The sequence below is a fragment of the Pseudomonas sp. W2-17 genome (assembly GCF_041060445.1).
Lineage (GTDB): Bacteria > Pseudomonadota > Gammaproteobacteria > Pseudomonadales > Pseudomonadaceae > Aquipseudomonas.
On sequence record NZ_JAUFNS010000016.1, the window covers coordinates 57,104 to 156,693 of the forward strand.

The 99,590-nt window shown below is 58.8% G+C and carries 90 protein-coding genes and 1 pseudogene (1 of these 91 cut by a window edge); 53 read left to right on the top strand and 38 right to left on the bottom strand.

The window, feature by feature from the left end:
* A protein-coding gene (locus tag QWI20_RS19515) for an electron transfer flavoprotein subunit alpha/FixB family protein (protein ID WP_369306827.1) crosses the window boundary here: on the top strand, positions 1–565 show its end. It extends 656 nt beyond the left edge of the window; the window shows 565 of its 1,221 coding nt (coding positions 657–1,221); its start codon lies beyond the left edge, outside the window; it ends in the stop codon at positions 563–565.
* Positions 555–1,358 (top strand): electron transfer flavoprotein subunit beta, encoded by an 804-nt coding sequence (locus QWI20_RS19520; protein ID WP_369306828.1) that lies wholly within the window; start codon positions 555–557, stop codon positions 1,356–1,358. The genes QWI20_RS19515 and QWI20_RS19520 overlap by 11 nt, the downstream gene beginning before the upstream one ends.
* A 27-nt stretch (positions 1,359–1,385) precedes the next feature.
* Here QWI20_RS19520 and QWI20_RS19525 read toward each other — a convergent pair whose 3' ends face one another.
* Both QWI20_RS19525 and gbcA read right to left on the bottom strand, forming a co-directional pair.
* On the bottom strand, positions 1,386–1,937 hold the full coding sequence (locus tag QWI20_RS19525) for a hypothetical protein (protein WP_369306829.1): 552 nt from the start codon (positions 1,935–1,937) through the stop codon (positions 1,386–1,388).
* An 899-nt stretch (positions 1,938–2,836) separates the two neighbouring features.
* A complete protein-coding gene (gene gbcA / locus QWI20_RS19530) occupies positions 2,837–4,135 on the bottom strand; it encodes a glycine-betaine demethylase subunit GbcA (RefSeq protein WP_369306830.1) in 1,299 nt (432 codons plus the stop codon).
* A 330-nt stretch (positions 4,136–4,465) separates the two neighbouring features.
* Between gbcA and gbcB the strand changes: the two genes are divergently transcribed.
* Positions 4,466–5,566 carry a glycine-betaine demethylase subunit GbcB gene (gene gbcB / locus QWI20_RS19535; protein ID WP_369306831.1) on the top strand — a complete coding sequence of 367 codons (1,101 nt, stop codon included), beginning with the start codon at positions 4,466–4,468 and terminating at the stop codon, positions 5,564–5,566.
* A 75-nt stretch (positions 5,567–5,641) separates the two neighbouring features.
* Here the strand turns inward: gbcB and QWI20_RS19540 are convergent, their stop codons facing one another.
* A complete protein-coding gene (locus QWI20_RS19540) occupies positions 5,642–7,267 on the bottom strand; it encodes a methyl-accepting chemotaxis protein (RefSeq protein WP_369306832.1) in 1,626 nt (541 codons plus the stop codon).
* Between the two features lie 315 nt (positions 7,268–7,582).
* Here QWI20_RS19540 and QWI20_RS19545 point away from each other — a divergent pair, with 315 nt between their 5' ends.
* Complete coding sequence (locus QWI20_RS19545) at positions 7,583–7,816, top strand: hypothetical protein (protein ID WP_065991261.1); 234 nt, start codon at positions 7,583–7,585, stop codon at positions 7,814–7,816.
* Positions 7,813–8,115 (top strand): cell division protein ZapA, encoded by a 303-nt coding sequence (locus QWI20_RS19550; RefSeq protein ID WP_369306833.1) that lies wholly within the window; start codon positions 7,813–7,815, stop codon positions 8,113–8,115. Before QWI20_RS19545 ends, QWI20_RS19550 begins: the two co-directional genes overlap by 4 nt.
* A gap of 66 nt (positions 8,116–8,181) precedes the next feature.
* On the opposite strand, the gene QWI20_RS19555 is transcribed toward QWI20_RS19550, so the two are convergent.
* Positions 8,182–9,222, bottom strand: a complete 1,041-nt coding sequence (locus QWI20_RS19555) for a low specificity L-threonine aldolase (protein WP_369306834.1) — start codon at positions 9,220–9,222, stop codon at positions 8,182–8,184.
* 99 nt (positions 9,223–9,321) lie between these two features.
* Between QWI20_RS19555 and QWI20_RS19560 the strand changes: the two genes are divergently transcribed.
* The gene (locus QWI20_RS19560; protein ID WP_369306835.1) at positions 9,322–10,065 is read left to right on the top strand and encodes a TraX family protein; all 744 of its coding nucleotides are present in this window, start codon (positions 9,322–9,324) and stop codon (positions 10,063–10,065) included.
* Between the two features lie 215 nt (positions 10,066–10,280).
* Positions 10,281–11,495, top strand: coding sequence for an alanine transaminase (gene alaC / locus QWI20_RS19565; protein WP_369306836.1), 1,215 nt, complete (start codon positions 10,281–10,283; stop codon positions 11,493–11,495).
* Positions 11,496–11,505: 10 nt separating this feature from the next.
* Here alaC and QWI20_RS19570 read toward each other — a convergent pair whose 3' ends face one another.
* On the bottom strand, positions 11,506–12,243 hold the full coding sequence (locus QWI20_RS19570; RefSeq protein WP_369306837.1) for a hypothetical protein: 738 nt from the start codon (positions 12,241–12,243) through the stop codon (positions 11,506–11,508).
* A 334-nt stretch (positions 12,244–12,577) separates the two neighbouring features.
* Here QWI20_RS19570 and glyA point away from each other — a divergent pair, with 334 nt between their 5' ends.
* From glyA to QWI20_RS19615, 9 genes are all read left to right on the top strand, one after another.
* The gene (gene glyA / locus QWI20_RS19575; protein ID WP_282371162.1) at positions 12,578–13,831 is read left to right on the top strand and encodes a serine hydroxymethyltransferase; all 1,254 of its coding nucleotides are present in this window, start codon (positions 12,578–12,580) and stop codon (positions 13,829–13,831) included.
* A 15-nt stretch (positions 13,832–13,846) separates the two neighbouring features.
* A complete protein-coding gene (locus tag QWI20_RS19580) occupies positions 13,847–15,097 on the top strand; it encodes a sarcosine oxidase subunit beta family protein (RefSeq protein ID WP_192173169.1) in 1,251 nt (416 codons plus the stop codon).
* Between the two features lie 15 nt (positions 15,098–15,112).
* Positions 15,113–15,427: a sarcosine oxidase subunit delta gene (locus QWI20_RS19585; RefSeq protein WP_074886785.1), complete on the top strand. Its 315-nt coding sequence runs from the start codon at positions 15,113–15,115 to the stop codon at positions 15,425–15,427.
* The gene (locus QWI20_RS19590) at positions 15,424–18,444 is read left to right on the top strand and encodes a sarcosine oxidase subunit alpha (protein WP_369306838.1); all 3,021 of its coding nucleotides are present in this window, start codon (positions 15,424–15,426) and stop codon (positions 18,442–18,444) included. Before QWI20_RS19585 ends, QWI20_RS19590 begins: the two co-directional genes overlap by 4 nt.
* A 199-nt stretch (positions 18,445–18,643) precedes the next feature.
* Positions 18,644–19,276, top strand: coding sequence for a sarcosine oxidase subunit gamma (locus QWI20_RS19595; RefSeq protein ID WP_369306839.1), 633 nt, complete (start codon positions 18,644–18,646; stop codon positions 19,274–19,276).
* Between the two features lie 146 nt (positions 19,277–19,422).
* Entirely contained in the window at positions 19,423–20,280 is an 858-nt protein-coding gene (gene purU / locus QWI20_RS19600; RefSeq protein WP_369306840.1) for a formyltetrahydrofolate deformylase, read from the top strand.
* Positions 20,281–20,502: 222 nt separating this feature from the next.
* A complete protein-coding gene (gene fdhA / locus QWI20_RS19605; protein WP_369306841.1) occupies positions 20,503–21,702 on the top strand; it encodes a formaldehyde dehydrogenase, glutathione-independent in 1,200 nt (399 codons plus the stop codon).
* A 91-nt stretch (positions 21,703–21,793) separates the two neighbouring features.
* Positions 21,794–22,480 (top strand): DUF1190 domain-containing protein, encoded by a 687-nt coding sequence (locus QWI20_RS19610; RefSeq protein WP_369306842.1) that lies wholly within the window; start codon positions 21,794–21,796, stop codon positions 22,478–22,480.
* Between the two features lie 87 nt (positions 22,481–22,567).
* Entirely contained in the window at positions 22,568–23,140 is a 573-nt protein-coding gene (locus QWI20_RS19615) for a DUF2780 domain-containing protein (RefSeq protein ID WP_369306843.1), read from the top strand.
* A 50-nt stretch (positions 23,141–23,190) separates the two neighbouring features.
* On the opposite strand, the gene QWI20_RS19620 is transcribed toward QWI20_RS19615, so the two are convergent.
* Positions 23,191–24,078 carry an acyltransferase gene (locus QWI20_RS19620; RefSeq protein WP_369306844.1) on the bottom strand — a complete coding sequence of 296 codons (888 nt, stop codon included), beginning with the start codon at positions 24,076–24,078 and terminating at the stop codon, positions 23,191–23,193.
* A gap of 223 nt (positions 24,079–24,301) precedes the next feature.
* Between QWI20_RS19620 and QWI20_RS19625 the strand changes: the two genes are divergently transcribed.
* The 4 genes from QWI20_RS19625 (at position 24,302) to creD (ending at position 28,490) form a co-directional block, all read left to right on the top strand.
* Positions 24,302–24,802, top strand: coding sequence for an ATP-dependent zinc protease (locus tag QWI20_RS19625; protein WP_065991278.1), 501 nt, complete (start codon positions 24,302–24,304; stop codon positions 24,800–24,802).
* Positions 24,803–24,861: 59 nt separating this feature from the next.
* Positions 24,862–25,542 (top strand): two-component system response regulator CreB, encoded by a 681-nt coding sequence (creB, locus tag QWI20_RS19630; RefSeq protein ID WP_369306845.1) that lies wholly within the window; start codon positions 24,862–24,864, stop codon positions 25,540–25,542.
* Entirely contained in the window at positions 25,542–26,972 is a 1,431-nt protein-coding gene (creC, locus tag QWI20_RS19635; RefSeq protein ID WP_369306846.1) for a two-component system sensor histidine kinase CreC, read from the top strand. Before creB ends, creC begins: the two co-directional genes overlap by 1 nt.
* A 141-nt stretch (positions 26,973–27,113) precedes the next feature.
* Entirely contained in the window at positions 27,114–28,490 is a 1,377-nt protein-coding gene (gene creD / locus QWI20_RS19640) for a cell envelope integrity protein CreD (RefSeq protein WP_369306847.1), read from the top strand.
* A 182-nt stretch (positions 28,491–28,672) separates the two neighbouring features.
* Here creD and QWI20_RS19645 read toward each other — a convergent pair whose 3' ends face one another.
* From QWI20_RS19645 to QWI20_RS19700, 12 genes and pseudogenes are all read right to left on the bottom strand, one after another.
* Complete coding sequence (locus tag QWI20_RS19645) at positions 28,673–29,302, bottom strand: glutathione S-transferase family protein (protein ID WP_369306848.1); 630 nt, start codon at positions 29,300–29,302, stop codon at positions 28,673–28,675.
* A gap of 106 nt (positions 29,303–29,408) precedes the next feature.
* Positions 29,409–30,722 carry an MFS transporter gene (locus tag QWI20_RS19650; protein WP_369306849.1) on the bottom strand — a complete coding sequence of 438 codons (1,314 nt, stop codon included), beginning with the start codon at positions 30,720–30,722 and terminating at the stop codon, positions 29,409–29,411.
* 327 nt (positions 30,723–31,049) lie between these two features.
* Positions 31,050–31,310 (bottom strand): hypothetical protein, encoded by a 261-nt coding sequence (locus QWI20_RS19655; RefSeq protein WP_369306850.1) that lies wholly within the window; start codon positions 31,308–31,310, stop codon positions 31,050–31,052.
* Positions 31,311–31,799 carry a hypothetical protein gene (locus QWI20_RS19660; RefSeq protein ID WP_369306851.1) on the bottom strand — a complete coding sequence of 163 codons (489 nt, stop codon included), beginning with the start codon at positions 31,797–31,799 and terminating at the stop codon, positions 31,311–31,313.
* Between the two features lie 14 nt (positions 31,800–31,813).
* Positions 31,814–32,302, bottom strand: a pseudogene (locus QWI20_RS19665) (Hcp family type VI secretion system effector).
* A gap of 281 nt (positions 32,303–32,583) precedes the next feature.
* Positions 32,584–32,775: a hypothetical protein gene (locus QWI20_RS19670; protein WP_369306852.1), complete on the bottom strand. Its 192-nt coding sequence runs from the start codon at positions 32,773–32,775 to the stop codon at positions 32,584–32,586.
* Positions 32,772–33,911, bottom strand: a complete 1,140-nt coding sequence (locus QWI20_RS19675) for a PepSY-associated TM helix domain-containing protein (RefSeq protein WP_369306853.1) — start codon at positions 33,909–33,911, stop codon at positions 32,772–32,774. The genes QWI20_RS19670 and QWI20_RS19675 overlap by 4 nt, the downstream gene beginning before the upstream one ends.
* A gap of 81 nt (positions 33,912–33,992) precedes the next feature.
* A complete protein-coding gene (locus tag QWI20_RS19680) occupies positions 33,993–36,428 on the bottom strand; it encodes a TonB-dependent siderophore receptor (protein WP_369306854.1) in 2,436 nt (811 codons plus the stop codon).
* A 312-nt stretch (positions 36,429–36,740) separates the two neighbouring features.
* Entirely contained in the window at positions 36,741–37,733 is a 993-nt protein-coding gene (locus QWI20_RS19685) for a FecR domain-containing protein (protein ID WP_369306855.1), read from the bottom strand.
* Complete coding sequence (locus QWI20_RS19690) at positions 37,730–38,248, bottom strand: RNA polymerase sigma factor (RefSeq protein ID WP_369306856.1); 519 nt, start codon at positions 38,246–38,248, stop codon at positions 37,730–37,732. The genes QWI20_RS19685 and QWI20_RS19690 overlap by 4 nt, the downstream gene beginning before the upstream one ends.
* A gap of 171 nt (positions 38,249–38,419) precedes the next feature.
* Positions 38,420–39,139: a PolC-type DNA polymerase III gene (locus QWI20_RS19695; protein WP_369306857.1), complete on the bottom strand. Its 720-nt coding sequence runs from the start codon at positions 39,137–39,139 to the stop codon at positions 38,420–38,422.
* 10 nt (positions 39,140–39,149) lie between these two features.
* Positions 39,150–41,084: a putative nucleotidyltransferase substrate binding domain-containing protein gene (locus QWI20_RS19700; protein WP_369306858.1), complete on the bottom strand. Its 1,935-nt coding sequence runs from the start codon at positions 41,082–41,084 to the stop codon at positions 39,150–39,152.
* Positions 41,085–41,317: 233 nt separating this feature from the next.
* Here QWI20_RS19700 and QWI20_RS19705 point away from each other — a divergent pair, with 233 nt between their 5' ends.
* A complete protein-coding gene (locus tag QWI20_RS19705; RefSeq protein WP_163022123.1) occupies positions 41,318–41,764 on the top strand; it encodes a response regulator in 447 nt (148 codons plus the stop codon).
* 97 nt (positions 41,765–41,861) lie between these two features.
* Here QWI20_RS19705 and QWI20_RS19710 read toward each other — a convergent pair whose 3' ends face one another.
* Positions 41,862–44,039, bottom strand: a complete 2,178-nt coding sequence (locus QWI20_RS19710; protein ID WP_369306860.1) for a malate synthase G — start codon at positions 44,037–44,039, stop codon at positions 41,862–41,864.
* 471 nt (positions 44,040–44,510) lie between these two features.
* Between QWI20_RS19710 and QWI20_RS19715 the strand changes: the two genes are divergently transcribed.
* Entirely contained in the window at positions 44,511–45,038 is a 528-nt protein-coding gene (locus QWI20_RS19715) for a glycine cleavage system protein R (RefSeq protein ID WP_369306861.1), read from the top strand.
* Between the two features lie 50 nt (positions 45,039–45,088).
* Here QWI20_RS19715 and rarD read toward each other — a convergent pair whose 3' ends face one another.
* The 5 genes from rarD to QWI20_RS19740 form a co-directional block, all read right to left on the bottom strand.
* Positions 45,089–45,982, bottom strand: a complete 894-nt coding sequence (rarD, locus tag QWI20_RS19720) for an EamA family transporter RarD (protein ID WP_369306862.1) — start codon at positions 45,980–45,982, stop codon at positions 45,089–45,091.
* Positions 45,983–46,037: 55 nt separating this feature from the next.
* Positions 46,038–47,012, bottom strand: coding sequence for a serine/threonine protein kinase (locus tag QWI20_RS19725; protein ID WP_192173144.1), 975 nt, complete (start codon positions 47,010–47,012; stop codon positions 46,038–46,040).
* A 346-nt stretch (positions 47,013–47,358) separates the two neighbouring features.
* The gene (locus tag QWI20_RS19730) at positions 47,359–49,272 is read right to left on the bottom strand and encodes a PhoX family phosphatase (RefSeq protein ID WP_369306863.1); all 1,914 of its coding nucleotides are present in this window, start codon (positions 49,270–49,272) and stop codon (positions 47,359–47,361) included.
* A 103-nt stretch (positions 49,273–49,375) separates the two neighbouring features.
* Positions 49,376–50,140, bottom strand: a complete 765-nt coding sequence (locus QWI20_RS19735; protein WP_369306864.1) for a TOBE domain-containing protein — start codon at positions 50,138–50,140, stop codon at positions 49,376–49,378.
* Positions 50,141–50,231: 91 nt separating this feature from the next.
* Complete coding sequence (locus QWI20_RS19740; protein WP_369306865.1) at positions 50,232–50,966, bottom strand: phosphoribosyltransferase family protein; 735 nt, start codon at positions 50,964–50,966, stop codon at positions 50,232–50,234.
* A 110-nt stretch (positions 50,967–51,076) separates the two neighbouring features.
* On the opposite strand from QWI20_RS19740, the gene bioB reads away from it, so the two are divergent.
* The 11 genes from bioB to QWI20_RS19795 all read left to right on the top strand — a co-directional run bounded on the left by bioB (position 51,077) and on the right by QWI20_RS19795 (position 63,235).
* On the top strand, positions 51,077–52,132 hold the full coding sequence (gene bioB, locus QWI20_RS19745) for a biotin synthase BioB (RefSeq protein WP_369306866.1): 1,056 nt from the start codon (positions 51,077–51,079) through the stop codon (positions 52,130–52,132).
* A 31-nt stretch (positions 52,133–52,163) separates the two neighbouring features.
* Positions 52,164–53,354, top strand: coding sequence for an 8-amino-7-oxononanoate synthase (gene bioF / locus QWI20_RS19750; RefSeq protein ID WP_369306867.1), 1,191 nt, complete (start codon positions 52,164–52,166; stop codon positions 53,352–53,354).
* Positions 53,347–54,078, top strand: coding sequence for an alpha/beta fold hydrolase (locus QWI20_RS19755; RefSeq protein ID WP_369306868.1), 732 nt, complete (start codon positions 53,347–53,349; stop codon positions 54,076–54,078). The genes bioF and QWI20_RS19755 overlap by 8 nt, the downstream gene beginning before the upstream one ends.
* Positions 54,071–54,931, top strand: a complete 861-nt coding sequence (gene bioC, locus QWI20_RS19760) for a malonyl-ACP O-methyltransferase BioC (protein WP_369306869.1) — start codon at positions 54,071–54,073, stop codon at positions 54,929–54,931. Before QWI20_RS19755 ends, bioC begins: the two co-directional genes overlap by 8 nt.
* A gap of 87 nt (positions 54,932–55,018) precedes the next feature.
* Entirely contained in the window at positions 55,019–55,699 is a 681-nt protein-coding gene (gene bioD, locus QWI20_RS19765) for a dethiobiotin synthase (protein WP_369306870.1), read from the top strand.
* Between the two features lie 124 nt (positions 55,700–55,823).
* Positions 55,824–56,120, top strand: coding sequence for a pyrroloquinoline quinone biosynthesis protein PqqE (locus QWI20_RS19770; RefSeq protein ID WP_265388029.1), 297 nt, complete (start codon positions 55,824–55,826; stop codon positions 56,118–56,120).
* 348 nt (positions 56,121–56,468) lie between these two features.
* A complete protein-coding gene (locus QWI20_RS19775) occupies positions 56,469–58,274 on the top strand; it encodes a phenylacyl-CoA dehydrogenase (protein ID WP_369306871.1) in 1,806 nt (601 codons plus the stop codon).
* Between the two features lie 177 nt (positions 58,275–58,451).
* Entirely contained in the window at positions 58,452–59,747 is a 1,296-nt protein-coding gene (locus QWI20_RS19780; RefSeq protein ID WP_369306872.1) for a GGDEF domain-containing protein, read from the top strand.
* A gap of 222 nt (positions 59,748–59,969) precedes the next feature.
* Positions 59,970–61,748 carry an acyl-CoA dehydrogenase C-terminal domain-containing protein gene (locus QWI20_RS19785; protein WP_369306873.1) on the top strand — a complete coding sequence of 593 codons (1,779 nt, stop codon included), beginning with the start codon at positions 59,970–59,972 and terminating at the stop codon, positions 61,746–61,748.
* Positions 61,749–62,121: 373 nt separating this feature from the next.
* The gene (locus QWI20_RS19790) at positions 62,122–62,283 is read left to right on the top strand and encodes a YqaE/Pmp3 family membrane protein (RefSeq protein ID WP_037019089.1); all 162 of its coding nucleotides are present in this window, start codon (positions 62,122–62,124) and stop codon (positions 62,281–62,283) included.
* Positions 62,284–62,380: 97 nt separating this feature from the next.
* Entirely contained in the window at positions 62,381–63,235 is an 855-nt protein-coding gene (locus QWI20_RS19795; RefSeq protein ID WP_369306905.1) for a DMT family transporter, read from the top strand.
* 208 nt (positions 63,236–63,443) lie between these two features.
* Here QWI20_RS19795 and QWI20_RS19800 read toward each other — a convergent pair whose 3' ends face one another.
* The 10 genes from QWI20_RS19800 to QWI20_RS19845 form a co-directional block, all read right to left on the bottom strand.
* The gene (locus QWI20_RS19800; RefSeq protein ID WP_369306874.1) at positions 63,444–65,270 is read right to left on the bottom strand and encodes a prolyl oligopeptidase family serine peptidase; all 1,827 of its coding nucleotides are present in this window, start codon (positions 65,268–65,270) and stop codon (positions 63,444–63,446) included.
* Entirely contained in the window at positions 65,236–66,423 is a 1,188-nt protein-coding gene (gene pqqE / locus QWI20_RS19805) for a pyrroloquinoline quinone biosynthesis protein PqqE (protein WP_369306875.1), read from the bottom strand. Before pqqE ends, QWI20_RS19800 begins: the two co-directional genes overlap by 35 nt.
* The gene (gene pqqD, locus QWI20_RS19810; RefSeq protein WP_369306876.1) at positions 66,395–66,670 is read right to left on the bottom strand and encodes a pyrroloquinoline quinone biosynthesis peptide chaperone PqqD; all 276 of its coding nucleotides are present in this window, start codon (positions 66,668–66,670) and stop codon (positions 66,395–66,397) included. The genes pqqE and pqqD overlap by 29 nt, the downstream gene beginning before the upstream one ends.
* On the bottom strand, positions 66,667–67,422 hold the full coding sequence (pqqC, locus tag QWI20_RS19815) for a pyrroloquinoline-quinone synthase PqqC (protein ID WP_369306877.1): 756 nt from the start codon (positions 67,420–67,422) through the stop codon (positions 66,667–66,669). The genes pqqD and pqqC overlap by 4 nt, the downstream gene beginning before the upstream one ends.
* Positions 67,423–67,561: 139 nt before the next feature.
* Entirely contained in the window at positions 67,562–68,473 is a 912-nt protein-coding gene (gene pqqB / locus QWI20_RS19820) for a pyrroloquinoline quinone biosynthesis protein PqqB (RefSeq protein ID WP_369306878.1), read from the bottom strand.
* A 93-nt stretch (positions 68,474–68,566) separates the two neighbouring features.
* The gene (gene pqqA / locus QWI20_RS19825; protein WP_008365141.1) at positions 68,567–68,638 is read right to left on the bottom strand and encodes a pyrroloquinoline quinone precursor peptide PqqA; all 72 of its coding nucleotides are present in this window, start codon (positions 68,636–68,638) and stop codon (positions 68,567–68,569) included.
* A 188-nt stretch (positions 68,639–68,826) separates the two neighbouring features.
* Entirely contained in the window at positions 68,827–71,190 is a 2,364-nt protein-coding gene (gene pqqF / locus QWI20_RS19830; RefSeq protein ID WP_369306879.1) for a pyrroloquinoline quinone biosynthesis protein PqqF, read from the bottom strand.
* A gap of 94 nt (positions 71,191–71,284) precedes the next feature.
* Positions 71,285–72,085 (bottom strand): carbon-nitrogen hydrolase family protein, encoded by an 801-nt coding sequence (locus QWI20_RS19835; protein ID WP_369306881.1) that lies wholly within the window; start codon positions 72,083–72,085, stop codon positions 71,285–71,287.
* Positions 72,086–72,095: 10 nt separating this feature from the next.
* Positions 72,096–73,790, bottom strand: coding sequence for a flavin monoamine oxidase family protein (locus QWI20_RS19840; protein WP_369306882.1), 1,695 nt, complete (start codon positions 73,788–73,790; stop codon positions 72,096–72,098).
* A 142-nt stretch (positions 73,791–73,932) separates the two neighbouring features.
* The gene (locus QWI20_RS19845; RefSeq protein WP_369306883.1) at positions 73,933–74,394 is read right to left on the bottom strand and encodes an Lrp/AsnC family transcriptional regulator; all 462 of its coding nucleotides are present in this window, start codon (positions 74,392–74,394) and stop codon (positions 73,933–73,935) included.
* Between the two features lie 271 nt (positions 74,395–74,665).
* Between QWI20_RS19845 and QWI20_RS19850 the strand changes: the two genes are divergently transcribed.
* From QWI20_RS19850 to ppk2, 5 genes are all read left to right on the top strand, one after another.
* Complete coding sequence (locus tag QWI20_RS19850; RefSeq protein ID WP_369306884.1) at positions 74,666–75,670, top strand: 2-keto-3-deoxygluconate permease; 1,005 nt, start codon at positions 74,666–74,668, stop codon at positions 75,668–75,670.
* Complete coding sequence (locus tag QWI20_RS19855; RefSeq protein WP_369306885.1) at positions 75,667–76,959, top strand: four-carbon acid sugar kinase family protein; 1,293 nt, start codon at positions 75,667–75,669, stop codon at positions 76,957–76,959. The genes QWI20_RS19850 and QWI20_RS19855 overlap by 4 nt, the downstream gene beginning before the upstream one ends.
* Positions 76,956–77,957 (top strand): 4-hydroxythreonine-4-phosphate dehydrogenase PdxA, encoded by a 1,002-nt coding sequence (pdxA, locus tag QWI20_RS19860; protein ID WP_369306886.1) that lies wholly within the window; start codon positions 76,956–76,958, stop codon positions 77,955–77,957. The genes QWI20_RS19855 and pdxA overlap by 4 nt, the downstream gene beginning before the upstream one ends.
* A 54-nt stretch (positions 77,958–78,011) precedes the next feature.
* A complete protein-coding gene (locus QWI20_RS19865) occupies positions 78,012–78,782 on the top strand; it encodes a DeoR/GlpR family DNA-binding transcription regulator (RefSeq protein ID WP_369306887.1) in 771 nt (256 codons plus the stop codon).
* Positions 78,783–78,985: 203 nt separating this feature from the next.
* Positions 78,986–79,891: a polyphosphate kinase 2 gene (gene ppk2 / locus QWI20_RS19870; RefSeq protein ID WP_244655959.1), complete on the top strand. Its 906-nt coding sequence runs from the start codon at positions 78,986–78,988 to the stop codon at positions 79,889–79,891.
* A 36-nt stretch (positions 79,892–79,927) separates the two neighbouring features.
* Here ppk2 and QWI20_RS19875 read toward each other — a convergent pair whose 3' ends face one another.
* Complete coding sequence (locus QWI20_RS19875) at positions 79,928–80,974, bottom strand: FUSC family protein (RefSeq protein WP_369306888.1); 1,047 nt, start codon at positions 80,972–80,974, stop codon at positions 79,928–79,930.
* Between the two features lie 168 nt (positions 80,975–81,142).
* Here QWI20_RS19875 and QWI20_RS19880 point away from each other — a divergent pair, with 168 nt between their 5' ends.
* The 10 genes from QWI20_RS19880 to QWI20_RS19925 all read left to right on the top strand — a co-directional run bounded on the left by QWI20_RS19880 (position 81,143) and on the right by QWI20_RS19925 (position 90,284).
* Positions 81,143–81,763 carry a YjfI family protein gene (locus tag QWI20_RS19880; protein WP_369306889.1) on the top strand — a complete coding sequence of 207 codons (621 nt, stop codon included), beginning with the start codon at positions 81,143–81,145 and terminating at the stop codon, positions 81,761–81,763.
* A 15-nt stretch (positions 81,764–81,778) separates the two neighbouring features.
* Positions 81,779–82,486 carry a PspA/IM30 family protein gene (locus QWI20_RS19885; protein ID WP_369306890.1) on the top strand — a complete coding sequence of 236 codons (708 nt, stop codon included), beginning with the start codon at positions 81,779–81,781 and terminating at the stop codon, positions 82,484–82,486.
* A gap of 77 nt (positions 82,487–82,563) precedes the next feature.
* Entirely contained in the window at positions 82,564–83,127 is a 564-nt protein-coding gene (locus QWI20_RS19890; RefSeq protein ID WP_369306891.1) for a rhomboid family intramembrane serine protease, read from the top strand.
* A gap of 50 nt (positions 83,128–83,177) precedes the next feature.
* Positions 83,178–83,837 carry a DUF2491 family protein gene (locus tag QWI20_RS19895; RefSeq protein ID WP_369306892.1) on the top strand — a complete coding sequence of 220 codons (660 nt, stop codon included), beginning with the start codon at positions 83,178–83,180 and terminating at the stop codon, positions 83,835–83,837.
* A 13-nt stretch (positions 83,838–83,850) separates the two neighbouring features.
* A complete protein-coding gene (locus QWI20_RS19900) occupies positions 83,851–84,276 on the top strand; it encodes a DUF350 domain-containing protein (RefSeq protein WP_074886933.1) in 426 nt (141 codons plus the stop codon).
* Positions 84,277–84,302: 26 nt separating this feature from the next.
* Positions 84,303–85,028, top strand: coding sequence for a DUF1190 domain-containing protein (locus tag QWI20_RS19905; protein ID WP_133775475.1), 726 nt, complete (start codon positions 84,303–84,305; stop codon positions 85,026–85,028).
* Between the two features lie 14 nt (positions 85,029–85,042).
* The gene (locus QWI20_RS19910) at positions 85,043–86,200 is read left to right on the top strand and encodes a glutathionylspermidine synthase family protein (RefSeq protein WP_369306894.1); all 1,158 of its coding nucleotides are present in this window, start codon (positions 85,043–85,045) and stop codon (positions 86,198–86,200) included.
* A 678-nt stretch (positions 86,201–86,878) separates the two neighbouring features.
* Positions 86,879–88,048 carry a dsDNA nuclease domain-containing protein gene (locus tag QWI20_RS19915; RefSeq protein WP_369306895.1) on the top strand — a complete coding sequence of 390 codons (1,170 nt, stop codon included), beginning with the start codon at positions 86,879–86,881 and terminating at the stop codon, positions 88,046–88,048.
* Entirely contained in the window at positions 88,045–88,518 is a 474-nt protein-coding gene (locus QWI20_RS19920) for a hypothetical protein (RefSeq protein WP_054084215.1), read from the top strand. Before QWI20_RS19915 ends, QWI20_RS19920 begins: the two co-directional genes overlap by 4 nt.
* Positions 88,515–90,284 carry a hypothetical protein gene (locus QWI20_RS19925; RefSeq protein WP_369306896.1) on the top strand — a complete coding sequence of 590 codons (1,770 nt, stop codon included), beginning with the start codon at positions 88,515–88,517 and terminating at the stop codon, positions 90,282–90,284. Before QWI20_RS19920 ends, QWI20_RS19925 begins: the two co-directional genes overlap by 4 nt.
* A gap of 98 nt (positions 90,285–90,382) precedes the next feature.
* Here QWI20_RS19925 and QWI20_RS19930 read toward each other — a convergent pair whose 3' ends face one another.
* Positions 90,383–91,645, bottom strand: coding sequence for a hypothetical protein (locus QWI20_RS19930; protein WP_369306897.1), 1,263 nt, complete (start codon positions 91,643–91,645; stop codon positions 90,383–90,385).
* A gap of 713 nt (positions 91,646–92,358) precedes the next feature.
* Here QWI20_RS19930 and QWI20_RS19935 point away from each other — a divergent pair.
* Complete coding sequence (locus QWI20_RS19935; RefSeq protein ID WP_369306898.1) at positions 92,359–95,298, top strand: DEAD/DEAH box helicase; 2,940 nt, start codon at positions 92,359–92,361, stop codon at positions 95,296–95,298.
* 479 nt (positions 95,299–95,777) lie between these two features.
* Here the strand turns inward: QWI20_RS19935 and QWI20_RS19940 are convergent, their stop codons facing one another.
* Positions 95,778–96,326 (bottom strand): plasmid mobilization relaxosome protein MobC, encoded by a 549-nt coding sequence (locus tag QWI20_RS19940; protein ID WP_369306899.1) that lies wholly within the window; start codon positions 96,324–96,326, stop codon positions 95,778–95,780.
* A 528-nt stretch (positions 96,327–96,854) separates the two neighbouring features.
* Here QWI20_RS19940 and virB5 point away from each other — a divergent pair.
* Genes virB5 through QWI20_RS19960 form a run of 4 tightly spaced genes read left to right on the top strand, consistent with a single transcriptional unit; the run spans position 96,855 to position 99,364 of the window.
* Positions 96,855–97,619, top strand: a complete 765-nt coding sequence (gene virB5, locus QWI20_RS19945) for a P-type DNA transfer protein VirB5 (protein ID WP_369306900.1) — start codon at positions 96,855–96,857, stop codon at positions 97,617–97,619.
* Position 97,620: 1 nt separating this feature from the next.
* Positions 97,621–98,106: a hypothetical protein gene (locus QWI20_RS19950; RefSeq protein ID WP_369306902.1), complete on the top strand. Its 486-nt coding sequence runs from the start codon at positions 97,621–97,623 to the stop codon at positions 98,104–98,106.
* Complete coding sequence (locus tag QWI20_RS19955; protein WP_122415003.1) at positions 98,103–98,357, top strand: EexN family lipoprotein; 255 nt, start codon at positions 98,103–98,105, stop codon at positions 98,355–98,357. Before QWI20_RS19950 ends, QWI20_RS19955 begins: the two co-directional genes overlap by 4 nt.
* Before the next feature lie 2 nt (positions 98,358–98,359).
* The gene (locus QWI20_RS19960; RefSeq protein ID WP_369306903.1) at positions 98,360–99,364 is read left to right on the top strand and encodes a type IV secretion system protein; all 1,005 of its coding nucleotides are present in this window, start codon (positions 98,360–98,362) and stop codon (positions 99,362–99,364) included.
* Positions 99,365–99,392: 28 nt separating this feature from the next.
* Here the strand turns inward: QWI20_RS19960 and QWI20_RS19965 are convergent.
* Positions 99,393–99,590 (bottom strand): transposase domain-containing protein (locus QWI20_RS19965; protein ID WP_369306904.1); only part of this gene is annotated, 198 nt, incomplete at its 5' end.

The window sequence follows — 99,590 nt, forward strand, 5'->3', positions numbered from 1 at the left end:
TGCGCAAGACCTGTCGCGCCCCGTGTCACGTTTGATCCTCGCCCAGGCGGAATGTGCCGAACCGGTCAGTGAGACCCGGCACGAAGCATTGCCCGTGGAGTTATCCACAGCTGTCGCGCGCAGCTCGCCGCGCATTGAAGACCTTGGCGCTGTGGCAGTCGATCCGGCACTTATCCCCATGTCCGAAGCGGAATTCATATTTTCGGGTGGTAACGGGGTCAAGGATTGGTCGCTGTTTCACCGCACTGCTGTCGCGCTGGGCGCAACTGAAGGCGCTTCCCGTGTGGCCGTCGACGATGGCTTCATGACCCGGGATCGCCAGGTTGGCGCGTCGGGCACTTGGGTCACTGCCCGGGTGTACGTGGCGGTAGGGATTTCCGGTGCGATCCAGCATTTGCAGGGCATTGGCGCCTGCGACAAGGTCGTGGCGATCAACCTCGATCCGACCTGCGACATGATTAAGCGGGCCGATCTGTCGGTGATCGGAGAGAGCTCCGCCATTCTCGAAGCGTTGATTGAGGCGGTCGACGGTTACCGGAATGGGGCGAAGCGCGATGCAGCCTGAAATGGAGGTCTCTGTGGATAAAGGTGCTCTGCACGTGATCAGCCTCGTCTCTGTCGGTGCGCACCCGACGTCGGGACGGCCGCGTCGCGCCGAGCAGGATGCCCGTGCCGTTGAACTGGGTTTGCAACTGGCTGGGGATAACTTGCACGTACTACATGCGGGTGACGCCGAAGAACCTGCATTACGTGGCTATCTGGGCATGGGCGTGGACGAACTCCACGTGCTGACTCAGCCGCCGGGTGCGGACGCGTTGCCTGGGCTGACGGATTACATTCGCGAGTCGGGCGTGCAGCTGGTACTGACCGGCAGTCAGGCCGAGACGGGTGAAGGTTCCGGTATGCTCCCGTATTTGCTGGCTGAAACGCTCGGCTGGCCGCTGGTGGTGGGCCTGGCCGAGGTCGAGTCCATGAGCAACGGCAGTGCCCAAGTGCTGCAGGCGCTTCCCCGAGGTCAGCGCCGCCGACTCAAGGTCCGACTGCCGTTTCTGGCGACTGTGGATAACGCCGCACCGAAACCTCGCCAAAGCGCTTACGGCCCGGCGCAGCGCGGTTTGCTGGATGTGGAAGAGATCGAGGTGGTCATCGACGAAGTGTTTGCCGACGCAGAACTGACGCCCGCGAAACCTCGGCCAAAACGCTTGAAGGTCATCAAAGCCAAAAGCGGCGCTGATCGCATGAAGGCCGCCACGGCGAAGGCGAGCGGAGGCGGCGGGCAGGTGATCAAGGGGGTGAGCGCTCAGGAAGGTGCTGCGGCGATTTTGAAGTTGCTGGTGGAGGAGGGGGTGGTTCGTTGAGTGCGTTTCAGCATTGAGGAAGGCGTCCTAAGTGGCGCCTTTTTCATTTGGAGGTGATTCCTCGGGCAACCGGCTTTCAACGGCTTGCTCCGCTAAGGGGACATCAATAATCGCCACATCGAAAACGTGTTCAATGACCTGCCGAGGTCCTTGTTTGAGGCTCCAGGTAAAGAACACCAAGCACCCAACCAGCAGGACGAAACAGCCTGAGCCAACGACGCTTTGAGACACGCCTGACCAGAATCCGGGTCTGAATGATCGGATCTCGTTATTCGCCTTGGCTGAGTACAGCTCCTCAAGCTCTTTTGCTTCATTCGCGAATGATGTTTCCAGAAAACTCACTGCCAACTGGGCCGCCTGGTTTCTGTAAACATCCAGCTGCGAAGCGTTGTTGCTGATGTCATGGAAAGCCGTTAGATCGGAGTCTTTCGGATCCTCTCCGTGCTTCGCGATGAAAGCCTGGATGTACTCGATTTTCTGCCGCTTGTAGCTCGAATAAGCAAGCTTGCCCAGAATGTCGCTCTCATCCGCAACGAGTGCCATATAGAGGTAGTTGTAGCCTCCTCTCGCCATGGTCATCAGGTTCTCTGCATTTTTGCGTAGGCGGAGGCGAATGCGCTTTTAATCTCCTGAAGCGTTCTGGGTCTGTAGGTCACGATACCCAGCAGCTCCCGAGGAAGGCGGGTAGGTCGTCCGCGTTGTTGTATGAGCTGAGCGTTTGCCCGCAAAACAACCTGCTCAGAAAACCGGACTCTTGATGTCATTTTTGGCCACTCCAAATCAATGATCGGCAGGAGTCTACCGCTCAACAAAAGGTATGAATGTCAGACGCGTCTGATTCGGTTTGTAAGTTTCGGTATTACCCACAATCGCTGTTGATCCGCCTGTGGATAAACTGTTCGCGTATCGCTACAGCCCTTTGTTGATGTGGCTTTGAAACGGATGGTTGATTTTTGATCACTCTATCTCGCGGATTTTTAGAGGTTTTTTCCACAACGCAGGCCTCGCGGTCTATGTTCTTACCCACATTCTCTGTGTGCGGGCGTGTGGATAAGATGTTTGTGATCCGCTGTAGCACCCGTATTCCGGGGTCTGTGGAGTGGTGGTCAAATTTTAATCAATAACAGCGCTAGCGCGTCCGTTTGCGTCTCTGACCGTCATTACCACGCGCATTGCACGCTTTTCCACAGCGATGGGCAGACTTACGCACATAGGCTGTTGGTGCTTCTGTGGATAACATGTTCGCGGTCAGGGTTGGGCCCCTGAATCCGGCGCGTTGAGCGATATGCTCAAAAAATGAGCAGGTGTCGTTGAAAGTCGTAATGAAAACAGCACAGAGCGCGCAGATCCGTAGAGCCCCACGCTGATTTCATCACTCACCCAAAACGCATCACGGGCAAGCGCGCTCCTACAGCTCGAATGTCTGTAGAAACGCGGTTGCCCGCGAAGGTGCCAGCTTAAATCCGACAGGTAAAACCCTACTCGTGGTTAACCGCCACGCCCTTCAGGTACGAAGCAGGCTCGGCGCCCATGTTTTCCAGCAATTTGGCGCTGTACCAGTCGATGAAGTTCACCACGCCGAACTCGTAAGTCTTCGAATACGGCCCCGGCTGGTAAGCGATGGAGTTGATGCCGCGCTGGTTTTCTTCGGCCAGTCTACGGTCCTGGTCGTTGGTGGCGTCCCAGACTTCACGCAGGCGTGCGACGTCGTAATCCACACCTTCGACGGCATCTTTGTGCACCAGCCATTTGGTGGTGACCATGGTTTCCTGCGCGCTGATCGGCCACACGGTGAACACAATCACGTGGTCGCCCATGCAGTGGTTCCATGAGTGGGGCAGGTGCAGGATGCGCATCGAGCCCAGGTCCGGGTTCTGGATGCGCCCCATCAGCTTTTTGCTGCCTTGCTTGCCATCCATCGTCATCGAGACGGTGCCTTTGAGCAGCGGCATGCGCACGATGCGGTTGCGCAGGCCAAAGCTGGCGTGGGCAAACGGAATTTTTTCGGCTTCCCAAGCGGCGGCAGATGCAGCGACGTGGTCCTTGAAGGCCTGATCGGCGCGTGGGTCAGTGACGTCGTCCCACTCCAGCAAGGTGTTCAGCAGTTCGGGGTGCGACGCATTGCAGTGGTAGCACTCGCGGTTGTTTTCCAGCACCAGCTTCCAGTTGGCTTTTTCAATCAAGGTGGTTTGCACCGCCACCTTGGTGTTTTCCATGTCGTACGGTTCCATGTAGTGGTTCAGCGTCTGCAGGAACGCGTCGATGGCAGGCGGATTGCTCGCCATGCTGATGAAGATGTACCCGCCCGCGACCTTGCAGTGCACCGGCTTGAGGCCGAACTGCTTCATGTCGAAGTCCGCACCCATCTCGGTCCCCGCGTACAGCAGACGCCCGTCGAGTTCGTACGTCCACTGGTGGTAAGGGCAAACCAGCTTGGCGACCTTGCCTTTTTCCTTGGTGCACAGGCGTGAGCCACGGTGACGGCAGACGTTGTGGAACGCATTGATCGATCCGTCCGGCGCGCGCACGACCAGGATCGGGTTCTTGCCAATTTGAAGGGTGAGGAAGTTGCCCTTGGCCGGCACTTCGCAGGTCATGCCCGCGATCAGCCACTCTTTCTGAAAGATTTCCTGCATGTCGATTTCAAACAGCCGCTCATCGCTGTAGAAAGGCTGCGGCAGCGAGTAAGTGCGCTCGCGGGTATGCAGCATCTCGGCAGTCGCCTTGCGCGCAGGTTCCAGCGGATCGCCCAAGCTCAGAGTTGCGGTGACGTCCATCTTTCAAGTCCTCAGGCCGCGCTTTGCGCAGTCTACGAATGTGGCTGATACGGTGGGTGTGTAGCGAAGCACGCGAGGCGGCAGTGATTTCTGACGCTCAGGCCGATGGATAAAGAATCTGTAAGTGAATTGATGGCGAGTGTGGAGCCGGGCGCGACCTGAACCTTATCCATGGGCGACATGGCCGAATCCGTTTCCGACGGCCCGACCCCTATAGATCGGGGCTGGTCGCCATAAGTATGTGAATGTCGCTGATAGGTAAATAGGCGGCTCGCGCGTTACGCAGAATCGCCACCATAAGAGGCCGACCGTCGGCCGTGGAGAGTGAGTATGTCCCAGAGTTTCCTCAGCCCGGTCAACACCCAGACGTGGGCCAACGGCCGCCATCTGGTGCGGGTCGTCAAAGTGATCCAGGAAACCTGGGACGTGCGCACGTTCTGCTTCATGGCCGATCAGCCGATTCTGTTCTTCTTCAAGCCCGGTCAGTTCGTCACGCTGGAGCTGGAAATCGACGGCGCGCCGATCATGCGCTCGTACACCATCTCCAGTTCGCCCTCGGTGCCGTACAGCTTCTCCATTACCATCAAGCGTGTGCCCGGCGGCAAGGTTTCAAACTGGCTGCATGACACGTTGCACGAAGGTCAGGAGCTGGCCGTGCACGGCCCGGTCGGGCTGTTCAACGCCATCGACTTCCCGAACCCGAAAATCCTCTACCTCAGCGGCGGGGTCGGCATCACGCCGGTCATGTCCATGGCGCGCTGGTACTACGACACCAACGCCAACGTCGACATGGTCTTCGTGCACAGTTCGCGCTCGCCGAAAGACATCATCTACCACCGTGAGCTGGAGCAGATGGCATCGCGAATCAACAACTTCGCCCTGCACATCGTCTGTGAAAAACACGGGTTGGGCGAGCCCTGGGCGGGTTATCGCGGTTATCTGAACCAGAAGATGCTCGAACTGATGGCGCCGGATTTCATGGGGCGCGAGGTGTTCTGCTGCGGACCGACGCCGTACATGAGTGCGGTGAAGCGGTTGCTTGAAGCCAACGGTTTCAACATGGCGCAGTACCACGAAGAATCCTTTGGCGCGACGCCGCCGGAAGCCCGCGCCGACGCAGTGGAGCACGCCGAACAGGCCGCCGATGCGCCGGATCTGGATGTCGCTGAATTACATCAGGTGGAATTCACCGACACCGGCAAGAGCATCCGCGTCGCGCCAGGCGAAACCGTCCATGCGGCGGCTGCCAAGCTTGGCCTGATGATTCCCAAGGCCTGTGGCATGGGCATCTGCGGGACGTGCAAGGTGATGAAACTGAGCGGGGAGGTCGAGATGGAGCACAACGGCGGCATCACCGATGACGACGTAGACGAAGGCTACATCCTGGCGTGCTGCAGCGTGCCGAAGGGGGATGTGCGGATTGAGTATTGAGGTCTGACGCGGGCGTCGAACTCTCCCCGCGTCTTAATGAGCCGACCCGGTTTCGAGTCGGCTCTGTAACGTCTTTTAAACTTTGAAGCGCGCAACCATCCCGTTCAGATCCACAGCCAGACGCGACAGCTCGTTGCTGGCAGCGCTGGTCTGATTGGCCCCGGTCGCCGACTGAGTCGACAGGTCGCGGATGTTGACCAGGTTGCGGTCCACTTCCCGAGCGACTTGGGCCTGCTCTTCCGCCGCGCTGGCGATGACCAGGTTGCGTTCGTTGATTTCCACAACGGCGCTGTTAATGGTGTCCAGCGCAAGGCCGGCGCCCTTAGCGATGTTCAGGGTGGATTCGGCGCGTTCGGTGCTGCTGCGCATGGAATTCACGGCCTGTTCGGTGCCGCCCTGGATGCTGCCGATCATGCGCTCGATTTCGCTGGTCGACTGCTGGGTGCGGTGGGCGAGAGCGCGAACTTCGTCGGCGACCACCGCAAACCCGCGACCGGCTTCACCTGCGCGGGCCGCTTCGATCGCGGCGTTGAGCGCCAGCAGGTTGGTCTGATCCGCCAGACCGCGAATCACGTCCAGCACCTTGCCGATGTCACGGGACTCGTCCGCCAGATTGCCGATCAACGTGGACGTGCTCTGCACGTCAGTGCTCATGCGTTCGATGGCGCTGACGGTTTCCTGCACCAGGTCACGGCCATCGCTGGCGGACGTGGTGGCGTTTTTCGACGCTTCCGAAGTGCTCACCGCGTTGCGTGCGACTTCTTCCACGGCACTGGTCATCTGGTTGACCGCAGTGGCGGCCTGTTCGATTTCGTTGTTCTGCTGGGACAGGCCGCGCGCGCTTTCGTCGGTGACAGCGTTCAGCTCTTCCGCTGCCGAAGCGAGCTGGGTCGCTGAACCGGAAATGCGCTGCAGGGTGTCGCGCAGCCTGGACTGCATCTTCAACATTGCGGCCAGCAAGCGGCCCGCTTCGTCAGTACCGTCCACCATGATGGTGCGCGTCAGGTCGCCTTCGGCAATGTCTTCAGCGGCGTTCAATGCCGATGCGATAGGGCGGGTGATGCTGTTGGTCAGCAGCCAGGCGAACAGCAAGGTCAGCACGGTGGCAATGATCAGCAGCGTGACGACCATCGTGAAAGCCGTCGAGTACTGTTGAGTGGCCGTCGCACTGGCTTCATTGACCTGTTGGGTGTTCATTTCAATCAGCTTGGCCAGCACCACGTTCATCTGGTCCGAGTTGGTCTGCAGATCGGCGCTAAGCAGACGGGTCAGCTCGGTCATGTCGTTGGCCTGACTCAGCGACTTCATGCGGCTTTCCAGTTGGCGATAGTCGTTGAGCAACTGCACGTACTGGTCGTAGGCCGACTGCTCCGCCGGCTCGGAAATCAGCTTGACGTAGATGGCCCGGGCATCGTCGATCTGCTTGTTGCGCATGGCAAACAATTCAGTGGTTTTCTGCAGTGTGTCGGGGTCGCGGTTGAGCATCAGGCGATAGGACAGAACACGCAGGCGAATGCTGCCTTCGGTCAATTTATCCAGCGCCTTGATGCTCGGCATACTGTTGGTGGCCATGGCAACGTTGGCGGTGTTGATCTTGTTCATTTGTGACAGGGCGAAGATGCCCAAAATCAGCATCAGCAGGCCAATGACGGAAAAGCCGAGAAAGGCGCGGGGCGCGATATTCAAATTACGTAGGGACATTACGGTTCCAGGGAGGCCGCGATCCATGCGAGGCGAAAGATAGAAGTGTCAGAGATGCATGGGTTATCGGTCGGCCCTGTGGGGACTTGATGCCACTGGTCTGCGCTGTGCGGTTATGTCGCAGCCGGATGATCTGACGAACAGCAGGAACAAGATCGCAAAAATGGAGTCAATCAGGGCCGATATGCGTTTGCGGAATAGAGTGGTAGAGATGCTTGTTGGTCGGTGTAGCGGCTTGGATGCCCTGATTTCACTGGTAGCTAAAGTGACTTTTCTTTATCGTACGCGCCCTTTGAAATTTGCCTGAGAATCAAAATGTTGGAAGCATCCCTAAGCCAGTTGGAAAAGCTCGTCAGTGACCTGGTACAGCACAATCAGGAGCTGCAGAACACGAACGCGCAACTCGCCGAAGAGTTGAAACAAGCCAGGGATGACAACGACAGTCTGCAGTTGAGTCTGATGGAACAGGAAGAAAAGCAGGGTGCGACGGCTGCGCGTATTCAAGCGCTGGTTGATCGCGCCACCAGCGTCAGCGCGGTCGACGCATGATCACGGATCAGGACGGCGCCAAGGTTATTTCGATCCTGGGCAACGACTACACTATCAAGGCACCTGCCGGGCAAGAGCAGACCTTGATGGACGCCGTGTCGATGCTGAAATCGGCACTGTTCGAAACCAAGCGCAGTTACCCGACGCTGATCGGCGACCGTTTGCTGGTGCTGGCGGCGCTGAATCTGTGCTCGAAGCAGATCGAACTCAAGCAGCAACACGCCGAAGCGCTGAACCGCTATGAAGATAAGGTCAGCGCGACGGTTGAAGTGATCGAGAAGGTGATTGCTCAGGGGTGAGGCACCGGTTCAGTCCATTTGCAGGCTGCGGATGGACTGCACCTACCAGTGACGAGCAAGTTGCTTTCAGCTCCCCATCACCAACCTAATGTCCGCTGCCAGTTCCCGGACGCGCGCTTCTTCGGTGTCCCACGAGCACATGAAGCGCGCGCCGCCGACGCCGATGAAGGTGTAGAAGCGCCAGCCTCGCGCAGTCAGCGCGGCAATGGCCGCTTCCGACAATTGCAGGAAAACGCCGTTGGCCTGCACCGGGAACATCAATTCGACGCCGGGAATATCTTTGACCAGATCCGCCAGCAACTGCGCGCAGCTGTTGGCGTGCAGTGCGTGTTTGAGCCAGGCGTCGTTTTCCAGCAAACCCACCCACGGCGCCGACAGGAAACGCATTTTTGAGGCGAGTTGGCCGGCCTGTTTGCAGCGATAGTCGAAGTCTTCGGCGAGCTTGTGGTTAAAGAACAGAATCGCCTCGCCCACTGCCATGCCGTTTTTGGTGCCACCGAAGCACAGCACATCGACCCCCGCTCTCCAGGTCAGCTCGGCAGGCGAGCAACCGAGGAACGCGCAGGCATTGGCAAAGCGGGCGCCGTCCATGTGCAGGTTCAGGCCCAGCTCCTTGCAGGTCTCGCTGATCGCCTTGAGTTCCTCCGGCAGATACACGCTGCCCACCTCGGTGGCCTGGGTCAGCGTGACGACGCGGAGTTTCGGGTAATGGATGTCGGCGCGTTTGAGCGCGACTTCCCGGATGGAATCAGGCGTCAGCTTGCCGTTCTCGCTGCGTGCGGTCAGCAGTTTGGAACCGTTGGAGAAAAATTCCGGTGCGCCGCATTCGTCCGTTTCGACGTGGGCGGTTTCCGAGCAGATGACGCTGTGGTAGCTCTGGCAGAGTGATGACAGCGCCAGGGAGTTGGCCGCCGTGCCGTTGAAGGCGAAGAACACCTCGCAGTCTGTTTCGAACAACTGACGGAATTGATCGGCCGCGCGCGCTGTCCACTGGTCGTCGCCATAGGCACGCTGGTGCCCGTGGTTGGCTTGCTCCATGGCCGCCCACGCTTCCGGGCATATTCCCGAATAGTTGTCGCTGGCAAACTGCTGGCTTTGGTCTGACATGGCCGGTTCCCTGTAATCGAAGGCTGCGACTGTAACCAAAGTTGATCGGTTTGGTCATGCATTCTTGCGTCAGAAAATTCAGCCAGACAGCGAAGCAATATGACCGAAACCAAATCAACAACTACACCCGTGCGGGATCGCGCGCTGGACCTGCTCAAGTGGCTGGCTATGCTGAGCATGGTGATGGATCACCTGCGCTACGTCGGCTGGCACGCCAATTGGCTGTACGTGCCGGGACGTCTGGCATTTCCGTGGTTTTGCCTGGCGATTGCGGTCAACGTCGTACGCACTGGCCGGCGTGATGTTGAGACTCCGGTTAAGTGGAAATATCTGACCTGGCTGGCGGTGTTTTCTGTGGTCGCGGAGCTGCCGTACAGGATCTACATGGCGGGTGAGGTCACTACGCTCAACGTGCTGCCGACGTTGGCGCTGGGTTTGCTGGTCGCGCAGGGTGGGTTGAGTCGGTCATGGTCGGGGAGGGTGCTGGGTATCGCTGCCTTGGCTATTGGTGTTGTGTTTGGGCCGCAGTTGATGTTCGGCATGTATGGGGTTCTGCTGCCTTTGGCGTTTGTGCTCGTGTTGCGGACTTCGCTGTGGCTGGCGGTTGTGCCGGGAATTGTCTGTTTATTGAGCAACGAGTGGCCGAAGATTATCGACGGCATGCTGTGGGGCGACCCGATTTCCATTGGCGCGCTGGCGGCCTGTCTGCTGGCGCCGCTGCTGGGATTAGCGATTCTGCGCGGGCGCCCGGCATTCAGTGTGTGGCCGATGCGGCGGTGGGCGTACCTGATTTATCCGGTGCATTTTTTGCTGCTGTTTGGACTGCGGCAGATCATCGAGTGACGGTGATGTGGCAGACAGGTACTCAGCGTGTGCGCCCTTGATTTGCGTCACGACCTCCTACGCCTTCCCGGCTAAAGCCGGTCCCACTAATGGTCGTTTGTAGCCGAATTCGCTGTAGACAAACCGCCTTCGCCGCCCGTATCTTCCGCCTTAAGCCACCGCAGTGGCCAGCGTCGCTCGGACGGTTCCGGGCGCTTACGTCTTCAGAGGTTTCCATGGCAGACCAAGGTTCGCCGCGCCGTTTCGCGCGCATCGATCGACTCCCCCCTTACGTGTTCAACATCACCGCCGAGCTGAAAATGGCTGCGCGTCGTCGTGGTGAGGACATCATTGACTTGAGCATGGGCAACCCCGATGGGGCAACGCCGCCGCACATCGTCGAGAAACTGATCACCGTCGCCCAACGTGAAGACACTCACGGCTACTCGACTTCGCGTGGCATCCCGCGTCTGCGTCGGGCGATTTCCAGCTGGTACAAAAAACGCTACGACGTGGACATCGATCCCGAAGACGAAGCTATCGTCACCATCGGCTCCAAAGAGGGCCTGGCGCATCTGATGCTCGCCACGCTGGATCAGGGCGACACCGTTCTGGTGCCGAACCCCAGTTACCCCATTCACATCTACGGTGCCGTGATCGCCGGCGCTCAGGTGCGCTCCGTGCCACTGGTGCCGGGCGTGGACTTCTTCGCCGAGCTGGAAAAAGCCATTCGCGGCTCGATCCCCAAGCCGAAGATGATGATTCTGGGTTTCCCGTCCAATCCGACCGCTCAATGCGTCGAGCTGGATTTCTTCGAGCGCGTCGTTGCCCTTGCCAAACAGTACGACGTGCTGGTGGTTCACGACCTGGCCTACGCCGACATCGTCTACGACGGCTGGAAAGCCCCCTCGATCATGCAGGTGCCGGGCGCCAAGGACATCGCCGTCGAATTCTTCACCCTGTCCAAGAGCTACAACATGGCGGGCTGGCGCATCGGCTTCATGGTCGGCAACCCCGAGCTGGTCAATGCACTGGCGCGGATCAAGAGCTACCACGACTACGGCACGTTCACGCCGCTGCAAGTCGCCGCCATCGCTGCGCTGGAAGGCGATCAACAGTGCGTGCTCGACATCGCCGAGCAGTACCGCCAGCGTCGTAACGTGCTGGTCAAAGGCCTGCACGAACTGGGCTGGATGGTCGAAAACCCGAAAGCGTCGATGTACGTCTGGGCGAAGATTCCCGATGCTTACGCGCACCTGGGGTCGCTGGAGTTTGCCAAGAAGCTGCTCGCCGAAGCCAAGGTCTGCGTGTCGCCCGGTGTCGGTTTTGGTGAATACGGCGACGACCACGTGCGCTTTGCCCTGATCGAGAACCAGGACCGCATCCGTCAGGCCGTGCGCGGTATTCGCAGCATGTTCCGGGCTGACGGGTTGATTACGCAAAAAACCTGAATGTCGTCACTCATTTGCCGAGGTCATGGCGGGGCCTCGGCACATCCGGCAGCGGCATATGCTTGAGGATCGGCGATGACGCTGATTCGGGACGAGTGGTGATGCCATAGACGACCGACAGCTCATTGGAACCGCTCTCCACATAGTAATCACCGGGCGCGGCACATCGGATTGCTTCGGCTTCCGTGACGGTTGTGGAGTAGCTGCGCCCTTCAACGGTGCGGATGTTGACCGAGACTTGGCGGTCTTCAGACACTCTGAAAGTCCTGTCCATCACAATGTCTTCTTCAGAGGGACTTGCGTGGAAAGTCGAGCCTTTGGGAAGGTACAGCGCAAGGTCCGATTCGACAGACTGCGGTGCTGCGATGGGGGGTATTTCCCATAGATAGATATCGGCGACCACCTCTGCGTTCGGATAGGAAATGATCTTGAGAATGACCGAATAGTAACCGCCGTCCTGGTGAACGATGTCTTGGGGGGTGGCATAAAGCCTGGCGTCACTCACTGAAACGGTGGACGAAAGAACTACATCCGAATCCTCGACGTAGACGGCAAGCAGCGCCTCAAACTCGTTCAGTTCCCGAATAATCCGTAACTTGACCGAGCCTTCTATATCCACCGTATGAAACACGCCTTGAGTCAGAAAGAGCAGCGGCTCCGTAGCGGGTACATGCCGACTGGCGTTTTTCCCCCTAAGCTTTTTCCATAACTGCGGAGTTAGCGTATGCGACCTTGCGATTGTGCCCATGATCATTCCTTTGAGTGAGTGGCTGTCAGCCGTTCCGTTGGCTCAAAAGTAAGCCCGTCATTGCTATTTGAATACTGTCAGTTTTGACAGTCCCCGTGCCCATTGGTCTGAGGTGTTGTGGCGTGCCGAGGATTCGCGGCGGGCTCAGGACCGACAGTCTGCCGCGCGCAGAGCCGCGCAAATCCCGCTCCCCGTTAACCCATGTCGTAAACGCGCCTTTGTGTGGCGCGCGCAGGCATCTGGGCTGTCAGCGTCAGCCATACCATCGTGGCCAAAGGGCAGTTCAAAGCCCTGTCGATCATTCAGGCGCCGCGCCGCCGCTGGGAGAACCGCGATGTTCAGCAAGCAAGACCAGATTCAGGGTTATGACGATGCACTGTTGGCCGCTATCAGTGCCGAGGAGCAGCGTCAGGAAGACCACATTGAGCTGATCGCCTCGGAGAACTACACCAGCAAGCGCGTGATGCAGGCTCAGGGCAGCGGCCTGACCAACAAATACGCCGAGGGTTATCCCGGCAAGCGCTATTACGGTGGCTGCGAGCACGTGGACAAGGTCGAGCAACTGGCGATCGATCGCGCCAAGCTGCTGTTTGGTGCCGATTATGCCAACGTCCAGCCACACTCCGGTTCGTCGGCCAACAGCGCGGTTTACCTGGCGCTGCTGCAAGCGGGCGATACGTTGCTGGGCATGAGCCTGGCCCATGGCGGTCACCTGACCCACGGCGCCAAAGTGTCGTCCTCGGGCAAGCTGTACAACGCCGTTCAATACGGCATCGACGTTGCCACCGGCCTGATCGATTACGACGAAGTCGAACGACTGGCGGTCGAGCACAAGCCGAAGATGATCGTGGCCGGGTTCTCGGCCTACTCCAAAACCCTGGATTTCCCACGCTTTCGTGAGATCGCCGACAAAGTAGGCGCGCTGCTGTTCGTCGACATGGCTCACGTGGCCGGTCTGGTCGCTGCCGGTTTGTACCCGAACCCGCTGCCGTACGCCGATGTGGTCACCACCACCACGCACAAAACCCTGCGCGGCCCCCGTGGCGGGTTGATCCTGGCCAAGGCCAACGAAGAGATCGAGAAGAAGCTCAATTCCGCCGTGTTCCCGGGTGCCCAGGGCGGCCCATTGATGCACGTGATTGCCGGCAAAGCCGTGTGCTTCAAGGAAGCCATGGAGCCCGGTTTCAAAGCCTATCAACAGCAAGTGATCGACAACGCCCAGGCCATGGCGCAGGTGTTCATCGACCGCGGTTACGACGTTGTGTCGGGCGGGACGGATAACCACTTGTTCCTCGTCAGCCTGATTCGTCAGGGCCTGACCGGGAAAGACGCCGACGCCGCGCTGGGTCGAGCGCACATCACCGTCAACAAGAACGCCGTGCCGAACGATCCGCAATCGCCGTTCGTGACGTCGGGCCTGCGCATCGGCACCCCTGCGGTGACCACGCGCGGTTTCAAAGTTACCCAGTGCATCACGCTGGCAGGCTGGATCTGCGACATCCTCGACAACCTCGGCGACGCCGATGTCGAGGCCAATGTTGCCGAGCAGGTCGCCGCGCTGTGCGCCGATTTCCCGGTTTACCGCTGAGTCAGGAGTCGCACCATGCAGCATTACTCGGGCTTCGGCCTCTTCAAACACTCCCTCAGCCACCACGAAAACTGGCAGCGCATGTGGCGCACGCCGACCCCGAAAAAGGTCTACGACGTCGTGATTGTCGGCGGCGGCGGGCACGGTCTGGCGACGGCCTATTACCTGGCAAAAGAGCACGGCATCACCAATGTGGCCGTGGTCGAAAAAGGCTGGTTGGGCGGCGGTAATACCGCGCGCAACACCACCATCGTCCGTTCGAACTACTTGTGGGACGAATCCGCGCACTTGTACGAACACGCGATGAAACTGTGGGAAGGCCTGTCCCAGGACATCAACTACAACGTCATGTTTTCCCAGCGCGGCGTTTACAACCTGTGCCACACCCTGCAGGACATGCGTGATTCCGAGCGCCGCGTCAGCGCCAACCGCCTCAACGGTGTCGACGGCGAGCTGCTCAACGGCAAGCAAGTGGCTGAAGAAATTCCGTACCTCGACTGCTCGAAAAACACCCGTTACCCGATCATCGGCGCAACGGTGCAGCGTCGCGGCGGTGTCGCGCGTCATGACGCCGTGGCCTGGGGCTACGCCCGTGCCGCTGATGCGTTGGGCGTGGACTTGATTCAGCAGACCGAAGTGACCGGCTTTCGCAAGGAAAACGGCGTGTGCATTGGCGTCGAAACCAACAAGGGCTTCATCGGCGCCAAGCGCGTCGGCGTGGTAACGGCCGGCAACTCCGGCCACATGGCCAAGCTCGCCGGTTTCCGTCTGCCTGTTGAATCCCATCCGTTGCAAGCCCTGGTGTCCGAGCCGATCAAGCCCATCATCGACAGCGTGATCATGTCCAACGCCGTACACGGTTACATCAGCCAGTCCGACAAGGGCGACCTGGTGATCGGTGCCGGCATCGACAGCTGGGTCGGCTATGGCCAGCGCGGCTCTTACCCGGTGATCGAGCACACCATTCAGGCTATCGTTGAGATGTTCCCGGTGCTCTCGCGGGTGCGCATGAACCGCCAGTGGGGCGGCATCGTCGACACCACGCCGGACGCCTGCCCGATCATCTCCAAAACACCGGTGCCGAACATGTTCTTCAACTGCGGTTGGGGCACCGGTGGCTTTAAGGCCACGCCGGGCTCGGGCAACGTGTTTGCCGCCAGCCTGGCCAAGGGCGAAATGCACCCGCTGGCCAAACCCTTCTCAATCGACCGTTTCCACAACGGCGCGTTGATCGACGAACACGGCGCTGCAGCCGTAGCCCACTAACAGAGGACTTTTCCCATGTTGCATATCTTCTGTCCTCACTGTGGCGAACTGCGCTCCGAAGAGGAATTCCACGTCTCCGGTCAGGCTCACATCCCGCGTCCGCTGGACCCGGCCGCCTGCACCGACGAGGAATGGGGCGATTACATGTTCTTCCGCGACAACCCGCGCGGCCTGCACCACGAACTGTGGATTCACGCAGCGGGCTGCCGTCAGTACTTCAACACCACGCGTGACACCGTGACCTACGAAATTCTCGAAACCTATCCGATCGGCACGCAGCCGCAATTCGTCAATCCGGCGCCCGCGATCAGAAAGGGGGATCAGGTATGAGCCAGTCCAATCGCCTGCCCAACGGAGGCCGCATCGATCGCAGCAAGGTCCTGAATTTCAACTTCAACGGCCAGACCTACCAGGGCTTCGAAGGCGACACCCTGGCCGCAGCCCTGCTCGCCAACGGTGTCGACATCATCGGTCGCAGCTTCAAGTATTCCCGTCCTCGCGGCATCTTCGCGGCCGGTTCCGAAGAGCCGAATGCCGTGCTCCAGATCGGCGCCACCGAAGCCACGCAGATCCCCAACGTGCGCGCCACGCAACAGGCGCTTTACTCGGGCCTCGTCGCGACCAGCACCAACGGCTGGCCGAGCGTGAACACCGACATGATGGGCATTCTCGGCAAGGTCGGCGGCAAGCTGATGCCGCCGGGCTTCTACTACAAAACCTTCATGTACCCGCAATCGTTCTGGGTGACCTACGAGAAGTACATCCGCAAAGCAGCGGGTCTCGGCCGCTCGCCGACCGAGCTGGATCCGGACACCTACGACAACATGAACCAGCACTGCGACGTGCTGGTGGTCGGCGCCGGCCCTGCAGGTCTGGCCGCCGCACTGGCCGCTGCGCGCAGCGGTGCTCGGGTCATCCTGGCGGACGAGCAGGAAGAATTCGGCGGCAGCCTGCTGGACAGCCGCGAAAGTCTGGACGGTAAACCGGCAGCGGAATGGGTAGCGACGGTGGTGGCCGAACTCAAAGGCCTGCCCAACGTGACCCTGCTGCCGCGCGCCACGGTGAACGGCTATCACGACCACAATTTCCTGACTATTCACGAGCGGCTGACCGATCACTTGGGCGACCGCGCGCCGATTGGCCAGGTGCGTCAGCGTATGCACCGGGTTCGCGCCAAGCGCGTGGTGCTGGCGACCGGCACCCACGAGCGTCCACTGGTTTACGGCAACAACGATGTGCCGGGCAACATGCTGGCCGGCGCGGTTTCCACTTACGTGCGTCGTTATGGCGTGGCGCCGGGCAAGAAACTGATCCTGTCGACCAACAATGATTACGCCTATCGCGTGGCGCTGGACTGGCTCGACGCTGGCCTGCACGTGGTGGCCGTCGCCGATGCGCGTCACAACCCGCGCGGTGCGTTGGTGGAAGAAGCCCGCGCCAAAGGCATTCGGATCCTGACCGGCAGCGCCGTGGTGGAGGCCCGAGGCAGCAAGCGCGTCAGTGCCGCCCGCGTGGCAGCTATTGACGTCAAAGCTCACAAGGTCAGCAGCCCGGGCGAGTGGCTGGACTGCGATCTGGTTGCCAGCTCCGGTGGCTACAGCCCGATCGTTCACTTGGCTTCGCACCTCGGCGGCAAGCCGGTCTGGCGCGAAGACATCCTCGGTTTCGTGCCCGGCGAAGCACCGCAGAAACGCGTCTGCGTCGGCGGTGTGAACGGCGTTTACGCCCTCGGCGACTCGCTGGCCGACGGTTTTGAGGGCGGTGTTCGTGCCGCCAGTGAAGCCGGGTTCAAACCGGTCGAAGGCGTACTGCCCAAATCCCTGAGCCGCGTGGAAGAACCGACACTGGCGCTGTTCCAGGTACCGCACGAAAAAGGCACTGCCCGGGCGCCGAAGCAATTCGTCGACCTGCAGAACGACGTCACCGCAGCGGCCATCGAACTGGCGACTCGCGAGGGTTTCGAGTCCGTCGAGCACGTCAAACGCTACACCGCGTTGGGTTTTGGTACCGACCAGGGCAAGCTCGGCAACGTCAACGGGCTGGCCATTGCCGCCCGCTCGCTGAACGTGTCGATCCCGGAAATGGGCACCACCATGTTCCGCCCGAACTACACGCCAGTGACCTTCGGCGCCATCGCCGGTCGTCACTGCGGTCACGTCTTCGAGCCTGTGCGCTTCACCGCGCTGCACGCCTGGCACGTGAAGAACGGCGCCGAATTCGAAGATGTCGGTCAGTGGAAACGGCCTTGGTATTTCCCGAAAGCCGGTGAAGACATCCACGCCGCCGTGCGCCGCGAATGCAAGGCCGTGCGCGACAGCGTCGGTCTGCTGGACGCCTCGACGCTGGGCAAGATCGACATTCAAGGCCCGGATGCCCGTGAGTTTCTGAACCGCATCTACACCAACGCCTGGACCAAGCTCGATGTCGGCAAGGCGCGTTACGGCCTGATGTGCAAGGAAGACGGCATGGTCTTCGACGATGGCGTGACCGCCTGCATCGCCGACAACCACTTCATCATGACCACCACAACCGGTGGCGCTGCACGCGTGCTGCAGTGGCTGGAAATTTATCAACAGACCGAATGGCCGGACCTGAAGGTGTACTTCACCTCCGTCACCGACCACTACGCGACCCTGACACTGTCGGGCCCGAACAGCCGCAAGTTGCTCAGCGAAGTGACCGACATCGATCTGGGCCGTGAAGCGTTCCCCTTCATGACCTGGAAAGAAGGGCTGGTGGGCGGAGTACCGGCGCGGGTGTTCCGGATTTCGTTTACCGGAGAGCTCTCCTACGAGGTGAACATCCAGGCAGACTACGCCATGGGCGTTCTGGAAAAAATCGCCGAAGCGGGCAAGCAGTACAACTTGACCCCGTACGGCACTGAAACCATGCACGTCCTGCGGGCCGAGAAGGGCTTCATCATCGTCGGCCAGGACACCGACGGCTCGATGACCCCGGACGATTTGAACATGGGCTGGTGTGTGGGCCGTACCAAGCCGTTCTCATGGATCGGCCAGCGTGGCATGAACCGTGAGGATTGCGTGCGGGAAGATCGCAAGCAGCTCGTCGGCCTGAAACCGGTTGATCCGAACCAGTGGCTGCCAGAGGGCGCGCAACTGGTGTTCGATCCGAAGCAGTCGATCCCGATGAAGATGGTCGGCCATGTGACGTCAAGTTATGCGGCGAACTCGCTGGGCTATTCGTTCGCCATGGGTGTGGTGAAGGGCGGGCTGAAGCGCATGGGTGAGCGGGTGTTTGCGCCATTGGCGGATGGGTCGGTGATCGAGGCGGAGATTGTGTCCTCGGTGTTCTTCGATCCGAAGGGTGATCAGCAGAACGTGGAGTGATCGGACGGTTACGCGCGGTGTGTCTGACATGCTGCGTCGCCTGATCCATTCGCGAGCAAGCTCGCTCCCACAGGTTTTGCGATTCATTCGCGAGCAGGTTCGTCGGTCATTGTGGGAGCGAGCTTGCTCGCGAAGGAGCCATCCCGGACACCGCATATTTTGCACTCACTGAAACAACAGAATTCAACACAGGTGCTCTATGACCACAGCCAACGTTTACCAACAGCGGCCAGCGACCGAGGCCAAAGCCGAGTCGCCGCTGTTTCATGCTGACCTTCAAAGCCTGATCGGCAAGGGCCGCAGCAATCCGGGCGTCGTGCTGCGGGAGAAAAAATTGCTCGGCCACCTGACCCTCCGTGGCAATGGGCACGATTCGGCGTTTGCGGCGGGCGTGCACAAGGCGCTGGGCATGGAACTGCCGGGCGCGCTGGCGCTGGTCTCAAGCGGCGATAGCTCGATCCAGTGGCTTGGCCCGGATGAGTGGCTGCTGATCGTGCCGACCGGTGAAGAATTCGCCGTCGAGCAGAAGCTGCGCGAAGCGCTCGCCGGTTTGCACATCGCTATCGTCAATGTCAGCGGCGGGCAATCGCTGCTGGAGCTGACCGGCCCGAAGGTGCGCGAAGTGCTGATGAAGTCCACCAGCTACGACGTGCACCCGAATAATTTTCCGGCAGGAAAGGCCATCGGCACGGTGTTCGCCAAATCGCAGCTGGTGATCCGCCGTACCGGTGAAGAGACCTGGGAGCTGGTGATCCGCCGCAGCTTCGCCGATTACTGGTGGATGTGGCTGCAGGACGCGAGCGCGGAGTATGGTTTGGGCGTCGCTGCCTGATTCCGGATTGACGACACGACCTGTGCTGATCGTTCCCCGCTCAGCGTGGGAGCGCCGCCTGTGATGCTCCGCGTCACTCGACAATGGACGCGGAGCGTCCTGAACCGCATTCCCACGCAGGGCGTGGGAACGATAAAGGAATACCTATGAGCCGCGCCCCCGATACCTGGATTCTGACCGCCGACTGCCCCAGCGTGCTGGGCACGGTGGACGCGGTGACGCGTTACCTCTTCGAGCAGGGCTGCTACGTCACCGAGCACCATTCGTTCGATGACCGGCTGTCCAGCCGCTTTTTCATTCGCGTCGAGTTCCGCCAGCCGGAGGGATTTGACGAGTCGTCTTTCCGTGCCGGCCTGGCCGAGCGCGGCGAATCTTTCGGCATGATCTTCGAGCTCACCCCCCCGAATTACCGCCCGAAAGTGGTGATCATGGTCTCCAAAGCCGACCACTGCCTGAACGATCTGCTCTACCGCCAGCGCATCAATCAGCTGTCCATGGACGTGGTTGCTGTCGTCTCCAATCACCCGGACCTCGAACCACTGGCGCGCTGGCACGACATTCCCTACTACCATTTCCCCCTCGACCCCAACGACAAACCGGCCCAGGAAGCCAGGGTGATGAAGGTGATCGAAGACACCGGCGCCGAACTGGTGGTGCTTGCCCGCTACATGCAGGTGCTGTCGCCGGAGCTGTGCCGCAAGCTCGATGGCAAGGCGATCAACATTCATCACTCTTTGCTGCCGGGCTTCAAGGGCGCCAAGCCTTATCATCAGGCCTATAACAAAGGCGTGAAACTGGTTGGCGCGACGGCCCATTACATCAACAACGACCTCGACGAAGGGCCGATCATCGCCCAGGGCGTCGAAGTGGTCGACCACAGTCACTACCCCGAAGACCTGATCGCCAAGGGCCGCGACATCGAAGGCCTGACCCTGGCACGCGCGGTGGGTTACCACATTGAGCGACGGGTGTTTCTCAACGCCAACAGGACGGTGGTGCTTTAAGCACCCGCCGCTTCGCGGCATCGCGAGGAAGCTCACTCCTACAATCGAACGCAATCAACTGTAGGAGTGAGCTTGCTCGCTATGACGTAATAAAAAACGACACAAGATATAGGGCGACACAACGCAACACCCCAGAGCAATCAGTGCATTGCCGCAGGACAATGGCAACGCATAACTCCGCTACACAGCTGTATTCATAACAACAATCAGCGAGGTGAAAGCATGTCTGGTAATCGTGGTGTGGTGTATCTCGGCTCAGGTAAGGTCGAAGTACAGAAAATCGACTATCCCAAGATGCAGGACCCGCGCGGCAAGAAGATCGAGCACGGGGTGATCTTGCGCGTGGTTTCCACCAACATTTGTGGTTCCGATCAACACATGGTGCGTGGCCGAACGACGGCCCAGGTCGGCCTGGTACTGGGTCACGAAATCACCGGTGAAGTGATCGAGAAGGGCAGCGACGTCGAGAATCTCAAAATCGGCGATCTGGTGTCCGTGCCGTTCAACGTCGCCTGCGGCCGTTGCCGCTCCTGCAAAGAACAACACACCGGCGTCTGCCTGACCGTTAACCCGGCCCGTGCCGGCGGTGCCTACGGTTATGTCGACATGGGCGACTGGACCGGCGGGCAGGCCGAATACGTGCTCGTGCCCTACGCCGATTTCAACCTGCTCAAGCTTCCCGATCGCGACAAGGCGATGTCGAAAATCCGTGACCTGACCTGCCTTTCCGACATCCTGCCAACCGGCTACCACGGCGCGGTCACTGCCGGCGTTGGCCCGGGCAGCTCGGTGTACATCGCCGGTGCCGGTCCGGTGGGTCTTGCCGCTGCCGCATCAGCACGCTTGCTCGGCGCGGCAGTCGTGATCGTCGGTGACGTCAATCCAGTGCGTCTGGCGCACGCCAAGGCCCAGGGTTTCGAGATCGCCGACCTGTCCAAAGACACCCCGCTGCACGAGCAGATCGCCGATCTGCTGGGTGAGCCAGAAGTGGACTGCGCCGTCGACGCTGTGGGCTTTGAAGCGCGCGGTCATGGCCATACGGGCGCCAAGGCCGAGGCACCGGCCACCGTACTCAACTCGCTGATGGGCGTGGTTCGCGTCGCTGGCAAGATCGGCATTCCCGGCCTGTATGTGACGGAAGACCCGGGCGCCGTGGACGCTGCCGCCAAGGTCGGCGCGCTGAGCATTCGTTTCGGCCTGGGCTGGGCGAAATCCCACAGCTTCCACACTGGCCAGACACCGGTCATGAAGTACAACCGCCAACTGATGCAGGCCATCATGTGGGACCGCATCAACATCGCCGATGTAGTGGGCGTGGAAGTCATCAGCCTCGACGATGCCCCGCGCGGTTATGGCGAGTTCGATGCCGGTGTGCCGAAGAAATTCGTCATCGATCCGCACAAACTGTTCAGCGCCGCGTGATCCTCTGACGCTCACAAAAGGCGACCTTCGGGTCGCTTTTTTTATGTCCGACGTAGGGCTCTAACCCGACATATGTAGGGCGTTTCTGAAAATGGTTGAGGAGCGTTTGAATTGCGTTCCTGCTTGTTTCAGCTGCCTTTTCTCCGTGCTATTTGTCCGGCCGGTTTTTTCAGGTGGCGGGTCATGCATGGTTGTCAGGTGGGTTAGAACATCGATTCATTTCCTCGTCGCAATGCCGCTGCTCTGGCTGCCGGCGACGTTGGCAAGTGCTCACCTGGAGCCCTTTTCGTCGGGCTGGGCTTCCTCGGAAATGTTCTTTGAAAATCCGAATGCCTGCATCTGGGCCGGGGTTGCGCCGCCGGTATGCCAGGCCGGATACCGCGCCGCTTATCGACAGCATGTGCGAGTGGCGCCGACCTACCGTGAGCTGGCGGATTGCGAGGCAGACTTCGTGCCGGGTGAGTGTTTCGCTGCCGACGTCTCCCGGCTCTGGTCGCCCTGGCTGTCCGGCTTCGCGATCATCACCCAGCTTCAGCTGCCAGCTATCGAAGGTGGCCCCGACTCACAAGTGCGCCTTTTCAGTGAACCGCTTTATCGCGGCGCCGATCATCAGGGCGGCACGCGCTTGATCAGCCTGCGCGAGAAGCTTAACAACGGTGAGCATTTCGATAAGGCATTCATTCGCCACCGGCTCCTGCAGGCGGGTTCGACGGCTGCAGATCAACGGCTGGCGCGGACCTTCGAGCCGCAGCGCCTGTTTTATGTGAGCGAACCCTGAGGCCCTGCGTGGAACTTCCTTTCGAGGGGCGGTCCAACGCGTGTTTACCCGGCCACGGCCGGTCTCCCGGCAAACGAGGTTGTTGCGATGAAAGTTTCACTGAAAAATGTACGCGGTGCTGCGCTGGCGAGCCTGATGGCGCTGGCAGCCACGCCGGTCTTCGCTTTCAATCTGAATGACGCGGCCAATGCTGTTTCCAATGCCACCGGCGGCCAGCAAAAGGCAACCGCCGCGCCTGAAGCAGCCGGGCTGTTGAACACGCTGGGCACGCAGTTGAACGTGACGCCGGAGCAAGCGGTTGGCGGCACCGGCGCCTTGTTGGGGCTGGCGAAAAACAAGCTCGCGGGCAACGACTATTCGCAACTGAGCAAATCAGTGCCAGGCCTCGACCAATTGGCGGGCACCTCGGCTCTTGGCAGCCTCAGTGGTCTGGGCGGACTGTTGGGTAATTCCGGGAGCAACAACTCTGCCCTGGATAGTGCGCTGGGCAACGTGCAGAGCATGGGCGACGTGAACAAAGCGTTCAGCGCGCTGGGCATGAACAGCAGCATGGTCAGCCAGTTCGTGCCGGTGATTCTGCAATACCTCGGTCAGCAAGGCGCCGGTGGTTCGGCGTTGCAGGCGTTGCAGGCGTTGAGTGGCGTCTGGGGCGCCAAGTAATTGAGTTGCCGCGCCCCTGCAAAAGGGGCGCTGGTTGCCAAGAAGTACTGCTAGGAAATCAGGCCGCGTAACTCGGCAATCCGCGCGTCCTTTTCTTCCCACAGCCGGTTGACCCAGTCCTGCACATACACGCGAAACGCCGGGTCATTCTCGTAATCGCCCTGCCACAGCGCAGGGTCGAGTTCGCGGGTCTTGATGTCGACGATCACACGCGGCACTCGTCCTGATAGCAAGTCCCAGAACCCCGGGATGCGCTCGCTGGGATAAACGACCGTCACATCGAGCACCGCGTCCAGTTGCTCACCCATCGCCGCCAGCACAAACGCGACGCCGCCCGCCTTGGGCTTGAGCAAGTAACGATAGGGCGAAGCCTGCTCGGCTTTTTTGGCCGGGGTAAAGCGCGTGCCCTCCAGGTAATTCACCACCGTCACCGGCTGACGTTTGAACAGTTCGCACGCCTCGCGGGTGATTTCCAGATCCTTGCCCTTGAGCTCGGGATGCTTCGCCAGAAACGCTTTCGTGTAGCGCTTCATGAACGGGTAATCGAGCGCCCACCACGCCAGCCCCAGGAACGGCACCCAGATCAGCTCTTTTTTGAGGAAGAATTTGAAGAAGGGCGTACGTCGATTCAGTGCCTGCACCAGCGCCGGGATGTCGACCCAGGACTGATGGTTGCCGATGACCAGGTAGGACGTGTCGCCACGCAGGCCTTCGTCGCCGCGGATTTCCCACCGGGTCGGCAGGCAAATTTTTAAAATCAGCTTGTTGATTTCACACCAGGTCTCGGCGATCCACATCACCGCCGCCGAGCAGTTGTCGCGCATCTCGCTCTGGAACACCAACTTGAGCAGTGCAAAGACCATCAGCGGGCCGATCAGCACCAGTGTATTGAGCAGAAGCAGCAGCGTGACGGCAATTCCGGTGAGCAGGTGACGCATAAGGCACTCGCGGTCGACAGGGTGGCGCGCAATGATAAGCAGGCCGGGCGTCTGGCGCAAAATCCCCGGCGATACCGACGAATGTTTCACGCCGTTTTCGGTACGCTTCCCATTGCCTGCACCGCGACTGCCCGGTGCTGCAATTCCGGGCGCGAACCATCGGCAAAGTTATGGTCTAAACCGGGCACGCCCGACCGCTCATCCATCACGAGGAAAATGTGACGTGAAATCCCTTCTGGCGCTTATGTCTTTGCTGGCGTTGCCTGTCATGGCTGCCGAACCGACGTTGTATGGCCGTTACGAATACATTCAGGTCTCGGAGATCGGCGAGACGTTCAAAGCCAAAATGGACACCGGCGCGTTGACCGCGTCGCTGTCGGCCAAGGACATCGAACTGTTCAAGCGCGATGGCGATGACTGGGTGCGCTTCCGTCTGGCGACCAAAGACGCCGACAGCAAAGTGTACGAGCACAAGGTTTCGCGCATCAGCCGCATCAAGGGCCGCTCCGAAGGCGACGATGACGAAGAACCGGCTGATCCCACCAAGCGCCCGGTTGTTGATCTTGAGCTGTGCCTGGGCAATGTGAAACGCACCGTGGAGGTCAACCTCGTCGACCGCAGCCACTTCAACTACCCCTTGCTGATCGGCGCCAAGGCCCTGCGCGAGTTTGGCGCGGCGGTTAACCCGGCCCGTCGCTATACGGCGGACAAACCTGAGTGCTGATTGACGCGCGGGACTGATATCCGGCACCGTTCCGGCTTTACGCCACGTGCTCGGATGCCATGCCCCACATTCTCATTGTCGAAGATGAAGCCGCCATCGCCGATACCCTCATCTATGCCCTGCAGGGCGAGGGTTTCACCACCGCATGGCTAACGCTGGGACAGGCGGCGGTTGCACTGCAACGCGACACGCCCGCCGACCTCATCATCCTCGACATCGGCCTGCCCGATATCAGCGGCTTCGAAGCCTGCAAACAACTGCGTCGGTTTACCGAGGTGCCGGTGATGTTTCTGAGCGCCCGTGATGGTGAGATCGATCGCGTGGTGGGGTTGGAAATTGGCGCGGATGACTACGTCGTCAAGCCGTTCAGTCCGCGTGAAGTCACTGCACGGGTCAAGGCGATCCTCAAACGAATCGCGCCCCGAGTTGACGCCAATCCCCCCACCGGCCATTTTTCGGTTGATGCCCAGCGCGTGCTGATCAGCTATCGCGGCCAGCCCGTGAGCCTGACGCGTCACGAGTTTCGCCTGTTGCGCTGTCTGCTCGAGCAACCAGGACGGGTGTTTAGCCGAGAGCAGTTACTCGATGCGGTCGGCGTTGCCAGCGATGCCGGCTACGAGCGCAGCATCGACAGCCATATCAAAAGCGTCCGCGCCAAGTTGCGGGCGATCGTGGCCGAGGCCGAGCCGATTCAGACCCATCGCGGGCTCGGCTACAGCTACAGCCCGGATCACAGCTGATGCGGCTGGGCCTGCGGATTTTTCTGGTCTATGCGCTATTTATTGGCCTGACGGGGTATTTCGTCCTCAACACTGTGATGAAAGAGGTGCGCCCCGGCGTTCGGCAATCCACGGAAGAGACGTTGGTGGACACCGCGAACCTTCTTGCCGAGGTGCTGCAGGCCGACGTTAAAGCGGGGACCTTGAGCCAGAGTCGCTTCCCGCAAGTGCTCACGGCCTATGGGTTGCGACAGCCGGACGCGAAGATCTGGGGCATGCCAAAGAATCAGGTCAATAACCGCGTGTATGTGACCGACGCCCACGGCATTGTTTTGCTCGACTCCAGCGGAGAGGCCGTGGGGCAGGATTATTCACGCTGGAATGATGTGTTTCTCACCTTGCGTGGCCAATATGGCGCACGCTCGACCCGCAGCGATCCTCAGGACCCTAACTCATCGGTCATGCACGTTGGCGCGCCGATTCGCGACGGGGACCGCATCATCGGTGTCGTGACCGTGGCCAAACCCAATAGCTCGCTGCAGCCTTACGTGGACCGGACTGAGCGGCGTCTGCTGTATTACGGCGCGGGGCTGATCGTTCTGGGGTTGATGTTCGCTGGGTTGCTGTCGGGGTGGGTGAGCAGCGCGCTGCGTCGCTTGACCAAATACGCCCAGGCCGTGAGCGAAGGGCGCCGCGTCGAGCTGCCCCGTTATCGAGGCGGCGAGCTGGCGCAGTTGTCTGCAGCCGTCGAGCACATGCGCACACAGCTGGAAGGCAAGGACTACGTCGAGCGCTATGTGCATACCCTCACCCATGAACTGAAAAGCCCGCTCGCCGCAATTCGTGGCGCTGCCGAGCTGTTGCAGGGTGACATGCCCGCCGATCAGCGGCAGCGCTTTGTCAGCAACATCGATAACGAAAGCGCGCGCGTCCAGCAGTTGATCGAACGGCTGCTGAACCTGGCCATGGTCGAACAACGCCAGGGACTGGAAGAGCGCGTCCTGGTGCCACTTGCCGGGCTGGTCGAGGACACGCTGGCGGCGCAGGCTGCGCGCATCGAGCGCAAGGGTTTGATCGTCGAACGGCTGATTACAGCCGAGTTGTTTGTGACCGGGGAGCGCTTTCTGTTGCGCCAGGCGTTCTCCAATTTGCTCGACAACGCGCTGGACTTCACGCCAGACGGAGGCACGTTGCGCTTCAGCGCCGAGCGGGAGGGCGAGCGCGTGAACGTGCTGTTTTTCAATAGCGCCGACCCCATTCCCGAATACGCGCTGCCTCGCCTGAGCGAGCGCTTCTATTCCCTTCCCCGGCCCGACAGTGGCCGCAAGAGCACTGGCCTTGGGCTCAACTTCGTTGAAGAAGTGATGCAGTTGCATGGTGGGGAAATGCAGATACGGAATGTTGCAGGCGGGGTGATGGTGGTGTTGCAGCTGCGAGTAACGCTGCGATAAAACAAGCCGGTCCGTTAACGTTGAGACCTGGAGAGGCAGGGGTTTCATCGCCCGAAACACTCCACACAATCTCCACACTTCCCCCACGATTGCTCCACACAGACTTTTCAGAATCTCCCCATCAAAAACCGGGAGAGTTCGATGAACAAGGGCATGTCGATTTACAAGGTGGGAATGATCGGTCTGTTGATACTGGCGCTGATGATTCCGTTGATGATGATCAATGGCCTTATCCAGGATCGACAGAGCAGGCGCGACGAAGTGGTCGAAGACATCGCGCGCAGCTCCAGTTACAGCCAGCACATCAGTGGGCCGCTGTTGGTCGTGCCGTATCGCAAGTTGACCCGGATCTGGAAACTCAACGCGGAGTCTCGCGAGCGCTATCAGGAAACGGTTGAGGAAAAGGGCCGCTTGTACTTCCTTCCCGAACGCTTTGAACTGGACGGCAAGGTCCAGACCGAAGTGCGTTCGCGCGGCATTTACGAGGCTCGCCTTTATCACGCCGATAACACGCTAAGCGGCCAGTTTGTGCTGCCCGAGCACTTTGGCCTGGGCAACGATTTCGAGAACTACCGGTTCGATGCCCCTTTTCTGGCTGTCGGGATTACAGATGTTCGTGGCATCGAAAGTGCGCTGAAGCTTGATCTCAATGGCGAACAACTGGACTTCGTTCCAGGTACCGACGTGGCGCTGTTGGGGGAGGGCGTGAGCGTCGTGCTGCCGCTGGAAACCGGCGTGGAGCAGAAGCGCCTGAATTTCGCGTTCGATCTTCGTCTGCAGGGCACTGGACAGTTGCAGATCACCCCGGTGGGTAAATCGAGTGTTGTACGGGTGGCGGCTGACTGGCCGCATCCGAGCTTTATCGGCAACTACCTGCCCGCCAGTCGCGACGTTTCCGGGCAGGGCTTCACCGCCAATTGGCAGACTTCTTTCTTCGCAACCAATCTGCAGGAAATTCTCAACCGCTGTTCATCCAGCGAAGTGTGTACCGAGTTCGCCGGTCGCAGTTTCGGCGTGAGCTTCATATCGCCGGTCGACCAGTACCTCAAGAGTGATCGTTCGATCAAATATGCGCTGCTCTTCATCACGCTCACCTTCGCGGGCTTCCTGCTGTTCGAAGTGCTCAAAGGGCTGGCGGTCCACCCGGTGCAATACGCTCTGGTCGGTGCGTCGCTGGCGTTGTTCTATCTGCTGCTGTTGTCGCTGTCCGAGCACCTGGGCTTCACGCTGGCGTACCTGGTATCGGCCAGTGCCTGTGTGGCGCTGATCGGGTTCTATGTCTGCCATGTGCTGGGCAGCGTTCATCACGGACTGTCATTCGGCGTGGCGCTGGGAATCCTGTATGCATTGCTTTACGGCCTGCTCGGTGCCGAAGACTACGCCTTGCTGATGGGCGCTTTGCTACTGTTCGGTGTCCTCGGCGTGTTCATGGTGCTGACGCGCAAGCTGGACTGGTATGCGCTGGCGCAACGTCCCGCAAAACCTGCCACGCTGGTGGTCGAGGCGAGTCATGAGTAGCCGGGTGGGACTGCGCGAAGACCAGCAGATCGGGCACGCGCTTGCAGTGAAAATAGCAAACTGGTTGTGGCCAGACGAAAGCAGATTCCCTCGCGGTCCGACAGCCCAGCCCTCACCGAAGCGGACCGATTCGCGTCGCGCGAATGAATCCGACTTCGTTGATACCTGTGATTTGAAAGCAATCAGGCGGGCGGCTGGGTTTCCAGCATCGATGGCCGCTGACTGACTTCGTAATACCAGTTCGCCAATCGCGGGTAGCTGCTGCGCCAGCCCAGATTTGGCTGGCGGAAATCCAGATAGCCCAGCGCACAGGCCACGCTGATCGACGCAACGTCGAAATGCGTACTCAGTTCAGTGACGGCTTCGGCTTCGAAGTAGGCCAGCGTGCGAGCGATTTTCTCTTGCTGGGCGTCGAGCCATGCCGCCCAGTGTTTCTCCTCGGGCCGCAGGAAGGTCTCGTAACGGATGAGCAGCGCAGCGTCCATGAGGGCATCGGCGAGTGACGCGAGCGTCAATCGCCGCCAGCGCGCCGAGCCTTCCTTGGGAATGAGAGCGTTGCCGACGTGCTGTTGATCCAGGTACTCGAGAATGACCCGGCTGTCATGGATCACGTTGTCGTCGGCCAGACACAGCGCGGGAATCTTCCCGCACGGATTGTCGCGACAGACTTCAGCGTCGGGTCTAACGGGGGTGAGCGCAACCGCTTTGAGACTGACCCGGCTTGCCTGTCCGGTTTCATGAAGCAGGATCAGCACCTTGCGCGCGAAGGGCGAAGCGGCGTTGTAATGCAGCGTCATGCTGGGCGCAGACATGGACATTCCTCTGATCGACCTGGCCCTCCAGACTAGTGAGGGCAAGGACGCTGTGCAATATCCCGATGATATGCCGGGCCGATTTACGACGGCCCGCACCTGAATGTCAGACGGTCGGAACCCCGTCTGCCGAATCCGCCGGTGCACTGCCTGATTGCGCCGAAGGTGTGCCGGTCAACAGCGGCTTGGCGACAAACCAGATGATCGTGGCGGCGACGAGATCGAAAGCGGCCAGGGCCACAAACAGCGGGCTGTAACCAACCTTGGTGACCATGATCCCGAGCACCAGCGTGAACAGCGCCGCGCCCAGAAATCCGAACATGCCACCCAGGCCGGTTGCCGTACCCACTTCGTTTTTGCCGAAGGAGTCCGACGTGATGGCGTACAACGCGCCCGACAGCGTCTGGTGCGCAAAACCGCCAGCGCACAGCAGCGCGATGGCGACATAAGGGCTGTCCACCAGACCGATGCAGCCAGGGCCGATCATGCACAGGGAGCCGAACACCATCACCATCTTGCGCGACGTCAGCAGCGAGACGTTGAAGTGCTTGTAGAAAAACGGGCTCAGGTAACCCCCCAACACGCAGCCAATGTCGGCGGCGAGAAACGGCAGCCAGGCAAACATCGCGATTTCCTTGATGTTCATGTGGCGTTCGGTCATCAGGTACAGCGGAATCCACGCGTTGAACGTCTGCCAGGCCGGCTCTGACAGCATGCGTGCCGAAGCGATTGCGTAGAAGTTGCGGGTGCCGACGATCTTCTTCCAGCTGGCGTGCTTGGTCGGCGCGTCCTTCAGGTGGGATTCCTGACCGGCAAGGATGTAATCGCGTTCCTCATCGCCCAGCAGACGCTGATTGCGCGGGTGCTTGTAGAAGAACAGCCAGCCTGCGCTCCACAGCAGGCCCAGCCCGCCGACGATGACGAACGCGATCTGCCAGCCGCTGTGTAGGATCGCCCAGACCACGAGGGGAGGTGCCAGCAACGCGCCGATCGACGAACCGATGTTGAACCAGCCGATGGCGACCGAGCGCTCTTTGGCCGGAAACCATTCAGTGGTCGCTTTGATCGCCGCAGGAAAACCCGCCGCTTCAGTGATGCCCAGCAAGCTGCGCAAGAATGCAAGACTCTGCCAGCCGGTGGCCATGGCCGCCGATGCGCACGCCACCGACCAGGCAATGGCGAAAACCGCGAAGCCGATCTTGGTCCCGATAGCATCGATCACGTAGCCGGCAACCGGCTGCATGAATGCATAGCCCATCTGCCACGCGATAACGACGTGCGAGTACTGTTCGGTGGAAATGTTCAGCTCGCTCATCATGGTGGGAGCGGCGACGGAGAGGGTGTTGCGCGCGAGATAGTTGACGATCAGACCGCCGGTTATCAGCGCGACCATCCACCAACGGATGCCTTTGATTTTCATCGAGTCCACTCTGGGTATTGTTTTTATTTAGCGGCGATCGTCATACGTCGTCGTATGACTGGATTTAGTCAAACGCACGTTTTGTTGTCAATTGAAATAGTTGTAAATTGCCATTGTATTTCTATATGTAACCGGATTGTCACCGGCGGGGCTGGTTTTTGGGGTGATCGGTGACTATGGAGTCGTGAGATTCGGAGGCAGAACGCGGGCCTGCTGGATTTGTAAAACTGGGGGATGTCATGTGATGACTAGGGTGGCGGAAAGTGCTTGCCCCGCGCGAGGAGGAGCGTGGGACAAGCCAGTTGGTGGGTAAGGCAATGCGATGCGCTACTTTGGCTCTTCGTCACGCCACCAGTTGTCGCCCAGTAATCCCAACCCTACGTAGAGCAGGCCTTCGAGCAATATTTCATAATCTAGAAATTGCTCATCTTCAATTGCTTCCGCTATCACGACCCAAGGGACGACGTAAGAAAACCAAAAGACGATGATGGCGAGGCCAAGCACCCACTGATAGCGCCAGCGTCTTGTGACTCGACAGGCGCTCCAGATGGCAGCCGCGACAATGATTAACGAGATATAAAACGCCATCTAGTCATCACCGTTGTTTTTAAGCAGCAACGCTGACGAGGATCTCTGAGGGCCAATACCTCCCGCGACTTGGGCGTCGATACTGATTATTACATCGCCGACGTGGTAGGTCGGAATTCCTTGTTTGGCCTTCCCTCCTGAGAACATGCCCGCCATCCCTCCTACTATCGGACCGAACACCTCTGTAACAGCTTTGCCGCTCAGCGAGGATATGGCGCCGCCCACTCTCACTCGTTGATCATTTAATAGATCGGCAGTATTCCGGCTAAGGCGATTAGACACCGCAAGCACCATCCGGCAAGGCCGCCCCTGTGCAAGCATTCGCTCGTAGGTTTCTTCAATCAACCGGATGACCTCAAAATGACCCTTGGTTATTTCCGGTAGGTTGATCGTTCTCAACGATGCGGCATCGTCCGGCTGCACGGTGAAGTGAATAAGCGTAAACACGACACCGTAATGGCCGACATGTTGGGTACGTTCGAAGTCCATGACATGTCCCTCGCTCAGCAATATTGCTTATTGCCGATCCTGTCCCATCCGCCTGTTACGCTGCCGGCCGCGCTCCCGTCGTTTCTGTTTTGCAGGGTGTAGGTCGAGCGGATACGGCCGTAGTTGAGCTGGATGAGTTCGGTGGGAATGCCGTCGTTGGCGAGTTGGTTGTATTCGGCAATGATCACTTATTCGAGAATGATTTCGTAGAACTTCATTTTGTCGCCCCCTGCACGGTGTACGGAAAGCTTCACTTCCTTGAAGTGCTCTCCGGCGCAGTTGGCTGCCATCAGTTTGCAGCTCGACTTGTCGAGCATTTTGGTCAGCGTGAGGTTGCTGAGCGTGGTACGCCCGGAAGTCGCGCCGCCTGCCGTGCTGGCTGTAACAGACGCGCTCTGGTAGGTGCCGAACGAATACCCGGTGATTTCAATCCAGTCTTTGCACTGCTCATCCAGTGCTTCGCCAGCAATGCCTTCAATCTTCAAAAATGCGTCGAGCGCCATGGTGGGTCTTCCCGATGGGTATTGTGGATGCCCTGCCAGGGCGGAATATCGATTATCGGGAGGGTGACTCGCAGGAGAGGCCAGCCTGGGAGTCGGAGCGTGCAGGACGCTTACTGTTGTTTTGAGGGAGGTTTCTTACGGACTTGTTCGACTTATAACCAAGGGATGCCAGGCAGGATGCGATGTTTTACCGCGGAGGCGCGCGCCCCTGCCATCGTCAAAGCAAACCGGTTCATTGGGTACGGTTCGATGTAAATCATGCAGAAGCGGGGTTCGGTGGATCAAACCCGCTTGCGCGCCATCAATCCTCTGCAGCTAAGCCAGGCCGGAATCGCCATGCCGATCCAGGACAGCACGTCCCACGCGCCGTCGCCGAGCAGCGCCGCAAACAAGCCGATGGCTGTCAGCAGCGCGATCCAGCCCGGTTTGGCGAATGTCTTCCAGAAAGCGGAGTGCTTTTTGTGTCGGGTCATGCGACTTCCGCCTCTACGGCGACCGCTTTCGCAACGGCGACGGCAGCACGACGACGGACCCACCACAGATACAAGCCACTGCCGAGCACGATGATCGTCAACACATCCAGCGCAGCCCAGAGAATTTTCATCGGCATGCCGCCGTAGTCGCCGAAGTGCAGCGGTTGCGACAGCAGCAGGGCGTCCATGTACCAGGGGCGTCCCAGTGTTGCGGTGACGTGCAGGTCCTGGGCGTCGATCAGGACAGGGGTCAGCAGGTGGGAGGTCAGGTGCGTGTCGCCTTTCATGAACACGGCGTAGTGGTGCTCGCTGGAAAAGCGCGAGCCGGGAAACGCAATGAAGCTCGGCTCGGCGCCGGGGACAGTGGCTTTGGAAATGTCGATCAACCGGGTCGCCGGGGCACGCTCGGCCAGGGGCGGTGCGTCCTTGTACGGCGCGATCATGGTCATCAGCGCGTCGGTGCGCCATTGCGCGATCACCAGATCGGCGCAGGCGTTGAGCACGCCGGTCAGGCCGACGACCATGGCCCAGGTCAGCGTCACGACGCCGATCAGGTTGTGCAGGTCCAGCCAACGCACCCGGGTGGATTTATTCGGCCGCACCGTGGCGAAATCCAGCCGGCGCATGAAGGGCGCGTACAACACGACGCCGGACACGATCGCCATGACAAACAGCAGCCCCATGAACGCCAGCAACAGTTTGCCCGGCAAGCCCGCATACATGTCCACGTGCAGGCGCAGCATGATCATCATGAAACCGCCATTGGCGCTCGGCGTTTCCATCGCCTCGCCGGTGCGCGCGTCGAGCATGAAGCTGTGGGATTCGTTGGGGTCGCCGCCTGCGGTTTTGCCCATGATGGCGTAGACGCCGTTCGGGTCATCGTCGTCCCAGCCGAAGTACTGCATCACGTCGCCGGGGCGATGGTCCTCGGCTGAGCGGACCAGTTGTTCGAGGTCGAGATGCGGGGTGCCGGCGGGCATTTCCTTGAATTCCGGCGCGTCGCCCGTCAGGTGAGCGATCTCGTGGCTGAAGATCAGCGGCAAGCCAGTGATCGCCAGCATCAGCAGGAATGCCGTACAGATCAGGCTGGTCCACGTGTGGATGAAAGACCAGCGGCGGATGGTTTGGCTTTTCATGTGGAAATCCGGAGTCAGCGAAAGCAACAAAGGCCGCTGTGTGGGAGCGGCCCTTGTTTCAGGTAATGAGAGTTTAAACGATTACCATTTGTAGTCTACGCTCGCGAGCACCGTGCGACGGTCGCCGTAGTAGCAATAGAAGCCGTCGCAGGTGGAAATGTATTCCTTGTCGAAGACGTTGTTGGCGTTGACTGACACGCTCACACCCTTGAGCGAATTGTTCATGCGGCCGAGGTCGTAATGCATGGCGGCGTCGTAGACGGTGTAGGCATTGCTGTGGCCGTAGTTGGAATCAGCGACGAAACCGTAACTGCCGATTGCAATATTGTCGGTCTCGCCAATGTAGCGCGCGCCGAAGCCCAGGCCGAAACCGTCGAGCACGCCGTTGTGCCAGGTGTAATCACCCCAGATTGCTGCCTGGTTTTCCGGCGTCAGTGGCAGCGGACGATTCTTGTCCAGCGGGTCGGTGACCTTGGTCATCTTGCTATTGGCGTATGTGTAGGAGGCCGTCACTTTCAGGTTGTCGGTGACATCGCCTACCGCTTCAAGCTCGAAGCCGCGCACCTTCGCCTCGCCCAGTGGGCGCTGCACGCCGAGGGTGTCGCTGAGCACGATGTCGCGACGGGTCAGGTCGTAGGCCGCCGCAGTGAAGATGATGTTGCTGCCCGGCGGTTGGTATTTGAGGCCCACTTCGTACTGCTTGCCCGTCCCCGGCTGGAATGCCACGCCATTGGCGCCGCCTTGTTCGGCCTGGAAAGACTCGGCGTAGGAAATGTACGGCGTGAAGCCGGAATCGAAGACGTAGCTGAGCGCGGCGTTGCCGGTGAACGCGCTGTCGGTGCGGTCGTCGGACTGATTGGTGTTGTAAAACTTCGATTCGGTCTTGAGCAGATCCTGCCGGCCGCCCAGGGTCAGACGCCAGTTATCCAGGGCCAGTTGGTCCTGAATGTAGACGCCGACGTCCTGGGTTTTCTGGTTGTAATCCTGATACGCGGTGTAATCGACGTTGCTGAAGTCCTGCCCGTAAATCGGCTTGGCGATGTTGCTGGTCGGCGCGTTGCCGTACTGCCATTTGTAGTTGTGGTTCACGCGCTGATAGTCGAGCCCCAGCAACACGGTGTGTTTGAGTGCGCCCGTGTCGAAGTCGGCTTGCAGGTTGTTGTCCAGCGCGAACTGGGAAATGTCCTCGTTCACGACATTGGCGCCGCGAGCAACGGTGCCATCGTCGGACACCGAGCCGAAGTAACCGCCTGCCGTGATGCCTTGGAAGGACAGATCACTCTTGGTGTAGCGGACGTTCTGCTTGAACTGCCACACGTCATTCAGACGGTGCTCGAACGCATAGCCCAGCGCGTAATAGGTTTTGTCGTAGAACTCCCAGTCCGGATCACCGAGGTTTTCGTGGTACTTCACGCGCCCCACGGCCGACGGGTATTTGGTGCCCTGAATCGGCAGGAATTGGCTGGTGATGCCGGTATCGTCCCGGTTGAACTGACTAAGGAAAGTCAGCTTGGTGTCCGGGTCGATGTTCCAGGTCAGGCTTGGCGCGATGTTGTAACGCTTGTCATCGATGTGGTCCACCGAGGTGCCGCTGTCACGCACGACGCCGCTGACGCGGTACTCGAAATTGTCGGCATCGTCGATCTTGCCGGTGCTGTCGAAGCTGATCTGCTTGCGGTTATAAGTGCCCACCTGAACCTGCACTTCGTGGCTGGCTTCGGCTTCGGGGCGACGACTGACCATGTCGAGCATGCCGCCGGGCGGGGTCTGACCGTAAACCGAAGAGGCCGGGCCACGCAGGAGGGCGATGCGCTCCAGGTCCCAGGTCTCCATCTTCGGCATCACGTAGGCGCCTTTCGGCAGCGGCAGACCGTCGAGGAATTGGGTGGGTTCGAAGCCGCGGACCTTCAGCCATTCGGCCCGGCTGTCGCTGCCGTAACTGCTGGCGACCACGCCTGGCATGTAGCGAACGGCGTCGTCGATGTTCTGTACTGCGCGATCCTGCATCTGCTGCCGGGTCGCGACCGAGATCGAGCGCGGTGCTTCGACCAGTGCGGTGTCGGTCTTGGTGCCCGCTGCGGTGCGACTCGCGGCGTATCCCTGTGCCGGACCCCACGCGCTTTCGAAACTTTCCTGACTGCCTTGAATGCTGGTCGCCGGCAACGCCATCGCCCCTTCAGGCGCAGCCACCAGCGTGTAGGTCCCTGCCGTGGTCAGGTTCAATTGCAAGCCGGTGCCACGCAGCGCCTGCCCCATCGCGCTTGATGCATCGAATTGACCCTGAACCGGTGCCGACGTGCGGCCCGCAGCCAGTGCCGGATCCAGCGACAACGCCAGGCCTGCCTGACTGGCAATCTGTGTCAGCGTTGTGGACAACGGCGCGGCCGGCAGGTCGTAGGCGCGGACGCTGGAAGCCTGAGAAGCGGCCATCAGCGGCGCACTGAGCATCGGTGCGGCAATGGCGACGGCGATAGCCAGCAGGCTCGGTCGCAGAAGGGTTTGAAGCGTGCGGGACATAGACGGCACCTCGATGGAAATGGTTCTCAATGCCTATGTGCCGAACGAGATATGGAAAGTGATAGGGCCGGGCGAAAATAATTTGCGCAGGCGCTAAGTAGGCCGTGATCAATGACCTTGGGTGAAAGTTACCCTTTGCCAGACAGCGGCGCTTTCGCGCATCAAATATGGTCCATGTGGGAGCGAGCTTGCTCGCGAAGACGGTGTTTCAGCTACGGAAGATTTAGCGGATGTACTGACTTCTTCGCGAGCAAGCTCACTCCCACAAGTTCTGTGGCCAGGCGATCGCATGCATCCACGAGGGCACCCGATTTACAGCGCAGTCGCCGGCTTCTTCTCGCTGCCGACCACCGTCACCCACCACTGCGTCCGCGCTTCGATCTGCACGGGCAGCGTGGGCGTCAGTGCCTTCAGCGCCAGGTCGGTGTTGGTCAGCGGAAAGCTGCCGGTAATGCGCAGGTCGGCGACGTCCTTCGCCACGCCGAGATGGCCCTGACGATAACGGGCAAGCTCCGCGACCACGTCTCCCAGGCGGGCGTTGTCGACCACCAGCATGCCGCGCATCCAGGCGCCGGTGCCGGGCGCAAGGGCGAGCATGGGACCGAGGCTGTTGCGATGAATCAACATCTGCTGCCCTTCGCGCAGCACCAGTTCGTGGCTGGAAGCCTGCGGATGAGCGGCGACGGCGGACTGCAGCACGCTTAACAGCGTGCCGTCAGGCTGCCGTTTGACCAGAAACTGCGTGCCCAGGGCGCGCATCTGTCCTTCGGGGGTTTCGACGATGAACGGACGCGTGTCGTTGTGGCTCCCGGTTTCCACAAAGATTTCGCCTTCCTGAAGCACGATCCGTCGCTGGGTGGCGTCGAATCGCACGTCCAGCGCGGTGTGAGTGTTGAGCCGGATCAGGGTGTTATCCGACAGGCGAATGGTGCGCTGCTCGCCGGTGGCGGTGCGCAGATCTGCGAGCCAGTAGTCCACCGGCAGCAGGCGATTCCCCATGAATACCGTCAAGCCCAGCGCCAGCGCGACCCCTGCAACCCCGCGGCCCAGCTTGCGCAGACGCAAACCCATGCCATCACGGGAGCGCAAAAGCGCCGAACGCGCCGGGCCAGTGGTCCCGGCGAAACGCTGATCGACCATGCCCAACTGCATCCAGGCGCGGGCATGTTCGTCACTGGCGGCGTACCACTTGGCAAACTCTTCGCGCTCGACCTCACTGCCCCGGCCGCAGTCCAGGCACAGTTGCCAGGCGATGGCGGCGTCCAGCACGTGGGATGAAACAGGTCGGGTGGACAGGCGGCTCATGTTGGCTCGCCATACAGTGCGATGTAGCACTGGCGCAAACCCTGGGCCAGGTACTGACGCACGCGGGGCACCGAGACGCCGAGCTTTGTGGCGATCTCCGCGTGGGGCATGCCGTCCAGGCGGTTGTACAAAAAGGCAGCGCGCGCCTTGCTGGACAGCTTGCCCAGCAGGCGATCAATGGCTTTGAGGTCTTCGAGAATCAGCTGCTGTTCTTCAAGCGAAGGTTGTTCGCCTTCGGGAATCAGCATCAGTTCGTCCAGATAGGCCTGCTCCAGCGCGGCCCGGCGGAAGTGGTCGAACAACAAGCCCTTCGCGATCGAGACCAGAAAGGCCCGGGGCTCGCGGGGTTCAAGCAATTGCTCGCGACCCAGCAGGCGAATGAACGTGTCCTGGCTAAGGTCTTCGGCGCGATGGGGGCAGGCCACGTTGCGTCTTAGCCAACCCAGCAACCAGCCGCGATGGTCGCGATAGAGCGTTCCGACGAGCTGCTGCTGGGGACTTTGAAATGACGACACAAACGCACCGAGGAGAACAAAGGGGCTAACGAGAATTGTTCGCGATTGTGTCAGAGCCGTCCAATGCTGGCAATTGGTCCTTGTAGGAACAAGCCGAACGGTTAACGTAAGAATCGACTATTCGGTTTGTAAGGCGAGACGGGATCCAGAGGCAGGCGCAGAGGGTGAACGCTAAAACGAATGCGATTGCTGCTGCCGTCGCCATTTCGCCACGCTTTGCTCCAGCTGCGCCGGGGTTTCGATCCCTTGTCGCTTGGCGTGGCTGAACAGGATCATCGCGAGTTCGGCGGTTACCAGTGCATCGGCGCTGGCGTGATGGCGCTCTTCGGCGTGGAGCCCGAAGAATCGAGTCCAGTCGTCCAGGCCTGCCTGCCGCAGATTCGCGTTCGGGCAAACGAAAGGCGCGATGTGAGCGACATCAATAAAAGGATGCAGCAGGCGATAGCCCAGGCTTTCCTTTAACGAGCGGCCCAGCATGTGCTCGTCGAACGCCGCGTGGAACGCCAGCAGCGGGCTGTCACCCACGAACGCCATGAAATCCAGCAGTGCGTCCACCGGGTCGCTCCCTGCGGCGATCGCTGTGGGCCCCAGCCCGTGAATCAACACGCTCGGGCTGAGTTTGTGATCGCTGCGCATCAGCGTGCGCTCGAATTGCTGCCCCAGATCGATCGCACCGTCTTCAATGACCACTGCGCCGATTGACAGCACTTCGTCCCGCTGCAGATTCAACCCACTGGTTTCAAGATCGACCACCACCCAGCGTTGCTGGCGCAGCGTGTTCTGATCCAACGCGCCCGGGCTGGGCAGGGCGCGCAGGCGCTGTTGCTGCTCTGGCGTCAGCTCAGGGGCAACGGCGCGTTTGGGTGGCCTGAGCCAGCGGAACAAATTCATGATCAGTCGCTTACAGTTGGTAGCGCACGGTGAGGCTGGTCTGCAGCCGCTGCGCCTGACGGAACGACTCACGCAGAATGCGTCGGTCCAGATGATTGAGCACATCCGGGTCGATGCGATTGGAGTAGGGCAGGTTTTGCCGGTTCTGCTGCTGATGCTGTTGCATGCGGGTTTGCTGGATGAAGTGGTAGGCCTCCTCATACGCCGCACCGTCCAGCGGGTCGATAACCTCTTTGGCCACCAGCTGACGCAGCCTTTCCAGCGTGTTGCAGGCCTCGACGCCGTTGGCCAGCGCCAGCAACCGCGCGCCGTCGACAAATGGCGTCAGGCCCTGGGTTTTCAGATCCAGCGTATCTTTTTCACTGCCTTTGCGCGCGACCACGAAATCCTTGAAACGGCCCACCGGCGGGCGTTGACGCAGGGCGTTGTCGGCCATCATGCGCTGGAACAACGCGTTGTCTGCCACTTGGGCAAGAATGCTCTGACGCAATTGATCGCCGCCGCTTTCATCGCCCCAGACCACGCGCAGATCGAAATAGATGGAAGACGACAGCAGGTTCTCCGGCGTGGCTTCGCGGATGAACGAGCCGAAGCGCCGCGCCCACTCGATGCGCGACAGGCACAGCTGCGGATTGCTTGCCATGATCCCGCCCTTGCACAGCGCGAATCCGCATACGGCCAGGCTTTGATTGATCCGCTCGGCGATGGGCAACAACTGGCCGCGAATCTCGGCGGCCTCGGCGGCGTCCCTGGCTTGGAACAGAATGCCGTTGTCCTGATCGGTGTACAGCGTCTGCTCGCGGCGGCCCTCGCTGCCAAAGCAAAGCCAGCTGAAAGCGATGCCGGGATCGCCTTTCTCTTCAAGCGTGAGCTCGATGACGCGACAGACCATGTGGTCGTTGAGCAGCGTGATGATCTGGGTGATCTGCGTGGACGAGGCACCGTGGGCGAGCATTCGGTCCACCAGTTGAACGATGTCGCCGCGCAGGTTGGCCAGCGAATCGATGCGCGGCGCGCTGCGGATGGTGCGCGCCAGATGCACCAGATCCACGCGCTGCAGCGAGAACAGGTCGCGCTCGGAGACCACGCCACACAGGCGCTGATCCTTGACCAGACAGACGTGGGCGATATGCCGCTGGGTCATGGCAATGGCGGCATCGAAGGCGCTGGCGTCCGGGCTCAGGTAGAACGGCGCCTGAATCATGCTGCGTTCGATGGGCGCGCCGAAGTCGGCATCGACGTTTGCCACGACCTGGCGCAGGTCGCGCAGCGTGAAAATCCCCAGCGGCGCCTTGGCCTCGTCCACGATGACAATACTGCCGACCTGCTGCTCGTCCATCTGCCGCACGGCCTCCCGCAGCGGCGTGTCGGGGGAGCAGGTCACCGGGTGACGCATCGCCAGTTCACCCAGTCGCGTATTCAGTGAGTATTGCGTGCCGAGTGTTTCCACCGCCTTCTGCTTTACTTGCTGATTCACCTGATCGAGCAGGCTGCTGACACCGCGCAGAGCGAAGTCGCGGAACTCATTGGAGAGCCCGAACAGCTTGATGAAGGCTTGCTTGTTCAGCTGCAGGCAGAAGGTGTCTTCGGCCGCCAGATGCTCGGTTCGCGTGGCGCGTTCGCCGAGCAGCGCGGCGAGGGGAAAGCACTCGCCGGTGGTGATTTCGAACGTGGTCTCAGTGCCGCCTTTTGCCGAATGGGGGCGCTCGCCTACTACGCGGCCTTGTTTGACGATGTAAAAATGTTCTACTGGCCCATCGCTAGGCTTGATGATGCTCTCGTCTGTAGCGTAGAAACGCAGGTGACACTGTTCCACAAGGTAGGCCAGGTGGGCGTTTTCCATCTGGTTGAAGGGCGGGAATTTTTGCAGGAACTGCATCGTGCCGTGGATGTTCTGCAGAACGGCTGTTTTGCCTGCCTGGGTAAAAGCGTCCGCTTTGCTCATGACCGATACCGCTTGTTTTTATTGACCCCATGGTCGACCGCTTATCGGGCAGTGCCCATTGGACGTAAGTCTTAGGTGACTGCGAAGGCGTTGAATCGCATCGAACCAAGGTCTAATACCGCAGCGATGCAGTTAGCGCGAGGCCTCAGGGCCCGGCATGAAGCCGACAGGATGTGCAGCGTATCTATCGCTTGCGCTGTCAGAATTGGAGTCGACAGGAAGATGAGACGGGTATGTTCGATCACAGTATTTTGAGTGATGAAGAGCGCGAAGCCCTCAATGAGGTGATGCTCGCGCCTGCGTCCCAATCGCCACAACGGGTGTTGATCGTCGATGACGACAAGGATGCTCGGGAAGTTCTGGCCGAAATCCTCAGTCTCAATGACATCAGCTGCATCACCGCCGCCGGCGGCACCAGTGCCATGCACTTGCTGCAGACCCGGCCGTCCATTGCGTTGCTGATCACCGATCTGCGCATGGCGCCGTGCGACGGGTTGGATCTGATCCGTCGGGTGCGCGAATCGGACCGTGCGGAGTTGCCGATCATTATCGTGTCCGGCGACGCCAACGTCCGCGACGCCATCGATGCCATGCACCTGAGCGTGGTGGATTTTCTGCTCAAGCCGATCAACACCAAGCAGCTGTTGCGACTGGTGAAGCGGGAACTGGAAATGGCCTGATAACGCCGCCTTCGGGCTGCGTTGAAGCAAGGAAAGTTGTGCAATAAAAAAGGCGGTGTCCATTTACGTGGACACCGCCTTTTTGTTTGGGCGCTGATTACGCCCCGTGTTTCGCCTTGAACTCCCGACGGCGACGGTGCAGCACCGGCTCGGTGTAGCCATTGGGCTGTCGCGTGCCTTCGATCACCAGCTCAACCGCTGCCTGAAACGCGATGTTGCTGTCGAAATCCGGCGCAAGCGGACGATACAGCGCATCGCCTGCGTTCTGACGGTCCACGACCGGTGCCATGCGCTTGAGGCTTTCCATCACCTGCTGCTCGCTGACCACGCCATGGCGCAGCCAGTTGGCAATGTGCTGGCTGGAAATCCGCAGCGTGGCACGGTCCTCCATCAGGCCAATGTCGTTGATGTCCGGCACCTTCGAGCAGCCAACGCCCTGGTCAATCCAGCGCACCACATAACCGAGGATGCCCTGTGCGTTGTTGTCCAGCTCGTTCTGAATCTCTTCCGCCGTCCAGTCGGTGTTCGGTGCCAGCGGGATGGTCAGAATGTCGTCGACCGAGGCCGGCGCGCGCTGGGCGAGTTCAGCCTGACGCGCGAACACATCGACCTTGTGGTAGTGCAACGCGTGCAGCGCAGCGGCAGTGGGCGATGGCACCCACGCGGTGTTGGCGCCGGCCAGTGGATGGGCGATTTTCTGTTCGAGCATCGCGGCCATCAAGTCAGGCATCGCCCACATGCCTTTGCCGATCTGCGCGCGCCCTTGCAGGCCGCACTTCAAGCCGATATCGACGTTGGAATTTTCATACGCGCCGATCCACTTTTCAGCCTTCATCTGCGCCTTGCGTACGACAGGCCCTGCTTCCATGGACGTGTGGATCTCGTCGCCGGTGCGGTCCAGGAAGCCCGTATTGATGAACACCACACGCTCGCTCGCCGCCTGAATGCAGGCCTTGAGGTTGATCGTGGTGCGGCGCTCTTCGTCCATGATCCCGACTTTCAGCGTGTTGCGCGGCAGGTTCAGCACCGCTTCGATGCGCCCGAACAATTCGTTGGTAAACGCCACTTCCTCAGGGCCGTGCATCTTCGGTTTGACGATGTACATCGAGCCCGTGCGGCTGTTGGCGCGAGAGGTATTGCCCTTGAGGTTGTGGATGGCCGCGAGGCTGGTCAGAAGACCGTCGAGAATGCCTTCCGGCACTTCGTTGCCCTGATTGTCGAGAATCGCATCAATGGTCATCAGGTGGCCGACGTTGCGTACGAATAATAGCGAGCGGCCATGCAGCGTGACGGGTTCGCCGGTGGGCGAGGTGTAGACGCGGTCGGCGTTCATCGTACGGGTAAAACTTGTGCCGCCTTTGGAAACTTCTTCGGACAGATCGCCCTTCATCAGCCCCAGCCAGTTGCGGTACACCACAACCTTGTCGTCGGCGTCGACGGCAGCGATGGAGTCTTCGCAGTCCATGATGGTGGTCAGCGCCGCTTCCACCAGCACGTCTTTGACACCGGCCGGGTCGGTCTGGCCGACCGGGCTCGTGGCGTCGATCTGGAGTTCAAAGTGCAGGCCGTTATGCTTGAACAGCAGCGCGGTCGGCGCCGACGCGTCGCCCTGGAAGCCGATCAGTTGGGCATCATCGTGCAGGCCGGTGTTGCTGCCGCCCTTGAGGCTGACGATCAACATGCCATCAACCAGCTTGTAGCCGGTGGAGTCGACATGGGAGCCCGCCGCCAGAGGTGCCGCTTCGTCCAGAAACGCTCGGGCGAAGGCGATGACTTTGTCGCCGCGGACCCGGTTGTAGCCTTTGCCCTTTTCCGCGCCGCCGGCTTCGCTGATGGCGTCGGTGCCGTACAGCGCGTCATACAGCGAGCCCCAGCGGGCATTCGATGCATTGAGCGCGAAGCGCGCGTTCATCACCGGCACCACCAATTGCGGGCCGGCCATGCGGGCGATTTCTTCGTCGACGTTTTGCGTGGTGATCTGGAAGTCCGCCGCTTCTGGCAGCAGATAGCCGATTTCCAGCAGGAACGCCTTGTAGGCGGTGGCGTCGTGGGCGTTGCCGGCATTCGACTGATGCCAGGCGTCGATACGCGTCTGGAATTCGTCGCGTTTGGCGAGCAGGGCTTTGTTCTTCGGCGCGAGCTCATGGATGAGCGCATCGGCACCGGCCCAGAATGCAGCGGCGTCGAGGCCGGTTCCGGGAATGGCTTCGTTGTTCACAAAATCCAGCAGGACGTTGGCGACCCGCAGGCCACCGACTTGAACGTGTTCAGTCATTGCTTGCCTCACTCTGCTCAGCTATCTGCGCTTCAATCATGAGCGCTTTCTTGTTAAAGCCATCGACGTCGCTGCGTGCCCTTCCAGAACATGCCGTTGCGGGCGGCTGGGCGGGGCGGCGGGCACCTGAGGTAAAGCGCTGAAACAGGTTTTAGCCTTGCAGGAACATCGGATCAGGCCTGGATTCGACATCTATGTAGTGAACGCGAGGCGATACTACATGATGAGTTGCGGCATGAAAATCAGACTGAATGTGCACCGAGCGACCGGACTTGGGCATTCGGTCACGCGACGGTGTCGGATGTTCTCAAAGAACGTGCAGATTGTTCCAGATAATTATCAGGATCGTACACAAAAATTCCTGAAGCAGTGACGCCACTGCGCGCCGGGTAGACGTGCCTATACTCCCCCACAACCCATGGGGCGTGGTATTAAACAGGCCTCATTCGCTGCGGATAAAAGGAGTCGTTTGTGGAACATCTTATCGTCACAGTGTCTGCGCCAGACAAGCCAGGCGTGGTCGAGCAGCTCGCGGCCTGCATTGCCGATCACGGTGGCAATTGGCTGGAAAGCCGTATGTCACATATGGCCGGACAGTTCGCCGGGATCCTGCGGGTCAGCGCGCCTGTCGACGCGCATCCGCCCCTGCGCAGCGCGCTGGAAGGGCTTTCGGCAAAAGGCATCCGCGTCCTGTTCGCCGAAGTCCTTCCGGAATCCTTGCCGGAGTGGAGGCCCATCACCATGGACCTGGTGGGCAATGATCGATCCGGGATCGTGCGCGACGTCACTCGCGTGCTGACCGAGCAAGGCGTCAACCTGGAGCATCTGGTGACCAGCGTCGAGCCAGCACCCATGAGCAGCGAAACGCTGTTTCGCGCCCATGCCGAGTTGGGATTGCCGATGGATCTTTCACTGGATGTGCTGCAGCAGCGGCTGGAAACCCTGGCGGATGACCTGATGGTGGAATTACATCTGCCCACGGACGAGTCATCGATGTAACCGCTGCCGGCTCCGGTTTTGGCGGGCCTGCAGCGATCCCTCTTGCCTGCTCAGGCCTGGGCGCGTTTGCGTAGCGAGCGCCAGGCGTCAACGCTGTAAATGATCAACCCGGCCCAGATGAAGGCGAAGGTCACCAAGGTGGCCGAGGGCATGTGTTCGTCGTACAGCACAACCGCCAAAGCCAGCACGAGGGTCGGTGCGATGTACTGCAAAAAGCCCAGCGTCGCGTAGGGCAAATGCCTCGCTGCTGCGTTGAAGCACACCAGCGGCACGAGGGTCACCGGACCGGCCGCCGCCAGCCATAGCGCCTGCGATGTGGTCCAGAACGCGGGCTGTGCGCTGTCGGCCAGCGGGTTGAAAATCAGCCAGCCCACGGCCAGCGGCACCAGAATCCAGGTTTCCACCACTAACCCGGGCAACGCAGCCACCGGCGCTTTTTTGCGAATCAGGCCGTAGAAGCCGAAGGTGAACGCCAACGCGAGCGACACCCACGGCAGACTGCCCACTTGCCAGACCTGCTGAAGCACGCCGATCAACGCCAGCATCACCGCCACCCATTGCAAGGGGCGCAGTCTTTCACGCAGCAGCACCATGCCGAGCATCACGTTGATCAGCGGGTTGATGAAGTAACCCAGGCTGGCTTCGACCATGTGGTTGTTGTTCACGGCCCAGACGTAGATCAGCCAGTTGGCGGCAATCAACGATCCGCTGCAGGCAAGAATGGCGAAGCGTTTGGGATTATCCCGCAGCGCTTGCCACCAGCCGGGATGCTTCCAGACCAGCAGCAGAAGCGAGCCGAAGATGGCCGACCAGATCGCCCGATTGACGATGATTTCCAGCGAGGGAACGCTGGCAAGCACCTTGAAGTAGATCGGAAACAGTCCCCAGATGATGTAGGCGCTCAGGCCCAGAATGTACCCGCGACGCGGGTTGGCAGCTTGCATGAGTGGTCCTTCGGCAAGTTTCTTGTTGTGGTGTCCTGCAGGGTGTTCAGCGTTTTCAGAACAGCTTCAGCGGCTCTTCGTTCAGCGCGGACAACTGCTCGCGCAGCGCCAGCACTTGATCGCCCCAATAGCGTTCGGTGCCGAACCAGGAAAAGCTGTGGGGGAATGCCGGATCGTCCCAACGACGGGCCAGCCAGGCGCTGTAATGCAACAGGCGTAGTGCGCGCAATGGCTCGATGAGCGCCAGTTCACGCGGGTCAAAGTCGTGAAACTCGTTGTAGCCGTCCATCAATTCCGACAGCTGACTCAGGCAATCCTGACGATCACCCGCGAGCATCATCCAGACATCCTGCACCGCCGGGCCCATGCGGCAGTCGTCGAGATCGACGATGTGGAAGATGTCGTCGCGGGTCATCATGTTGCCGGGGTGGCAATCGCCGTGCATGCGGATGTTCTGATGAGGCGTGGCGGCGTAGACGTCTTCCACGCGCTTGAGCAGGTCTTTGGCAACCGACTCATAGGCCGGCAGCAGGCTGCGCGGAATCACGTTGTTGTCCAGCAGGTAGTTCAGCGAGTTGTGGCCGAAGTTCTGCACGCCGAGGGCTTCGCGGTGCTGGAACGGGCGCGTGGCGCCGACGGCGTGAATGCGGCCGAGCAACTGGCCCAGACGGTACAGCTGATCAAGGTTGCCGGGCTCTGGCGCGCGGCCGCCACGACGGGGGAAGAGGGTGAAACGAAAACCGGCGTGCTCGAACAAGGTCTCGCCGTTGTGCACGAGGGGCGCGACGACCGGGATTTCGACGTCGGCCAATTCAGCGGTGAAGCTGTGCTCTTCGAGAATGGCGTCGTTGGTCCAGCGATCGGGCCGGTAGAACTTGGCAATCAGCGGCTGCTGTTCATCGATGCCGACCTGATAGACGCGGTTCTCGTAGCTGTTGAGCGCGAGAATACGGGCGTCGGTGACAAAGCCGATGCTCTCGACGGCGTCCAGCACCAGGTCAGGTGTAAGTGTTGCGAACGGGTGGGCCATGCTAACTCCTGCGCGCAGCAGGCTGCCGCGTCGGGCCAGTCATGGTAACTCAGGCGAGTTACACCTGACACAGTGGCAAGCTTACTTCCGCAAGTGCGGTGCAGCTTGGAAAGCTGCATCAGCAGACGACCGCGATCCTTGTGGGAGATATGCCGGCGACCAAACGCCGCGCTGTCGCGCAGCAAACACCGTCCATGTGGGAGTCGAGCTTGCTCGCGAAGAGGCCAGGACACCCGCTGCATCTTTAGCGCCTGAATCGCCGTCTTCGTGAGCAAGCTCACTCCCACAGAGGCTGTGTTTGCAGCGAGATAGCGCCTCGCCTGGACAACGGGAGATCTCCCAAAAATTAGGCGCCGATCACGCCGCCATCCTCCCGCGTGATCACCATCACCGAGGACCTCGGCTTGCCGTTTGGCAGATGCTCGGGGAAGGTCGAGCCGCCGTTTTCGCCAGGGTGCTGAATGCCGACGAACAGCGCTTTCTGGTCGGGCGCGAAGCTGATGCCGGTCACTTCACACCCCACCGGCCCGACCATGAATCGGCGGATCTCGCCGCTGGCCGGGTCAGCGCACAGCATCTGGTTATTGCCCATGCCGGCGAAGTCACCGGCGTTGGTAGAGTCGCCATCCGTCAGAATCCACAGCCGCCCGGCAGCATCGAAACCCAGGCCATCCGGGCTGTTGAACATGTTCTGCGGATTGATATTGGTTGATCCGGCCTGCGGCGTTCCTGCATGCACGCCTGGATTGCCGGCGACGACGAACAAGTCCCATGCGAAATCCATGGAGGCGGCGTCCGCTCCGGTTTCCTGCCAGCGCAGAATCTGCCCGTACTGGTTTTTCGCCCGGGGATTTGGGCCGCCCACTGGCTGCCCTTCATCGCCACGCTTGATGTTGTTGGTCAGCGTGCAATAGACCTGACCGTCCTTGGGGCTCACGACGATCCACTCGGGCCGGTCCATGCGCGTCGCTTTAACCTGGCTTGCCGCCAGCCGGGCATGAATCAGCACTTCAGCCTGATTGGCGAAGCCACTGGCCGCATCGATGCCGTTCTTGCCGTGGCTCAGCTCAATCCATTTGCCCTGGCCTTTCGGGTGATCGGGGTTGCTGTCGCCAGCGTCGAACTGCGCCACATACAGCGTGCCGTGGTCGAGGATGTCGCGGTTGGCCTTGGGATGTTTGTGATCGACTTTGTCGCGGCTGATGAATTTGTAGATGAACTCGCCGCGCTCATCGTCGCCCATGTACACCACGACGCGGCCGTCTTTGGTTTCGGTCAGCGCGGCGTTTTCGTGCTTGAAACGGCCCAGGGCGGTGCGTTTGACCGGCGTGGATTTCGGATCGAACGGGTCGATCTCCACCACCCAGCCATGGCGATTGGGTTCGTTGGGGTTTTTGGCCACGTCGAAGCGCGGGTCGTGCAGGTGCCAGTTCACTTCCTTGCTGGCGGCGGTCACCCCGTAGCGCTTGGTCGCGGCGTCGAAGGTCTGCGCGGGATCGCTGCTGCCGAAGCAGTCAGTGAAATTCTCTTCGCAGGTCAGATAGGTGCCCCACGGCGTCTTGCCGTTGGCGCAGTTCTGGAAAGTCCCGAGCACGTTCTTGCCGGTTTTGTCGGCGGCGGTCTTCAACCATTCATGCCCGGCGGCCGGCCCGCTCAGGTGAATCGGCGTGTTGCCGTGGATGCGCCGGTTGTATCTGGAGCCTTGCACGAACGCCCATTGCTGACCGTCGCGCTTGACCTCAATCACCGAGACGCCTTCGCTGGCCTGGGCCTTGTGCACGTCTTCGGCGGACTGCGGGTCTTTGCCGTGATCGAAGAGGTAGCGGTAATTGGTGTATTCGTTGTTGATCGCCATCAGCGCGCGGCTGGCGGTGTCCGGCTTGTCGCCGGGGAAGGTGAACAGGCTCATGCCGTCATTGTTGTCGCCGAATTGCAGCTCCGGCATCTTCGCCGTGCCCTTGCCGCTGGGGTCGAAGGCCGGGCCGTCGGTGTGCAGCGGCTGGCCCCAACTGATCAGGACCGAGGAGCGATAACCGGGCGGCAGGCTGATGCTGTCGGCGGTGGAGGAGGGGATGCTGTCGAAACCGAGCAGCGTCCCGTTGGCAGCGCTCACACTGGCGGCCATTACGCTGCGGCTGAGCAAGTTGCCCCCGAGAAACATCGCCGCGCCGCACAGGGCGCCCGCGCTGATGAATCCGCGTCGGGTCAGGCCAACCATGTTTTCGAGGTCGGTGGATTGGTTATCTTTTAATAGCGTCATCACGGGCTCCCTGCGGTTTAGGGCAAAACCCTATGCAGCGCTCATGACGTTATTGTGTCGGTCAAATGACGAGTCGGGCGCCAATAGTCCGTGCAAGCGGCGCTTAAAGCGGCGTGCCGAGCAGAATGTTTGAGGGCGCAAATTGAACCTTAATCTCACCGCCGACCTTGAGCTGCAAGGCGTGCAGCCGGTCCGCATCGACCACCGCACAGAGAATCTGGTGGCTGGGAAGGACAATTCTGACTTCACTCGGGCCATCCTCGGCGTCGAGAATTTCCTCGATCTTACCGGTGAGGCAATTGTGTCCGGTTGTTTCAGCCTGGGCGGGCGCCAGTAATTCCAGCCAGCCGGCCTTGATCAGGGCGAACACATCCGTGCCGATCTCAAGCCCCAGTCGCAAGGTGCTGTCGTGGGTGATCTGCGCCTCGATCGACAAGCCGCCCGCGAGTTGCAACGTGATCATGTCGTTGCGGCCCTGAGAACGAACGCCGCTGACCTGACCATGCAGCTGATTGCGCGCGCTGGTGCGTAGCATCAACCGACTGAGCAGAGCGAGGTCATCAGATTCCTCCGAGGTTTCCAGCAGTTGGGTCTGCAGCGCTTGCAGGCGCTGATAAAGCCGCAGCACGCGCTCGCCCTCGGCCGACAATTTCGCGCCGCCGCCACCACGGCCGCCAACGCTGCGCTCGACCAGCGGTTTCTGCGCCAGATTGTTCAGCTCGTCGATGGCGTCCCACGTCGCCTTGTAACTCAGCCCGGCGCTTTTCGCTGCTCGGGTGATCGAACCCTGCTCGGCAATGTGCTGCAACAGCGCGATGCGATGCGGGCGACGGACCATGTGCTGGGTGAGAGAAGGCGGTAGTGACATAAGGGTCGGATGCGCTGGAAGTGATGACGCCGGAGTGTAAGCCAAAACGCCTTGCACCCGAATGCTGCGGATTTCTTGGTCTCTTGGCGGGCTAGTCCCCAGGCTTCGGCGTTCTCGCCAGGCAATACACATCCACCGATCGGGCGCCGGCGTTGCGCAACAGGCTGGCCAATGCATTCGCCGTCGAGCCGGTGGTGAGGACGTCATCGATCAATGCAAGGTGCTTGCCGATAATCGGCGTGGCATCCCTCAGCGAAAAGGCAGACGCCAGATTGCGCTTTCTGGCTTTTGCATCCAGACCCTGCTGCGAAGGTGTTTCTTTCACGCGGCGGATCACGCGCTCATCCACAGGCAGTCCCAGTCGAGCGCCGAGCCAGTTCGCCAACATCGCTGCCTGATTGAAGCCTCGCTGGCGCAGTCGTTTTTTGGCGAGTGGCACCGGGATAAGAAAGTCGGGTCGGCGCAGGCCGTCATTGAAGCGATGCTGCAGGGTCTCGCCCAACAGCTCGGCGAGCAGCCGTCCCAGCGGCCAGTTGCCCTGATGCTTGAAGCGTGTGACCAGCGCGTCGATCGGGAAGTCGTAAAGCCACGGAGCGACCACATCATTAAAGGCGGGAGGGTGGCGATTGCAGGCGCCGCAGGTCAGGCCGGACATCGGCATGGGCAGTGCGCAACGGTCGCACTGGTCAATCAGCCATGGGAGTTCGCGCTCACAGGGCATGCAGATCGGGGTGCTTGAATCAGTCGCTTCATCGCACAACAAACACGTTTGTGCGTTTTTTAACCAGATGTAAACCTCGTGCCCGTTATATGGTTGACAGCGCATGTCGCTTCCTTAAATATGCCGAACATCCGTGTTGCGCCTGTGGGCTTTCCGGTTTTGCCGCTGGGCAAAGCCGCCCGGGTCATCGTCCAGAAAACATCAAGGAGCCGCCCATGAGCGCCAGCATCACTGCCAATCTGCGTCACGACTGGAATCTAGCCGAGGTCAAGGCGCTGTTCACACAGCCATTCAATGACCTGCTGTTTCAGGCGCAAACCGTGCACCGCGCTCACTTCGACGCCAACCGCGTACAAGTCTCGACCCTGCTGTCGATCAAAACCGGCGCCTGCCCGGAAGACTGCAAGTACTGCCCGCAATCGGGCCACTACAACACCGGTCTGGAAAAAGAGAAGCTGATGCAGGTCCAGCAAGTGCTGGAAGAAGCTGCACGCGCCAAGGCCATTGGTTCGACCCGTTTCTGCATGGGCGCGGCGTGGAAACACCCGTCGGCCAAAGACATGCCCTACGTGCTGGAGATGGTCAAAGGCGTCAAAGCCATGGGCCTGGAAACCTGCATGACCCTCGGCAAGCTGGATCAGGACCAGACCCAGGCGCTGGCCGACGCTGGCCTCGATTACTACAACCACAACCTCGACACGTCGCCGGATTTCTATACCAGCATCATCACCACCCGCACCTACAGCGATCGCCTGCAGACGCTGGCGTACGTGCGTGATTCGGGCATGAAGATCTGCTCCGGCGGCATCCTGGGCATGGGTGAATCCCTGGACGACCGCGCCAATCTGCTGATCCAGCTGGCCAACCTGCCAGAGCATCCGGAATCCGTGCCGATCAACATGCTGGTGAAAGTGGCCGGCACGCCGCTGGAAAACGCCGAGGATATCGACCCGTTCGATTTCATCCGCATGCTGGCCGTCGCGCGCATCCTGATGCCTCAATCCCACGTGCGCCTGTCCGCAGGCCGCGAAGCCATGAACGACCAGATGCAGGCCCTGGCGTTCTTCGCCGGCGCCAACTCGATCTTCTACGGCGACAAACTGCTGACCACCGCCAACCCGCAGTCTGACAAGGACATGCAGCTGTTCTCGCGTCTGGGCATTCAGCCCGAAGCGCGCGAAGAGCACTCGGACGAGGTGCATCAGGCAGCCATCGAACAAGCGCTGATCGAGCAGAAAAGCAGCGAGCTGTTTTACGACGCGGCTGTTTGATCCTTCATCAGTGGCTTGACCCGAGGCCTGCATGTCTTTTGATCTGAACGCACGTCTCGCTGCCCGTCGTGCCGAGCACCTTTATCGTCAGCGGCCCTTGCTGCAAAGCCCGCAGGGCCCTGAAGTGATTGTCGACGGCAAGCCGCTGCTGGCGTTCTGCAACAACGATTACATGGGGCTGGCAAATCACCCTGAAGTCATCGCTGCGTGGCAAGCGGGCGCCGAGCGTTGGGGCGTCGGCGGTGGTGCCTCGCATTTGGTGATTGGCCACAGCACGCCCCATCACGCGCTCGAAGAAGCCCTCGCCGAGTTCACCGGTCGGCCTCGCGCGCTGTTGTTTTCCAACGGCTACATGGCCAACCTCGGCACCGTCACTGCGTTGGTGGGGCAGGGCGACACCGTGCTGGAAGACCGCCTCAATCATGCTTCGTTGCTCGACGCCGGCCTGCTCAGCGGTGCGCGTTTTTCCCGCTACCTGCACAACGATTGCGACAGCCTCGCCAGCCGATTGGACAAAGCGGTGGGTGACACGCTGGTAGTCACCGACGGGGTGTTCAGCATGGACGGCGACGTCGCTGACCTCCCCGCGCTGGCCAAGGCGGCGAAAGCCAAAAACGCATGGCTGATGGTCGACGATGCACACGGCTTCGGCCCACTGGGTGCGAACGGTGCAGGCATCGTCGAGCACTTCGGTCTTGGCATCGATGACGTCCCGGTGCTGATCGGCACGCTGGGTAAGTCCTTCGGCACCGCGGGCGCGTTCGTCGCGGGCAGCGAAGAGCTGATCGAAACGCTGATCCAGTTCGCCCGCCCCTACATCTACACCACCAGCCAGCCGCCGGCGCTGGCGTGCGCGACGCTGAAAAGCCTCGAACTGTTGCGCACCGAACACTGGCGGCGTGAGCACCTGGCGGCACTCATCAAGCAGTTTCGCGCCGGCGCTCAAGCCCTCGGCCTGGAGTTGATGGACAGTTTCACGCCCATTCAGCCGATCCTGATTGGCGACAGCGGTCGCGCCTTGCGTCTCTCGCAATTGCTGCGTGAGCGCGGGGTGATGGTCACCGCCATTCGGCCTCCGACGGTGCCTGCGGGCAGCGCGCGTTTGCGCGTGACGTTGTCCGCTGCCCACAGCGAAGCCCAGGTGCAGCTATTGTTGCAGGCACTGGAGCAGTGTTATCCGCTGCTGGGCGTAGACGAATCATCGGAGCCAGACCATGCGTGATCAGTTGATCCTGTTGCCGGGCTGGGGCCTTGGCGTCTCGCCCCTTGAACCGCTGGCCGCAGCGCTGCGGGGGCTGGACGAACATTTGCGGGTCGTGATCGAGCCGTTGCCTGACATGGACACCGACAACCTCGACGACTGGCTCGATGAGCTGGACTCTACATTGCCCGACAACGTCTGGCTGGGCGGTTGGTCGCTGGGCGGCATGCTGGCCACCGAACTGGCCGCGCGCCGGGGCGAGCGCTGCTGTGGACTGGCGACGTTCGCCAGCAACGTCTGCTTCGTGGCCCGCAGCGAGTGGCCCAACGCGATGCCTCAAACAGATTTCGATGCGTTTATCGCCGGTTGCAAAGCCGACCTGGACGCAACGCTCAAGCGCTTCAGTCTGCTGTGCGTGCAAGGCGCCGAAGAGCCACGGGCGCTGTCGAGACAACTGAAAGCCTGCGCGCCCCACGGCACCAGCGCCGGCTTGATCGAAGGCCTGAAGCTGCTTGAGCAAATGGACACGCGCAAAGCGCTGCAAGCGTTTCGCGGCCCTCAATTGCACCTGTTTGGCGGCCTCGACGCGTTGGTGCCCGCTGAAGCATCGGCGGATCTTCTGACCCTCCAGCCTGATATCGAAGTCGGCGTGATCGAGCAGGCCAGTCACGCCTTCATTCTGGAAAACCCGCACGGCGTCGCCGCTGCAGTTCATGCGTTTTTACACGAGTCCGGTGATGACTGATCTTTCCCATTGCGCGGTGCTGAAGGCCGTGAAGCAGCAACAGGCATCCTGGCAACACACCCTGCCGGACAAGCGTCAGGTGGCGGCGTCCTTCTCGAAGGCCGCGACCAGCTACGACAGCGTGGCCGATTTGCAGCGCGCCGTCGGCACCGAGCTGATGAAACGACTGCCGGCTCAGATGCTGGAGATGGCGCCATCCCGGTGGCTGGACCTGGGCAGCGGCACCGGGTGTTTCAGCCGCGCGCTGGCGCAGCAGTTTCCCCAGAGCGAAGGGGTTGCGCTAGACCTCGCCGAAGGCATGCTGCGTTATGCACGGCCATTAGGCGGTGCCACTCATTACCTGGCAGGCGACGCCGAGAACCTGCCGCTGCGCGACGCGAGCGTTGACCTCATGTTCTCCAGCCTGGCGGTGCAATGGTGCCCGGATTTCTCCGCGGTGCTGAGCGAAGCGCGTCGCGTGCTGAAACCGAGCGGCGTGTTCGCTTTTGCCAGCCTCTGCGTCGGGACGCTGTTTGAACTGCGCGACAGCTGGCAGGCGGTGGATGGCATGGTCCACGTCAACCGCTTCCGCGAGCGCGAAGAATATCAACGCCTCTGCGCCGCCAGCGGGCTGCAGGTACACAGTCTCGAAGTCCTTCCCCACGTGTTGCACTATCCCGACGTGCGCAGCCTGACCCATGAACTCAAGGCGCTGGGCGCGCACAACCTCAATCCGGGTCGTCCGGGAGGCCTGACCGGCCGTGCGCGAATCCAGGCGTTGATGGAAGCGTACGAAAGGTTTCGTCAGGAAGAGGGCCTGCCCGCCACGTACCAAGTGGTGTACGCCATTCTGGCGAAATCCGGCATTGATTAAAGAATGATCTATTAAGTCGGCGCCTGTTACACGGGCGCTATAGTAAGCAGGCAATAGTTTGAAATATCTGAACGGATGGTCGCCACGATGAGCGCTGCATATTTCATCACGGGAACCGATACCGACGTCGGCAAGACCACCATCGCCACGGGGCTTCTGTACGCGGCGCGGCAGTCGGGGTTGAGCACGGCGGCGGGCAAGCCGGTCGCCTCCGGCTGCGACGTCAAACCCAAGGGGTTGCGCAACTCGGACGCCGTCGCCTTGCGCGCCGAATGTTCGATCCAACTGACCTACAACGAGGTCAACCCGGTGGCCTTCGAGCCTGCCATCGCGCCCCATCTGGCCGCGCGGGAAGCGGGAGTCGCGCTGACCGTGCAGTCCTTGCTCGGCCCGATGCGGCATATCCTCGATAAGCAGGCTGATTTCACGCTGATCGAAGGGGCTGGCGGCTGGCGCGTTCCACTGGCCGATCAGGCCAATCTGTCTGACCTGGCCATCGCGCTCAAACTGCCGGTGATTCTGGTGGTGGGCGTGCGCCTGGGCTGTATCAGCCATGCGTTGCTGTCAGCCGAAGCCATCGCCAACGACGGTCTGCAACTGGCGGGCTGGGTGGCGAATATCATCGATCCCAAAACCTCTCGGCTTGAAGAGAACCTCGCCACGCTGGCTGAGCGTTTGCCGGCGCCGTGCCTTGGGCGCGTGCCGTACATGAAAAAAGCGACCGCGGAAATGATCGCCGAGCATCTGCATCTGGAGTTGCTGGATTAAGCGTAAGAGCGTCGACGAGTGTGAGGTGCGTCACAAGGCGCAATGCCACTAGTCGCGTCGCTGAGTAATCCGGCCGCATTGCTGCTTTAATCGCTATGTTCGTTCCGAACAGAGGATCGTGCTCATGCAAATCTCACTGAACAACACGCTGTACCCAGGCCTTAGCGCAATGCAGGTCGGGCAGAGCCGTGTCGATCAGGCTGCGACGCAGCTGGCCAGTCCCGCGACCGAAGTGTCCGGACGCAGTCAGTCTTCGGATTTCCAGCTTGAGCGTCTGCGCTCGGTCGATCGTCCGCAACGCTCCGACATGGCTACCAATGTGGTTGAACTGACCCAAGGCCGGATTCAAGTCCAGGCAGGCGTCAAAGTTGAAAAAGCCAGTGATGAAATGCTCGGCACGCTGATCGACACCTTCGCCTGATCCTCTCTCTTCGTGCGCTGCGGCGCACGGCGCTGGTCGCTCTTTCTTTCCTGAATAATGCCTCATTCACGCGCCCATCCCGTGCGCGCTGTGGCCTGTATTTCCCTCACGCTCTCTAGACTCAACGCACCGGTCTGAACCGCATGGCGGCGTACGCGCGCACCTGCATCTCACACACCGGGAGGTGATGAAAGGTGCAGGGCGTCCCTTGACAAGGTATAGGCGTAAACGTATGTTTCAAACACCTGTTTGATCGCCGAGTGATCTCTATTCCCGGCGCCGGGGCACTGCCCCACAGTGACCACACGGTCATCCAATTCCAGGATTCACCAGCAGAGGTTTATCGCTATGCCTGACTACAAGGCCCCCTTGCGTGATATTCGCTTCGTCCGTGACGAGCTGCTCGGCTACGAAGCGCACTATCAGAGTCTGCCAGCATGCCAGGACGCCACGCCTGACATGGTTGACGCCATTCTCGAGGAAGGCGCCAAGTTTTGTGAGCAGGTCCTGGCCCCGCTGAACCGTGTCGGTGACACCGAAGGCTGCACCTGGAGCGAGTCCGGCGTAAAAACGCCGACCGGTTTCAAGGAAGCCTACAAACAGTTTGTTGAAGGCGGCTGGCCGAGCCTGGCGCACGACATTGCTCATGGCGGCCAGGGTCTTCCCGAGTCGCTGGGTCTGGCGGTCAGTGAAATGGTCGGCGAAGCCAACTGGTCCTGGGGCATGTACCCGGGCCTGTCGCACGGTGCGATGAACACCATCTCCGAGCACGGCACCGCTGAGCAGCAGGACGCTTACCTGACTAAACTGGTCTCGGGCGAGTGGACCGGCACCATGTGCCTGACCGAACCTCATTGCGGCACTGACCTGGGCATGCTGCGCACCAAGGCCGAGCCTCAGGCTGACGGCTCGTACAAAGTGTCCGGCACCAAGATCTTCATTTCCGCTGGCGAACACGACATGGCCGATAACATCGTCCACATCGTGCTGGCCCGCCTGCCCGACGCGCCTGCCGGCACCAAAGGCATTTCACTGTTCATCGTGCCGAAATTCGTGCCGGCCGCTGACGGCAGCGTCGGTGAGCGCAACGCTGTGACCTGCGGTTCGCTGGAACACAAGATGGGCATTCACGGCAACGCCACCTGCGTGATGAACTTCGACGGCGCCACGGGTTTCCTGATCGGCCCGCCGAACAAGGGCCTGAACTGCATGTTCACCTTCATGAACACCGCACGTCTGGGCACTGCGCTGCAAGGCCTCGCCCACGCCGAGATCGGTTTCCAGGGCGGCCTGAAATACGCCCGCGAGCGTCTGCAGATGCGTTCGCTGACCGGCCCGAAAGCGCCGGAAAAGGCCGCTGACCCGATCATCGTTCACCCTGACGTGCGTCGCATGCTGCTGACCATGAAGGCCTTCGCCGAGGGGACTCGTGCGATGGTGTACTTCACGGCCAAGCAGGTCGACATCGCCAAATACAGCGACGACGCCGAAGCCAAGAAGCAAGCTGACGGCCTGCTGGCGTTCATGACGCCGATCGCCAAGGCGTTCATGACCGAAGTCGGTTTCGAAGCCGCCAACCACGGCGTGCAGGTCTATGGCGGCCACGGCTTCATCGCCGAGTGGGGCATGGAGCAGAACGTTCGCGACGCCCGTATTGCCATGCTGTATGAAGGCACCACCGGTATTCAGGCGCTCGACCTGCTGGGTCGTAAAGTGCTGATGACTCAGGGCGAGGCGCTCAAGGGCTTCACCAAGATCGTCCACAAGTTCTGCCAGTCTCAGGAAGGCAACGAAGCGATCAGCGAGTTCGTGGCGCCGCTCGCTGCGCTGAACAAAGAATGGGGCGAACTGACCATGAAGGTCGGCATGGCCGCCATGAAAGACCGCGAAGAAGTCGGTGCCGCTTCGGTGGATTACCTGATGTTCTCCGGTTATGCCTGCCTGGCGTACTTCTGGGCTGACATGGCTCGTGTGGCAGCCGAGAAACTGGCAGCCGGCACCAGCGAAGAAGCCTTCTACACCGCCAAGCTGCAGACGGCGCGCTTCTACTTCCAGCGCATCCTGCCGCGCACCCGCACGCACGTGGCGACCATGCTGTCGGGCGCAAGCAACCTGATGGACATGAACGAAGAACACTTCGGCCTGGCTTACTAAGTCACCGCGAGCGTTTCCCTCAAGCCGCTTGTCCTCAGGGACAAGCGGCTTTTTTGTGTCTGCCGATCTTTGCCTCAAGGCCATGCACATTCTTCCTCATCCTATGCATGACGCGGCCGATACAGGCACAATGCCATTTGATCAGCACTCGCATCTTTCTGTGAGGAGATAGTCCTTTTGCTGCGCCCCTCTGCCGCACGGCTCAGTCATTTTTTACCCTCTCTGGCTTTGCTGATTGCCGGACTGGCGGCCGCGTACGTGAAAGACCTCAACGTCTTCTTCACCTCACTCTTTAACGTGCTGCCCACGCTGGTGCTGTTGCTGGGCGGCGCGTATTGCGGCGTGTACAAGCGACAGCGTGAACTGTTCCTGATGATCACGGTGTACATCGCCTATTTCCTGCTCGACACACAGACCGATTACTACCGCGATAACGGAAAGGTCCGAGAGGACGCCGCCGTGGTGTTTCATCTGTGTTGTCTCTTGCTGCCGGTCATGTTCGGGCTATATGCGGCCTGGGAGGAGCGGACCCATCTGTTTCAAGACCTTGTCGCTCGGCTGGCGGTACTGGTCGCCGTCGGCAGCGTCGCACTGGGACTCGAACAGAGCTTTCCCGCCGGGCTGCTGGCCTGGCTCGCCGACATCCGCTGGCCGGCGCTGCACGGAGACTGGATGAGCCTGATCCAGTTGTCCTACGTGACGTTTTTCATCGCGTTTGCCGTGCTGATCACGCAATACATCTATAAGCCGCGCCCCTTGCATGCCGCTCAACTGGTGGGGTTGCTCGGAATGTTCTGGGCGTTGCCGAAAACCTTCATCCTGCCGTTCACCCTGAACATCATGTGCAGCCAAGTGATGTTGATGATTGCCGCAGCGGTCGCGCACGAGGCCTATCAAATGGCGTTCCGCGACGAACTCACCGGGCTGCCGGGCCGACGCGCACTCAATGAGCGGATGCAGCGGTTGGGCCGCAATTACGTGCTGGCGATGAGTGACGTCGATCATTTCAAGAAATTCAACGACACCCACGGCCACGATGTCGGCGATCAGGTGCTGCGTCTGGTGGCGAGCAAATTGTCGAAGATTACCAATGGCGGCGGGCGCGCCTATCGCTACGGCGGTGAAGAGTTCGCCATCGTGTTTGCCGGCAAAACCCTGGAAGAGTGCATGCCGCATCTTGAGGTCATTCGTGAAACCATTGCCAGCTATCAGATTCACCTGCGCAATCAGGACAATCGTCCAAACGATGACCTGCAAGGGCGTCAGCGTCGGGCGGGCTCTCAGGCATCAACAGTTTCGGTGACCGTCAGCATCGGCGTGGCCGAGCGTCTGCCCGAGCACCGAAATCCGGAAGAAGTCCTCAAATCCGCCGATCAGGCGCTGTATGCCGCCAAAGGCGCTGGCCGTAACTGCGTCATCAGCCATGCGCAGACCAGCAAGCGCGGCGCTGTGCGCATGGCTGCCGCCGGCTAAGCCGACTCTTTTTCACCACTGAACGAGCGCACACGCAGCCGTGCAACGGGAAGAGCTCGACTGTCGCTCGATCGTGACCGGATCATTTGTAATAGTCACGCGTTGACCCTATGTGTCGCAAATGGTGTTCGGGTACACTCGTTCCACTGACACATCGGCGCCGCAACCTCTTTGCTGTGCCGCTCCTCCCCCGAGCTCTTTGCCGCTGAAACGAGGTTTGCCATGGCTGACTACAAAGCGCCCTTGCGCGATATGCGCTTCGTCCTCAATGAAGTGTTCGAAGTCTCCCGACTTTGGGCCACGCTTCCCGAACTGTCTGAAACCGTGGACGCCGAGACCGTCGAGGCGATTCTCGAAGAGGCGGGCAAAGTCACTGGCAGATCCGTCGCACCGTTGAGCCGCGCGGCCGATGAGGAAGGCTGCCACTGGAAAGACACTGTCGTCACCACGCCGACAGGTTTCGTTCAGGCGTACAAAACGTATGCGGAAGGGGGCTGGGTCGGCGTCGGCGGCAATCCGGAATTCGGCGGCATGGGCATGCCCAAAGCGGTTTCTGCTCAAGTCGAAGAGATGGTCAACTCCGCCAGCCTGGCGTTCGGGCTGTACCCGATGCTGACGTCCGGCGCCTGCGTTTCGATCAACACCCACGCCAGCGAAGCGCTCAAGACCAAATACCTGCCGAACATGTATGCCGGGGTATGGGCCGGTTCGATGTGCCTGACCGAAGCCCATGCCGGCACGGACCTCGGGATTATCCGCACGAAAGCGGAGCCGCAGACCGATGGGTCATACAAGATCAGCGGCACTAAAATCTTCATCACTGGCGGCGAGCACGACCTCACCGAGAACATCATCCACCTGGTGCTCGCCAAACTGCCTGACGCACCGGCTGGGCCGAAGGGCATTTCGCTGTTCCTCGTGCCGAAGATCATGGTCAACGACGACGGCAGCTTGGGTGAGCGCAACACGGTGTTCTGCGGATCCATCGAGCACAAGATGGGCATTCAGGCGTCGGCCACCTGTGTGATGAACTTCGATCAGGCCGAGGGCTATTTGATCGGCGAGCCAAATAAAGGCCTCGCGGCGATGTTCACCATGATGAATTACGAGCGCCTGGGTGTCGGCATTCAGGGTCTGGCGTCCGGTGAGCGTTCGTATCAGAACGCGATCGAGTACGCCCGCGACCGTCTGCAAAGCCGGGCGCCGACAGGCGCGCAGTCCAAAGACACCATTGCCGACCCGATTATTGTTCACCCCGATGTGCGTCGCATGCTGTTGACCATGAAGGCGCTGAACGAAGGCGGTCGCGCGTTCTCGACATACGTGGCCATGCAACTGGACACCGCCAAGTACAGCGAAGACGCCGACGTGCGTCAGCGCGCCGATGCGTTGGTTGCACTGCTGACCCCGGTCGCCAAAGCCTTCCTCACCGACATGGGCCTGGACACCACCGTGCACGGTCAGCAGGTGTTCGGCGGTCATGGCTACATTCGCGAATGGGGTCAGGAACAACTGGTGCGTGACGTGCGCATCACCCAGATCTACGAAGGCACCAACGGCATTCAGGCACTGGATCTGATGGGGCGTAAGGTTGTCGCCAGTGGCGGGGCGTACTACAAGCTGTTCTCTGACGAAGTCCGTGAATTCCTTGCGTCTTCTGACAGCTCGCAGGCCGAGTTCACCAAGCCGTTGGCCGCTGCCTTGACCACGCTGGACGAATTGACCGACTGGGTGCTGGACCGGGCGCGTAGCAACCCGAATGAAATCGGTGCCGCTTCAGTGGAGTATCTGCATGCCTTCGGATACACGGCGTACGCCTACATGTGGGCGATGATGGCAAACGCGGCGTGGGGCAAGGAAACTCAGGAAGATTTTTACGCCAGCAAGTTGGGCACTGCGCGTTTCTACTTCGCGCGTCTGCTGCCTCGAATTCAGTCCCTTTCAGCGTCGGTGAGGGCTGGCAGTGAGTCGCTGTACCTATTGGAGGCGTCACAGTTCTGACACCACGAAAATCATGTAAGCATTTGCTTACATGACGTGGTGGTATTCGGCTCTATCGCTCCAGTGGATCCAAGTTTAATCTACTCACATGGACGTAGCGCAGGACGCGCAACAGATAACAGGGACACGTAAGGGATTGCCTGCCAGGACGGTGGGAAGAAATGGAAGTCATGGGAAACAGTCTGGAAAACCTCGCTTAGGCGGGGTTTTCTTTTTTCTGCGTTCTGGAAAAGTCCTATGCCGTCGGCCGCTTCGGTTGGCGCGTCTGCGCGCGAAGGTAATGGCTGGACGACAGCGCGGCGGAACCCCTGTAACGGTCCAAGGTCGATTAGCTGTGCGGCCCCCATTGGGCCATTAATCAGGAGCTTCACCCATGGACATCATTCGCATCATCATCGCCATCCTGCTGCCACCCCTGGGCGTGTTCCTGCAAGTCGGCTTCGCCGGCGCCTTCTGGCTGAACATCCTGCTGACCCTGTTGGGCTACATCCCGGGGATCATCCACGCGATCTACATCATTGTCAGTCGTAAGTAATCCCATCCTGTAAACACCGCGCTTCCCGTCTCAGATCAGCTGACATAGAGTCCGACGTCGGACTTTATGATCAGGGAGGTCAGGGGTGGACGTTGTTTTGGGATTACTCGCCGCTCTGTTCTGGGGCGGCACAGATTTTCTGGTAGGGCTCAATGCCCGTGCCGTTGGGGTCAAGCGAGCGGTTTACTTCGGTCAGGCGCTTGGCTTCCTGATCATGTGCATGCTGTTGCTGTGCTACCCGGCTTTCATCTCCAAATCATTCTCTGCGCCTTGGCACACGTGGCTTCTGGGTGTACTCGCTTCGGTTTTCACGGTCAGTGGTGCGCTGGCGTTATCCAAAGCGTTCTCGCTCGGCAAAGCTTCGATTGTGGCTCCGCTGGTGACGTCGTACGGCGTCTTTACCACGCTGTTCTCGTGGGCGAGCGGCGAGCACATCTCGATGACGCAGCTGTTGTTGATCGCGTTGTGCGTGCTGGGAGTCGTTCTGTCGAGCATCACGTCAGGTAACGATTCCACGGCGAAAAAGCACAACCAGCAAGCGATTGTCTACGCACTGGGCGCCGCCTTGCTATATGGGTCGAGCTTCTGGATGCAAGGCCGTTACGCGTTGCCAGCACTGGGGCCCGTCACGATGCTCTGGCTGGGGCATCTGGTCGGCCTCGCCGTATTGTCGCCGATGATTTTGCGGATGAAAGACGCCCTGAAGCTGCCGCCTGCACGCGCCGGGGTAACCCTTGTGGCAGCGAGCTTGCTCAACCTGGGTGGGTTTTCTGCGTTCTCGTATGGCGCGATGGTGGGGTCGATTTCCGTGGTCACCGTCATCAGCACCCTGTCAGGGGGTATCGCCGCCGTGCTTGGCTTCCTGTTCTTCAAAGAGCGGCTCAGCGCCATTCAGGTCTGCGGGGTGGGGCTGGTATTGATCGGTGCCGTAGCGCTGCACGTTTATGGATAAGTCACTCACGGGTTCGCGCATTTACAGGTGGTGATGCCGCTCGTTTGACAGTTTACGCACAACCTGTGGGAGCGAGCTTGCTCGCGAAGGGGCCGGTACAACCGCTAAAATTCCAGCGGTTGAAATGCCTTCTTCGTGAGCACGCTCACTCCTACATGATCGCGTTGGCCAGGTGCGTCAGTGGCTGACGCGCAAAACGTCTGAAACATCAGCCATCAATCACCTTCCGGTAAAACGCCCATTCGGTTTCCAGTGCGTGGGCCAGGTTGGCGGCTTTGCGGAAGCCGTGGCGTTCGTCGGGGTAGAAGTGCCCTTCCGCCGGAATGCCGTTCTCCAGCAAGGCATTGAGCATGTCGCGGGTCTGGGCGGGGACGACCACGGCGTCGAGTTCGCCCTGAAAGAAGATCACCGGGACCTTGATCTGGTTGGCGTGCAGCAGCGGCGTGCGTGCCCGGTAGCGCGCCATGTCGACGTCGGGGTCGCCGATCAGCCAGTCCAGATAATCCGCTTCAAACTTGTGCGTGGCTTCCGCCAGTGCCAGCGGATCGCTCACCCCATAAAGGCTCGCTCCTGCGCGGAACACATTCTTGAAAGCCAACGCACACAGCGTCGTATAACCACCGGCGCTGCCGCCTCGGATAAACGCATTTGCCGGGTCGATCAGGCCCTGATTGCCCAGGTATTCAACCACTGCGCAGGCGTCTTCGACATCGACAACGCCCCATTCCAGAAACAGCGCCTGGCGGTAGGCGCGGCCATAACCGGTGCTGCCGCGATAGTTGAGGTCAGCGACGGCGAAGCCCCGTTGGGTCCAGAACTGGATGCGCGGGTCCAGCGCCGGATAGCAGGCGGAGGTCGGGCCGCCGTGGATAAACACCACCAGCGGCGGCTTGCCTTCGCCATTCATGGCCGGATAGAAATACCCGTGCGCTTCGCTCGAGCCGCTCGGATAACGCAGGGTTTGCGGCTGGCTGATGCGCTCGACAGGGAGCGGGCTCACGCCGCCGGCCAGCACCTGAACCCGTTTGTCAGCACGACTGATGGCAATGACAGCAGAAGGGCTGACGGGCGACGCCGCGATGCAATAGAGGTAGTCCGCGTCCACCGCGAGGCTTCTGAAACGGCTGTAATCGCCGCTGAAATCTTCAACTGAACCCTGCGCCGAGCGCACGCCGAGCAGGCCTTTACCGTCATCTAACCAGGCGGCGAGGTACGCACCGTCGCCGAGCGGCGCCCAAGTTGACGCGCCCAGTTGCCACGGCGCCGAAGCGTGGTCGGCAGGGGCGGCAGGCAGTGCTTCGAAACCATCCAGCGTCTCAACCCACGGCTGCCAGAAGCCGGCGCGGTCGGTCAGGCAATACAAGCGCCCAGCTTCATCAAAGCGGGGTTGCTGCAGCGATTCCAGCCCCAACCCACCCGCAAGGCAGTGCGGTCGACCCCAGGCGAGATCGGGCTGGCGTTCGACGCTCATCAGTCGCGAGGACGTCCAGGGCTGATGCGGCCGCCACCACTCGATCCACACCAGGCGATTGCCATCCGGGCTGACGGAGGGTGATGCATAAAAGTCGGCGCCTTCGGCCAGTACGTGGCGGCGGCCGTCGGCGACGTCGAATCCGACCAACCGATGAGTATCCTTATCCTCCTCAACCGCCAGAATCTGCCCACGCGCATAGCGGACATCTCCGAAGAGTTTGTCGCCTTGGGTCAGGGGTTGAGGGGTTGGGGAATCGAAGGGCTGGAGGTAAATCTGCTGGTCCGCTTCGTTGACGAACACCACGGCATCGTCAGTCAGGCAGAACGAACCGCCGCCATATTCATACACCCGGCTGCGCACGCTGAAACCCTCGGGAGTCAGGCAAGCAGTCGCGCCGTCGTGCCAGCGCCAGATGCGCGTCGCGGCATCCTGCGGGCGGAATTCACTCCAGAAAAGCCCCGCAGGGCACACGGCGAGTTCGGCGAAATCAGTGCCTGCCGCCACAGCCTGGGCGGCAGAAAGAAGGTCAGGACTTGGCGATGAGGCGTGAGTTTCGTTCATTGCGGAAGGCCAGTTGCTCGATGGTCTGGCTAGCATACTCGGCTTCATCACGGGCCTGGGTGATCAAGTGGTGCTGGGGCGACTTGCTGCACACCGGGTCGGTATTGCTCGCATCGCCGGTGAGCATGAACGCCTGACAGCGGCAGCCACCGAAGTCCTTTTCCTTCTCGTCGCAGGAGCGGCAAGGCTCTGGCATCCACTCGTAACCGCGGAAGCGATTGAAGCCGAACGACTCGTACCAGATGTGCTGCATGGTGTGATCGCGCACATTGGGAAACTGGATCGGCATCTGCCGCGCGCCATGGCACGGCAGGGCAGTGCCATCCGGCGTCACCGTCAGGAACAGATTGCCCCAGCCGTTCATGCAGGCTTTTGGGCGCTCTTCGTAGTAATCGGGGGTAACGAAGATCAGCTTCACCGGGTGGTTCTCAGCGGCGAGCTTGACCCGGTATTCGTTGGTGATGCGTTCGGCGCGCACAAGTTGGTCTTTGGTCGGTAGCAAGCCCACACGATTCAGGTGCGCCCAGCCGTAGAACTGACAGGTCGCCAGCTCCACGAAGTCAGCTTCCAATGCCACGCAGAGCTCGATGATTTTGTCGATCTTGTCGATGTTATGCCGATGGGTCACGAAGTTGAGGACCATCGGGTAGCCATGCTTTTTCACGGCGCGGGCCATTTCCAGCTTCTGCGCGAAGGCTTTTTTCGAGCCGGCGAGCATGTTGTTCACTTGCTCGTCGCTGGCCTGGAAACTGATCTGGATGTGGTCCAGCCCGGCTTCTTTGAAGTCGATGATCTTCTGCTCGGTCAGGCCGATGCCGGAGGTGATCAGGTTGGTGTAAAAGCCCAGCCGCCGCGCTTCGGCGATCAGCTCGGCCAGGTCCTGACGCACCAGCGGCTCGCCGCCCGAGAAACCGATCTGGGCTGCGCCCATTTGCCGGGCTTCGGCCATGACTTTAAACCACTGCTCGGTGGTCAACTCCTGCCCCTGCTTGGCAAAATCCAGCGGGTTGGAGCAATAAGGGCATTGCAACGGGCAGCGATAGGTCAGTTCGGCGAGCAGCCACAGCGGCAGCCCGACCGGGGGCGTGGGCGGAATGTAGACATCGGACTGAGTGTTCACTGAGTCAGGCAAATTCAATCCAGAGCTCTGCACGGGCGACCTCCATGAATTGCTCGACGTCAGTGCCGAGCTCGGGAACGCCGGGGAATTTTTCGTCTAGCAGAGCAATGATGGCGCCGACGCTGCGCTGACCGTCAATCAGGCCACCGATCGCGCTCGCGCTTTCATTGAGCTTGATCATGCCCTCGGGGTAGAGCAGCACGTAACCGTTTTGCGCCGGCTCAAACTGGAAACGATAACCGCGGCGCCAGCTGGGCACCTGTTCGCGATTGAAGCTCATAGGGCGATTCCTTTGTGCCAGACGCGTTGGTCGGTCACGCTGTGATAGGGCGGGCGGTTCAGCTCGTACGCCATGCTCATGGCATCGAGCATGCTCCACAAAATGTCGAGTTTGAACTGCAGAATTTCCAGCATCCGCTCCTGGCCGTCCCGTGTGGTGTAGTGCTGCAGCGTGATCGCCAGACCATGCTCGACGTCGCGGCGGGCCTGACCCAGGCGGGTGCGGAAGTATTCGTAGCCGGTCGGGTCGATCCATGGGTAGTGCTGCGGCCAGCTGTCCAGGCGCGATTGGTGAATCTGCGGCGCAAACAGCTCGGTCAACGAACTGCTCGCCGCTTCCTGCCAATTGGCGCGACGGGCGAAGTTGACGTAGGCATCGACGGCAAATCGTACGCCGGGCAGAACGAGCTCCTGCGAGCGCAACTGGTCAGGATCCAGGCCCACGGCTTGACCCAGACGCAGCCAGGCTTCGATGCCGCCGTCTTCACCGGGCGCGCCGTCATGATCCAGCAAGCGCTGTATCCACTCGCGGCGGATTTCCCGGTCCGGGCAGTTGGCCAGGATCGCAGCGTCCTTCAGCGGGATGTTCACCTGATAGTAAAACCGGTTAGCGACCCAGCCCTGAATCTGCTCGCGGGTCGCGCGCCCTTCGTACATCGCCACATGGAAAGGGTGATAGATGTGGTAATACGCGCCCTTGGCGCGCAGGGCCTGTTCGAATTCAGCGGGGGACAGCGGCGTTGCATCGTTCATGTCGGCAGTTCTCGTCAAGAATTTCCGCAGATCCCGTGGGCGTGAGCTGCTCGCGAAGGCGATCTACCTGTGCCTCATCGGCGGGCTGACCTGACACCTTCATGAGCAAACTCACCCCACAGTCGGTTATTCAGCGTTCTTAAAGCGCGATGCTCATCCCGTCGAACGCCACTTCGACGTTCCGCCGCGCCAGTTCAGCGCGCTCGGGCGAGTCTTCGTCGAGGATCGGATTAGTATTGTTGATGTGGATAAGCACCTTGCGCTGTTGCGGCAGCTTTTCCAGCACTTCGAGCATGCCGCCGGGGCCGTTTTGCGCCAGATGACCCATCTCCGTCCCGGTGCGGGTGCCAACGCCACGACGCTGCATCTCATCGTCGTCCCACATTGTGCCGTCAACCAACAGGCAGTCGGCGCCGCTCATTTTCTCCATGAGGGCATCGTCGACTTTGCCCAAGCCCGGCGCGTAAAACAGTTTGCCGCCCGTGCTCAGGTCCTCGACCATCAACCCGATGTTATCGCCGGGGTGTGGGTCGAAACGGTGTGGTGAGTAGGGCGGTGCCGCACTGCGCAGTGGAAATGGCGTAAAGCGCAGATTTGGGCAGGCCGGAATGACAAAACTGCCTTCCAGCTCGATGCGATTCCAGGCCAGGCCGCCGTTCCAGTGTTTGAGCATGTTGAACAGCGGGAAACCTGTGCTCAGGTCCTCGTGGACCATGTCCGTGCACCAGACCTGATGCGGGCAGCCTTCGCGCAGGCTCAGCAAACCGGTGGTGTGGTCAATCTGGCTGTCCATCAGAATGATCGCGCTGATCCCTGTATCGCGCAGGCCGCGATTGGGCTGCATCGGGGCGAACCCCTGGAGCTGGGCGCGGATGTCGGGAGAAGCGTTGCACAAGATCCAGTTCACCCCGTCGTCCGACAGCGCGAGGGACGACTGGGTGCGCGCGTGCGCCCGCAAGCTGCCGTCGCGAAAGCCTGCGCAGTTGGCGCAGTTGCAGTTCCATTGAGGGAAACCACCGCCGGCGGCGGAACCGAGAATCTGGATGTGCATGTAAACCCCGTAGCGACAGGCCAATCCGGCCCTGAATCAGAATCGCGTTAATAAAAAAGCCCCGGCGAACCGAGGCTTCTCACCGCGCAACAATCAACGGCTTGCGAAGTACATGGTGACTTCAAAGCCGATACGCAGATCAGTGTAAGCAGGTTTAGTCCACATAATTGACTCCTTCTGGGTTAGTGCAGCGGTGGGTGAGTACATTCGTTAGTGCTCCTGCGAGCGGAGACGTTCAAATGCTTAGGGGGCTATGTTACTAAAATTATCGAACGGCCAATGATGAAATATCCGATAAAGATCCTTGCACAACGGGCAATGATCAGCTGTTTGAGGGCCGCGGCCGGGGCGGGCTAGAACGGGCCAGGTCGGTTCGACAGGCACAGCCGGGCGCTGTCCGGATGTGCCAGCCGATGAGCGGCTTCCAGCAAAGCAGCTTGCTGAAGATGTGCAAGCGAATGTTGCAGGCGGGCGCCGTAGTCGCTGCCGTGGCCTGCCAGATACGCGTGCCAGAGCAGCTCGGCTGCTTGCGGGTGCTCCATGTCAGCGGTTTCGAGCTGATCCTGCAGGATTTTTACCTGCGCGGGTAAGTCTGCAGCATTGATCAGTGTCGGCAGACTCTTAATGAACGCCTCGACATGCGCAACGAGTTGTTCCGCGCTCGCACTGGGCGATTGCACGCCAAACAACAGGCCGCCATGCCCTGCGATCTGTTGGAAACCGCTGAAAACGGCGTAACCCAACTGCAACTCGACCCGTAGGCGCTGGTAGAACGGGGCCTGCATCAGGTGTGCGAACAGTCGCCATGTGGCTTCGTCGTCGAGAGAGTGGGAGGGCGTTGGGTAGAAGATCAGCAGCCCAGTTTCGGAAGATTCCGACGGTTCGATTTCCCAGCGTGTGCCTGAGGCCGGGGTGGTTGCGTGTGCTGGAAGCTCGGGGAGACCGGGGATGAGCCGAGCGGCGTGGCTCAACAGGTTTCGCGCTGAGGGTGTGAAGCCCGTGGCAAACCCCGTCCAGGACGTCTCTGCCCAGACGCGCTGCAGATTGTCAGTCTGCTCGGTGACTGAGTTGTTCAAATAATGATCAGGTAAGGTTTTCAACAGCTGACGTATCGGGATGAGGGCCGGTTCATTAGCCGGCGCACTGTAGCGCGCCAGGGTCTGCGCATCCGGCTGGACGAGCAGACTCAGCGCCTGTTCCAGCACGGCGGGCAACGGTTCCGTCAAACCGGAGACTTTTAACTGCCAGAACCTGCCGTAAGAACTGAACGCCAGCGTGACACCCGCTTGGTTGGCTTGAGCAGCCAGTGGTTTCAAGCTTTCTTCCAGCATTCGTGCAAGCGTTGGTTGCGCGGTTGCAAGCGCCCATCGCAGGTACAGCGCGGCCTCGCCGTTGTCTGACAGCGCGTCGCTGAATGTCAGCGCAGGCAAGTGCGAGGTTGGCGCAGTGGCTGGCGTTGTCATTTTCAGAAATGGATTGGGTTCTGGCAGGCGCCAACCGACGTTTGAGGTGTCGTACGGCGGGGACTCGGCCTCTGCCTGCAACAGCGTCGATGGCGTAAGTTTGTTCAGCAGCGCATCTACCGCGTCTATCGACAGACCCGCCTCATCAGGCTCAGCGCTGAAATACCGCGCCAGCGACAGCGCACTGCTGACGGCCAGGCGCCGCTGTTCCAGCCGCGCGTATTCTTCCAGCAACGGGCGGTAATGGAATTTGAAAAAGGCGAGCCAGCTGAACACCATTGCTGACACGCGCGATGACGCCTCGGGTGTCTTCGCGGCCAATGCGACCTCAGTGTCGATGACTGCCTGGCCGCCAAACTCATACATGACCTCGGCTTTCAGCGACTCAATCAAGCCTCGGTCACGCAGCTCCGCCACCAGCCCGCCCGGTTGCCCGTCATTCATCCAGGTGCGGAGAAACGCAGCGGCCTGTTCCTGCCCGGCCGGTAAGCCTTCGCACGCGAACGTCAGATGCATTCGACGATGGTCAGGTTCGGCGATTGGCTTCGGTGCATCAGTGAGCAGCGCAGGCGGACGCTGTTGCTCAACCCGAATACCTTGAGCGAAATACCCGCCAAACTGCGTGGCCAATTGTTCCAGTTCATTCAGCGATTGACGCCCCGCCAGACTCAACGTCATCTGTCCGGCCTGATAGAACCTTTGGTAGAAATCCTGCAGCGCATCCTGAAACGCCTGACGCGGCACTGGAAGGCTGAAGCGATTCCCTGCATGAAACCCGCGTAGCGGATGCAGGGCTGACAAAGGCTGCAGGCGTTTGAGCAGGTCACGGGAGGCATCGTCCCGCGACCAGGCGATGAATTCGGCGTGCAAGACCTCTCTCTCCCGCAACTGATCGGCAATCGTCATGCGCGGATGGGCGAGCATTTCGCACAGCCGCTCGAGACCGTCGGGGAACACGGCGCGCGGCAGCTCGAAGAAAAAGTCGGTGGTGCGCTCGCGTGTGCTGGCGTTCACTTGCCCGCCGTGACGCTGCACGAACGCCATCAGCTTTTCGTCATCCGCAAAGCGCTCGGTGCCGAGAAAAAACAGATGCTCAAGGAAATGCGCCAGCCCCGGCCAGCGGGTTGAAACATTATGACTGCCTGCCGCCACCCGCAATGCCGCCGCGCAACGCTTCAAACGTGGGGCCGAAACAAGCACCACGTTCAGGCCATTGGGCAGGGTCAGGGATCGTTGGCTGATGGGGTTGGGCATGGCGCTTGTGAGGTTTGATGACTGAGCGGCCATGCTAGCGGATAAAGGGCGTGCAGGTGTGGAACGTGCGCAGTGACGACGCAGGAGGATTACTTCACGGTTTACCCAGACCGGAATAGAACCCCGGTCGGCGATCCTTGAAATACGTATTGATCGCCTGAGATTCGCTCATCGATTCACGATCCAGAACCGCGATCACCAAGGCCTCATCCTGAGCGGCGAGACCGATTTGGCGACCGCCCGGCGCGCAGATGCTGCTCAATCCGCAGTAATGGATCTCGCCCTCACTGCCGCAGTAATTGGCGTAAACGAGGTAGCACTGGTTCTCGAAGGCGCGGGCGCGCACGGTGACTTCCGCGACGAAATCGTAGGGCGCCATGTTTGCAGTGGGTACAAGGATCAGGTCAGCGCCGGCCAGGGCCAGACGCCGCGTGTTCTCGGGAAACTCGACGTCGTAGCAGATTAAAAAGCCGAGTTTCCAGCCTTCGAATTCCACCACTGGAAAGTGCTCATCGCCTGCGCTGAACATCGCGTTGTCCAGCTCGCCGTACAGATGGGTCTTACGGTAATTGCAGAGCCGCACACCTTGCGCGTCGATCAGCTGCACCGCGTTGTAAATCTGATCGTCGCCGCTCAACTCCGGGTAGCCGTACAGAATCGCGACGCCCGTGGCTTGAGCGATCTCGGCAATCTTCAGCGCAGCCGTGCCGTTGCTTGCTTGCGCCAACTCGCGCGCGGCCTGGGCGCCAATGTTGTACCCACTGAGAAACATCTCCGGGAAGACCAGCAGCTTCGCCCCCTGCGCCGATGCTTCGATCGCCTGAGCTTCCAAGCGCATGAGGTTGGCGCTGACGTCCAGCGGCAGCGGCGGGCATTGGTAGAGGGCGACGCGCATAGTGACTTCCTTATTCCGGCAAAACGATCGGGCCGATTTCGTGGAACACGTCACCCGGACCCGGGTTCTCGGCGTGAGTCTTGCCGCCGAAGTGGGTCATGATGCCCCACACCGCATTCAGCGAGGTCTGCACGGCGCCTTCGACCCAGGCGGGTGTCCAGGACACATCGTCACCGGCGATGAAAATGCCCCGTTGCTCGTCAGGCATGTCTTTCTGCATGAAGTGCGCGTACATCCGCTGGTTGTAGCGGTAGTGGCCCGGCAGCGCGCCTTTGAAAGCGCCGAGGAAGTGTGGGTCGGATTCCCACGACACGGTGATAGGGTCTCCGATGACGCGCGCGGCGATATCGACCTTCGGGTAGATCTTTTTCAGCGCGCCGAGCGCCAGGCTGACGCGTTTTTCCACAGGGTGCGGCAGCATTTTCAGCGCGTCACTCATCCACGAGTAAGACAGGCAAATCACCCCCGGCTTCTCGACGCCGTTGGAATAGGTGCCGTTGTCGAACAGATAAGTGCCCCGGGTCAGGCGATCAGTCAGGGTCATGCTCATCAGGTCGCGGCCAGTCTCCGGGTCTTTGTCCTTCCAGAACGGCCGGTCGACCATGACGAAGGTTTTCGACGCCTGCATGTAGCGCGTGCGGTCCAGCGCCATCCACATCTTCTGCGAGAACAGCGATTCTTCGCACTCGATCTGGGTGGTCAGCAACCAAGTCTGGCACGTAGCCAGAACCGCGTCGTAATGGCGGACATCGCCCAGATTGTCGGTGACTGCGAACTGGCCGTTGGCGGCGCGGCTGATGCCCTTGACGCCCGTGCGCGGGGCGCCCCGGTGCAGTGTCGACAGGCTGGTGCCTTCTGGCCAGTGCGCGCAACGTTCGGGGGCGTGGCGCCAGATGCCGATAGGGACTTGCGCGACGCCGCCGACGATCAGGTGCTGGTGATCGTCGCAGTTGGTCATGACCACGCGGAAGATCTCCAGCATCGAGTTCGGGAAGTCCGAGTCCCAGCCACCGGTGCCAAAACCGACCTGACCAAACACTTCGCGGTGATAGAACGACAGTTTGGCGAAGGCTTTGGACGTGGCGACGAAATCATAGAACGTGCGGTCGTCCCACAACGGCACCAGCTTGTTCCACAACTCCTTCAGCCGAGGGACGTCGCGGTCGCGGATGGCTTGCTGAATGTCAGCGAACTGCGAGCCGTCCTCCAGCGCATCGGCCCAGGCGTCGGCGACTTCCTGAAACAGCGCGGGCAAGTCCGACAGTTTCTGTGCGTAGTGGGTGCTGCCTTCCAGATCAATCACTGTGCTGCCCGACGCAGCCGTCAGCGGATTGGGGAAGGGCTTGGATTCCAGGCCGAGCTTGTCGACGTAGTGATAAAAAGCGGTGGAGGACACCGGGAAGCGCATGCCGCCCAGCTCGGCGATGATGCCTTCAGCGCCTTCGAATTGCTGCGAACGCAGACGGCCGCCCATTTTGGAGGCCTCATAAACGACGGGCTTGAGACCCAGCTTCATCAGCTCATAAGCCGCCACCAGCCCGGCAATGCCTGCGCCGACAATCGCCACCTCTTTGCCAAGGTTTTCCGTAGGAATGCTACCAAGGCCCGCAGGATGTTCGATCCAGTCATCGAAGGCGAACGGGAAGTCCGGGCCGAAAATCGTGATCGGTTTCTTTCCGTTGGCGGGGTGGCGATTATTCTTCATGACTGACCTTGTTCGACTGAGGCGCGAAAGTGGACAAGTCTAGATAACAGTTGGGACGTAAATAAGAAGCAGAGTGCCGTCGTTGTGTCGAGAATACCAGCAAAGTGACGGAGCTTTTCGTCATATTGTCGGAAATGGCACGTCAGGACGGCTGGCCGCGGTCAATCTTGCTGCTCAGGATGATCGACGTGGTGGTCTTCTCGACGCCGTCGACACTGCCGATCAGATCAAGCATCTGATCCAGCTGCGCTGGCGAGTCCGTGCGCAGCCACGCCACGTAATCGAATTCGCCACTCACTGCGCACAACTGTTGCACCTGGGCGAGCGCACTCAGCCGCCGTAACACTTCCTTGCCGGAGCGAGGCTGCACGGTGATCCCGACATACGCCTGCAGCCCGCCGTCCACCAGCCGCTGACCCAGACGCACGCCATAACCGGTAATGACTTTGGCTTTTTCCAGGCGCGCCAGTCGCGAGGTCACGGTGGTGCGCGCGATGCCCAATTGCCGAGCCAGATTGGCGACCGGTTCCCGGGCATTGATTTGCAGCGCAGCGATCAGTTTGCGGTCGATGTCGTCGAGCGCTGGGGTGCGGGTGTCAGGCAAGGGGGATCTCCTTCGGCAAGCGGGGCATGTTAGGAGATTCCGCTGGTAATCGGGCGATATTCAAAACATCCCACGCAACTTCATTGCATACGGCCTTCCCAGCAGCTGTCGGGTAATGCGGCCCGATGCTCATATCGATCGCAAAAATGATTGGTTTGCGCATTAGGCGGTGATTGGGTAAGCTAATTTGAGCGAATCGATCAATATTATGATCGTTTCGCTCAATCAGGCTTGTTGCAGCCTCACCCTATAAAAATAAGGAGTGCTCCCTGTGGCCCAATTTCCAATCAAACGTACTATCGAGCGGGTGCCGGGCGGGATGATGATCGTGCCGCTGCTCATCGGCTCGCTTGTCGCGACGTTTTTGCCCGACATGCCCAAGTTTTTCGGGTCGTTCACCAATGCGCTGTTCACCGGCTCGTTGCCCATACTGGCGGTGTTTTACGTGTGCATGGGCGCAAGCATCGACATCAAGGCGACGCCCTATCTGCTGAAAAAGGGGGGAGTGCTGTTCGCCACCAAGGTCGGCACCGCTATTGTCATCGGCGTGATCATGGGCCACTTCCTGGGCGAGCAGCCCATCACCTCTGGCGTCTTTGCCGGGCTGTCGACGTTAGCGGTGGTTGCCGCGATGAACGACACCAACGGTGGATTGTATATGGCGTTGATGGGCCAATACGGGCGCTCCGAAGATGTAGGTGCGTATTCGGTCATGTCGCTTGAGTCCGGTCCTTTTCTGACCATGGTGACGTTGGGGGTTGCAGGCCTGGCAGCCTTCCCCTGGCCGACGCTGGTCGGGGCAATTCTTCCGCTCCTGCTGGGCATGCTGTTGGGAAATCTGGACCGCGAGATGCGTGACTTTCTGGCCAGGGCGGTGCCGGTGATGATTCCGTTCTTTGCCTTGGCATTGGGCGCCAGTCTCGATTTGCACAAGGTCTGGCAGGCCGGTTTGTTGGGCATTGGTCTTGGGCTGGCAGTCGTCGTAGTGACCGGTATTCCGCTGTATTTCGCCGACAGGTTATCGGGCGGCACCGGTGTCGCTGGGGTGGCGGCCGCTAACACCGCCGGTAATGCGGCGGCGGTTCCCGCGCTTGTGGCTGCCGCGAACCCGATTTACACCGAAGCCGCGAACTCCGCGACGCTGCTGGTTGCAGCCTGTGTGGTAGTAACGGCTGTCTTGTCGCCCGTTCTCACCGCAGCCATTGCCAAGCGCTACAGCGCTCGTCATCCCCGGCCTCAGACAGAGGCAACAGCGCAGCGGGAGGTTGTTCGATGACATTGCTAATCATCGCCGATGACCTTTCAGGGGCGGCGGATTGCGCGATCGCTTTTGCCAGTGCCGGGCATAACACGGTGGTCACGCTCGATGCGACCCATGACACCGGCGACGCCAGTGTGGTGGCTATAGACACCGACACGCGGCGCCTGTCGGGTGCTCAGGCAGGTCAGCGAACACTGGAGGCATACCAGTCGCTGCTTGCTCCCGGACAAAAACTGTACAAAAAGATCGACTCGACGTTGCGCGGTAACTGGGCTGCGGAGGTGGCTGCACTTCAGGCAAGGGCGGGACTGGCGATCATCGCTCCGGCATTTCCAACCACAGGCCGTACCACCGTTGACGGCCAGGTTCTGGTCAATGGCCTTGCGCTGGAAACCACTGAAACGTGGAAGCTTGAGCACGCAGACCGCTCTGCGGACCTCACCTTGATGCTGGAAAGCGCCGGGCTGCGGGTAGCGAGGCTGACCCTGTCAGTGTTGCGGGGTGATGTTGCTGCGCTCGCTCGACACATTGGAGAGGTTGCGAACAGTGAGACGCAGGCACTGATCGTCGATGCGGTGACCACTGAGGACCTGAAAATCCTGTCCGTCGTAACCTCGCAGTTGGAGCAAGCGATGTTCTGGGTGGGCTCGGGTGGCCTGGCTCGGGAAATCGCCTTGCTGCCGGGCTTCATCTCCGGAGCAAGCCTGCACGCACCCGGCGAACACGAAAAATACGCACCGACGCTGGTGCTGGTTGGCAGCCTGTCCGGGATTTCCGAGCGCCAGTGCGCAATGCTCAAGGAGCGCACCGGAATAAATGACCTTGTTGTCCCGCCTCCGGTGCTGCGCCAAGGCAAGAAACACGTCGATTGGGAACGTTGGGAAGCACAGATAGGCGAATGCTTGAACCAGGGCGATGACCTGTTGCTGCGTATCGGGCGCGACGAGGCGTTCGATCCGGCGGAAGGGGCGCACCTGTCGACTGGACTGGCAGCGCTGGTTCGTTCGAACTTCGCACAGGTGGGTGGCGTTATCGCCACTGGCGGCGAAACCGCCCGCGCCATGCTCAGCGCCGTGGGGATCGGCAGCCTGCAGCTTATTTGTGAGGTCGAAGCGGGCGTTGCGTTCGGGCGTCCCATCACTCCGCTGGCGGGGCGCCGTCCCGGCGTGGTGACCAAAGCCGGCGCCTTCGGCACGGAGCACGCCCTGTACGCAGCCTGGCTGCATTTGAATAACGCAATCGAGTCTGCGCAGTACGGCGCGGGCACTGTCACGAATCCTGCGCTACTAGGTAAAACATCATGAGCCACTATCTGCCCATCATCGGCATCACCATGGGCGACGCCAGCGGCGTCGGCCCGGAAGTCATCGTCAAGAGCCTGAACCACGACGTGGTCTATCAGCAATGCCGGCCGCTGGTCATCGGCGATGCCGGACGTCTGGAGCTCGCCAACACTATCGTCAATGGCACCGCAAAGGTCCGCCGCATCAACGAGGCGTCCGAGGCTCAATACGAGCCGGGCACGATTGATTGCATCGATTTGAACCTGATCCCGGCCGACCTGCCGTTCGGTCAGCTGTCGCCAATTGCCGGCGACGGTGCATACCGTTTCATCGCGCGTGCCGTCGAGCTGGCCGAAGCCCGGCAGATTGACGCCATTTGCACGGCGCCGCTCAACAAAGAAGCGCTGCACGCAGGCGGTCACAAATACCCAGGCCATACCGAAATGCTGGCGCACCTCACCCATGTCGACGAAGTGTCGATGATGCTGGTGGCACCGCAGCTGCGCGTTATTCATGTCACGACGCACATGGGCATCATCGATGCCATTCGCAAAATCGAACCGGGCCTGGTTCAGCGAACGATCGAGAGAGGTAACGCGACCCTGGTCAAGGCGGGTATTGAACGGCCCCGTATCGGGGTCTGCGGCATCAATCCCCATGCCGGGGAAAATGGCCTGTTCGGTTACGGCGAAGAAGAGGAAAAGATCATTCCCGCCGTCAAGGTCCTGCAGGACAAAGGCCTGGACGTTACGGGTCCTCTGCCTGCGGACACACTGTTTTTCCGAGCAGGGCGCGGGGATTTTGATCTGGTGGTTGCGATGTACCACGATCAAGGCCATGGCCCGGTCAAAGTGCTGGGCCTTGAAGCAGGCGTTAACGTCACCGTCGGCCTTGAAGTCATCCGCACCTCGGTCGACCATGGCACGGCGTTCGATATTGCCGGCAAGGGCATCGCGGATGAGCGCAGCATGCTCGAGGCGCTGCGCCAGGGCGCGGAGCTGGCCACCCGGCGAGGATGAGGTGACCGGGTCGGGTCGTGTAAGATCAGCGGCCTTCCTGCAACGAGGCCGCCCATGAAAGCCAACGACCGTCACCGCGCCATCCTCGAACTGGTTCGCGCCCGTGACACCAATGTCGAGCAATTGAGTGCCGCCCTCGGTGTGTCGGAGGCGACTGTGCGTCGCGATCTGACCATGTTGGCCAAGCAGCGACATTTGGTGCGGACCCATGGCGGAGCCACGGCGTTGATCGGGGTGCACGAGCCCGAGGCCTCTCTTGAGGAGCGCAAAGCGACTCAGCGCGACCAGAAAAACGCCATTGCGCAGGCGGCTGCGTTGCACATCGAGGACGGCGACACGGTACTCCTTGATGGCGGAACGACGTGCGCTGCGCTGGCGCTCCATCTTTCGTCCCGACAGAACGTGCATGTGGTGACCAACAACCTGATAGCCGTCATGACGTTGGCGAACGCTCCGGGAATCCGCCTGACACTGATCGGTGGCGACCTCAGAGGTTCGAGCATGAGCACGCTGGGCCCGCTGGCGGAATTGACCCTTAGCCGTCTCAGCGTTGACAAGGCGTTTCTGGGCGCTGACGGTGTGGTCGCCGAATTCGGCTTGTGCGAAGCCAGCGACCAACAGGCTTATCTGAAGGAATGCATCATCAAGCGCGCGGCGCAGGTGTTTGTCCTTGCCGATGCCGACAAGCTTGGTCGCGCACGACAACAACACTGGACGCCGATAGAGCGCGAGTGGACGTTGATCACCGCCGCGCAAGCCGATGAAACCCTCGTCGCGCCATTCAACGCCCACCGCCAAATTACCGTCGAGACGGTCAGCGTCTGATCTCAACCTGAACGTCCAGCCCAGTTGGTTTTACCCATGGCTGTTTGTCCCTGCCTGTCATTCAGCGTCAGCCGTCGGTGAGGACGATGGGGCAGTAGGAGTTTTCCGCGCTGTAAGGCTTTTGTCATTCATCTGTCACCCCCGGCGTGCCTAAATTCTCTCCCCACCCCATTTGAATCCACGCCGGGAGCCTCGTCATGACTCTGGATTTCTCCGAAACCGCCCGCTACATCCAGGCCGATATCCTCGACAGCTTCGACGAAGAACTGGAAATGGAGTACGACGACGCGCGCCTGGATGGCCTGTTGGCTGACTTAGGTGAGGAGGTGCCCAAAGGGATTGATCGCCGCCTGTACTTCCGTGAGCTGCTGCGCCTGCAAGGCGAGCTGGTGAAACTGCAGGACTGGGTGGTGAGCCAGAAGCTCAAGGTGGTCGTGCTGTTCGAAGGCCGGGATGCGGCAGGCAAGGGCGGTGCGATCAAGCGCATCACTCAGCGGCTCAACCCGCGGGTCTGCCGCGTGGCTGCACTGACCGCGCCGAGTGAACGCGAGCGTACGCAGTGGTACTTCCAGCGCTACGTCGCACACCTGCCTGCCGCTGGCGAAATGGTGCTGTTTGACCGCAGTTGGTACAACCGGGCCGGCGTCGAGCGGGTCATGGGGTTCTGCAATGACGAGGAGTACGAAGAGTTCTTTCGCACCGTCCCCGAGTTCGAGAAGATGCTGGTGCGCTCGGGCATCATCCTGATCAAGTACTGGTTCTCCATCACCGACGACGAGCAATACCGGCGCTTTCTGATGCGCATCCATGACCCGCTGAAACAGTGGAAGCTTTCGCCGATGGACCTCGAATCCCGTCGTCGCTGGGAGGCCTACACCAACGCGAAGGAAGAAATGCTTACCCGCTCCCACACCGACGTCGCGCCCTGGTGGATCGTCGAAGCCGACGACAAGAAACGTGCACGCCTGAACTGCATTCATCACCTGCTGGAGCAGATCCCGCGCGGCGATACCGAGACACCGCAAGTCGTGCTGCCGGAGCGCGAGTACAACGCCAATTACCTGCGGGCACCGGTACCGCGTGAGATGGTTGTTCCGCCGGTGTATTGATCCTCCGCCGATATGTGATCACAGCGCTGGCAGGGTTCAGATCTTCCACGCCGGCGCTGTTTTCGCCAGTCGTTGCTGCAGGCTTTCGAGATTCTGCGTGAACTGGCGGGTCATCAACTGATAACCGAGCATCTCGGTCGAGGCGGTTGGAACGTCGGGCCCAACGGTCAAAATCTCGGTCGGCCGCTGCAAACGCTCGGTCGCACCGGTCTGCAGCGCGCGGGCCATGCCGATCAACATGCGACGGATCCGCCGTTGCTCCGCCGTCACGCCTGTACTGCCGGCGTCTGCCGGACGCAGGTTCGATAGAATCTCGAGGATGCTCAGGCACATGCGGTAGTGGCTCTGAATAGCGTCCAGCTCAACGATCGAAATCTTCACTTCCTTGGACACCGACGGCATCAGCGAACGCAGCTGCAACAACGTCGCGCCCATCCGTGCCGTCAGCTTCACGTGCTCATCCGCAGTGATGGATTGCCCGCTCGCGATGCGGTCGTAAGCCAGGGCACAGTCCCGCAGGCCACTTGCCAGGTTGTAGCGCCACGAATACACGGCGTACAGCGGCAGCGCGAACGAAAACGCCAGGGCGAGGGCGATGCCGATCAGGATATCCACCGTCCGCCACAACCCGTCCGTGATCGGGTTATCACCGTGGCCCGCCACGATAAAGAGGGTGATCGCCGACAGCAGCGCCGTGTAGCCGCCCTTGCCGATGGCGTGATACGCAAAGAAGCCGCAGATCAGCGACATGATCACGTAGGTCAGCAACGGCATGCCCAGATAGCTTTCCTGTGCCACGACTGCCAGCCCCAGCGCTGCACCAATCAATGTCCCGTAGGCCCGTTCCACCGACTTTTTGCCGATATTGCCGTGGTGCTGCAATCCGCCAATCACGATCAGCATCGTGACCGACGCCCATTCACCGTGGGGCAAATTAATGCCGGTCGTCAGAAGAATCGACACCAACAGTCCGACCACAATGCGGCCGGCGTGAATGTAGCGGGCATGGCGATAGCGGCGGTATGGGTCCAGCAGTGGACGCAGGGCGCGGCGGAGCCAGGAGGGGAGGAAGGCTGAGTTCATGGGGTTACAGACCATGGGGATGATGAATATATCCGAAGCCCGGCTAACGCGGCGCGTCACCACCGGCATTGCCTCATTCACAAAGTCATCACATGTGAGAAGTTGCGTATCGGGATGCTTGCGCGTAGGGTGCGTTGCTATCACATGTGATGTTCAGGAAAAACCTCAATGGCTCGGAAAACATCAACCGACTACATGCGCGAAATGCGCGCTCGGCTGACGGCTGCCGGGTACGTGAAACGAGAGCTGTATGTACTTCCGGAAAACGCGGAAGTGCTGAGAGACATCGAAAAAGTGCTGCGCCAGCCCTACTTGGGTAACCGGATCAAACTGGAGGGATTCATGACTGACAACACCAATTGGACGATCAACACACTTCACTCGGCATTCGCCGAACTGGATGTGGTGAAGAACGAAGACATCAAACTGACCCTTATTCACGGCGCCGAGCCGAGTCTGAGCCTGGTGATGAACCAGTTCGGCGGCTTGCCCATCATCATTGCCATCGCGGGCGACCAGATCCTGGTTGATTCGGTACTGGTGTATGCCTCTGAGGTCAAAGACCTGGCCGCTTTCAATGACGCCGTGCTGCGGAGCAGGGAGCTCTTCCCGCTGTCGTCGATCGGCATCGAGACCCTGCCAAACGGCGAAACCTTCTACAACATGTTTGGCGCACTGAGCGCTGCTTCTTCGCTGACGGTCATCGTCCACGAAGTGCTCACCTTGGCAGAAAACGTGATTCATGCGGCCGACGCCTATGAAGATTTTCTTAAAGTTGATCCACAGTAATCGGGAGACACATCAATGAGCCTTTGGAAAAAAATGGTTACAGCGCTGCGTGGTGGGGCTTCCGAAGTGGGTGAAGCCATCGTCGATGCTCAGGCACTGCGAATCCTCGATCAGGAAATCCGTGACGCCGATGCCTCCATGCTTGCGGCGCGCAACCAGCTGATTCAGATCAAAGCCAAGCACAAGCTCTCGCTGCAACGCGTCGAAGAGCACGACAAGAACATCGCCAACTGGGAGCAGAAAGCCCTCGCAGCGATGAATAAAGGCGAAGAAGCCCTTGCACTCGAATGTGCCGAGAAAGTGGCTGAACTGACGGCCCTGCGCGATCAAGAGAAACTGGCTGCAGACCAGTTTGGTGTTCACGTTGCCAAGTTGACCGCACAGGTCATCAAGGCCGAAAGCCAGATCAAGGGCCTGCGTCAGCAGACCGATATGGCCAAGGCCCGCGACAGTGTGCAAAAGGCGCAGATCAACGCGGCTGCTGCAACCGGTGGTGCCAACGGCCGACTCGAAACCGCAGTGGGTTCGCTGGCCCGTATCAAGCAGCGTCAGGATGAGCAGGACGCGAGGCTTGAAGCGGCCGACGAGCTGACCGAGGCTGCCAATGGCGGCGATCTGGAGCGTCGTCTTCAGGATGCCGGGATCGGCGCAAAAACGGGCGGCGCGGCTGACGTGCTGGCCCGCTTGAAAGCGCAAAACCAGAGCAGTAACGCTGGGCAATAAGCACCGTTAAACAGAGGCAGCCGGATTTCCGTCTGCCTTTTTTCGGTTTCAGTTTTTTGGGCTCCAGCGGTGTGTAGATGAATATCGGAAATGGACTACGAACGATACTCTGCCTTGCCGCTGTGATGATTGCCGTGCAGATGGTTAACTCCCTGACTGCCAACAGCCTGCTGTTCCACGGCTTGGTGCCCAGAACGGTATCAGGACTCCAAGGCGTCGTTTTCTCCCCGTTTCTCCATGGCTCTGTCCGTCACCTGCTGAGCAACCTGCTGCCTTTTGTGGTGCTGAGCTGGCTGGTTGCGACCGAGGGGCTTCAACGTTACGTCCGTGTGGTGCTGCTCATAGTTGTACTCGGCGGGCTGATGGTCTGGGTGGTTGGCCGGCCGGTCATCCATGTGGGCGCCAGCGGTCTTATCTTTGGCTTGTGGGCGTATTTGCTGGCCCGGGCGTGGTACCAGCGCAGCCTGGCGAGCTTCGCGATTGCGCTGGTGACACTGTTGGGCTACAGCGGATTGATTTTTGGGTTCATTCCGGTGCCGGGCGTATCGATTGAGTCACACCTGTGTGGCGCGCTTGCCGGTATGGTGACGGCCTGGCTGATGCACTCGCGGCGGCTTCTCGAGCGAGGTCCGGCGCGGTGAATTTAAAAATTTTTTACATCGCCTCGGCGCGAATTCAAAGGAGATGAAACATGAGCTGGATCAAACGCGCGTTAGGCCTGGAGTCCCCCACTCCACCGGGCGGTCTCGGCAATCCAAGCCTGGCTAATCCGTTCGGGCTGGCGACCGGTCGTATGCTCGACCTCGACGACTCGCTCAAGCTGATGCTCGACGGCCATTCGGAGCTGGTGGTCCCTGACGAAGAAGTGGTCTGGGCGGTGGGTCAGGTTGACCTCGGGCAATCGGTCCGTCTGGTGCGCTTCTACTTCGAGGACGAGGATTACTGGCTGCAGGTCATGATGAACGGGCCTGCCGCTGAAGATGTTCAGGACATCATCCTGTTCGGCTACAGCAGCGTCGTGACGATCAACAGCGAGGCGGAGCTCAAGCGTCTGGTGGGGCCTGCGTCCAAAGTCGGTCTGCCGGTATTCGAGCATGACGGCTGGGAGTACGGTCGTCAGTGGGGCACGGAACAAGGCCAGACCGAGCTCACGCCCATAGACGAGCACGTCATCAGTCCTGACGGTGCCTACCGCATCAAGCACCTGAGCATGTTGTACGCGCGGGACACCGGACTGGTGGATCGTCGCGAGTTTCTGTTGCTGTCCGTTGAAGAGGACGAGGAGGGCGTTGTCTCCTTCACCACGTCGGTCGGCGTGACCCTGCAGTCCACCGATTTCACCGTCATTTAAAAGGAAGTAAAAAATGCTTGAAGCGCTTCGTATGTCCGTCAGCTTCCAGTCGTTGCTGAGTTTTGTGGTCTACATCATTGTGGCCGGCGGATTGTTCTCGTTGTTTCAGATGGCCTACACGCGTCTGACGCCGCACAAGGAATTCGCTCAGATTCGTGAGGGCAATGTGGCCGCCGCCGTCGCCCTCGGCGGTGCTCTGATCGGTTTCGCTCTTCCTGCCAGCAACGTGATCACCTACAGCATCAGCGTTCTGGATGTGGTGATCTGGGCAGTAATCGCAGCAGTCGTACAGCTGCTGGCCTTCACCGCCACCAGCATGGTGCTCAAGGATCTGTCCGCACGCATCACCCGAGGCGAGCTTGCGGCGGCCATCTACGCCGCCAGCGTCTCGATCAGTGTCGGTTTTCTCAACTCGGCCTGCATGACGCCGTCGACCTGATCGCCCGTTATCGAAAGGAGTTATCGATGAGACGTAGTTCCCTCAAGCTGGTCCTGGCCAGCACCCTGCCGTTGGCGATCAGCGCGTGCAGCAAGTCCGACACTGTAGAAGTTTCCGCGCAGCAGACCTATCCGTCGGTCCAGTCCTGCGTTGACCAGAAAGTACCGGTCGACATCTGCTCGGACGCTTACATGAGCGCGCTGGCGGAGCACCGCCGCATTGCCCCGACCTACGACGACAAGACGGCTTGCGAAGCTGATTTCGTCCCCGATTACTGTCAGCAGAATGCCGACGGCAAGTTCACGCCCAAGCTCGGCGGTTTCCAGCTGGAAGTTTCCGGTGAGCTTCCCAAGTCCCAGGTTGACGCAGCGAAGGCACAGGCTAACCAGTCCGGTGGTGGCGGTGGTGGCTTCGGTTCCGGGGTGAACGGATTCCTGATGGGCATGCTCGTCAGCAACATGGTCAACGGATTCACCGGCGGTGGCGGTCGTTACTATGCCCAACCCATCTACCAGGAGCGGGACTCGAGGGGTGGATATGGGTATTCCACACTGTCGCGCCAGATCGAGCAGGGCAAAACCTTCGGCAACTCCACCCAGGCGCGAAGCAGCTCGACCGGCACTTACAGCAAAAGCACCCTTGGCCGGAATTCCTCGGTCTCGTCTTCCGTTTCCCGTGGCGGTTTCGGCAGCCAGGCCACTGCTCGCAGCGGTTGGGGTGGCAAAAGCAGCGGCTCAAGCTTCGGCGGATAACAGGGACGTTACTTATGAAAAGGATCAGCATCGAGGAGCGACCTGACTGGTGCCAGACGGCCGAGCGTGAAGGATTCAACTTTCACACCATCGACGGCGAGCGCTACTGGGACGAGCGCGCCTACTACCAGTTCACCGAAGCGCAGATCACACGCGACATCGAAGCGCCGACCCAGGAGCTTCATGCCATGTGCCTGGACGTCGTGGAAAAGGTCGTCGAGAGCGAAGAGCTGTTGACCCGGCTCGCCATTCCGCCGGCGTTCTTCGATCTGGTCCGCACCTCGTGGAAGGAAGGCCACCCGCATCTGTATGGCCGCTTTGACTTCAGCTATGACGGCATAAATCCGGCCAAGCTGCTGGAAGCCAACATGGACACGCCCACCTCAGCCTATGAAGCGGGTGCGTTTCAGCTTATCTGGCTTGAAGAGCAGATCCAGCGCGGCGTATTGCCGGCCCACGCTTCGCAGTTCAATTCGATGGCGGAGGATCTGGTCCGGGCTTTTGCGGCGATCAAGGAAGGCGGGCCGTTCTACTTCTCATGTATGTCAGGCTCCATCGAAGACCGGGGTACGACGGAATTCCTGCGCAAAATGGCAGAGCATGTCGGCATCGACACCCGCCACATCGACATCGAAGACATTGGCCTGAACGCCAACGGCCGCTTTGTCGATCTTGAGGGCCGCTGGATCGAACGCATCTTCAAACTGCACGCTTGGGAGCATGTCTTCCATGAGCCCCACGGCCAGGCCATCCCCCAGTGCGATACGCAGTTCATCGAACCTGCCTGGAAGGCGATCATTTCGAACAAAGGCATCCTGCCGTTGCTTTGGGAATTCAACGAAGGGCATCCCAATCTGTTGCCGTCCTTCGTTGATAAGCACCCGCAATCTGCAGTGCCAAAGGGTTGGGTGCGCAAGCCGTACTTTTCCCGCGAAGGCGCCAACATCGAAATCCGCACCCCGACCGACCAGGTCATTTTCGAAGACGGCCCTTACAACGACGCGCCCTACATTCTGCAAGCGTTCGCGCCGTTGCCTCGTTTTGGCGACAGCTACACGCTGATCGGGTCTTGGGTGGTGGGTGATACGGCTTCGGGGATCGGGATTCGTGAAGACGACAGTCTGATCACCAAAGACAGCAGCCGGTTTTTGCCGCATGTGGTGATTGATTGAGGTTGTGATGAGCCCGGTGTGGGTGCCGCGCAAGAACGAAAAAAGCCGCGCAATGCGCGGCTTTCTATTTGGTGGGCCCACACGGACTCGAACCGTGGACCAAGGGATTATGAGTTGCTGGGCGAGCTGCTAAGCCTAGAGAAATCGTTCGTAGGTGAACGTAGGTTGGCATAGCTGGAGGCCCCGTAGTACGTGGTGTTGAGCGTAGTTTTGAGTAGGTTGCTTAAGCTGGGCATTGTACCGTAGATGTACCTACCTTACAGCTGAAGGACGCCACCAGCGCTGAGGATTGAAATGCATCCGCTTCATTTGGTTGGGTAGGAATTGGGGGAACAGTTCGGTAGCCCTATCCCTTCGCCCTCAATGGATGATGCACCGGTATCTACCGGAAACGAGGGATCGGCCTGTTTACTCGCCGAAAAACCCTTCGGCGCCGCCACCTGAATAATCCTGAATTTCATCCGTTTCGAGCTCGAAAAATCAGATATCCACTGCCGAGCTTTACCTAAGGCTTCGAAGCCGCTAAGTTGGCGTGATGGCAATGTGCCGAAAGGGGAGAAGGGATGCGTCAGGATGACTGCTCATAAAACAATATACTCGCATCTGAGAGGCCGATATTCATTAGCCTCTTAGGCATCGCGTCGACTTTCGTGACATATAATTAAGTATAGGCTAAATATGCTTGATACAAAAAAAGCCAGGGAGCAAAACGGTAGAGACTCATTTAGTAGATATCGTGCCCAGGTGCGGTCTGCTGCTGTTGCTTCACTTTCGATCCTTGAAGGCGGAACTGTAGATAGGGTTTATTGTGATCTGCATGATGACTTTGTAATCAGAAAAAAAGACGGTGATGGATTTACTTATATTTTTTATCAGGTAAAAACCAAGGGAAAACAGAACCATAATTGGACAATTAATGAAGTCTTTGGGCTGAGCACTCAACTGAGAGATCAATCGAAGCAAAACGTAGACGCGTTTAAAGGAAGTTTTGTCGGTAAGCTGCTGCTTCATACTGTTGTCTTTGACCAGTATTGTAACTCCGTAATATTTCAGACAAATGTGAATAATAGTGATGAGGTCGAAGATTTGTTATCGGATATCGAGTCCGGTATCTTTTCTCATAAATTTTCAAAGGTTATGTTGGATCGCTTTAATGAATGCTTTGGTGAGAATGCCAACTCATTCAGCCCTGAGCAAGCTAAGTCTATGTTGTCTAAATTGTCATTTGAGTCTGATGTATCTTTTTTGAAAGAGGGCGATAACTACTTTGAGTTGATAGTAAAGGAGAAGATTTATGAATTCAGTGAAATTGAGCTTGAACGCGCTGAGTTTAGAGAGATTCTTTTGAGGCTACTCGAACTCGTTGAGAAAAAATCAAGCGGCGTCATAAAAACGTGGGACGCCAACTCCATAGAGAGCTGCGCGGGTGTATCGGTAGATGATTTGCTCTCTATATTAAGCATTTCCAAAGATGCATACTATAGTTTGTTGAGTGGTGGGGACGGCAACGCTATAAAATCTGCGTCCATGATCCAGCGCGCTTTGAAGTCTAGTGGTGCTGATATCTCAATGATCATGTACTGTTCAAAGTGTAAGACAGATTGGGATGTTTGGTATAGGAGCGCTAGGCATGTAATCCAAGAGCTAGATCTTTTGTCGATATCGGAGCGTGTCTCTGCTATCCTATGCAGCACGATGAATACGCAGGGAGTGCTAGGTATGAACAGCTTGCGTATACCGATAAAAAATTTGCTAGTCGAGCTGGAAAGCGAATCCCTAAAGTTTGATCTGACTAACGACCTCATACTGGGCGGTGTTTTCTCTGCTTTGGTTAGAGGTAAATCATGAATTTTGAAAATTTTTTCTCTGTTCTTGCTGTTAAAGATGTATCTATTCCGGTAGTGGTAGATTCGCACAGGCACCAGCTAAATAATGAGGCTCTTTTTCAGTTGCCTCTTATATGTCTTATAGTATTGTTGATGGCAAAAGATAAGAGGAAGCCTCGGGTTTCTGAAATCGGTCAGCTGGTTGGTGAAAGTATTGAAGGCGCTATGTCAGGTTTTAAAGGATCTGCACAACATTTAGGGTGGTCGGCGAACTTAAGGGTAAGAACAGTAAAGGCGATCACGTTTTTGGAAAGTACTTCTCTCATTCACGTCGACAATAGGAAAAGTCGTCTTGCTATAACTGATTTGGGTAAGAAGATAATAGCCAAAGCCATTAGTCAGGATGATGATCTCGCTTATAATCTCGCACAAATTGCACGTTCGTACAGAAATATATGCGTTGCCAAACAGCTTGATCTGGAGTTGGAATGAAACTTGTCAGTTTGAAAATATTTCCTAATGGCCAATCAGGCTGGGGTTCAGATCTTCTGATCTTTGGTCGTGATATTACTCAGCTGTTTGGCCCGAATGGATGTGGGAAAACTCCACTGGTTCAATCTATTCCGTTTTGTTTAGGTTTTCCCAGTGTCTTTAGGAATGATATATATGATAAATGCAAATACGCTGAGCTTGTAGTTTCTTCTGCTAAGGGGGAATTACGACTTCGTCGAGTGTATGGAAGAGATCTTGACGTAGAGGTGGTTGAGCCTACCGGAGGGGTTCAGAAGTTTTTTAATGAAAGGGATTACTCTCAATACATTTTCGATTGGCTTGGCATTGTTACTAATAATTTGGTAACTACAGGGAATCAGCTTGGTGCAGCCTATCTTGCAACACTGTTGCCAATATATTACTTAGATCAAGATGTCGGGTATAGTGAGATTTACTGCCCGCCTGGTAAGTTTATTAAAGATCAGTTCTCGGAAATGATGAGGATGGTTTTTGATCTGCCTGTGAAAAATTCATTTGATGTCAAAAAAGATCGTTTTCGAGCTAAGGAGCGTTTGGAGTTCCTGGATAAGGATGCTCAGACATTTGCCAGGATGGTAGATCTAGCTAGAAAGAATGTTTCAGAGATCACCAAGTCAAAGTCGGAGATGCTAGCCGAAATTTCTCAGCTAGAATTCGAGTTGGATAGTCTTCAAGATGTCGGAGCTAGCCGGGATGACTCTGTTAATGCTTTAGATCGGATTATCTATATTCATAGAAATAATATTAGAGAAATATCGGCAGAAATAAATCAATTGCAAAGGCGTAATTTGGGTATTGGGAAGATTGTTCACGAGATTAATACAGAAATCGAAACTTTAAACTTGAATGAGGAGGCACGTAGAGTTTTCCTATCATTCAAGGAGATTTGTGGGGCTGACCTGTGCCAGTTGTTCTCGTCAAGCTCTGAATCTTATAGTAAAAATCTACTTTATCTTCGAGATCAAATTAAGGACTTGGAGCGGAACGCTGACCTTGATGAAGTTAGAGTCGGAGAACTAAGTCGTCAGCGCGATGCTCAAGAGCAAGCGATTCAGTCGTTAGTTGACGCGCGTAACTCTTCTAGCGCCAAAAGTGAAATATCCGCTTTGGTTGAGGCTATTACAAGGCTTAAAACAGAAATATTTACACTTCAGGGGCAGCTAAGCGAACTTGAGAAAGTGACAGCTCTAGAGGGAAAGCATTTTAAAGCTATTGTGGAGCGAGATAAAGCATTGACGTTGTACGAGTCTTTTTCAGTGGATAGAGCGTATTCGCCAGATTTGATTAGAGTTAGAGCGGATATTCGTCGTAACTTTATAGAGTGGCTTGATGTTCTGCATACAAATAATGTTAGCAGGGATATAACCTTTAAAGATGATTTTTCGCCTCTGCTCGGTGTGGAAACAATATCTCAACTCAAAGGTAGTACGAAAATTCGTGCCGTTTTGGCATATCACGCGGCGGTATTTCAAGCCTTCGCAGAGAGCGGGGTGTTAGGGTTTAAGTTTATGATTCTGGATACACCTAAGCAGCATGAGATTCATAATGATGATTTGGGTCGTTATTTAATGGCTTTGAAAAAACTATGTAGCGATCGTGGCGCCCAGATAGTTTTTTCAACGACTGAATACCACTATGATGGTGATGACAATGATGCGGAGTGGCTGCCTACTTATGATGGAGAGGAGCAGAAAATGTTTTTGAAAGTGGGTGGTGTTATAGCCTAGCACATACGAGGGCAAGTTTTATCTGGTTGGCAGTACGCCTAGCGAGCTGCGTACTGCCTTTGTGCTGTAGTCAAGGTGAGGGTGATTGAGACTTTAAGTCAAAGTTTCTGTTTTTTCATAGACATAAAGCGTGCACGATCTTCCACTAATATATTTTTCACCCTTGCATGACTCCGCAGCTTGGCTCGCGATTCAAAACCATCCGTTTGAAAAAGTCCAGCAAGAGAGTCCATTCGCTTTTCACCAACACGCGCTGCTATCCAATCTATGAACTCCTCGTTGAAGAATGGAAATGTGTACGTTGATTTTCGGTGCATTGCCATTGCTCTCAATTCTGTCAATTTGAAAATATCTGCAACGTCGGTATCGAATGTTATGAGATTGCCCAAGTAGAAGTCGGCCTCTGGCAGGGTTTGCGTATTTGCCATTGCGTCCAGTGCTCTGGGAAGATAAAGGTCCCATGAGCAGTTTTTTATCACTGCTAGTGGATCTTCTTTGTCCAGTACCGAGTTAAGTTTTTTGGATAGTGCGGATCGACCGCCGCGACACAAGATATCTGCGCAAACAATAAGCTCTCGAAGCATGAATGTTGAAGTCTCTTCATGCATAAATTGAATGAGCTCTCCCATTTTGTGCTCTGCTGATTTTGATGAACTTGCCTCGATGATTTTGGTGCGAAGAATCATACTTTCGACTAGATCCACCTGCTGCTCGATGCCCTCATGCAATCCGTTGTCTAATTGCTTTTGAAAGTCAGCCAATAGCTCATCTGCGTGAGCTTCTGCTTGCTCTTTATAGATACTCCTAAATCGTAAGCCCCAAGACTCATCTAATGGGCTTGAGTCTAGTGAGAGCGCATGGATTGCGGCGAGAGTCATTCGGCAATTTTCAATTGTTTCTTCATTCCAAGATCTTTGTGCTTCCCAAAGATATAAGTATGGATTAAGTACTGCCAGCTCTTCATTGTCGAAATTTGCTCTTAAGGCGTTACCGTATTGTGTTAGTCCAGGGGAGGGGTTTTCTCGATATGCAAGTGCTTTGATAAAGCTGGCTGCATTAGAGTCGACAAAGGTGCCATACCCCATTTGGAATCTAACCGGAGATAAGGTGCTAATCGCTTCTGAGTCTAATACCCATAATGATTTTCCTCGAAAGCAAGTTGAAATAAACCCTCTGTCAGCAAATTCTTTACGTCTCAGTTTAAATGGGCCAGCATCATCTTCTGCTGCGTAGATGATACGCCAATCCTTAAGCACGTATTGATTTTCCTCATAGGCGCGTAAAGCAAGAAGCGGATTTAAGGCGGTGCATACCTGATGTAGGGCGAACTGCGTATCGTAGCTAATGTCTTTGGGGTTCATAGATATAAATCTTCCTTTTATATGACGGTGGTTCACTAATAGTGCTGGTTCGGTGTATGCAATCTACGAAGCATGGATAACGAAATAGTTTTTCACTACCCAGTGTGAATATTCACTGTTTCTGAATTTTAGCTGCTATTTCAAAGGCTTCCATAACTCTGGAAACGTTAAAGTATTTGTTTTTATTCGGATTGAAAGAAGCGTTTACTCATGATCGTGCTTCGTAGGTACCTGCCCAAACCGCTGGCTGGGCGCAAAGAACGACCGCGACGCCGTTCTGTTCATGGACTGTCGTGGGTGCGTGATCGGTGAGATCCATGCCACTGGTATCGATCCCTTGAAGACGCTACGGATTGAGGGCCGGGGCTGCACGCGGTGCGGTCGTGGCGGATCTCGGCTCATCGAGAAGACGCTGTGCTTCAGCTGTCGTAACCGGCGGTGGGACCACTTTCTGAAATGCAATGCCTAGGGGAAGAAGCCCATCATCCTCTTGCCCCTGATGGACCTCCAGATAGGAATCATGAGTGATAGCCATCCGACCTGGTCGACGGCACGCAGAACGATCGTGAGCCCGTCTGCCGAGCCACTCGCCAGCGTAGCGGTAATCTCTTCCACGCTCAGCGCCCGGGCATTGGGGTCATGCAAGCAGAAGGGCGTGTGCTACTGTATAGCCACTCCCCCTCAGAAGTCTTTTCTGCTCCCAGGTAATCGCCATGGACGACGTGGTCATAACGCATAGAGACGTGTACCAGAGCTGGCAAAACCATCTCTTCAATTTTAGTCTCGACGATCCAAAGACGAACGCACCCGGGCTGCGGAAGCCGCAACTTGCTGCGCTTTATGCCACCTTGGGGCACCTGGTGGTTGATCCCTCTTCGACCGCCACAGTGGTCATGCCGACCGGTACAGGAAAGACCGACACCATGCTCGCGCTGATCCTCGCTGCGAGGATGGCCAGAACCTTGATCCTGGTTCCTTCGGACCCCCTTAGGACGCAGTTAGTGGGCAAGTGCATGGAGATGAAGACGCTTCGCACCGTGGGGGCAGTGTCGGAGACGGCGCGTAATCCCATTGTTGCAGCCATCGATTCGAAGCTTTCTGAGGCGCAGGTTGCAGAATTAGCTACTGCTAACATCATCGTGGCCACTCCCCAAGCCTTGCTGCTATTCGAAGACGCTGCCTTGGGTGCGCTAGTGAACATTTGTAGCCACCTAATGATCGATGAGGCTCATCACGTCGTGGCCGCGAGTTGGAACCGAATCAAAACCGCCTTCAGGGGCAAACCGTGTATTCAGTTTACAGCGACGCCATTCCGGGAGGATGGTCTGGCTCTAGCCGGTAAGATCATCTACAACTACCCGCTCCGGGATGCACAGCTTGATGGCTATTTCAAAAGCATCGAGTTCCATCCGGTACGAGAATACAACCTTAAGCTGTCCGACCAGGCCATAGCAGACAAGGCTGTTGAGCTGCTCAGGGATGACCTCAAGGCTGGGTATAACCATTTGATGATGGTGCGGGCCAAGTCGCACAAGCGGGCAACAGACCTATTCGAGATTTACAAGCAGCACCCCGACCTGACGCCAGTACTGATTCACAGCAAGGTGGCGAACCAGGCCAAGGTGATGGCGGAGATCGTCAAAAAGAAACACCGAATCATCGTCTGCGTCGACATGCTTGGCGAAGGCTTCGATCTGCCCGAGCTCAAAATCGCCGCTATTCATGATCAACACCAAAGCCCTGCGGTGACGCTCCAGTTCATTGGCCGGCTGACTAGGGTTGATGCTGCCCTTGGCGATGCTAAGTTTGTGGCGAACATCGCTAACCAGAAGACCGACCACCAGATGGCAGATCTCTATAAAGAGAGCGCTGACTGGGGCGCAGTCATTCGCAACGTGAGCGAGCAAAAGGTCGGCCGGGAAATTGAGAAGGCGGACTTTTGCGAGCAGTTTGCCGTCGGGGACGATGCTCAAGTAATTTTTGGGCTGAACCCGAACCCCAAAATCAGCGCGGTGGCCTACCACGTCTCTCCCGCAGACTGGACACCCCAGCGGGCGCAGAGTCTTGATGGGCGCAGAGAGACGTTGCAGTACATCTCGATCAACGATCAGGCCGATACAGTGATTGCCGTGACTCGGCGGGAGACGCTGGTCGGTTGGGCGCAGACAGAAGAAATTGTCGATACCAACTGGAATCTGTACATCGCTTTCTATGACAAGGCGCAGAAAACCCTTTTCATTCATACCTCGGGTGACGACACCCAGGCGACTCGCTTTCTGAATCTGGTGGCCAAGGACTCACGTCGCATCAATGGTGAGCCGGCCTTCCGTACCCTCCACAACATCAAATTGATGAAACTGCAAAACGTTGGCCTGTCTCGGGCCCGTAAAGACCTGCGTTTCACGATGCACGTGGGGCGCGATATCAACCAAGTGATCAGCGACATCGAGAAAGGTAATGCGACGAAGTCCAACATCTTCGCTACCGGTTTCGAGGGTGGAGAACGAACCACTGTGGGCTGCTCTCACAAGGGCAAGATCTGGGAGATGAGCTCCTCTCCGATAAATTACTGGGTCGAGTGGTGCAAGCGCATGGCGCTCAAGCTCAACGACAACACCATCGACCCTGGTGACGTACTCAAAAACGTTATGCGTGTGGAGCAAATCAAGGGCAAGTGGCCGGAAGGCCTATTCTATGCCGACTGGCCTGTGTCGATCGCAATAGAAAACGAGCAAAGGATCTCGCTGTATTCTCAGGGAGAAACTTTCAACCTTCTCGACGTCGAGCTTGGCAAGCCTGAGTACAGTGGTGCGCAGACGTTAGAAATTCCCTTGTTGGTTACGGATAACGATGGCGAGGAACGTCGCCTCGCTACCATTTCCGTCAGGCTGTTGGAGGACGGATACAAGACGTCCTGCCCAGGCGTGAAGATTCTTTACCCCCACGAAGAGCCGCTCGACTCTTATCTGGATAGAGAGCCGCTTGTACTGCTCAAGGTCGACGGCTCCATGGTGCAGGGCAATTACCGTCAGTACTCACTGAACAGCATGGATGTAAAACTGCCTGCCGGTTTGCTCGAACCCTGGAATTGGGGAACGACGAAAATCCATCAAGAGTCTATGCGTGCAGAGCGACGTGAGGACTCAGTACAAGGCTTCACGTTTGACAAAATTGCTGATGATTATTCGATCGTGTTCAATGATGACGGTAAAGGCGAAATCGCTGACTTGGTGGCAATCCGCGAAAGCAAGGACGCAATCTACGTAGACCTGTATCACTGCAAATTCTGCCCGATGATCGATGGCGTGGCCGCTCCCGGCGCGCGCGTTGCCGACGTTTACGAGGTATGCGGTCAGGCGTCCAGATCGGTGAAATGGCTGTCTACTGGAGATAAATTCTTCAACCGACTGATGGATCGATACCAGAAAGGATTGCTAAAGGATTTCGACAGAATTCTGAAAGGCACGCCTCAGCAGTTGGAGATACTGCGCAACAAATGCCTCGACCATGAGCTGATTTTCAAATTTGTAATCGTCCAACCCGCGATATCAATGAATAAGGTGTCGAAGGAGCAGTTGGCCGTCTTGGGAACGAGCTACTCATATATCAAGAGCATCTCGGGCTCGGATATCAAGGTCATTGTTAGCCCCTAACTGACTTGCTCCAGCGGAGCTGCAGCTGATTCCGCTGATGTCATGCTGTAACCCGCGCCTCGAATATTTAATTCGCTTTTGCTACCACAAGCCTGTGGCAGCCTGAAGTGCTTTAAGTTTTCTAGGTGCTCTATGGCCACTTCTGGCCGATAGCTGTTGCCGCGAGGAGCGGCGATGCACGTCACGGAACTTCGACGGTCTATCGAGGCCCGACGTTGTCCGTGAGATCGAGGTCAGTCGGTGCAGCCTTGTTAAACGTATGCTATCTGTACAGGCAGTTTAACTTAAGCCAATCGACCAGGTGTGAGGGCTCCCCGTGCTCAGATCGGCTAACGCAATAGCTTCACAAATTCTACTAGGAGCAAAAATTCGTCATGACGAATTTTTTGCTCCTGTCGCTAACCAGCTAAATTTTTCGTTATGTGATCGCTGGTGGCCGCATCTGCGCGGTGAGTTTTAGCTGTGAACGTTTACAACGTCTAAATTTCGTGAGTAATGCTCCACCGTTCCAAGCTCGCGCGGATAGCGTCGCTCACGACTTTTGTATGCTCATTTATCAGTCGGCTAAGTGCCTCGATCCGCTCGACGGTGATCGGCTCGTAAGTGCCTTCATTCAAGCGCCGAGCAACCTGATTGAGATTTCGACCCAGTGCGAGCAACTGGTAATTGGATTCCCCCAAGGCATCAATTTCGGACATATCGAACTGTGGCTCGTGGGTCAACCCGATGCGGATCGCATCAACGATCCAGCGGCGCATTGAGCAACCTTCGATGCTGGCCCGCTCTTTAATCGCCGCCTTCTCGGAAACGGTCAGAAGGATTTCAAAGCGCTGCTTTGGTTCTTTGGCTTCCTCGGTTTGCCGGTAGGTCTTAGGCTCAGGTTTGGCATCAGCTTTAGCGAGTTGATGCTCGATAGCTTCTTTAAGCGCAGCCCCAGGGGTTTTGCCTAAGCCGTCGCAATAGGCCATCCAGCAAGCTTTTAATTTTGCGCCCAGGTGGACGTTAATAGCCCGGCTGGCCTTCTGCATAACAACCTCTCAAGCGATGAGGCGCGAAGCGCAAGTGGAACCCTTGCAAGCTGTGTGCGCACACTTTACCGGCGGTTAGCCTATCCTGCACTAGTACTTCGTGACAATGAAAACTTCGTCATGACGAAGAACTAGGAAGTTATTATTCAACGATTTAGCCAAAGTTAGATAGTTGGTTCGCCAATATATAGCGTTTTGGTTTTAGCTGATGCGTCACTAGCTTTTGGATATACAAAAACTTCGTCATGACGAAATTTCCTGGACGGTCGGTACTTCAGGTCATAGCACCATAATGAGATAATTATTTCGCCAAAATACTGTTTTTTGGTTTCTGAAACGACCGCTGAAACCGCCTCGCTGATGCTGCTTGCATTATGGGCGCGGCCCTTAAAAGACGGGGCCTACACCGGGTAAGACTGGCGCATAGTCACCCCAAGAACGGCAACGCCGTGCCGGGTGAGATTCCTAAACAGATCGACAGGCCGGACAGACGGTCCAGCGCTCACCATTTCTAATGGAGAGGTGACTATGGATCTGTTTAAGTGTCTGGCTCGTATGGGCAAGCAACCGCTTCGTATTGCTGCCGCATTTTCATCGTTGATGTGTGCGCAGCAGGGCTTTGCACAAATTCCTGTAACCGTTACTAGCCAGGTAACCGAATCCCCGATGACTATCGCTGAGTTTGCTTCCAACTCCACCCGTTGGGGTCAGCAGGTTCAAAAGATGGCTTCTCAGATTGACCAGATGAAGCAGCAGTACGGAGCGATCACAGGCTCGCGAGGACTCGGAAGAGTGTTCGATGATCCTCAGCTCCGAGAGTATCTGCCTCAAGAATGGCAAGCGGTCTATGACTCAGTGAGACGCGGCGGATATTCAGGCCTGGATGGCCGTGCCGAGATGATCTATGCAGATAACAAGGTGTTCGATGCATGCCAAAGTTTCGCTCAGGATGAGCAACGGGCTGCCTGTCAGGCGCAGGCTGTAAAGCCATCGCAGGACAAAGCGTTCGCATTGGACGCCTACGATCAAGCCAAGGGTAGGCTGCGTCAGCTTGATCAGCTCATGGGGCAAATTGATAAAACCCAAGATCCCAAAGGCATCGCCGAGCTACAGGGGCGCATTGCTGCAGAGCAAGCAATGATTCAAAACGAGCAGACCAAGTTGCAGATGTTCCAAATGGTGGCTCAGGCAGAGGACAAGGTACAGGAGCAGAGGCAGCGTGAATTGAATGCCCAGATTCTTGATAAGCGAGGATTCAAAACTCGCACCATGCTGAACCTGGGGGGAAATTGAAATGGTTTCGTACGCTCACATCCTCCCGATCATCGTTTGCTTCTTCATTCTCACGTCATTGCGTAGATTCTGGTTGTGTATCGGCCGGTTCGGCGCTCTGAAAGAGGTATCGCGGCGTGCCCCAGAACTGATTCAGAGTGATCTGCTCGCCGCCGCTACGGCAGTGATGCCATTCCTCTTGGCGCTTGCTGATTGGCTCCAGATAGTCCCGCCTCGAGCAACAGGCCCGATTTCATCAACGCTTGCAGTTTTGATTTCATTTGCCTGCGCGCTTGCCTCGGCTCTTTTGGTTTCGAAGGCCGAAGCTCGCATTGCTGGTAGTTGGGCTGGCACAAGAGAAAGTGCCCTGCGCACGCTTGCCGCTTTGCAGATTATCGATTCTGCCGAACTCGCTTATTCCCTTAAATACGCAGAACAGTTTCGAGCTAAGGCGCGTTGCGCATCGCCCCGGAACCTGAGCGTTGTCGAGCGGGAGGATCAGGAATGATTACCTCTCGTTGGTTGGTTTTGTTTCCCGTACTGCTCACAGGGTGCGGAGCGGATGAACCTGTCCGTACTGTCGATTGGTATAAGGCTCATAACGCAGAAAGGGCGATTCAGATCTCGGAATGTGAGCGTGATCCGGGAAGGCTTGCGTTGACGCCGAATTGCGTCAATGCCAAGCAGGCCGAGAATGAGCTGCGGCTTGCCGAGCGAGGGTTCCGTAAGCGCGAGACCTTAGATTTGAAGGAGCGGTGACTATGGAATCTAATTTCTACGAATGGGTAGGTGGATCTATCGATGTCGTATTAAACGAATACGTTCAGCTCATGGCGCAGAGTGTTATTGGCGACTTCTCCGTTTTGCTCGCTTTGGTTGGCGCGCTATTTTTCATGACGATGGGACTATTGTCTGTCGGCGGCTTTATTGAGCAACCTCTACCACATCTCTTCAAAATCGCAATTAAATGGGCGTTCATTGGCGCCCTGGCATTAAACGCGAACACATACCTTGGGTGGGTTGTGGAAGCGATTCATGGCCTGGAAGTTGGGTTGGCTGATGCGTTTTCCCCCAATGGTAAGGGAGCTACGGCGACGTCTGTCTATCAGGTAATCGACAGGGCTATGACTGATGGTTTCAAAATTGCCTCTGATCTCCTTGCCCGCGCAGGGAGGCGAGGCGTAACGGAGATAGGCATGATGTGCTATGACTTGCTCATGGCTGGCACGATGCTCGTCGCAACATTTCTGATCACGCTGCCTGCTGGTGCCATGATCATTACCGCCAAGGTGCTGATGTCGTTTCTGCTGAGGTGTGGCCCGATCTTCATCGCAATGCTGCTCTTCGGCCAAATGACCGGCAAGTGGTTCGACCAATGGTTTGCCCAGGTGATGAACTACATCATGCAGAGCGCAGCGATAACGTCCGTGCTGACGTTAGGTATGAAATTTTTCACAACGATGTTGGCTGACATCCAGCCGACTGCTGGGAATGGCCCCGCGACCGATATGTTGGAGGTCTTGGCGCTGAGTGGGATAGTCCTCTACATGGTCTATCAAGCCAGCTCCTTGGGAAGTCAACTTGCGGGTGGTTTATCGTCCAGCGCGATTACGCTGAGGCAGATGGCCCAAGCCGCGATAAATCCCGCGAAGGCGGTTTATAACGCTGTTAATCCCATGACAACACGGCGTGATCTTCAGTCAGGCATGATGACCAGCGCGAGGGCTGCCAATCACTGGGTTGCGGGCAACGTAAGCGCTCCATAGACCCCACCGACTTGAAGATGGGCCGCGCTTAGCTAGGCAATTCCGGCGAGCAGTTCCACGGCAACAGGGCTTCGTAATCTTCGACAGAGGTCGCCATTGGCAGGCGCTCCAGTACGTGGCGCAGCCACGCATAGGGCTCTTGGCCGTTGGCTTTGGCTGTCTCGACCAAGCTATAAAGTTGAGCGCTGGCTTTGGCACCTCTGGGTGTGTCGCTGAACAGCCAGTT

Bases quoted from the DNA above. Each gene is read 5' to 3' on its own strand.
- QWI20_RS19520 (WP_369306828.1), top strand. From the start codon at position 555: ATGCAGCCTGAAATGGAGGTCTCTGTGGATAAAGGTGCTCTGCACGTG.
- QWI20_RS19525 (WP_369306829.1), bottom strand. From the start codon at position 1,937: ATGACCATGGCGAGAGGAGGCTACAACTACCTCTATATGGCACTCGTT.
- gbcA (WP_369306830.1), bottom strand. From the start codon at position 4,135: ATGGACGTCACCGCAACTCTGAGCTTGGGCGATCCGCTGGAACCTGCG.
- gbcB (WP_369306831.1), top strand. From the start codon at position 4,466: ATGTCCCAGAGTTTCCTCAGCCCGGTCAACACCCAGACGTGGGCCAAC.
- QWI20_RS19540 (WP_369306832.1), bottom strand. From the start codon at position 7,267: ATGTCCCTACGTAATTTGAATATCGCGCCCCGCGCCTTTCTCGGCTTT.
- QWI20_RS19545 (WP_065991261.1), top strand. From the start codon at position 7,583: ATGTTGGAAGCATCCCTAAGCCAGTTGGAAAAGCTCGTCAGTGACCTG.
- QWI20_RS19550 (WP_369306833.1), top strand. From the start codon at position 7,813: ATGATCACGGATCAGGACGGCGCCAAGGTTATTTCGATCCTGGGCAAC.
- QWI20_RS19555 (WP_369306834.1), bottom strand. From the start codon at position 9,222: ATGTCAGACCAAAGCCAGCAGTTTGCCAGCGACAACTATTCGGGAATA.
- QWI20_RS19560 (WP_369306835.1), top strand. From the start codon at position 9,322: ATGACCGAAACCAAATCAACAACTACACCCGTGCGGGATCGCGCGCTG.
- alaC (WP_369306836.1), top strand. From the start codon at position 10,281: ATGGCAGACCAAGGTTCGCCGCGCCGTTTCGCGCGCATCGATCGACTC.
- QWI20_RS19570 (WP_369306837.1), bottom strand. From the start codon at position 12,243: ATGGGCACAATCGCAAGGTCGCATACGCTAACTCCGCAGTTATGGAAA.
- glyA (WP_282371162.1), top strand. From the start codon at position 12,578: ATGTTCAGCAAGCAAGACCAGATTCAGGGTTATGACGATGCACTGTTG.
- QWI20_RS19580 (WP_192173169.1), top strand. From the start codon at position 13,847: ATGCAGCATTACTCGGGCTTCGGCCTCTTCAAACACTCCCTCAGCCAC.
- QWI20_RS19585 (WP_074886785.1), top strand. From the start codon at position 15,113: ATGTTGCATATCTTCTGTCCTCACTGTGGCGAACTGCGCTCCGAAGAG.
- QWI20_RS19590 (WP_369306838.1), top strand. From the start codon at position 15,424: ATGAGCCAGTCCAATCGCCTGCCCAACGGAGGCCGCATCGATCGCAGC.
- QWI20_RS19595 (WP_369306839.1), top strand. From the start codon at position 18,644: ATGACCACAGCCAACGTTTACCAACAGCGGCCAGCGACCGAGGCCAAA.
- purU (WP_369306840.1), top strand. From the start codon at position 19,423: ATGAGCCGCGCCCCCGATACCTGGATTCTGACCGCCGACTGCCCCAGC.
- fdhA (WP_369306841.1), top strand. From the start codon at position 20,503: ATGTCTGGTAATCGTGGTGTGGTGTATCTCGGCTCAGGTAAGGTCGAA.
- QWI20_RS19610 (WP_369306842.1), top strand. From the start codon at position 21,794: ATGGTTGAGGAGCGTTTGAATTGCGTTCCTGCTTGTTTCAGCTGCCTT.
- QWI20_RS19615 (WP_369306843.1), top strand. From the start codon at position 22,568: ATGAAAGTTTCACTGAAAAATGTACGCGGTGCTGCGCTGGCGAGCCTG.
- QWI20_RS19620 (WP_369306844.1), bottom strand. From the start codon at position 24,078: ATGCGTCACCTGCTCACCGGAATTGCCGTCACGCTGCTGCTTCTGCTC.
- creB (WP_369306845.1), top strand. From the start codon at position 24,862: ATGCCCCACATTCTCATTGTCGAAGATGAAGCCGCCATCGCCGATACC.
- creC (WP_369306846.1), top strand. From the start codon at position 25,542: ATGCGGCTGGGCCTGCGGATTTTTCTGGTCTATGCGCTATTTATTGGC.
- creD (WP_369306847.1), top strand. From the start codon at position 27,114: ATGAACAAGGGCATGTCGATTTACAAGGTGGGAATGATCGGTCTGTTG.
- QWI20_RS19645 (WP_369306848.1), bottom strand. From the start codon at position 29,302: ATGTCTGCGCCCAGCATGACGCTGCATTACAACGCCGCTTCGCCCTTC.
- QWI20_RS19650 (WP_369306849.1), bottom strand. From the start codon at position 30,722: ATGAAAATCAAAGGCATCCGTTGGTGGATGGTCGCGCTGATAACCGGC.
- QWI20_RS19655 (WP_369306850.1), bottom strand. From the start codon at position 31,310: ATGGCGTTTTATATCTCGTTAATCATTGTCGCGGCTGCCATCTGGAGC.
- QWI20_RS19660 (WP_369306851.1), bottom strand. From the start codon at position 31,799: ATGGACTTCGAACGTACCCAACATGTCGGCCATTACGGTGTCGTGTTT.
- QWI20_RS19670 (WP_369306852.1), bottom strand. From the start codon at position 32,775: ATGACCCGACACAAAAAGCACTCCGCTTTCTGGAAGACATTCGCCAAA.
- QWI20_RS19675 (WP_369306853.1), bottom strand. From the start codon at position 33,911: ATGAAAAGCCAAACCATCCGCCGCTGGTCTTTCATCCACACGTGGACC.
- QWI20_RS19680 (WP_369306854.1), bottom strand. From the start codon at position 36,428: ATGTCCCGCACGCTTCAAACCCTTCTGCGACCGAGCCTGCTGGCTATC.
- QWI20_RS19685 (WP_369306855.1), bottom strand. From the start codon at position 37,733: ATGAGCCGCCTGTCCACCCGACCTGTTTCATCCCACGTGCTGGACGCC.
- QWI20_RS19695 (WP_369306857.1), bottom strand. From the start codon at position 39,139: ATGAATTTGTTCCGCTGGCTCAGGCCACCCAAACGCGCCGTTGCCCCT.
- QWI20_RS19700 (WP_369306858.1), bottom strand. From the start codon at position 41,084: ATGAGCAAAGCGGACGCTTTTACCCAGGCAGGCAAAACAGCCGTTCTG.
- QWI20_RS19705 (WP_163022123.1), top strand. From the start codon at position 41,318: ATGTTCGATCACAGTATTTTGAGTGATGAAGAGCGCGAAGCCCTCAAT.
- QWI20_RS19710 (WP_369306860.1), bottom strand. From the start codon at position 44,039: ATGACTGAACACGTTCAAGTCGGTGGCCTGCGGGTCGCCAACGTCCTG.
- rarD (WP_369306862.1), bottom strand. From the start codon at position 45,982: ATGCAAGCTGCCAACCCGCGTCGCGGGTACATTCTGGGCCTGAGCGCC.
- QWI20_RS19725 (WP_192173144.1), bottom strand. From the start codon at position 47,012: ATGGCCCACCCGTTCGCAACACTTACACCTGACCTGGTGCTGGACGCC.
- QWI20_RS19730 (WP_369306863.1), bottom strand. From the start codon at position 49,272: ATGACGCTATTAAAAGATAACCAATCCACCGACCTCGAAAACATGGTT.
- QWI20_RS19735 (WP_369306864.1), bottom strand. From the start codon at position 50,140: ATGTCACTACCGCCTTCTCTCACCCAGCACATGGTCCGTCGCCCGCAT.
- QWI20_RS19740 (WP_369306865.1), bottom strand. From the start codon at position 50,966: ATGCGCTGTCAACCATATAACGGGCACGAGGTTTACATCTGGTTAAAA.
- bioB (WP_369306866.1), top strand. From the start codon at position 51,077: ATGAGCGCCAGCATCACTGCCAATCTGCGTCACGACTGGAATCTAGCC.
- bioF (WP_369306867.1), top strand. From the start codon at position 52,164: ATGTCTTTTGATCTGAACGCACGTCTCGCTGCCCGTCGTGCCGAGCAC.
- QWI20_RS19755 (WP_369306868.1), top strand. From the start codon at position 53,347: ATGCGTGATCAGTTGATCCTGTTGCCGGGCTGGGGCCTTGGCGTCTCG.
- bioC (WP_369306869.1), top strand. From the start codon at position 54,071: ATGACTGATCTTTCCCATTGCGCGGTGCTGAAGGCCGTGAAGCAGCAA.
- bioD (WP_369306870.1), top strand. From the start codon at position 55,019: ATGAGCGCTGCATATTTCATCACGGGAACCGATACCGACGTCGGCAAG.
- QWI20_RS19770 (WP_265388029.1), top strand. From the start codon at position 55,824: ATGCAAATCTCACTGAACAACACGCTGTACCCAGGCCTTAGCGCAATG.
- QWI20_RS19775 (WP_369306871.1), top strand. From the start codon at position 56,469: ATGCCTGACTACAAGGCCCCCTTGCGTGATATTCGCTTCGTCCGTGAC.
- QWI20_RS19785 (WP_369306873.1), top strand. From the start codon at position 59,970: ATGGCTGACTACAAAGCGCCCTTGCGCGATATGCGCTTCGTCCTCAAT.
- QWI20_RS19790 (WP_037019089.1), top strand. From the start codon at position 62,122: ATGGACATCATTCGCATCATCATCGCCATCCTGCTGCCACCCCTGGGC.
- QWI20_RS19800 (WP_369306874.1), bottom strand. From the start codon at position 65,270: ATGAACGAAACTCACGCCTCATCGCCAAGTCCTGACCTTCTTTCTGCC.
- pqqD (WP_369306876.1), bottom strand. From the start codon at position 66,670: ATGAGCTTCAATCGCGAACAGGTGCCCAGCTGGCGCCGCGGTTATCGT.
- pqqC (WP_369306877.1), bottom strand. From the start codon at position 67,422: ATGAACGATGCAACGCCGCTGTCCCCCGCTGAATTCGAACAGGCCCTG.
- pqqB (WP_369306878.1), bottom strand. From the start codon at position 68,473: ATGCACATCCAGATTCTCGGTTCCGCCGCCGGCGGTGGTTTCCCTCAA.
- pqqF (WP_369306879.1), bottom strand. From the start codon at position 71,190: ATGCCCAACCCCATCAGCCAACGATCCCTGACCCTGCCCAATGGCCTG.
- QWI20_RS19835 (WP_369306881.1), bottom strand. From the start codon at position 72,085: ATGCGCGTCGCCCTCTACCAATGCCCGCCGCTGCCGCTGGACGTCAGC.
- QWI20_RS19840 (WP_369306882.1), bottom strand. From the start codon at position 73,790: ATGAAGAATAATCGCCACCCCGCCAACGGAAAGAAACCGATCACGATT.
- QWI20_RS19855 (WP_369306885.1), top strand. From the start codon at position 75,667: ATGACATTGCTAATCATCGCCGATGACCTTTCAGGGGCGGCGGATTGC.
- pdxA (WP_369306886.1), top strand. From the start codon at position 76,956: ATGAGCCACTATCTGCCCATCATCGGCATCACCATGGGCGACGCCAGC.
- QWI20_RS19865 (WP_369306887.1), top strand. From the start codon at position 78,012: ATGAAAGCCAACGACCGTCACCGCGCCATCCTCGAACTGGTTCGCGCC.
- QWI20_RS19875 (WP_369306888.1), bottom strand. From the start codon at position 80,974: ATGAACTCAGCCTTCCTCCCCTCCTGGCTCCGCCGCGCCCTGCGTCCA.
- QWI20_RS19880 (WP_369306889.1), top strand. From the start codon at position 81,143: ATGGCTCGGAAAACATCAACCGACTACATGCGCGAAATGCGCGCTCGG.
- QWI20_RS19885 (WP_369306890.1), top strand. From the start codon at position 81,779: ATGAGCCTTTGGAAAAAAATGGTTACAGCGCTGCGTGGTGGGGCTTCC.
- QWI20_RS19890 (WP_369306891.1), top strand. From the start codon at position 82,564: ATGAATATCGGAAATGGACTACGAACGATACTCTGCCTTGCCGCTGTG.
- QWI20_RS19895 (WP_369306892.1), top strand. From the start codon at position 83,178: ATGAGCTGGATCAAACGCGCGTTAGGCCTGGAGTCCCCCACTCCACCG.
- QWI20_RS19900 (WP_074886933.1), top strand. From the start codon at position 83,851: ATGCTTGAAGCGCTTCGTATGTCCGTCAGCTTCCAGTCGTTGCTGAGT.
- QWI20_RS19905 (WP_133775475.1), top strand. From the start codon at position 84,303: ATGAGACGTAGTTCCCTCAAGCTGGTCCTGGCCAGCACCCTGCCGTTG.
- QWI20_RS19910 (WP_369306894.1), top strand. From the start codon at position 85,043: ATGAAAAGGATCAGCATCGAGGAGCGACCTGACTGGTGCCAGACGGCC.
- QWI20_RS19915 (WP_369306895.1), top strand. From the start codon at position 86,879: ATGCTTGATACAAAAAAAGCCAGGGAGCAAAACGGTAGAGACTCATTT.
- QWI20_RS19920 (WP_054084215.1), top strand. From the start codon at position 88,045: ATGAATTTTGAAAATTTTTTCTCTGTTCTTGCTGTTAAAGATGTATCT.
- QWI20_RS19925 (WP_369306896.1), top strand. From the start codon at position 88,515: ATGAAACTTGTCAGTTTGAAAATATTTCCTAATGGCCAATCAGGCTGG.
- QWI20_RS19930 (WP_369306897.1), bottom strand. From the start codon at position 91,645: ATGAACCCCAAAGACATTAGCTACGATACGCAGTTCGCCCTACATCAG.
- QWI20_RS19935 (WP_369306898.1), top strand. From the start codon at position 92,359: ATGGACGACGTGGTCATAACGCATAGAGACGTGTACCAGAGCTGGCAA.
- QWI20_RS19940 (WP_369306899.1), bottom strand. From the start codon at position 96,326: ATGCAGAAGGCCAGCCGGGCTATTAACGTCCACCTGGGCGCAAAATTA.
- virB5 (WP_369306900.1), top strand. From the start codon at position 96,855: ATGGATCTGTTTAAGTGTCTGGCTCGTATGGGCAAGCAACCGCTTCGT.
- QWI20_RS19950 (WP_369306902.1), top strand. From the start codon at position 97,621: ATGGTTTCGTACGCTCACATCCTCCCGATCATCGTTTGCTTCTTCATT.
- QWI20_RS19955 (WP_122415003.1), top strand. From the start codon at position 98,103: ATGATTACCTCTCGTTGGTTGGTTTTGTTTCCCGTACTGCTCACAGGG.
- QWI20_RS19960 (WP_369306903.1), top strand. From the start codon at position 98,360: ATGGAATCTAATTTCTACGAATGGGTAGGTGGATCTATCGATGTCGTA.